Source organism: Pantoea dispersa (genome assembly GCF_035783935.1).
GTDB lineage: Bacteria > Pseudomonadota > Gammaproteobacteria > Enterobacterales > Enterobacteriaceae > Pantoea > Pantoea dispersa_C.
This window is the reverse complement of sequence record NZ_JALKOV010000003.1, coordinates 344,110-459,452: the sequence shown is the minus strand read 5'-3', so window position 1 is coordinate 459,452 and position 115,343 is coordinate 344,110. Positions and strand designations below refer to the sequence as shown.

At 57.8% G+C, this 115,343-nt stretch carries 99 protein-coding genes, 1 tRNA gene and 1 pseudogene (2 of these 101 only partly in view); 62 read left to right on the top strand and 39 right to left on the bottom strand.

Annotated elements, in window-relative coordinates; translation table 11 throughout:
- A protein-coding gene (dusA, locus tag MXF20_RS09220) for a tRNA dihydrouridine(20/20a) synthase DusA (RefSeq protein WP_325968948.1) crosses the window boundary here: on the top strand, nucleotides 1-765 show its 3' portion. It extends 231 nt beyond the left edge of the window; 765 of the gene's 996 nt are visible here — the last part of the coding sequence; its start codon lies off the left edge, out of view; the stop codon is at nucleotides 763-765.
- A gap of 218 nt (nucleotides 766-983) precedes the next feature.
- Entirely contained in the window at nucleotides 984-1,250 is a 267-nt protein-coding gene (gene pspG / locus MXF20_RS09215) for an envelope stress response protein PspG (protein WP_058770016.1), read from the top strand.
- Between the two features lie 191 nt (nucleotides 1,251-1,441).
- Here the strand turns inward: pspG and MXF20_RS09210 are convergent, their stop codons facing one another.
- Nucleotides 1,442-2,425: a quinone oxidoreductase gene (locus tag MXF20_RS09210; protein ID WP_325968947.1), complete on the bottom strand. Its 984-nt coding sequence runs from the start codon at nucleotides 2,423-2,425 to the stop codon at nucleotides 1,442-1,444.
- A gap of 73 nt (nucleotides 2,426-2,498) precedes the next feature.
- On the opposite strand from MXF20_RS09210, the gene dnaB reads away from it, so the two are divergent.
- From dnaB to MXF20_RS09175, 7 genes are all read left to right on the top strand, one after another.
- Complete coding sequence (gene dnaB / locus MXF20_RS09205; RefSeq protein ID WP_325968946.1) at nucleotides 2,499-3,905, top strand: replicative DNA helicase; 1,407 nt, start codon at nucleotides 2,499-2,501, stop codon at nucleotides 3,903-3,905.
- 128 nt (nucleotides 3,906-4,033) lie between these two features.
- Nucleotides 4,034-4,525 (top strand): Lrp/AsnC family transcriptional regulator, encoded by a 492-nt coding sequence (locus tag MXF20_RS09200; RefSeq protein ID WP_058757562.1) that lies wholly within the window; start codon nucleotides 4,034-4,036, stop codon nucleotides 4,523-4,525.
- Between the two features lie 228 nt (nucleotides 4,526-4,753).
- Nucleotides 4,754-5,368 carry a YitT family protein gene (locus MXF20_RS09195; RefSeq protein WP_275026719.1) on the top strand — a complete coding sequence of 205 codons (615 nt, stop codon included), beginning with the start codon at nucleotides 4,754-4,756 and terminating at the stop codon, nucleotides 5,366-5,368.
- Nucleotides 5,369-5,413: 45 nt separating this feature from the next.
- Nucleotides 5,414-6,607, top strand: a complete 1,194-nt coding sequence (locus MXF20_RS09190; RefSeq protein ID WP_325968945.1) for an amino acid aminotransferase — start codon at nucleotides 5,414-5,416, stop codon at nucleotides 6,605-6,607.
- 317 nt (nucleotides 6,608-6,924) lie between these two features.
- Nucleotides 6,925-8,412, top strand: a complete 1,488-nt coding sequence (locus tag MXF20_RS09185; protein ID WP_418936847.1) for a catalase — start codon at nucleotides 6,925-6,927, stop codon at nucleotides 8,410-8,412.
- Nucleotides 8,413-8,518: 106 nt separating this feature from the next.
- The gene (locus MXF20_RS09180) at nucleotides 8,519-8,935 is read left to right on the top strand and encodes a secondary thiamine-phosphate synthase enzyme YjbQ (RefSeq protein ID WP_325968940.1); all 417 of its coding nucleotides are present in this window, start codon (nucleotides 8,519-8,521) and stop codon (nucleotides 8,933-8,935) included.
- 4 nt (nucleotides 8,936-8,939) lie between these two features.
- The gene (locus MXF20_RS09175; protein WP_262264520.1) at nucleotides 8,940-9,296 is read left to right on the top strand and encodes an MmcQ/YjbR family DNA-binding protein; all 357 of its coding nucleotides are present in this window, start codon (nucleotides 8,940-8,942) and stop codon (nucleotides 9,294-9,296) included.
- Here the strand turns inward: MXF20_RS09175 and MXF20_RS09170 are convergent, their stop codons facing one another.
- Together MXF20_RS09170 and uvrA are read right to left on the bottom strand one after the other, a co-directional pair.
- Nucleotides 9,297-10,361 carry an NAD(P)-dependent alcohol dehydrogenase gene (locus MXF20_RS09170; RefSeq protein WP_325968938.1) on the bottom strand — a complete coding sequence of 355 codons (1,065 nt, stop codon included), beginning with the start codon at nucleotides 10,359-10,361 and terminating at the stop codon, nucleotides 9,297-9,299.
- A gap of 274 nt (nucleotides 10,362-10,635) precedes the next feature.
- Nucleotides 10,636-13,464, bottom strand: a complete 2,829-nt coding sequence (gene uvrA / locus MXF20_RS09165) for an excinuclease ABC subunit UvrA (protein WP_325968937.1) — start codon at nucleotides 13,462-13,464, stop codon at nucleotides 10,636-10,638.
- A gap of 221 nt (nucleotides 13,465-13,685) precedes the next feature.
- Here uvrA and ssb1 point away from each other — a divergent pair, with 221 nt between their 5' ends.
- Entirely contained in the window at nucleotides 13,686-14,231 is a 546-nt protein-coding gene (ssb1, locus tag MXF20_RS09160) for a single-stranded DNA-binding protein SSB1 (RefSeq protein ID WP_325968936.1), read from the top strand.
- 50 nt (nucleotides 14,232-14,281) lie between these two features.
- On the opposite strand, the gene MXF20_RS09155 is transcribed toward ssb1, so the two are convergent.
- The 4 genes from MXF20_RS09155 to MXF20_RS09140 all read right to left on the bottom strand — a co-directional run bounded on the left by MXF20_RS09155 (nucleotide 14,282) and on the right by MXF20_RS09140 (nucleotide 16,872).
- Nucleotides 14,282-15,340: a hypothetical protein gene (locus MXF20_RS09155; RefSeq protein ID WP_325968934.1), complete on the bottom strand. Its 1,059-nt coding sequence runs from the start codon at nucleotides 15,338-15,340 to the stop codon at nucleotides 14,282-14,284.
- Between the two features lie 32 nt (nucleotides 15,341-15,372).
- Nucleotides 15,373-15,831: an RES family NAD+ phosphorylase gene (locus tag MXF20_RS09150; protein ID WP_325968932.1), complete on the bottom strand. Its 459-nt coding sequence runs from the start codon at nucleotides 15,829-15,831 to the stop codon at nucleotides 15,373-15,375.
- Nucleotides 15,828-16,271, bottom strand: a complete 444-nt coding sequence (locus tag MXF20_RS09145) for an antitoxin Xre/MbcA/ParS toxin-binding domain-containing protein (RefSeq protein WP_325968931.1) — start codon at nucleotides 16,269-16,271, stop codon at nucleotides 15,828-15,830. Before MXF20_RS09145 ends, MXF20_RS09150 begins: the two co-directional genes overlap by 4 nt.
- A gap of 73 nt (nucleotides 16,272-16,344) precedes the next feature.
- On the bottom strand, nucleotides 16,345-16,872 hold the full coding sequence (locus MXF20_RS09140) for an isochorismatase family protein (RefSeq protein WP_325968930.1): 528 nt from the start codon (nucleotides 16,870-16,872) through the stop codon (nucleotides 16,345-16,347).
- 126 nt (nucleotides 16,873-16,998) lie between these two features.
- Between MXF20_RS09140 and MXF20_RS09135 the strand changes: the two genes are divergently transcribed.
- A complete protein-coding gene (locus tag MXF20_RS09135; protein ID WP_325968929.1) occupies nucleotides 16,999-17,829 on the top strand; it encodes an AraC family transcriptional regulator in 831 nt (276 codons plus the stop codon).
- A 72-nt stretch (nucleotides 17,830-17,901) separates the two neighbouring features.
- A complete protein-coding gene (locus tag MXF20_RS09130) occupies nucleotides 17,902-18,855 on the top strand; it encodes a DMT family transporter (RefSeq protein ID WP_325968927.1) in 954 nt (317 codons plus the stop codon).
- 910 nt (nucleotides 18,856-19,765) lie between these two features.
- Here the strand turns inward: MXF20_RS09130 and MXF20_RS09125 are convergent.
- A complete protein-coding gene (locus MXF20_RS09125) occupies nucleotides 19,766-20,161 on the bottom strand; it encodes a transposase (RefSeq protein WP_128599283.1) in 396 nt (131 codons plus the stop codon).
- Between the two features lie 527 nt (nucleotides 20,162-20,688).
- Between MXF20_RS09125 and MXF20_RS09120 the strand changes: the two genes are divergently transcribed.
- Entirely contained in the window at nucleotides 20,689-21,945 is a 1,257-nt protein-coding gene (locus tag MXF20_RS09120; protein ID WP_325968924.1) for a polysaccharide biosynthesis C-terminal domain-containing protein, read from the top strand.
- Nucleotides 21,946-21,953: 8 nt separating this feature from the next.
- Nucleotides 21,954-22,904 carry an ATP-grasp fold amidoligase family protein gene (locus MXF20_RS09115; protein WP_325968922.1) on the top strand — a complete coding sequence of 317 codons (951 nt, stop codon included), beginning with the start codon at nucleotides 21,954-21,956 and terminating at the stop codon, nucleotides 22,902-22,904.
- Nucleotides 22,905-22,958: 54 nt separating this feature from the next.
- Here MXF20_RS09115 and MXF20_RS09110 read toward each other — a convergent pair whose 3' ends face one another.
- Complete coding sequence (locus tag MXF20_RS09110) at nucleotides 22,959-23,240, bottom strand: YjcB family protein (protein WP_325968921.1); 282 nt, start codon at nucleotides 23,238-23,240, stop codon at nucleotides 22,959-22,961.
- A 239-nt stretch (nucleotides 23,241-23,479) separates the two neighbouring features.
- The gene (gene soxS, locus MXF20_RS09105; protein WP_325968920.1) at nucleotides 23,480-23,908 is read right to left on the bottom strand and encodes a superoxide response transcriptional regulator SoxS; all 429 of its coding nucleotides are present in this window, start codon (nucleotides 23,906-23,908) and stop codon (nucleotides 23,480-23,482) included.
- Nucleotides 23,909-24,008: 100 nt separating this feature from the next.
- Between soxS and soxR the strand changes: the two genes are divergently transcribed.
- From soxR to MXF20_RS09085, 4 genes are all read left to right on the top strand, one after another.
- Nucleotides 24,009-24,485, top strand: a complete 477-nt coding sequence (gene soxR, locus MXF20_RS09100; protein WP_325968919.1) for a redox-sensitive transcriptional activator SoxR — start codon at nucleotides 24,009-24,011, stop codon at nucleotides 24,483-24,485.
- Nucleotides 24,486-24,529: 44 nt separating this feature from the next.
- Nucleotides 24,530-25,198 carry a glutathione S-transferase gene (locus tag MXF20_RS09095; protein WP_325968918.1) on the top strand — a complete coding sequence of 223 codons (669 nt, stop codon included), beginning with the start codon at nucleotides 24,530-24,532 and terminating at the stop codon, nucleotides 25,196-25,198.
- 355 nt (nucleotides 25,199-25,553) lie between these two features.
- The gene (locus MXF20_RS09090; RefSeq protein ID WP_325968916.1) at nucleotides 25,554-26,903 is read left to right on the top strand and encodes an NCS2 family permease; all 1,350 of its coding nucleotides are present in this window, start codon (nucleotides 25,554-25,556) and stop codon (nucleotides 26,901-26,903) included.
- Between the two features lie 136 nt (nucleotides 26,904-27,039).
- The gene (locus MXF20_RS09085) at nucleotides 27,040-28,689 is read left to right on the top strand and encodes a Na+/H+ antiporter (RefSeq protein ID WP_325968915.1); all 1,650 of its coding nucleotides are present in this window, start codon (nucleotides 27,040-27,042) and stop codon (nucleotides 28,687-28,689) included.
- A gap of 60 nt (nucleotides 28,690-28,749) precedes the next feature.
- Here the strand turns inward: MXF20_RS09085 and MXF20_RS09080 are convergent, their stop codons facing one another.
- Entirely contained in the window at nucleotides 28,750-29,652 is a 903-nt protein-coding gene (locus tag MXF20_RS09080) for a LysR family transcriptional regulator (RefSeq protein ID WP_325968913.1), read from the bottom strand.
- A gap of 102 nt (nucleotides 29,653-29,754) precedes the next feature.
- On the opposite strand from MXF20_RS09080, the gene MXF20_RS09075 reads away from it, so the two are divergent.
- The 4 genes from MXF20_RS09075 (at nucleotide 29,755) to MXF20_RS09060 (ending at nucleotide 32,182) form a co-directional block, all read left to right on the top strand.
- Entirely contained in the window at nucleotides 29,755-30,165 is a 411-nt protein-coding gene (locus tag MXF20_RS09075) for a CidA/LrgA family protein (protein WP_325968911.1), read from the top strand.
- A gap of 7 nt (nucleotides 30,166-30,172) precedes the next feature.
- The gene (locus MXF20_RS09070; protein WP_021507825.1) at nucleotides 30,173-30,868 is read left to right on the top strand and encodes an LrgB family protein; all 696 of its coding nucleotides are present in this window, start codon (nucleotides 30,173-30,175) and stop codon (nucleotides 30,866-30,868) included.
- A gap of 83 nt (nucleotides 30,869-30,951) precedes the next feature.
- Entirely contained in the window at nucleotides 30,952-31,497 is a 546-nt protein-coding gene (locus MXF20_RS09065) for a YfaZ family outer membrane protein (protein WP_325968908.1), read from the top strand.
- Nucleotides 31,498-31,636: 139 nt separating this feature from the next.
- Nucleotides 31,637-32,182, top strand: a complete 546-nt coding sequence (locus tag MXF20_RS09060; RefSeq protein ID WP_127833571.1) for a YfaZ family outer membrane protein — start codon at nucleotides 31,637-31,639, stop codon at nucleotides 32,180-32,182.
- Between the two features lie 93 nt (nucleotides 32,183-32,275).
- Here the strand turns inward: MXF20_RS09060 and MXF20_RS09055 are convergent, their stop codons facing one another.
- The 3 genes from MXF20_RS09055 to acs all read right to left on the bottom strand — a co-directional run bounded on the left by MXF20_RS09055 (nucleotide 32,276) and on the right by acs (nucleotide 36,383).
- Nucleotides 32,276-33,928 carry a cation acetate symporter gene (locus MXF20_RS09055; protein ID WP_325968907.1) on the bottom strand — a complete coding sequence of 551 codons (1,653 nt, stop codon included), beginning with the start codon at nucleotides 33,926-33,928 and terminating at the stop codon, nucleotides 32,276-32,278.
- Nucleotides 33,925-34,254 (bottom strand): DUF485 domain-containing protein, encoded by a 330-nt coding sequence (locus MXF20_RS09050; RefSeq protein WP_325968905.1) that lies wholly within the window; start codon nucleotides 34,252-34,254, stop codon nucleotides 33,925-33,927. The genes MXF20_RS09055 and MXF20_RS09050 overlap by 4 nt, the downstream gene beginning before the upstream one ends.
- 173 nt (nucleotides 34,255-34,427) lie before the next feature.
- Nucleotides 34,428-36,383, bottom strand: coding sequence for an acetate--CoA ligase (gene acs, locus MXF20_RS09045; RefSeq protein WP_325968904.1), 1,956 nt, complete (start codon nucleotides 36,381-36,383; stop codon nucleotides 34,428-34,430).
- Nucleotides 36,384-36,963: 580 nt separating this feature from the next.
- Here acs and gltP point away from each other — a divergent pair.
- The 7 genes from gltP to MXF20_RS09010 all read left to right on the top strand — a co-directional run bounded on the left by gltP (nucleotide 36,964) and on the right by MXF20_RS09010 (nucleotide 50,172).
- Nucleotides 36,964-38,265, top strand: a complete 1,302-nt coding sequence (gene gltP, locus MXF20_RS09040) for a glutamate/aspartate:proton symporter GltP (RefSeq protein ID WP_325968902.1) — start codon at nucleotides 36,964-36,966, stop codon at nucleotides 38,263-38,265.
- 172 nt (nucleotides 38,266-38,437) lie between these two features.
- Entirely contained in the window at nucleotides 38,438-38,617 is a 180-nt protein-coding gene (locus MXF20_RS09035) for a type II toxin-antitoxin system HicA family toxin (RefSeq protein ID WP_306460749.1), read from the top strand.
- 118 nt (nucleotides 38,618-38,735) lie between these two features.
- Nucleotides 38,736-39,140 carry a type II toxin-antitoxin system HicB family antitoxin gene (locus tag MXF20_RS09030; RefSeq protein ID WP_325968901.1) on the top strand — a complete coding sequence of 135 codons (405 nt, stop codon included), beginning with the start codon at nucleotides 38,736-38,738 and terminating at the stop codon, nucleotides 39,138-39,140.
- Between the two features lie 146 nt (nucleotides 39,141-39,286).
- Nucleotides 39,287-40,198: an N-acetylmuramic acid 6-phosphate etherase gene (gene murQ / locus MXF20_RS09025; RefSeq protein ID WP_325968900.1), complete on the top strand. Its 912-nt coding sequence runs from the start codon at nucleotides 39,287-39,289 to the stop codon at nucleotides 40,196-40,198.
- Nucleotides 40,198-41,637, top strand: a complete 1,440-nt coding sequence (gene murP, locus MXF20_RS09020; RefSeq protein ID WP_325968898.1) for a PTS N-acetylmuramic acid transporter subunit IIBC — start codon at nucleotides 40,198-40,200, stop codon at nucleotides 41,635-41,637. Before murQ ends, murP begins: the two co-directional genes overlap by 1 nt.
- 475 nt (nucleotides 41,638-42,112) lie before the next feature.
- Entirely contained in the window at nucleotides 42,113-48,172 is a 6,060-nt protein-coding gene (locus tag MXF20_RS09015) for an autotransporter outer membrane beta-barrel domain-containing protein (RefSeq protein ID WP_325968897.1), read from the top strand.
- Nucleotides 48,173-48,627: 455 nt separating this feature from the next.
- Nucleotides 48,628-50,172 (top strand): methyl-accepting chemotaxis protein, encoded by a 1,545-nt coding sequence (locus MXF20_RS09010; protein ID WP_325968894.1) that lies wholly within the window; start codon nucleotides 48,628-48,630, stop codon nucleotides 50,170-50,172.
- Nucleotides 50,173-50,175: 3 nt separating this feature from the next.
- On the opposite strand, the gene MXF20_RS09005 is transcribed toward MXF20_RS09010, so the two are convergent.
- Entirely contained in the window at nucleotides 50,176-51,132 is a 957-nt protein-coding gene (locus tag MXF20_RS09005) for an AraC family transcriptional regulator (RefSeq protein WP_325968893.1), read from the bottom strand.
- 102 nt (nucleotides 51,133-51,234) lie between these two features.
- Here MXF20_RS09005 and MXF20_RS09000 point away from each other — a divergent pair, with 102 nt between their 5' ends.
- The 4 genes from MXF20_RS09000 (at nucleotide 51,235) to MXF20_RS08985 (ending at nucleotide 55,952) form a co-directional block, all read left to right on the top strand.
- On the top strand, nucleotides 51,235-52,422 hold the full coding sequence (locus MXF20_RS09000) for an MFS transporter (RefSeq protein WP_325968892.1): 1,188 nt from the start codon (nucleotides 51,235-51,237) through the stop codon (nucleotides 52,420-52,422).
- A 291-nt stretch (nucleotides 52,423-52,713) separates the two neighbouring features.
- Complete coding sequence (locus MXF20_RS08995; RefSeq protein ID WP_325968890.1) at nucleotides 52,714-52,923, top strand: DUF1471 domain-containing protein; 210 nt, start codon at nucleotides 52,714-52,716, stop codon at nucleotides 52,921-52,923.
- 211 nt (nucleotides 52,924-53,134) lie between these two features.
- A complete protein-coding gene (locus tag MXF20_RS08990) occupies nucleotides 53,135-54,190 on the top strand; it encodes a YncE family protein (protein ID WP_325968888.1) in 1,056 nt (351 codons plus the stop codon).
- Nucleotides 54,191-54,311: 121 nt separating this feature from the next.
- The gene (locus MXF20_RS08985; protein ID WP_325968886.1) at nucleotides 54,312-55,952 is read left to right on the top strand and encodes a dihydroxyacetone kinase subunit DhaK; all 1,641 of its coding nucleotides are present in this window, start codon (nucleotides 54,312-54,314) and stop codon (nucleotides 55,950-55,952) included.
- A 273-nt stretch (nucleotides 55,953-56,225) separates the two neighbouring features.
- Here the strand turns inward: MXF20_RS08985 and sbmA are convergent, their stop codons facing one another.
- Nucleotides 56,226-57,461 carry a peptide antibiotic transporter SbmA gene (gene sbmA / locus MXF20_RS08980; protein ID WP_325968885.1) on the bottom strand — a complete coding sequence of 412 codons (1,236 nt, stop codon included), beginning with the start codon at nucleotides 57,459-57,461 and terminating at the stop codon, nucleotides 56,226-56,228.
- 295 nt (nucleotides 57,462-57,756) lie between these two features.
- Between sbmA and MXF20_RS08975 the strand changes: the two genes are divergently transcribed.
- The 4 genes from MXF20_RS08975 (at nucleotide 57,757) to MXF20_RS08960 (ending at nucleotide 65,271) form a co-directional block, all read left to right on the top strand.
- Nucleotides 57,757-58,491 carry a gluconate 2-dehydrogenase subunit 3 family protein gene (locus tag MXF20_RS08975; RefSeq protein WP_325968884.1) on the top strand — a complete coding sequence of 245 codons (735 nt, stop codon included), beginning with the start codon at nucleotides 57,757-57,759 and terminating at the stop codon, nucleotides 58,489-58,491.
- Between the two features lie 2 nt (nucleotides 58,492-58,493).
- Entirely contained in the window at nucleotides 58,494-60,278 is a 1,785-nt protein-coding gene (locus tag MXF20_RS08970; protein ID WP_325968882.1) for a GMC family oxidoreductase, read from the top strand.
- Nucleotides 60,279-60,289: 11 nt separating this feature from the next.
- Entirely contained in the window at nucleotides 60,290-61,609 is a 1,320-nt protein-coding gene (locus MXF20_RS08965; RefSeq protein WP_325968880.1) for a cytochrome c, read from the top strand.
- 197 nt (nucleotides 61,610-61,806) lie between these two features.
- Nucleotides 61,807-65,271, top strand: coding sequence for an Ig-like domain-containing protein (locus tag MXF20_RS08960; RefSeq protein ID WP_325968879.1), 3,465 nt, complete (start codon nucleotides 61,807-61,809; stop codon nucleotides 65,269-65,271).
- A gap of 74 nt (nucleotides 65,272-65,345) precedes the next feature.
- On the opposite strand, the gene MXF20_RS08955 is transcribed toward MXF20_RS08960, so the two are convergent.
- From MXF20_RS08955 to MXF20_RS08940, 4 genes are all read right to left on the bottom strand, one after another.
- Nucleotides 65,346-66,755: an MFS transporter gene (locus MXF20_RS08955; RefSeq protein ID WP_325968878.1), complete on the bottom strand. Its 1,410-nt coding sequence runs from the start codon at nucleotides 66,753-66,755 to the stop codon at nucleotides 65,346-65,348.
- A gap of 187 nt (nucleotides 66,756-66,942) precedes the next feature.
- Nucleotides 66,943-68,463: a p-aminobenzoyl-glutamate transporter gene (abgT, locus tag MXF20_RS08950; protein WP_325968876.1), complete on the bottom strand. Its 1,521-nt coding sequence runs from the start codon at nucleotides 68,461-68,463 to the stop codon at nucleotides 66,943-66,945.
- Nucleotides 68,464-68,705: 242 nt separating this feature from the next.
- Nucleotides 68,706-70,151: a M20 family metallopeptidase gene (locus MXF20_RS08945; protein WP_325968875.1), complete on the bottom strand. Its 1,446-nt coding sequence runs from the start codon at nucleotides 70,149-70,151 to the stop codon at nucleotides 68,706-68,708.
- Nucleotides 70,148-71,461, bottom strand: a complete 1,314-nt coding sequence (locus MXF20_RS08940) for an amidohydrolase (RefSeq protein WP_325968873.1) — start codon at nucleotides 71,459-71,461, stop codon at nucleotides 70,148-70,150. Before MXF20_RS08940 ends, MXF20_RS08945 begins: the two co-directional genes overlap by 4 nt.
- 113 nt (nucleotides 71,462-71,574) lie before the next feature.
- On the opposite strand from MXF20_RS08940, the gene MXF20_RS08935 reads away from it, so the two are divergent.
- Nucleotides 71,575-72,474 carry a LysR family transcriptional regulator gene (locus MXF20_RS08935; RefSeq protein ID WP_325968872.1) on the top strand — a complete coding sequence of 300 codons (900 nt, stop codon included), beginning with the start codon at nucleotides 71,575-71,577 and terminating at the stop codon, nucleotides 72,472-72,474.
- A gap of 72 nt (nucleotides 72,475-72,546) precedes the next feature.
- Entirely contained in the window at nucleotides 72,547-72,984 is a 438-nt protein-coding gene (yjdN, locus tag MXF20_RS08930) for a VOC family metalloprotein YjdN (RefSeq protein ID WP_136545657.1), read from the top strand.
- 45 nt (nucleotides 72,985-73,029) lie between these two features.
- On the opposite strand, the gene MXF20_RS08925 is transcribed toward yjdN, so the two are convergent.
- From MXF20_RS08925 to MXF20_RS08915, 3 genes are all read right to left on the bottom strand, one after another.
- Nucleotides 73,030-73,896, bottom strand: a complete 867-nt coding sequence (locus MXF20_RS08925; RefSeq protein WP_021507798.1) for a nucleoside-specific channel-forming protein Tsx — start codon at nucleotides 73,894-73,896, stop codon at nucleotides 73,030-73,032.
- 330 nt (nucleotides 73,897-74,226) lie between these two features.
- On the bottom strand, nucleotides 74,227-75,585 hold the full coding sequence (locus tag MXF20_RS08920; protein WP_325968871.1) for a sensor histidine kinase: 1,359 nt from the start codon (nucleotides 75,583-75,585) through the stop codon (nucleotides 74,227-74,229).
- Entirely contained in the window at nucleotides 75,582-76,241 is a 660-nt protein-coding gene (locus MXF20_RS08915) for a response regulator (protein WP_222985878.1), read from the bottom strand. The genes MXF20_RS08920 and MXF20_RS08915 overlap by 4 nt, the downstream gene beginning before the upstream one ends.
- 189 nt (nucleotides 76,242-76,430) lie before the next feature.
- On the opposite strand from MXF20_RS08915, the gene MXF20_RS08910 reads away from it, so the two are divergent.
- The 3 genes from MXF20_RS08910 (at nucleotide 76,431) to MXF20_RS08900 (ending at nucleotide 79,122) form a co-directional block, all read left to right on the top strand.
- On the top strand, nucleotides 76,431-76,799 hold the full coding sequence (locus tag MXF20_RS08910; protein WP_325968870.1) for a helix-turn-helix domain-containing protein: 369 nt from the start codon (nucleotides 76,431-76,433) through the stop codon (nucleotides 76,797-76,799).
- Between the two features lie 108 nt (nucleotides 76,800-76,907).
- Complete coding sequence (locus MXF20_RS08905; RefSeq protein ID WP_325968868.1) at nucleotides 76,908-77,798, top strand: LysR family transcriptional regulator; 891 nt, start codon at nucleotides 76,908-76,910, stop codon at nucleotides 77,796-77,798.
- 112 nt (nucleotides 77,799-77,910) lie between these two features.
- The gene (locus MXF20_RS08900) at nucleotides 77,911-79,122 is read left to right on the top strand and encodes an MFS transporter (RefSeq protein WP_325968866.1); all 1,212 of its coding nucleotides are present in this window, start codon (nucleotides 77,911-77,913) and stop codon (nucleotides 79,120-79,122) included.
- 76 nt (nucleotides 79,123-79,198) lie between these two features.
- Here the strand turns inward: MXF20_RS08900 and MXF20_RS08895 are convergent, their stop codons facing one another.
- Complete coding sequence (locus MXF20_RS08895; RefSeq protein ID WP_325968865.1) at nucleotides 79,199-81,586, bottom strand: glucose/quinate/shikimate family membrane-bound PQQ-dependent dehydrogenase; 2,388 nt, start codon at nucleotides 81,584-81,586, stop codon at nucleotides 79,199-79,201.
- A gap of 283 nt (nucleotides 81,587-81,869) precedes the next feature.
- Nucleotides 81,870-82,469, bottom strand: coding sequence for a hypothetical protein (locus MXF20_RS08890; protein ID WP_325968864.1), 600 nt, complete (start codon nucleotides 82,467-82,469; stop codon nucleotides 81,870-81,872).
- Nucleotides 82,470-82,889: 420 nt separating this feature from the next.
- On the opposite strand from MXF20_RS08890, the gene MXF20_RS08885 reads away from it, so the two are divergent.
- The 6 genes from MXF20_RS08885 to MXF20_RS08860 all read left to right on the top strand — a co-directional run bounded on the left by MXF20_RS08885 (nucleotide 82,890) and on the right by MXF20_RS08860 (nucleotide 90,149).
- Nucleotides 82,890-84,128, top strand: coding sequence for an MFS transporter (locus MXF20_RS08885; protein WP_325968863.1), 1,239 nt, complete (start codon nucleotides 82,890-82,892; stop codon nucleotides 84,126-84,128).
- Between the two features lie 306 nt (nucleotides 84,129-84,434).
- A complete protein-coding gene (locus tag MXF20_RS08880; protein WP_325968862.1) occupies nucleotides 84,435-85,856 on the top strand; it encodes a sodium:solute symporter family protein in 1,422 nt (473 codons plus the stop codon).
- A gap of 1 nt (nucleotide 85,857) precedes the next feature.
- Entirely contained in the window at nucleotides 85,858-87,048 is a 1,191-nt protein-coding gene (locus MXF20_RS08875; RefSeq protein WP_325968861.1) for a sialidase family protein, read from the top strand.
- Nucleotides 87,045-87,722, top strand: a complete 678-nt coding sequence (locus tag MXF20_RS08870; protein WP_325968860.1) for an SDR family oxidoreductase — start codon at nucleotides 87,045-87,047, stop codon at nucleotides 87,720-87,722. Before MXF20_RS08875 ends, MXF20_RS08870 begins: the two co-directional genes overlap by 4 nt.
- 210 nt (nucleotides 87,723-87,932) lie before the next feature.
- The gene (locus MXF20_RS08865) at nucleotides 87,933-88,901 is read left to right on the top strand and encodes a glycosyltransferase family 8 protein (protein WP_325968859.1); all 969 of its coding nucleotides are present in this window, start codon (nucleotides 87,933-87,935) and stop codon (nucleotides 88,899-88,901) included.
- Nucleotides 88,902-90,149, top strand: a complete 1,248-nt coding sequence (locus MXF20_RS08860) for an O-antigen ligase family protein (protein ID WP_325968858.1) — start codon at nucleotides 88,902-88,904, stop codon at nucleotides 90,147-90,149.
- A gap of 29 nt (nucleotides 90,150-90,178) precedes the next feature.
- Here the strand turns inward: MXF20_RS08860 and MXF20_RS08855 are convergent, their stop codons facing one another.
- Nucleotides 90,179-91,105, bottom strand: a complete 927-nt coding sequence (locus tag MXF20_RS08855; RefSeq protein ID WP_325968856.1) for a glycosyltransferase family 2 protein — start codon at nucleotides 91,103-91,105, stop codon at nucleotides 90,179-90,181.
- Between the two features lie 209 nt (nucleotides 91,106-91,314).
- Here MXF20_RS08855 and MXF20_RS08850 point away from each other — a divergent pair, with 209 nt between their 5' ends.
- Entirely contained in the window at nucleotides 91,315-92,409 is a 1,095-nt protein-coding gene (locus MXF20_RS08850) for a YncE family protein (RefSeq protein ID WP_325968855.1), read from the top strand.
- Between the two features lie 75 nt (nucleotides 92,410-92,484).
- On the opposite strand, the gene MXF20_RS08845 is transcribed toward MXF20_RS08850, so the two are convergent.
- From MXF20_RS08845 to MXF20_RS08835, 3 genes are all read right to left on the bottom strand, one after another.
- The gene (locus MXF20_RS08845; RefSeq protein ID WP_021507781.1) at nucleotides 92,485-92,775 is read right to left on the bottom strand and encodes a DUF1330 domain-containing protein; all 291 of its coding nucleotides are present in this window, start codon (nucleotides 92,773-92,775) and stop codon (nucleotides 92,485-92,487) included.
- On the bottom strand, nucleotides 92,775-93,656 hold the full coding sequence (yghU, locus tag MXF20_RS08840) for a glutathione-dependent disulfide-bond oxidoreductase (protein ID WP_325968854.1): 882 nt from the start codon (nucleotides 93,654-93,656) through the stop codon (nucleotides 92,775-92,777). The genes MXF20_RS08845 and yghU overlap by 1 nt, the downstream gene beginning before the upstream one ends.
- A gap of 102 nt (nucleotides 93,657-93,758) precedes the next feature.
- Nucleotides 93,759-94,778 carry a LacI family DNA-binding transcriptional regulator gene (locus MXF20_RS08835; RefSeq protein ID WP_325968853.1) on the bottom strand — a complete coding sequence of 340 codons (1,020 nt, stop codon included), beginning with the start codon at nucleotides 94,776-94,778 and terminating at the stop codon, nucleotides 93,759-93,761.
- Nucleotides 94,779-94,878: 100 nt separating this feature from the next.
- On the opposite strand from MXF20_RS08835, the gene MXF20_RS08830 reads away from it, so the two are divergent.
- The gene (locus MXF20_RS08830) at nucleotides 94,879-95,889 is read left to right on the top strand and encodes a Gfo/Idh/MocA family oxidoreductase (protein ID WP_325968851.1); all 1,011 of its coding nucleotides are present in this window, start codon (nucleotides 94,879-94,881) and stop codon (nucleotides 95,887-95,889) included.
- A gap of 129 nt (nucleotides 95,890-96,018) precedes the next feature.
- Here the strand turns inward: MXF20_RS08830 and MXF20_RS08825 are convergent, their stop codons facing one another.
- Complete coding sequence (locus MXF20_RS08825) at nucleotides 96,019-96,903, bottom strand: sugar phosphate isomerase/epimerase (RefSeq protein ID WP_325968849.1); 885 nt, start codon at nucleotides 96,901-96,903, stop codon at nucleotides 96,019-96,021.
- Between the two features lie 333 nt (nucleotides 96,904-97,236).
- Here MXF20_RS08825 and MXF20_RS08820 point away from each other — a divergent pair, with 333 nt between their 5' ends.
- A complete protein-coding gene (locus tag MXF20_RS08820; RefSeq protein ID WP_325968848.1) occupies nucleotides 97,237-98,256 on the top strand; it encodes a LacI family DNA-binding transcriptional regulator in 1,020 nt (339 codons plus the stop codon).
- On the opposite strand, the gene MXF20_RS08815 is transcribed toward MXF20_RS08820, so the two are convergent.
- Entirely contained in the window at nucleotides 98,237-98,449 is a 213-nt protein-coding gene (locus tag MXF20_RS08815) for a hypothetical protein (protein ID WP_325968847.1), read from the bottom strand. The genes MXF20_RS08820 and MXF20_RS08815 overlap by 20 nt on opposite strands.
- Here MXF20_RS08815 and MXF20_RS08810 point away from each other — a divergent pair.
- Together MXF20_RS08810 and MXF20_RS08805 are read left to right on the top strand one after the other, a co-directional pair.
- Nucleotides 98,448-99,371, top strand: coding sequence for a TIM barrel protein (locus MXF20_RS08810; RefSeq protein WP_325968845.1), 924 nt, complete (start codon nucleotides 98,448-98,450; stop codon nucleotides 99,369-99,371). The genes MXF20_RS08815 and MXF20_RS08810 overlap by 2 nt on opposite strands.
- 10 nt (nucleotides 99,372-99,381) lie before the next feature.
- Complete coding sequence (locus tag MXF20_RS08805) at nucleotides 99,382-100,551, top strand: Gfo/Idh/MocA family oxidoreductase (protein WP_325968844.1); 1,170 nt, start codon at nucleotides 99,382-99,384, stop codon at nucleotides 100,549-100,551.
- 94 nt (nucleotides 100,552-100,645) lie between these two features.
- Here MXF20_RS08805 and MXF20_RS08800 read toward each other — a convergent pair.
- Nucleotides 100,646-100,900, bottom strand: a pseudogene (locus MXF20_RS08800) (LysR family transcriptional regulator); the annotation flags it as partial.
- Between the two features lie 405 nt (nucleotides 100,901-101,305).
- On the opposite strand from MXF20_RS08800, the gene MXF20_RS08795 reads away from it, so the two are divergent.
- Together MXF20_RS08795 and MXF20_RS08790 are read left to right on the top strand one after the other, a co-directional pair.
- Entirely contained in the window at nucleotides 101,306-101,671 is a 366-nt protein-coding gene (locus MXF20_RS08795) for a type II toxin-antitoxin system RelE/ParE family toxin (RefSeq protein ID WP_325968843.1), read from the top strand.
- Complete coding sequence (locus tag MXF20_RS08790; RefSeq protein WP_325968841.1) at nucleotides 101,658-101,957, top strand: helix-turn-helix transcriptional regulator; 300 nt, start codon at nucleotides 101,658-101,660, stop codon at nucleotides 101,955-101,957. The genes MXF20_RS08795 and MXF20_RS08790 overlap by 14 nt, the downstream gene beginning before the upstream one ends.
- An 84-nt stretch (nucleotides 101,958-102,041) precedes the next feature.
- On the opposite strand, the gene MXF20_RS08785 is transcribed toward MXF20_RS08790, so the two are convergent.
- The 5 genes from MXF20_RS08785 to aspA form a co-directional block, all read right to left on the bottom strand.
- Nucleotides 102,042-102,117 (bottom strand) — tRNA-Phe (locus tag MXF20_RS08785).
- Between the two features lie 108 nt (nucleotides 102,118-102,225).
- Nucleotides 102,226-102,804, bottom strand: coding sequence for a division control transcriptional repressor DicD (gene dicD, locus MXF20_RS08780; protein ID WP_325968840.1), 579 nt, complete (start codon nucleotides 102,802-102,804; stop codon nucleotides 102,226-102,228).
- 66 nt (nucleotides 102,805-102,870) lie between these two features.
- Nucleotides 102,871-104,565 carry a protein-disulfide reductase DsbD gene (locus MXF20_RS08775; protein ID WP_325968839.1) on the bottom strand — a complete coding sequence of 565 codons (1,695 nt, stop codon included), beginning with the start codon at nucleotides 104,563-104,565 and terminating at the stop codon, nucleotides 102,871-102,873.
- Between the two features lie 86 nt (nucleotides 104,566-104,651).
- On the bottom strand, nucleotides 104,652-105,953 hold the full coding sequence (locus MXF20_RS08770) for an anaerobic C4-dicarboxylate transporter (RefSeq protein WP_325968837.1): 1,302 nt from the start codon (nucleotides 105,951-105,953) through the stop codon (nucleotides 104,652-104,654).
- Between the two features lie 114 nt (nucleotides 105,954-106,067).
- Nucleotides 106,068-107,504 carry an aspartate ammonia-lyase gene (aspA, locus tag MXF20_RS08765; RefSeq protein WP_325968836.1) on the bottom strand — a complete coding sequence of 479 codons (1,437 nt, stop codon included), beginning with the start codon at nucleotides 107,502-107,504 and terminating at the stop codon, nucleotides 106,068-106,070.
- 375 nt (nucleotides 107,505-107,879) lie between these two features.
- On the opposite strand from aspA, the gene MXF20_RS08760 reads away from it, so the two are divergent.
- From MXF20_RS08760 to MXF20_RS08745, 4 genes are all read left to right on the top strand, one after another.
- The gene (locus MXF20_RS08760) at nucleotides 107,880-108,332 is read left to right on the top strand and encodes an FxsA family protein (RefSeq protein WP_325968835.1); all 453 of its coding nucleotides are present in this window, start codon (nucleotides 107,880-107,882) and stop codon (nucleotides 108,330-108,332) included.
- A gap of 194 nt (nucleotides 108,333-108,526) precedes the next feature.
- A complete protein-coding gene (locus MXF20_RS08755; RefSeq protein ID WP_021507766.1) occupies nucleotides 108,527-108,820 on the top strand; it encodes a co-chaperone GroES in 294 nt (97 codons plus the stop codon).
- A gap of 46 nt (nucleotides 108,821-108,866) precedes the next feature.
- A complete protein-coding gene (gene groL, locus MXF20_RS08750) occupies nucleotides 108,867-110,522 on the top strand; it encodes a chaperonin GroEL (RefSeq protein ID WP_325968833.1) in 1,656 nt (551 codons plus the stop codon).
- A 195-nt stretch (nucleotides 110,523-110,717) separates the two neighbouring features.
- Nucleotides 110,718-111,065 carry a DUF4156 domain-containing protein gene (locus MXF20_RS08745; RefSeq protein WP_021507764.1) on the top strand — a complete coding sequence of 116 codons (348 nt, stop codon included), beginning with the start codon at nucleotides 110,718-110,720 and terminating at the stop codon, nucleotides 111,063-111,065.
- Nucleotides 111,066-111,221: 156 nt separating this feature from the next.
- Here MXF20_RS08745 and epmB read toward each other — a convergent pair whose 3' ends face one another.
- Complete coding sequence (gene epmB / locus MXF20_RS08740; protein WP_325968832.1) at nucleotides 111,222-112,250, bottom strand: EF-P beta-lysylation protein EpmB; 1,029 nt, start codon at nucleotides 112,248-112,250, stop codon at nucleotides 111,222-111,224.
- Nucleotides 112,251-112,290: 40 nt separating this feature from the next.
- On the opposite strand from epmB, the gene efp reads away from it, so the two are divergent.
- The 3 genes from efp (at nucleotide 112,291) to epmA (ending at nucleotide 114,286) form a co-directional block, all read left to right on the top strand.
- Nucleotides 112,291-112,857 carry an elongation factor P gene (gene efp / locus MXF20_RS08735; RefSeq protein WP_021507762.1) on the top strand — a complete coding sequence of 189 codons (567 nt, stop codon included), beginning with the start codon at nucleotides 112,291-112,293 and terminating at the stop codon, nucleotides 112,855-112,857.
- A 152-nt stretch (nucleotides 112,858-113,009) separates the two neighbouring features.
- Nucleotides 113,010-113,144 carry an entericidin A/B family lipoprotein gene (locus MXF20_RS08730; RefSeq protein ID WP_031279745.1) on the top strand — a complete coding sequence of 45 codons (135 nt, stop codon included), beginning with the start codon at nucleotides 113,010-113,012 and terminating at the stop codon, nucleotides 113,142-113,144.
- Between the two features lie 164 nt (nucleotides 113,145-113,308).
- Nucleotides 113,309-114,286, top strand: a complete 978-nt coding sequence (epmA, locus tag MXF20_RS08725) for an elongation factor P--(R)-beta-lysine ligase (protein WP_325968830.1) — start codon at nucleotides 113,309-113,311, stop codon at nucleotides 114,284-114,286.
- Between the two features lie 64 nt (nucleotides 114,287-114,350).
- On the opposite strand, the gene degS is transcribed toward epmA, so the two are convergent.
- Nucleotides 114,351-115,343 carry the 3' portion of an outer membrane-stress sensor serine endopeptidase DegS gene (gene degS / locus MXF20_RS08720; RefSeq protein ID WP_325968829.1) on the bottom strand. Its footprint extends 81 nt past the window's final position, so the window shows 993 of its 1,074 coding nt (coding positions 82-1,074); its start codon lies off the right edge, out of view; its stop codon occupies nucleotides 114,351-114,353.

Below are 115,343 nucleotides of genomic sequence, written 5' to 3'. Positions count from 1 at the left end.
TGTGCAAAACTGGCGGAAGCGCGCGGATACGATGAGATCAACCTGAACGTCGGCTGTCCGTCCGATCGGGTTCAGAACGGCCGTTTTGGCGCCTGCCTGATGGGCGAAGCGGCGCTGGTTGCGGACTGCATCAAAGCGATGCGCGACGTGGTCAGCATTCCGGTCACGGTGAAAACCCGCATCGGTATTGACGACCAAGACAGCTACGCCTTCCTGTGCGATTTTGTCGGCACCGTGGCGCAGCAGGGCGGGTGCGATACGTTCATTATTCATGCGCGTAAAGCGTGGCTGTCGGGCCTCAGCCCGAAAGAGAACCGTGAAATTCCACCGCTCGACTATCCGCGCGTGTATCAGCTCAAGCAGGATTTCCCGGCGCTGACCATCGCGATCAACGGTGGCGTTAAGACGCTTGAAGAGGCCAAAGCGCATCTGCAGCACCTGGACGGCGTGATGATGGGGCGCGAGGCCTATCAAAATCCAGGCATTCTGGCGCAGGTTGATCGCGAGCTGTTTGGCCGCGATACGCCAGCGGTCGATCCGGTTGCGGTGGTGCGTTCCATGTACCCTTACATTGAAGCTGAACTGGCGCAGGGCACCTATCTGGGCCACATTACGCGCCACATGCTGGGCCTGTTTCAGGGCATCCCTGGTGCACGCCAGTGGCGTCGTCATCTGAGCGAAAATGCCCACAAGCCTGGCGCCGATGTGCGCGTGCTGGAAGCGGCGCTGCTGCTGGTGGCCGATCGTATCGTGCAGGAAGCCTGAGCCCCATAGCCGGCGCGCAGCGTGCGACCGGCGTTCTGCGCTGAATAAACTGCACGACTTTTACCGTGCAGTTATTAATTCACCACCAGTTAGTCAATTTCATCAACTCTGTTTTTCCCTTTCGATGTGCAGCCCTGAAAATTCAATAGCTTAACAAAGAGTCTGACCTGGCACGTATCTTGTAAGACCTCCTGCATAACTGACACAGGAGAGCGCTCGTGGAAATATTATTTGTTATCGGCTTTTTTATGATGCTGCTGCTGACCGGCGTATCGCTGCTGGGCGTGATCGCTGCGCTGCTGGTCGCCACCGTGGTGATGTTTCTGGGCGGCCTGTTTGCGCTTGTTATAAAATTGTTGCCGTGGCTGGTGCTGGCAGTGGTCGCCGTGTGGCTTTATCGGGCGTTTACCACGCCGCAGGGTGAGGTAAAACTCAACCGGCTGAAAAGAAAAATCAGTGACTTAGAGAAGCGAAGCTGGCGCTAAATGCGGTTGCGATCACAGAGTTGCCGATTGCTTAGTACTTATCTGCAATTAAACATATTTTTTACTTATGTTTTCTGTCAGGATAGGTAAAGAAATTCAGACGAATTCATCGCCGCTGTCCCTACACCAGCGCGAACTATAAAAAAGAAAGAAAAGGGCTTCCTTCGGGAAGCCCTTCATCATTTCTGGCCTCAGGGAATCAACAGACTGGAACCCTGAGTAGCACGGCTCTCCAGCACCTGATGCGCGCGCACCGCATCACTCAGGGCAAATTTCTGCTGCTCCGGCACGTTAAGCTGAATGGCGCGGCTGGCAATCAGCGAGAACAGCTCGCTGCTGGCGCGCTCCAGCTCGTCACGGTTAGTGATATAGCCAAACAGCGAAGGACGGGTGACAAACAGCGAGCCTTTCTTGTTGAGAATGCCGAGGTCAACGCCGGTCACCGGGCCGGAGGCATTGCCAAAGCTCACCATCAGGCCGTGACGGCGCAGGCTGTCGAGCGACGGTTCCCAGGTATCTTTACCTACCGAATCATACACTACCGCGACTTTTTCACCGTTGGTCAGCTCGCTAACGCGCTGGGCGATATTTTCTTCGCGATAGTTGATGGTGGCCCAGGCACCGGCATCTTTGGCAATCTGCGCTTTCTCCGCAGACCCGACGGTACCGATTAAATGCGCGCCGAGCGCTTTTGCCCACTGGCAGGCAATCAGGCCCACGCCGCCCGCGGCGGCATGAAACAGGAAAATCTCATCGGCCTTAACTTTATACGTCTGACGCAGCAGATACTGCACCGTCAGGCCCTTGAGAAAAGAGGCGGCTCCCTGCTCAAAGCTGATGCTGTCCGGCAGAATCACCAGCCGATCTTCTGCCACATTGTGCAGCTCGCTGTAGGCACCCAGCGCGGCCTGGCAATACACCACGCGATCGCCCGGCTTGAAGCGCGAAACCGCGCTGCCCACTTTTTTCACGATACCTGCCGCTTCAGTGCCCAGCCCGGACGGCAGCGCAGAGACCGGATACAAGCCGCTGCGCACGTAGGTATCGATATAGTTAATACCAATCGCCTTGTTCTCCACCTGAACGTCATGTTCAGCAGGATCGGCTATCTCGTCATCGACCCATTGCAACACTTCCGGGCCGCCGTGCTGGTTGAACTGAATACGCTTTGCCATTCTGACTCCTGTGATTGTTCATCCTGGGACGGTATACTTGCGCGTCCCTTTCACGATCGGTAATGCATTCACTATGGCAGGAAATAAACCCACCAACAAATCCAGCGAACCCCGCGATCGGCAGCTCGAAGGCGTGAAAATGCCGCCGCACTCCCTTGAAGCGGAGCAGTCGGTGCTCGGTGGGTTGATGCTGGATAACGAGCGCTGGGATAACGTCTCCGAGCGCGTGGTGGCGGAAGATTTCTTCAACCGCTCGCACCGCATGATTTTCTCCGAAATGCAGCGCTTACTCGAAGCCGGTCAGCCTATCGACCTGATCACGCTGTCAGAGTCGCTGGAAACGCGCGGCGAGCTGGAGATGGCCGGCGGCTTCGCCTATCTGGCCGAGCTGGCAAAAAATACGCCGAGTGCGGCGAACCTCGGAGCTTATGCCGACATCGTACGTGAACGTGCGGTGGTGCGTGAGATGATTTCGGTGGCTAACCAGATCGCTGATGCCGGTTACGATCCGCAGGGCCGCAGCAGCGAAGAGCTGCTGGATTTCGCCGAATCGAACGTCTTTAAAATCGCTGAACAGCGCGCGAATAAAGATGAAGGCCCGCAAAATATTGAGCAGATCCTCGAAGCCACGGTGTCGCGCATTGAAGCGCTGGTGTCAACGCCGCATGATGGCGTCACCGGCGTCGATACCGGCTATCAGGATCTCAACAAGAAAACTGCCGGTCTGCAGGGCTCAGATCTGATTATTGTCGCGGCGCGTCCGTCGATGGGTAAAACCACTTTCGCCATGAACCTGTGCGAAAACGCCGCCATGCTGACAGACAAACCGGTGCTGATTTTCAGTCTGGAGATGCCCAGCGAACAGCTGATGATGCGTATGCTGGCCTCGCTGTCGCGCGTTGATCAGACGCGTATCCGTACCGGCCAGCTGGAAGATGAAGACTGGGCGCGCATCTCGGCGACCATGGGCATTCTGTTAGAAAAGAAGAACATGTTCATCGATGACTCGTCCGGCCTGACGCCGACCGAAGTGCGTTCACGTGCGCGCCGCGTGTTCCGTGAAAACGGCGGTTTGAGCATGATCATGATCGACTACCTGCAGCTGATGCGCGTGCCGGCGCTCTCTGACAACCGTACGCTGGAGATCGCCGAGATCTCGCGCTCGCTGAAGGCGCTGGCGAAAGAGCTAAACGTTCCGGTGGTGGCACTGTCGCAGCTCAACCGCTCGCTGGAGCAGCGCGCCGATAAGCGCCCGGTTAACTCGGATCTGCGTGAATCGGGCTCGATCGAGCAGGATGCTGACCTGATCATGTTCATCTATCGTGATGAGGTGTATCACGAAAACAGCGATCTGAAAGGCATTGCCGAGATCATCATCGGTAAACAGCGTAACGGGCCGATTGGCACGGTACGGCTGACGTTCAACGGCCAGTGGTCACGTTTTGATAACTACGCCGGGCCGCAATACGACGACGAATAACCGCGCTTGCCTGTCTGCATGCACGATTTGTGCATGCATTTCACGTCATCAGAAAATAGTGTTGGACAACCTCGTCAATTATCAGGTTATCTGTAGCAAAGCGAATCCTATAACGCTGTGGATACAGAATGACTCAGGTAGACGATTACGACCTTAAGATACTGACACTACTACAATCTAACGGCCGCCTTACCAACCAGGAACTCAGTGATTTAGTCGGACTTTCGGCGTCGCAATGTTCACGCCGGCGTATTAATCTTGAACAGGCGAATCTCATTCTCGGCTATCACGCACGGCTCTCGCCGGACGCGGTTGGTCTGGGCATGGTGGGACTGATCGAGGTACGGCTGAAAAATCACACGCCCGATTACGAAGAGAGTTTTCACCGCATGGTGGAGCAGGAAGCGGCAATCGTTGACGCCTTCAAAACCACCGGCGACGCCGACTATTTGCTCAAAGTCGCGGTGGCGGATTTAGCCGCGCTAAGTGCCCTGATCAGCCAGCTGGTGGCCGGCCATCAAAGCGTGGCGCATGTGAAAACCTCGGTAGTGCTGAACCGTTTAAAAGAGAACGGCCTGATGATGATTCCCGAGCACAAAGTGCGCCAAAAGAGTGCGTGATGTGCCAGTATGGTGCAATTACTTCGCATCATTTGCGTAAAGTGCGCACCATGAACCTGATTTGTGCATGAATTGATTATTTACTGAAAGATTGATGCACATAAACCTGCAATAAAGCGCCTTAGTTATCAATTGGATAATCGCTGGCACCCATCGGCAGCCCCAGGAAGCCGTCGATGTGGTGCATTTTTTGCATTTGAACGCCATCATTTGCAAAGAGATCGCGCCATGGATAACGTCGTACAACCCTCCCGCATTCCGCACTCCCGTATAGAAGATGCGCTGGCCATTGTGCTGGGCACGCTGATGGTGTCGTTTGGCGTAGTGATGCTGAAACAGGCGGGCGCGCTGACCGGCGGCACGGCGGGCGTGGCTTTTCTCATCAGTTACCTGTCACCGCTCTCGTTTGGCAGCGCCTTCTTTCTGATTAACCTGCCGTTTTACTGGCTGGCAATCCGTCGCATGGGCTGGGAATTTACCCTGAAAACCTTCTGCGCGGTTGGGCTGGTATCGCTGTTCACCCATCTGCATCCGCTGTTTATCCATTTTTCTGCGCTAAATCCGTTTTATGCGACATTGTTCGGTAACGTGGTGATGGGGATTGGGTTTATAGTGTTGTTTCGTCACAAAGCCAGCCTTGGTGGTTTCAACATTCTGGCGCTCTGGCTGCAGGATCGCACTGGCCTGCGCGCCGGTAAACTGCAAATGGCGCTGGATACCTGCGTGGTACTGGCCTCGCTTTTTGTGGTGCCGCTGCCGATGCTGCTGGCCTCAATTGCTGGCGCGGTGATGCTCAATCTCATCATCGCCATGAATCACCGTCCCGGCCGCTATTTTGTTTGATGACGTCGACCCACACACTAATCAATAATCATGGAGATCTGCACCGTGTTTCAAAACGTTGATGCCTATGCCGGCGATCCGATTCTGTCGCTGATGGAAACCTTCAAGCAGGACCCGCGTGACCACAAGGTGAATCTGAGCATTGGCCTCTATTACAACGAAGCCGGCATCATTCCTCAGCTGCAGGCGGTGGCCGCCGCGGAAGAGCGTTTGCAGGCGCAGCCACATCAGGCTTCGCTCTATCTGCCAATGGAAGGACTGGGTCCGTATCGTAACGCCATCGCGCCACTGCTGTTTGGTAAAGATCACCCGATGCTGCAGGCGGGACGTATTACCTCAATCCAGACGCTGGGCGGTTCCGGCGCACTGAAAGTCGGCGCAGATTTCCTGAAGCGTTACTTCCCGGATGCCAGCGTGTGGGTGAGCGATCCGACATGGGAAAACCATGTGGCGATCTTTAACGGTGCCGGTTTTAACGTTAATACCTATCCGTGGTATGACGACGCCACCAATGGCGTGAAGTTTGATGCTTTCATCGCCAAACTGAAAACGCTGCCGAAGCAATCCATCGTGCTGCTGCATCCCTGCTGCCACAACCCGACCGGTGCGGATCTGACCAACGCGCAGTGGGATCAAACCGTTGAGGTCCTGAAAGCGCAGGAGCTGATTCCGTTCCTCGATATCGCCTATCAGGGCTTTGGTGCCGGCATGGAAGAAGATGCGTACGCGATTCGCGTTATCGCTGCGGCGGGCCTGCCAGCGCTGGTGAGCAACTCCTTCTCGAAAATCTTCTCGCTGTACGGTGAGCGCGTTGGCGGTTTGTCGATTGTCTGCGACAGCGCAGAAGAGTCGGCACGCGTGCTGGGTCAGCTGAAAGCCACCGTGCGTCGCAACTATTCCAGCCCGCCAAACTTTGGTGCACAGGTGGTTTCCTGCGTGCTGAACGATGAAGCGCTGCTGAATAACTGGCTGGCGGAAGTGGAAGCGATGCGCCTGCGCATCATCGAAATGCGCCAGTCGCTGGTCAATGTGCTGAACAGTAAACTGCCCGGCAAAAACTTTGACTATCTGCTGAAGCAGCGCGGCATGTTCAGCTACACCGGCCTGAGCGCGCAGCAGGTGGATCGCCTGCGCGATGAGTTCGGCGTGTACCTGATCGCCAGCGGCCGTATGTGCGTTGCCGGCCTCAACAGCCGTAACGTCAATCAGGTGGCCGAAGCCTTTGCTGCCGTAATGTAAAATGCGCCGTGCCTGTCAGCCACGCTAAGCCGTCCTGACAGGCCGCCGACACCCGCATGCGATGCTTCTGCGCATCGCATCTTCCCGCTGCTCACTCTTACACGGTTTTCTTTGCCGGCCATGCTGGCAGGCCACCGCATTCCTCATCGGCATCACACCGTTACCCGGCTAATCGGGACGGGTCTTGTGTGTTCCTGTTAGTCAGGGCGCTATTTTTTGCCGGCGCGCGCTGGCGCACTGTCAGCGCGCTCGCCAATCACAATAAGGAACCGCCCATGAGCTATTTCCCTTCCGCACTGAAACCCCTCTGCATTGCCATGACGCTGGCGCTCGCACTGCCTGCTGCGGCCGTTGAGCTGACGCGTGATAACGGCGCGCCGGTCGGCGATAACCAGAATTCACAAACTGCCGGTGCCAATGGTCCGGTGCTGTTACAGGATGTACAGCTGATTCAGAAGCTGCAGCGCTTTGACCGTGAACGTATTCCGGAGCGTGTGGTGCACGCGCGCGGCACCGGTGCGCACGGTGAATTTCGCGCCAGCAAAGATATCAGCGATCTGACCATCGCTGAGGTGTTCAAACCGGGGACGGTGACGCCGGTGTTCGTCCGCTTCTCCAGCGTGGTGCACAGCAAGCACTCGCCGGAAACGCTGCGCGATCCGCGTGGTTTCGCCACCAAGTTCTATACCAGCCAGGGCAACTGGGATCTGGTCGGCAATAATCTGCCGGTATTCTTTATCCGCGATGCGATCAAGTTCCCGGATATGGTGCACGCGTTTAAACCGGATCCGCGCACTAACCTGGATAACGATGCGCGCACCTTCGACTTCTTCTCCCACGTACCGGAAGCTACGCACGCGCTGACCATGCTGTTCTCCAACATGGGCACGCCGGCGACCTATCGGGAAATGGACGGCAACAGCGTGCACGCCTACAAGTTTGTGAACAGTAAAGGCGAAGTGCACTACGTGAAGTTTCACTGGAAAACGCTGCAGGGCGAGCGCAACCTCGATCCGGCTGAATCGGCGGCGATCCAGGGACGCAGCTACAGCCATATGACGGAAGATCTGGTGGCGGCGATCAACCGTAAAGCGTTCCCGAAATGGGATCTCTACATTCAGACCCTCAAAGCCAGCGAACTGGATAAGTTCGATTTCAATCCGCTCGATTCCACCAAAATCTGGCCGAACGTGCCTGAGGTGAAAGTCGGGCAGATGGTGCTGAATCGCAACGTCGACAACTTCTTCCAGCAAACCGAGCAGGTGGCGATGGCGCCGTCCAACCTGGTGCCGGGCATTGAGCCGTCTGAAGATCGCCTGCTGCAGGGCCGTCTGTTCTCGTATGCCGATACCCAGCTGTACCGCGTGGGCACGAACGGCCTCAGCCTGCCGGTGAACGCGCCGCGCGTGCCGGTCAGCAACGGCAATCAGGATGGCCTGATGGACAGCGGCAACGCTGATGACAAGGGCGTCAATTATCAGCCCAGCCGCATCTATCCGCGTGAAGAGCTGCAAAGCGCACGCTACAGCCACGCACCGCTCAGCGGCAGCACGCAGCAGGCGATGATCGCCAAACCGCAGAACTTCCGCCAGGCGGGTGAGCTGTATCGTTCCTTTAACGCAAAAGAGCGGGGCGATCTGATCACTTCGCTCGGCGGCGCGCTGAAGAGTGCCGATGCGCAAAGCCGGCTGGCGATGCTCTCCTTCTTCTATAAAGCCGATAGCGAGTACGGCACGCGTCTGGCGGCGGTGACGCAGGACGATATCAGCACGGTAAGCGCGCTGGCTGACAAGCTGAGCGACTGATCCGGCGGCGGCAGAGCAAGCACTCTGCCGCTTTTTCCCGCTCAAGGGTTTACCTTTCGCCGACATGCTGCACACTTAAGTAAACTGTTTAACCCAGGAATGTGGCATGTGGCAGCAACAAACTCTCACGCTGAGCGCGAAGGCGCGCGGCTTTCATCTGATCACCGACGAGATTGTCGGCCAGCTTAACGGTTTAACGGACCTGCGCATCGGCCAGCTGCATCTGCTGTTGCAGCACACCTCCGCATCGCTGACGCTCAATGAAAATTGCGATCCGACGGTGCGCAGCGACATGGAACAGCATTTTTTGCGGCACGTACCGGAGGATGCGCCTTACCAGCACGACTATGAAGGCGCTGACGACATGCCCGCGCACATCAAATCGTCACTGCTTGGCGTATCGCTGCTGATTCCGGTCAGCCGCGGCAAACTGCTGCTCGGTACCTGGCAGGGCATCTGGCTGGGCGAGCATCGGGTACACGGCGGCGCGCGGCGCATCATCGCCACCTTACAAGGGGAATAAAAACATGAACACGTCGGATTTACTGACTTACTGCATGAGCAAGCCGGGCGCTTCACAAAGTTATAAAGATGAGTGGGACGCAACCCAGGTGAAAAGCGAGGGCGTGCTGTTTGCCATGGTGCACGACGTTGAAGGGCGACCGGCGCTGTCGCTGAAAACCTCGCCTGCGCTGGCGGAGTTATTACGCGATGAGCACCACGATGTGTTTCCCAGTGAACATCTCAATAAGTCGCACTGGAGCACGCTGTGGCTGGATGGATCGCTGAAGGATTCGCAAATCTACTATCTGGTCGATGCATCGTGGCAACAGGCTGACGCCACGCGCGCGGCGGGCGTCAGCCATGATGATGAGACGCGCTGATTAAGCCGCAGGCTCTTCACGCAGGGTGTTGATATCAATCACGAAGCGGTATTTCACGTCGCTTTTCAGCATGCGCTCGTAGGCGTCGTTGATTTGGTTCATAGCGATCAGCTCGATATCCGAAGTGATACCGTGCTTGCCGCAGAAATCCAGCATCTCCTGGGTTTCGGCGATACCACCAATCAGAGAACCGGCAATGCTGCGACGTTTGAGGATCAGGTTAAACACCTGCGGTGCCGGGTGATCGTGCTCCGGTGCGCCGACCAGCGTCATATTACCATCGCGCTTCAGCAGGGCGATAAACGGGTTGAGATCGTGCTGCGCGGCAACGGTGTTAAGGATGAAGTCGAAGCTGTTGGCGTGCTGCGCCATCTGGTCAGCATCTTTCGAGATCACCACTTCGTCAGCGCCGAGGCGTTTGCCATCTTCAATTTTTGACGGTGAGGTGGTGAACAGCACCACGTGCGCGCCCATGGCATGCGCGATCTTCACGCCCATATGACCGAGGCCGCCCAGACCAACGATACCGACTTTTTTGCCGGGACCGACATTCCAGTGGCGCAGCGGGGAATAGGTGGTGATACCGGCGCACAGCAGCGGCGCAACGCCCGCCAGATCGAGGTTTTCCGGTACGCGCAGCACAAAGCTTTCATCCACCACCATGCTGGTGGAGTAACCGCCGTAGGTGATGGCGCCGGTTTCACGATCCTGGCCGTTGTAGGTGCCAACAAAGCCGTTTTCGCAGTACTGCTCCAGTCCTTCCTGACAGCTTGGGCAGCTGCGGCAGGAGTCGACCATACAGCCAACGCCGACTAAATCACCGACCTGATATTTGTGGGTGTGCGCGCCCACGGCGGTGACGCGACCGACGATTTCATGGCCTGGCACCACCGGGTATACGGTGTTACGCCATTCGTTGCGCGCCTGGTGCAGGTCAGAGTGGCAGACGCCACAGTACAACACTTCAATCTGCACATCATGAGCGCGCAGTTCGCGCGGCTTATAATCGAACGGGGCGAGTTTGGCTTTCGCGTCCTGTGCGGCATAGGCATGCGTAATATTCATGGTGTCTCCAGTCGGATGTGTCGTGAGTGTTTTTTGCGAGGGGTCCGTGCAGTGATGACACTGAAGGACAAAAGCGCGTTAGCGGCGCCAAAAGGAACGCAGTAAGAATAGTCAGCGGGACGCGATGCGTATATGCCTGAAGTTGTCTGTTTCTTGCCTGTTTCTGCATTTACTAAGGCATTCAGACTATTGCACCGGCTGGTGAACAGCCGGAACGGTGAGCGGTAGTGAGTGCAAAAAAACGCGCCGCAACAGTCAGTGCGGCGCGGTAAACCTACTTTTTCAGCATCGGCTTGAGGAAGCGAGCAGTATGCGATTTTTCGCACTGCGCCACGGTTTCCGGCGTGCCGGCCACCAGGATTTCACCGCCGCCGCTGCCGCCTTCCGGACCGAGATCGACAATCCAGTCAGCGGTTTTGATCACGTCGAGGTTGTGCTCAATCACCACGATGGTATTGCCCTGATCGCGCAGCTGATGCAGCACTTCCAGCAGCTGCTGGATGTCGGCAAAATGCAGGCCGGTGGTTGGCTCATCCAGAATGTACAGCGTCTGACCGGTGCCGCGCTTCGACAGCTCGCGTGCCAGCTTGACGCGCTGCGCTTCACCACCGGATAGTGTGGTCGCCGACTGGCCAAGACGAATATACGACAGGCCAACATCAATCAGCGTCTGCAGCTTACGTGCCAGCGCAGGCACCGCATCAAAGAACTCACGCGCTTCTTCGATGGTCATCTCCAGCACTTCATGGATGCTCTTGCCTTTGTATTTAATCTCCAGCGTTTCGCGGTTATAGCGTTTGCCTTTGCACTGATCGCACGGCACATAAATGTCCGGCAGGAAGTGCATCTCGACCTTAATCACGCCGTCGCCCTGACAGGCTTCACAGCGGCCGCCGCGCACGTTAAAGCTAAAGCGACCCGGGTTGTAGCCGCGCGAACGCGATTCCGGCACGCCGGCAAACAGCTCACGCACCGGCGTAAAAATACCGGTGTAAGTGGCCGGGTTTGAACGTGGCGTACGGCCGATCGGGCTCTGATCGATGTCGATCACTTTGTCGAAATGTTCCAGCCCGGCGATCTCACGATACGGTGCGGCTTCACCGCTGGTGGCACCGTTCAGCTGGCGCTGCGCAATCGGGAACAGCGTATCGTTAATCAGCGTCGATTTACCCGATCCGGACACGCCGGTGATACAGGTAAACAGGCCAACCGGAATCGTCAGCGTGACGTCTTTAAGGTTGTTACCGCGCGCGCCGCTCAGCTTCAGCACTTTGGACGGATCGCCTTTCACCCGTTCTGCGGGCACGGCGATTTCACGCTTGCCGCTGAGGAACTGGCCGGTGAGAGAATCTTCGTGCGCCATGATGGCATGCACGTCACCTTCCGCGACTACCTGGCCGCCGTGCACGCCAGCCCCCGGACCGATATCGATAATATGGTCAGCGGCGCGAATCGCGTCTTCATCATGCTCAACCACGATCACGGTGTTACCAAGATCGCGCAGGTGAATCAGCGTCGACAGCAGACGCTCGTTGTCGCGCTGATGCAGACCGATAGACGGTTCATCCAGCACGTACATGACGCCAACCAGGCCGGCACCGATCTGGCTCGCCAGACGAATACGCTGCGCCTCACCGCCGGACAGCGTTTCCGCTGAACGCGACATTGACAGATAATTCAGGCCGACGTTGACCAGGAAGCTCAGGCGATCGCCAATTTCCTTCAGCACTTTTTCGGCGATTTTAGCGCGCTGGCCGCTCAGCTTCAGGTTGCGGAAGAAATCCATGGCGTGACCGATGCTCATATCCGAGATGGTCGGCAGGTTGGTATCTTCCACAAACACATGGCGCGCTTCACGACGCAGGCGCGTACCTTCGCAGCTGGCGCAGGCGCGGTTGCTGATGAACTTCGCCAGCTCTTCGCGCACCGCGTTGGATTCCGTCTCTTTGTAACGGCGCTCCATGTTGTGCAGCACGCCTTCGAACGGATGACGACGCACCGAGGTATCGCCGCGATCGTTAATGTATTTGAACTCAATATTCTCTTTGCCGGAGCCGTACAGAATTACCTCGCGCGCTTTGTCGCTCAGGCTATTGAACGGCGCTTCGACATCGAAATTCAGATGTTCCGCCAGCGAGCGCAGCATCTGGAAATAGTAGAAGTTACGGCGATCCCAGCCGCGAATGGCGCCACCGGCCAGCGACAGCTCCGGGTTTTGCACGACGCGATCGGGATCGAAATATTGCTGAACGCCAAGGCCGTCACAGGTCGGGCAGGCACCGGCCGGGTTGTTGAACGAGAACAGGCGCGGCTCCAGCTCGCGCATGCTGTAACCGCATACCGGACAGGCAAAGTTGGCCGAGAACAGCATCTCTTCGCTGTCAGGATCGTCCATATCCGCGACGATCGCCGTGCCGCCGCTCAGTTCCAGCGTGGTTTCAAAGGATTCGGCCAGACGCGTCGCCAGATCGTCGCGCACGCGGAAACGATCGATCACCACTTCAATGGTGTGTTTCTTTTGCAGCTCCAGCTTCGGCGGATCCGACAGATCGCACACTTCGCCATCGATACGCGCGCGGATGTAACCTTGTGCCGCCAGATTCTCCAGCGTTTTGGTGTGTTCACCTTTGCGATCTTTTACCACCGGCGCCAGCAGCATCAGGCGACGGCCTTCATCCTGTGCCAGAACCTGATCGACCATCTGACTGACGGTTTGTGCCGCCAGCGTGACGTTATGATCCGGGCAGCGCGGCTCGCCCACGCGGGCAAACAGCAGGCGCAGGTAGTCATGAATTTCCGTAATGGTGCCGACGGTCGAGCGCGGGTTATGCGACGTCGATTTCTGCTCAATGGAAATGGCGGGCGACAGACCCTCGATGTGGTCAACGTCCGGTTTCTCCATTAAGGAAAGAAACTGGCGCGCATAGGCAGAGAGTGATTCAACATAGCGGCGCTGGCCTTCGGCATACAGCGTATCAAACGCCAGCGAAGACTTACCGGAACCCGACAGACCGGTCACTACAATAAGCTTGTCGCGTGGGATGATCAGGTTGATATTCTTCAAATTATGGGTGCGAGCACCGCGGACTTCAATCTTATCCATTCACCTTTCCCGGATTAAGCAACGCTCGCCATGCCTTGCCAGCATGACCAGCAGAAACGCATCATTATGGCACAAAAAATAAACTGAATAAATATCCAGTGTTTTTGCTATCCTGTTACGGCCGAAAAACTGGAACCCCGCTCGAAAGTGGGAAGCGTCATTGTGACGTGATACAATTTTTCGCTTAGACTTTTAGCATCAACTCATCGGGAGACAGCAACATGGCCAGTCGTGGCGTAAACAAAGTGATTCTTGTCGGGAATCTGGGTCAGGATCCGGAAGTGCGCTACATGCCGAATGGTGGCGCGGTAGCCAACATTACGCTGGCCACGTCAGAGAGCTGGCGCGACAAGCAAACCGGTGAAAACAAAGAGATCACCGAATGGCACCGCGTCGTGCTGTTCGGCAAGCTGGCCGAAGTGGCGGGCGAGTACCTGCGTAAAGGTTCGCAGGTCTACATTGAAGGCCAGCTGCGCACCCGTAAATGGCAGGATCAGAGCGGCCAGGACAAATACACCACCGAAGTGGTGGTGAACGTGGGCGGCACCATGCAGATGCTGGGCGGCCGTCAGCAGGGCGGCAACGGCGGTGGCGCACCTATGGGCGGCCAGGGCGGCGGCAACAACAATAACGGCTGGGGCCAGCCGCAGCAGCCGCAGGGTGGCGGTAACCAGTTCAGCGGCGGCGCGCAACAGCGTCCCCAGCAGCAGAGCGCACCGGCGAACAACGAGCCACCAATGGATTTCGACGACGACATCCCGTTCTGATTTTCATTGATTTTTTAGCCCTCGCTTCTGCGAGGGTTTTTTATTATTTTCTATTTAATTATTGCGTTGAAATTATCCAGTGCATTTTTCTTAAGGTTTTCAAAGTTACTTGTAATGATGTCTTTCTTGTTTTTTATTTCAGATATTTCGAAATAAGGTTTTTCTTTAAGGCATGTTAGTCTTGAACTATACCAATTTTTATTTTTATGTGTAAAAACACGATATTCACCTTCATTTAGTAGAAGGTAATATTTCTCTCCTTCTCCTGCAAGCATCATTGATGCACCATTACATTTAAATGTTTCTGTAGCATCCACGGGAATACTGATGTTTAGAGCAGTGTTAAATACTGGTTTTAAGTTAGATATTATTATTAATAGAGTGACAAAGGCTGTCATGGTTAGTGGAATAAAAAGAGGGGATGAGTCTCTAATAATAATGATGTCTTTTTTATTGACGTTGGTGCTGGTTTCTTCAAAGAAAAATAAAGCTACCCCTGCAGAGGCAACTGCCAGTGAAACATATGTTATGAGAATCAAGCCTGCATAGAGAATGACACAAAAGCGTGATGCAGTCTGGTCATAAGTTAAATCGGCAATATTCATAAAATCATGTCTGGCTTGCGCATAGGCGTAGAAGGAGCCTGCAATCCAGCCGATTTTAACTATCCATGAGGTGGCACTTTTGTAGTGCTGGTTGTAGATGTTGCTTTCAGAAAGGAAGACGCTGGAAGAAAGGAAAAGTAATACTGTCGAGCTTAGTAACAATAAAAGTGAAACTGTTTTTTCGGTCTGAAAAAGATAAGATAAGATAGCACAGAAAAAAATAATTGAAGAATAAAGTGCTAATACAATGCTGGAGTTGTATTGCGTTATTATCTTTCTGTGCTTAGGGTTCTTAATAATGCCTTTGTGGGGTGGGGTTCTGAAAAATCCTTTGGCCATAAATGTAAAAAAAATGATCAGCGAAAATAAAAACAATACTAACGCTGTTATGCTTCTTTTAGCTGTTTCTGTTTTGGCTAAAAAAGTTATTGATATACAAAAGTAATAAATGGCTGCGTAGTAAAAGTAAATTATTCTTTTAGCAGCTAATTTTGCTGTTTTCATTCAATGTCCTTTTCTGCGAGGAAAAATCATCCTTATATAAGGCGTCGATCAAAGACAAAAGGTAACTCTTTCACTCTGGTAAGAGCGCTTTTAAAAGAATGATGAAGCGGATTTAATATTGCGTTGTTTTCCATCGGGATAATCGTGGAAGGTAACATCAGCGCGGCACCTTCAGCGGATTGCAGCCAACCGGTGCCGAGATCCATTGTCGACAGTGGCGCTGGATCATGACGCCAGTCCGGCGGTAAAAATGCTTCAGCAAGATAGGCAACTTCAGCATCCGGAATGTCGATACTGAATAAGGTGTATTCATCCAGCACCGACTCTCTTCCGATATGGACCAGCACTTCCAGTGCTGCGAGTGACACCGACGTGGCAACATAAACGGTGGGATAGCCTTTATGATTCCAGCGTCCACCATACTGTTTTGCGCCATAACCGGACCAGGCTTCAGCCGCATATTGGCTCTTCGTCAGCCGATAAAAAATCATGAGAAAACACCGTGCTCCAGTCGGCCAATCAGATCGAGCACATCCAGCGCACCGCTTTCCGTCGTCAGTAAGGTGATGGGCGCAACATTGCCTAGTCCTTTCACCGGTCGGCTCAGCCACTGGGTGGCCTCTTCTTTATTACCAGCAAAAAGCTGAACGGCGGCATCCATCACGCGGACGAAGCGGGCGACACGTTCACTTTCGTCGGGTGAAAGACTTTTACCCGTGCTTTTACGTCGGGCAATGTTGCGTTCATTAATCCCTGTGACCTTCATGATTTCGGCGCGCGTCATGGCCGACCAGTGACGGATATCATCAATGACGGCCACCGGCAAACCGGCTTCCAGCATACGCGTTAACTCAATACCACGTGGAGGTAGGCCAGCAACCCGCCACAGCGCGTTGTCATTGGCTTGGGGCTGAGGAATATAAGCTCGCATCTGAGAAACTCCATACAGACAAGTGTCATGTTCTATTATTGACACTTGTCAGATAATTTCAATGGCGCAACCCTTAATGCGCGCGCCACTCCCGCAGTAATTCTTCCGTGGTTTTAACCCGCACCGGATTGCCCGGCATGATCAAATCCGCCCACACTTCGTTGTGCTGATGAATCAGCTGCTGCGCTGACACATAAGTGCGATCGGCGGTGGTATGTGCGTCGGCGGCCACGGTGATGTGATAGCCAAGGCTGGCCCCGACTTTGATGGTGGTGTCGACGCAGTAATCGGTGGCGCAGCCGCAAATGACGAAGCTGTCGACCTGATGCTGTTCAAGCAGCGCCGCAAGCCCGGTCTGCCAGAAGCTGTCGCAGGCGGTTTTGTTAACATAAAGCGCGTCGGCCGGCTGTTCCAGTTCGGCGACAATCTGCCAGTCTGCAGAGTCGACGGCTAAATCCGGCCCGCTATGCTGAATAAAAATCACCTGATCGGCGGCGGCCATCAGCTGATTAATGCGGCCGCAGCGCCCGTCGCGGTCGTAACGCGGCGTTGCCAGCACGCCATTTTGCATATCCACTACCATTACCACCCGTTGTGCCATTGTCGCCTCCTTTATAAGTCAGGCACCAGTGTCGCGCTGAAGTGGCACGCGCGTAAAGCGATTGGGCTTTGCTTTTTTCGTGCGCGCCGCGCATGCTTACTGCCTGATTGCGTGTGGAGGTGAGTGGTGACGGTGGTTCCTGAAGTCTTTCCCTGTGAGCAGGATCGTGCGCAGTTTCAACACTTTGCTGAGCTGCCGGGCATTGAGCTTTATCAGGCGCACATCTCCCGCTACGCTTTTGAGCCGCATACCCACGAAGCCTTCGGGATTGGCACCATCGAATCCGGTGCGCAGCGCTTTCGCTACCGCGGCACCAATTATGTCGCGCCGATGCATTCGCTGGTGATGATGAATCCTGACGAACTGCACACCGGGGAATCGGCCTGCGCCGAAGGCTGGCGTTATCGCATGATCTATATCGATCCGGCGGAGATGGATCGGCTAACCGGCGATCGCAACTGGTGGTTCAGCGATGCGCTGCGCACCGATGCGCGTCTGGCACAACCTTTCTCCCAGGCGCTGGCACAGATGTGGCAGGCGCAAAGCGCGCTGGAGCGGCAGGGCGCGCTGCTGGATCTGCTGGAATGGCTGCGTCCGCTGGCGCAGCAGGGCGTTGCGCGGCCACGCGAAGGCGCCCACCGTTTTGATGTGGTGAAAGCCTGGCTGCGAGACAATCTGGCAGAACCGGTGCGGCTGGAGGAGCTGGCGGCGCTGGTGTCGCTGTCGCCGTGGCATTTTCTGCGTAGTTTCAAACAACACTTTCACGTCACGCCCCATCAAATGCTGATGGCATTCCGCCTGTTCGAAGCCAAACAGCGGCTGGCGCAGGGCGAGGGAGCGGCCAGCGTGGCGGCGGCGGTTGGCCTCACCGATCAGGCGCACCTGACGCGCGCGTTTGCCCATCGCTACGGCATCACGCCTGGGCGCTATCAAAAACAGGTATTTAGCGGCCGTTAACCGCAATCTGCTACAAGCCTTTCGCCATTTCCTGCGCCACACTGTGGCGGATTGAAGATAAAGGAAAGGTGTATGTTTGCAGGAATAGTGTTTGCCCTCGCGGCGGGGCTGATGTGGGGCATGATTTTCGTCGGGCCGCTGTTGATCCCCGGCTATCCGGGCGCGTTACAATCGGCGGGCCGCTATGTTGCCTTTGGTCTGGTGGTGCTGCCACTGGCGTGGCTCAGCCGGCGGCGGCTTAAACAGCTGACGCGGCCGGACTGGATGGAAGCCGTAAAACTGTCGCTGGTGGGCAATCTGCTGTATTACGCCTGCCTGGCCAGCGCGATTCAGCGCACCGGGGCACCGGTCTCCACCATGATCATCGGCACGCTGCCGGTGGTGATCACCGTTACCGCTAACCTCTGTTATGGCCACCTCGAAGGGCGACTGCCGTGGCGCCGCCTGATGCCCGCGCTGGTGATCATTGCTGTCGGGCTGGGCTGCGTCAACGCGGCGGAGTTGCACGGGCAGGGACCGGCATTCGATCTCTGGAACTACCTCGCTGGTCTGCTGCTGGCGGTGCTGGCGATGGCGTGCTGGACCTGGTATCCGCTGCGCAATGCGCGCTGGCTGCGCGAACATCCGCAGCATCGGCCGTCAAGCTGGGCCACTGCGCAGGGGCTGGTAACGCTGCCGCTGGCGCTGGTGTTTTATGGGTTAGTAAGCCTGCAGATTCACTGGCAGCAGCCTGACTTTGCGCTGCCGTTTGGTCCGCAGCCGGCACGCTTCATCTGGCTGATGCTGGCAATCGGTTTATTCTGCTCATGGCTGGCTGCGCTGTGCTGGAATGCGGCCAGTCAGCGCTTACCCACGGTGGTGATGGGACCGCTCATCGTCTTCGAAACGCTGTCTGGCCTGCTGTGGACCTTTATTTACCGCCAGAGCTGGCCACCGTTGCTCACCGGTATAGGTATCGGCTGCCTGATTGTTGGGGTGATTTACGCCATGCGCATTAAGCCGCAGCGGCTGACGTCGCTTTCCTGACCCGCCTTTCGCTGCTGAGTTAACCGCTCAGCAGCGCTTTCTCCTGATATTTTAGGAATTTGACCAGGCGTAAAATCCGTTCACACGGCACATTCCCGGCCAGAACGCGCAGGCGATATAACCGACCGGCGGTGCTGCAGCCCGGTTTTCATTCCCTTCCGCTATAAAATCTCCGGTATTCATCGCGGTTTTACCACGCTCAACGTCAGCGTTTAGCGATCCGGATGGATAAAAACCGCCGGTAGCGGGCAAGCTAACGTTGATTTACGACGAAAAAACGCGCCGGATCAGCGGGTTTTTACCCGGCTGTGGCACTGAAAATGCAGTCTGATAAACCACTTTAGCCTTAAGCGGTACCCGCTGGGTTAAGAATGATTCCCGACTGGCGCGCAAAAAAAAGATTAAAGCTGGCGATGAATTTAAACGCAGTATTTAGCGCAGGTAACCGTTTTTAGGCCATATAGTTTAAACCTCATAACGTATTTTAACCGGAGTATTCCTGGTGTGGTTTAAGAGTTACCCGACTAGCGCGAATGACCAAAGCGATCATAACCGCAGCGGCCAGATCCAGTTAAAAACAGAGCGAATGTGTGAACGGTTACACGCTGTTGTTCATTAACGCTTAACAGAATTGTCTGTGATCAGGTCTGATTATTAGTAATAGTGAAGTAATAGACGAAGCGCCAATCTCACACAAATGAGATTGGGCTTGGTCTAAATGGCTTGAAAAGCGGAGCTTTTGCTGGTGTGAATCAATTTTACCGCAAAAAAGGAAGTGATTCCGTGATGGCATTCATCAGGAAAAAGTGGTTCGAATTGTTATGTAGCGAATGCCGAATTTAATGATCTTCATCTCTTCTGGTAAGAACAAATCTCAGCATTAAGTCATATAACATCGGCCTCAATGGTATTAGCGATTATCGGAGCCAGACGGATAATGATAAACGCTACGGCTAATATCCAGTAAACGACAGCTACGACGGGTGCCAATGTCGAAAGTGGTTTGCAGGAAGTTGACCGCCTGACGCTTTTCATTCGTGGTGAAGAAGTTTTTCAGCACGCTTTGCAGCATCTCCTTATCAGAGCTCAGAGCCTGCAGTTCGCGCGTAAGGTTCTGCAGTTTATCCTCCAACTCTTTGATTTTTCTTCCTTCCTCAGAGGAAAGCCCGGAGAACTTCTTCTTCCAGCTGTAGAAGGTGGCCTCGGAAATGCCCAGCTCCTCACAAATCTCCCTGACTTTCACTCCCGTTTCAGAAGCTTTAATGGCATTTGTGATTTGCTCTTCGCTATATCGTGACTTTCTCATAAATGCTCTTACCTTTCTTATCAATTAGTGGATGAGAATTACTGTATTAATATCTGGTACTGCAAAAACGGTATTAATGCAGTATTAAAGTGCGCGATTAGAATTGCGAGGGTTAAATTAAGTTATTTAGAATAAATATCATCATGGGATAAATCTTATTTTATTCTGAATGCCATTGAACGCCTTCCTGGTGCTGGGTTTTTGATATAGATTCATTCCATCCCAAATGCAGAAAAATACGACAATCATTGGAAATTCGGCATAGCCTGCTTGCAAAAAAATCAGGATGTGCCTGTGAACTTTTGTCCTGAATTCGGGTTGAAATCGTTTACATCCATCGGGCTTCGCGCCAGGTTTAATCGGAATTTTCCTGAATTTAATCGCTAAACTCTGATGCGAGTCTCATTTTTCGGACCAGCCTGGTTTGAAGTTATTAAATTGTGTCAGGCCCACTGAGCGCTTGTTAATTCATTTCAAGGACGTTGTACCGAAAAGCAGTTGCTGTAAGTAATACTAAGGACCAGTCAATGAAATTGAGCGTAATGTCTAATGCCGCCTGGATGATGTCTGAGAAGATCGTCTCGGTATTCGGCGTCATATTTGTGACCTCCTACGTGGCAAAATCCTTTGGCCCCACGGTGTTTGGCCAAATGGCGTTTTCGACCTCGCTGTTCTCCATGGTGCAAACCGTGGCGATTTTTGGCACCGAAACCATCCTGTTTAAGCGCATAAGCAAAAGTGCGCCGAAAGGCCTGCGACTGATGACCGTGGCGCGGACGATGCGCCTGGTGCTGCTGTTGCTGACATCCATCCCGGTGTTGATTTGGGTCTGGTACAACATGCAGGAAAACTTCCTTGCGTTTGCACTGGCCTCGTTTATCTCGTCGGTGTTTGTCACTCAGGATACGTTCAGCGTCTACAACAATGCGCGGCTGGCGTCGCGGCTCAATACCGTTGCCAATTCGGCTGGTCTGCTGCTGGGCTTTGCCCTGAGCTTCACCATCGCCTGGCTGCACCTGAACCCGTTGTGGCTCACCGCCTCGATTGTCATCGTTACGCTGGTGCCGTATGCCATCAAGCGCATCAATTTCTACCGCGAGAATCAGGATCTGGCGCCGCCACAGGACAAACGCAGCACTTACCTGCGCTACCTGATGTATGCCGGCCTGCCGCTGGCCATCTCCAGCATCTTTATCTCGGTGCAGGTGAAAGCGGCGCAGATGTTCCTCGCGGGCATCGCTTCGGCGCGCGATCTTGGCCTGTTCGCCGCCGCGAATACCATTTCGGCTTCCTGGATTTTTATCCCGGTTGCCATCATCACTTCCTGCTTCTCGGAGATTTTCCGCGAGCGTGGAGCAGCCGCGATCAAGCTCACCGCGCGGCTGAACGGCTATGTCATGGGAGTTTCATTGCTGTTATTAGCGGTGATCGCCTTGTACGGCGAAAAAATCATCATCGCTTTATATGGTCACGAGTACACACAGTCCGGAAGTCTCATTACGTTACTGTCGTTAGCAACCTGCTTTTCGGCAATGGGGACCGTCGCTTATCGCTACATGGTGAAAGAAGGCGGGTTTAACTATCTGTTGAAGAAGATTCTCTGCCTGATGGTTATCAGCCTGCCGCTGTCGTGGTGGCTGATCCAGGGCTACGGCATCATGGGTGCCGCCTGGAGCGTCTTCATCACTGAATTACTGTCCCTGACCGTAATGAATTACTTCTTCAAAAACGGCGTCATCCAAAAAATTCAGGTTTCCTCACTCAACTACAAAACCTACAAATGAGGTCAGATATGATCAGGTTGAAAGACGAACTCAGAAGAAGCGTACAGTATTTCATCAAAAAGATGCCCTGGGCGTATCAGGATCGCATCTACTACTTTCACAAATTCCGTAAGCTGCCGAACCTGCGCCAGCCGAAGGTGTTCAATGAGAAAGTGCTGTACCGCAAATTCGTTTACGGCGACTACCAGTGCTATGGCCGCCTGTCTGACAAGTATTCGGTGCGTGAATATATCGCCGAGAAGGTGGGCAGCGAGTATCTGATTCCGCTGGTTTATGAGACCAGCGATCCGCACTCGCTGCATACGTTGTCGAGCTGGAAGAACACGGTGATTAAGCCAAATCACGGCTCAAACATGGTGGAAATCCTGCTGGAAGAGCCGGATGCGCTGAAGAAACAGCAGATCATCAGCGACTGTCAGCGCTGGCTGAAGACCGACTTCGCCAATGAGGCGCGCGAGATTCACTATCGCTACATCAAGCCGCGCATCCTGGTGGAAAAGTACATCGGTGACGGTAAAACCGCGCCGATCGATTACAAATTTCACATGTTCAACAAGCGCGACGGCAATTTTGAATATGTGCTGCAGGTGATCTACAACCGCTGTAATCCGCTGCTGTCGATGAACTTTTACGTCAACAATCTTAATGAGGCGTATCACAAGATTCGCGATACCGGGCTGGATGTGACGCCATTGCTGCCGCAGCTGCAGCACGCGCTGGCGCTGAGCAAAACGCTGGCCAGCGACTTCGACTATGTGCGCGTTGACTGGTACATCGACGGCGAGCAGATCTACTTCGGGGAGCTGACGTTTACGCCGGGCGCCGGGCTGGTCACCGGGCTGGATCGCGGGCTCAATCAGATGATGGGTGATATGTGGATTCAGGATCGTCGCGATACGCAGAGATCGGACGTCACGGTGCCGGAAGTGCCACTTCCTGCCGTATTGAAGAAAATTTGAAATCACACAGCAAAATAAAAAACCCCGCTTAGCGGGGTTTTTTATGCGCCGCGTTTACGGCATTGGCCAGTCGGCTGGCGTCTGGCTCATCACCTGAATAAACGTTTCTTTGGTGATGGACATGAAGTTATGCACGTTTTCCATGCTCAGCGTGATGCCGAGCAGGCCGGTCACGAACCAGCAGGACATGGCCACGCCCAGGCCGCCGCACATCAGCGCCATCACATGATGACTGTTCTGACGCAGTTTAATTTTCATGGTGCTGGCGAGAAACATCATTACCGCGCTGAGCAATTCCCAACGCATGACGATCAGACTGGTAGTTAACGTGGCCATCGGCGAAAAACCTCTTCAAATCAGTAATATCCCTGACATTCATCGGACATCACTGGCGGCAGACAAGGGAGGTCAGGGAAGCCCTTCTGTCGTCTTCATACAGCTTGAATCTGTGACTTGGGTCACATTATATCACTGGATTTGAAAATTTGAACAAAATTTAGGCCGGACAGGGCAGGCGATGATATGAAGGGAGAAGAGGGAGAAAGAAAGGCGCGCCCACGCGGGGCGCACTGACTTCAGCGTACCGGGCAGCACTCGCCGGTGGTGCGCTGGGCAAAGCTGTTCATGCCTTCGCTGCAGTCAAAGTTGACCAGACGCGGACGCTGCACCATCGCCTGGCGACGCATGCTGTGGCGGTAAGCGGTCGGGGTTTGCGAGAACTGACGGCGGAACACGCGCGAAAAGGTCTGCTGCGAGTCGTAACCGTACTGCATGGCAATATCGAATACCGGACGCTGCGTCTGCCGCAGCGCTTCGGCGGCCAGCGTGAGACGGCGTTCACGAATGTAACCACCCAGCGTCTGTTTCGTGACGGTACGGAACATACGCTGCAGGTGCCACTTTGAGTAACCCGATTTAGCCGCCACTTCATCAATCGACAGAGCTTTATCCAGATTCTGATCGATCCAGTGAGTCAGTGAATGAATGATTTCCTGTTGCATCATAGCCTGATCCTTCTGCAAGGTTATCGCCTGGTGTTGAAATTCGCTGTTTTGCTGGGTTGCGAGTATAATTCCTCAAGTTAACTTGAGGTAAAGGCCCTGAATGAAAAAAGATCGCAATTACCCAAAACCGGTGCTGACGCCGGGCGAAGTGGCGAAGCGCAGCGGCGTGGCGGTGTCGGCGCTGCACTTTTATGAAAGCAAAGGCTTGATCAGCAGTACGCGCAATGGTGGCAATCAGCGCCGCTACAGCCGTGACGTGCTGCGCCGCGTGGCCATCATCAAAATCGCGCAGCGCATCGGGATTCCGCTGGCGACGGTCAGCGACAGCCTGATGCACGTGCCGGCGAATAAGCGCATGTCGACGCAGGAGTGGGACGCGCTGACGCAGCACTGGCGCGAAGAGCTGGATAAGCGCATCGAAACCCTGACGCGTCTGCGCAACGATCTGGACGGCTGTATCGGCTGCGGCTGCCTGTCGATGCGTGACTGCCCGCTGCGCAATCCGGGTGACCGGCTCGGACAGCAGGGCTCCGGCGCAGTGCTGCTCGATCCGCAACAGGACGAGCCGCAGCGTTAATCCGCTATACTAGTTGCCAACCCTTTAGCTGCAAGGAATCGCGCATGATTACCGTTCACCATCTGGAAAACTCCCGCTCGCATCGGGTGCTGTGGCTGCTGGAAGAACTGGCGGTGCCGTATCAAATCAAACGCTATCAGCGGGAAAACACCCTGCTGGCACCGGACGAATTAAAGAAAGTGCATCCGCTGGGTAAGTCGCCGGTGATTACCGATGGCAATCGGGTGATCGCCGAATCGGGTGCCATCCTCGAATATCTGCAGCTGAAGTATGACAGCGAGCACCTGCTGGCGCTGCATGATGAAGAGGAGCAAATTCAGGCGCGCTACTGGCTGCACTATGCTGAGGGCTCACTGATGCCGCTGCTGGTGATGAAGCTGGTGTTTGCTCAGTTCGGTAAAAAGCCGGTGCCGTGGCTGCTGCGCCCGGCTGGTGTGGCGCTGAGCAAAGGCATTCAGAAAGCGTGGCTGAACAAGCAGCTGGCGTTACACGGGCGAGTGATTGAGCAGCACCTGAGCCAGCAGCGCTTTTTTGCCGGTTCACGCTTTAGTATTGCCGATGTGCAGATGAGTTTTCCGCTGCTGGCGCTGCAAATGCGCGGTGCGCTGGGCGAGATGCCCGCCACGGCGCGCTGGCTGGAGAGTATGCAGCAACGGGCCGCGTGGCAGCGTGCGCTGGAGCAGGGCGGCCCAATCCAGTTCAATAACGGTTAAGACGCACCGTTAACGCTGCAGATCAGCATGCCGCGACGCGCTGTCGCGGCACTGTAGCAAACCGCCTGAAATGTCAGCCTTTTTCATCCGTTATTTCCTGCCTGCACCAGCGAAACGCCAGCTGCAACCGCGCCAGAGCTGGGTATTATCCTGCCCGCCAGGTGATTAGCAGTTGAAAACGCCACCCTAAACGCCAGATAATCGTTTGCCTTTTTTCCGCGTCACCCCTTTTTGACCTGGAATACGCGGCCACGTAATCGTTTGCCTGCTTTTCTCTCTGAGACATCTTCACCAGGATGATGCGCAAACGCGAGCCGCGCGGTGACCTATATCTTAAAAATACAGAGGAATAACTATGTCTGGCGAATCACGCCCGGCCAGGGGAAAACTGGACGCCTGGTTTCACATTTCAGCACGCGGCAGCAGCGTGCGACAGGAAGTGCTGGCCGGTCTCACCACCTTTTTAGCGATGGTCTATTCGGTCATCGTGGTGCCTGGCATGCTCGGCAAAGCGGGCTTTTCACCAACGGCGGTGTTTGTCGCCACCTGTCTGGTGGCCAGCTTCGGCTCCATCATCATGGGGCTGTGGGCCAACCTGCCAATGGCGATTGGTTGCGCCATTTCGCTGACCGCCTTCACCGCGTTTAGCCTGGTGCTGGGGCAGCACATTAGTGTGCCGGTGGCGCTGGGCGCGGTCTTCCTGATGGGCCTGCTGTTTACGCTGATCTCGGTCACCGGCATTCGCGCGTGGATTCTGCGTAACCTGCCGATGGGCGTGGCGCACGGTACCGGCGTCGGTATCGGCCTGTTTCTGCTGCTGATTGCCGCCGATGGCATCGGTCTGGTGATAAAAAACCCGGCGCCGGGCCTGCCGGTGGCGCTTGGTCACTTTACCTCCTTCCCGGTGATCATGGCGCTGATCGGGCTGGCGGCGATTTTTGGCCTGGAAAAACGGCGCGTGCCGGGCGGCATCCTGCTGACCATCATCGCCATTTCCCTGCTTGGGCTGATTTTCGACCCGGCGGTAAAGTGGCAGGGGCTGTTTGCCATGCCGAGCCTGCGTGATGCCAGCGGCCAGTCGGCGATGTTCAGTCTGGATATCATGGGCGCGCTGCAGCCGGTGGTGTTGCCGAGCGTGCTGGCGCTGGTGATGACCGCGGTGTTTGACGCCACCGGCACCATTCGTGCGGTGGCCGGGCAGGCGAACCTGCTGGATAAAGATGGCCAGATTATCAATGGCGGGCGCGCACTGACCACTGACTCCATCAGCAGCCTGTTTGCCGGGCTGGTCGGCGCCTCGCCCGCGGCAGTGTATATCGAATCCGCGGCCGGCACTGCCGCCGGCGGTAAAACCGGCCTGACGGCGATTGTCGTCGGACTGCTATTCCTGCTGATTCTGTTCATGTCGCCGCTGGCTTATCTGGTACCGGCCTATGCTACCGCGCCAGCGCTGATGTATGTCGGCCTGCTGATGCTGAGCAACGTGGCCAAAATCGACTTCAATGATTTCGTCGATGCCATGTCTGGCCTGCTGACGGCGGTGTTCATTGTGCTGACCTGCAACATCGTCACCGGCATCATGCTCGGCTTTGCCGCACTGGTGATTGGCCGCCTGTTTGCCGGCGAGTGGCGCAAGCTCAACGCTGGCACGGTGGTGATTGCTGTGGCGCTGGTGGCGTTCTACGCGGGCGGCTGGGCTATCTGACCGCAATCCGGGCGTCAGTCCGGATTATTCTCTTTATCGCACACGCCGCACATCGCGTAGCCCCGCCGGGCGGCGTTTTGTTTTACACTTTCCGACGCAACATCGCTTCGATTAATATGATTCGCCTAAGGAAAGCATGGAAATCTTCTTTACTATTCTCATCATGACGCTGGTGGTTTCGCTGTCCGGCGTTGCGGCACGTATCCTGCCGTTTCAGATCCCGCTCCCGCTGGTACAGATCGCGGCCGGCGCGCTATTGGCCTGGCCAACCTTTGGTCTGCACGTCGATTTTGACCCCGAACTGTTCCTCGTGCTGTTTATTCCGCCGCTGCTGTTTGCCGACGGCTGGAAAACGCCGATCAACGAATTCCTGCATCACGGCCGTGAAATTATCGGCCTGGCGCTGGTGCTGGTGCTGATTACCGTGGTCGGTATCGGCTACCTGATTTACTGGCTGGTGCCGGGCATTCCGCTGATTCCGGCCTTTGCGCTGGCGGCGGTGCTGTCACCGACCGATGCGGTGGCGCTCTCCGGCATCGTCGGTGAAGGGCGCATCCCGAAAAAGATCATGTCGATTGTGCAGGGCGAGGCGCTGATGAATGACGCGTCCGGCCTGGTATCGCTTAAGTTTGCTGTCGCGGTAGCGATGGGCACCATGGTGTTCACCTGGGGCGGTGCCAGCGTCGAATTCCTCAAAGTAGCGATTGGCGGCCTGGTGGCCGGTGTCGCGGTTTGCTGGCTGTACGGTCGTTCGCTGCGCCTGCTCAGCCGCTGGAGTGGTGACGATCCGGCCACGCAAACCGTACTGCTGCTGCTGCTGCCGTTCGCCTCTTACCTGATTGCTGAACACCTCGGCGTCTCCGGCATTCTGGCGGCAGTGGCGGCCGGTATGACCATCACCCGTTCCGGCATCATCCGGCAGGCACCGCTGGCGATGCGCCTGCGCGCCAACAGCGTATGGCAGATGCTGGAGTTTGTGTTCAACGGCATGGTGTTCCTGATGCTGGGCCTGCAACTGCCGGACATTCTCTCCACCTCGATTGCTCAGGCGAACGCCGATCCTAACGTCGAGCTGTGGATGCTGTTCGCCGACGTCGCGCTGGTATATGGCGCGCTGATGATCGTGCGCTTCGGCTGGCTGTGGATCATGAAGCGCACCAGCCTGCGCCTGCTGAAGAAGAAGCCGCTGGAGTTTTCCAGCTACTCGCTGCGTGAACTGCTGATCGCCTCTTTTGCCGGCGTGCGCGGCGCTATCACGCTGGCCGGTGTGTTGTCGATTCCGCTGTTCCTCAGCAACGGCGAACCTTTCCCGGCGCGCTACGAGCTGGTGTTTATCGCCACCGGCGTGATTCTGTTCTCGCTGTTCGTCGGCGTGATTTTGCTGCCGATTCTGCTGCGCGGTATTGAGAGCCACGACAAAGTGGGGCATCGCCGCGAAATCCAGAGCGCGCGGGCCGCAATGGCCGGTGTCGCTATCGAGAGTCTGCACAAAATGGAGCAGCGGCTGGAGAACGATGCCGAAGAGAACATCGATCCTGAACTGCTGAAAGAGGTCAGCCTGCGGGTGATTGGCAATCTGCGCCGTCGCGTCGATGGCAAAGATGATATGGAACAGGCGCTGTTTGCGGAAAACCTGGAGCGCCGTTTCCGTCTGACCGCGCTGCGCGCCGAACGCGCCGAGGTCTATCATCTGCGCGCCACCCAGCAGATCACCAACGAGACCATGCAGCGCCTGCTGCGCGACCTCGATCTGCTGGAAGCGCTGCTGATTGAGAAAGAGGAATAACCGCCGCGTTTTGCTGCTCTCCGATCCCGCGGCCGCCTGAACTACAGGGCGGCCGCTTTGTTACAGCGATAGCCGTGGCGCGTTATCCGGCCAGTGTTCGCGGCAGCAGGCAATCCACGCCTGCGCGCTGCGCGACAGATAACTGCCTTCGCGCCAGATTAGCCCCAGACGCCACTGCAGCTCCGACTCCAGCGGCAGCCACAGCAAGGCCTGTTTATCCAGACGCTGGCAAATCGGCTCTGGCAGGATCGCCAGCCCCATATCCGCCTGCACCATCGCGGCAAGAAAATCCCACTGCGCACTACGCAGCGCGATATCCGGCATCACTCCCTGGCGCTGAAACGCTTTCATCAGCTGGCGGTTAAGCGAAAACTCTTCGTTGAGGATCAGCAGGGGATGCTGAGCCAGCTCGGCCAGCGTCATGCTGGTGCGGTTGAGCCAGCGCGCGCTGCGCGGCAGCAGCACGCACAGCGGATGGCGCATCAGCTCCAGCGTGTTCAGCGGCAGCTCCGCATCAATCGGCAGGGCGGTCAGCGCGATATCCAGCCCGCCGCTCAGCACCGCCTGCTGGACCGTCAGGCCACCGAACTCGGAAATTTTAAGCTGGACGCCGGGATAGCGGCGGCGAAACGCGGAGATCGACCCGGCAATCTGCATGCCGACCATCGGCGGAATGCCCAGCCGCAGCTCACCGGTTTTCAGCTGATTGATGTCGCTGATTTGCGCCTCCAGCTGATGAAACTCCTGCAAAATCGCCAGGCCACGCTGATACACCGCCTGGCCACTGTCGGTGAGATGCAGCTTGCGCCCCTCGCGCAGCAGCAGCGTGCAGCCCAGCTCTTCTTCCAGCTGGCGCAGCATTTTGCTGATGGTGGGCTGCGTCACGTACAGCTTCTCCGCCGCGCGGGTAAAGCTCTGCTGACGCACCACTTCGGTGAAGTAACGCAGGGCACGCACGTCCATAAACATTCCTTTTTGGCATAGTTTGAATAATTTTAATTCATTTCTTTCACACTCTGGCGCGGATTTATACTGAAACCCTGAATTTTTGAGGGGAAGAGAGAAATGGCGTCCGCGCTTCGTCCGCGCACCACGGATATTCTGCAACGCGTCACGGTACCGCTGCAGCTGGTGCTGTATATCGCCCTGTTTGTTGCCAGCGGCCAGCTGGTGAGCTGGCTGCATCTGCCGTTACCGGCCAATGTGGTGGGCATGGTGCTGCTGTTGCTGTTGATCGTCAGCGGTATCGTGCCGCTGCGCTGGGTAAAAGCCGGGGCCAACTGGCTGCTGGCCGAAATGCTGCTGTTTTTCATTCCGGCGGTGGTCGCGGTGGTGAATTACAGCGACCTGCTGCGCAGCGAAGGCTGGCGCATCTGCGTGGTGATCGCCGTCAGTACGCTGATGGTGCTGGCCGCGACCTCGCTGGTGGTTGATCGTTTATACCGCTTCGAACTGGCGCGCGCGGCGCGTAAGTAGGGCGATCGTGACTGACTTCATCATTAGCCTGCTGTGTCTGGCGCTGACGCTGCTGGTTTACTACCTCAATAAACGCCTGTACCGGCGCAGGCCCACGCTGTTGCTGATGCCGCTGGTGTTAACGCCGCTGGTGCTGGTGGCGCTGCTGCTGCTGACGCACGTCAGCTGGCAGGATTACATCGCCGAAAGCCACTGGCTGCTGTGGCTGCTGGGGCCGGCGACGCTGGCTTTTGCGGTGCCGGTTTACGAAAACCTGCATATTATCCGCCGCCACTGGCTGTCTCTTAGCGTGGGTGTGATCACCGCCACGCTGGTGGCGGTATGCAGTTCGGTGTGGCTGGCGCGGCTGCTGACGCTACCTGAGAGCATCCAGCGCAGCCTGGCGGTGCGCTCCATCACCACGCCGTTTGCGCTGGCGGCGGCCCAGCCGATTGGCGGCCAGCCCGATTTGGTGGCGCTGTTCGTGGTGATCACCGGCGTGTTTGGCATGGCCGTGGGCGACGTGCTGTTTTTACGCATCGCGATTAAGCAGGGCGTGGCGAAGGGCGCCGGCTTTGGCGCGGCCTCGCACGGTGCCGGCACGGCACGCGCCTATCAGCTTGGCCAGCAGGAGGGCGTAGTTTCCAGCCTGGTGATGATGCTCTCCGGCGTGCTCACGGTGCTGCTGGCGCCGCTGCTGGGCCAGCTGCTGTGGCATGCTTAACCGGACAAATTTGAGCCTGGGCTCATATCAGCGTTTCCTCGCTTTGCTTACCGTTTGCGCGCGTAAACAACAAGGAAGCGAGAATGAAAAATACCACATTAGCATTAGGCCTGCTGCTGGCCGCCACCGGGACCAGTGCCGCTGAGATCGGCGGGCAGGGCGGCAGCCATTTCTGGACAGCCCGGATTAACAGCGACCGCACTGCGCCGGGCGTGCAGGCAGCACTGGAGTATGTACATGGTCATCAGCAAACCCATCTGCTCGACGCCAGCCTCGGCTACGGCTTTTCCCTCGGCGCGCTGCAGGTAGCACCGCGTATCGGTGCATTCTGGGCTGATGTGAAAACCACCTCAACATCGAGTCGCGGCATGAATGGCGGGATTCGTCTGATGGCACCGCTGCCGCAGGCAGGGTCCACCTGGCTCTATCTGGATTACAGCCTGTCGCCTGATTTTGCCAACCACAACCTGCATGCACTGCATCAGCTGGAAGCGGGCGTTTATTACCAGCCGGCGAAGTGGTTATCACTCAGCAGCGGCTATCGCTACCTCTCCGCCAACGGTGATTATGGTCATGCCGATCAAAGCCTGATGGATGGCCTGTTTATCGGCGCTGCCGTGCGTTTCTGATCCCTCCACGGCCGTTCGCGGCCGTTTTCTGCCCGCTGAAACCCATTTTTACGTAAAGCTTTCCAAATAAAGTTGTGTCATGCCGCAACGCTGTTTACCCTTTGCGCCGAATTATGTGTCCTTCATGGAGTGGATTGTTATGTTTAAGCAACTTGTTACGGGAAGCGTTTTAGGTCTGGCACTGCTGAGCAGCGGCGCGCAGGCGATTGAGGGCAGTGTTGACGTGGGTGAGCACAGCACCAACCTGAACCTTGGCCTCGGCACCGCTTCACCGGGTCTGTTTCTGAAAGGTAACTGGCTGCGCAGCGATCACGACGGCAGCACTTATGGCCTCGGTATGGGCTACAACCTGGATGTGGGCGATTTCCGCGTGGCACCGACGGCGAAAGCGCTGTTCACCCATCCGGAAGATGGCCGTGATGGCTTCACCGTGGCGCTGGGCGCCGGTGCGCAGTATAACTTCAATAGCATGTGGGGCCTGTACGGCGAATATTACTATGCGCCGGAAGCGTTCTCCGATCGTCTGGACAGCTATAAAGAAGCGTCAGGCGGCCTGAGCTTTACGCCGATTTCGCTGCTGAACCTGCGCGTTGGCTATCAGTACATTGAGCTGAACAACAAAGGCGACCGTAAAGATAACGTGCTGGTCGATGGCCCGTACGTTGGTGCATCGCTGCGTTTCTGATGACTGGACCAGGTGCGCATGAATGCGCACCCTACGAAATTCTGTTGGGTCGCCATTTATGGCGACCTGGTCAATCATCGCACCCTCTCAATCTTAATGCGCTTTCCCCTGCGAAATCCCCACGCCCGTTTGTGAACGGATAAACTGTCCGCGGAATTTTGCCCGCTCCAGCGCACCCTGCTCGGAATGATCGGTAACAGAAAACAGCCAGGTACCGACAAACGCCACCAGCATCGAGAACAGTGCCGGATACTCATACGGATAGACTGGCGTTGCATGTCCGAGCACCTGCACCCAAATGGTCGGGCCGAGAATCATCAGCACCACCGCCGTCAGCAGGCCCAGCCAGCCTCCCACCATCGCGCCGCGCGTGGTCAGCTTTGACCAGTACATCGACAGCAAAATAATCGGGAAGTTACAGCTGGCGGCAATCGAGAACGCCAGACCGACCATGAAGGCAATGTTCTGCTTCTCAAACAGAATCCCCAGCGCAATCGCCACCACGCCGAGCACCAGCACGGTAATTTTTGACACCCGCAGCTCTTCACGCTCGGTGGCCTGGCCTTTGCGGATCACACTGGCGTACAGGTCATGCGACACCGCCGAAGCACCGGCCAGCGTCAGTCCGGCCACCACCGCCAGGATGGTGGCGAAGGCAACCGCCGAGATAAAGCCGAGGAACAGGTTGCCGCCGACCGCGTTGGACAGATGCACTGCCGCCATATTGGTGCCGCCAATCAGCGCGCCGCTGGCATCCTTGAAGGCTGGATTAGCGCCGACCAGCAGAATCGCGCCGAAGCCGATAATAAAGGTCAGGAAATAGAAGTAGCCCATGAAGCCGGTGGCCCAGAACACACTTTTGCGTGCTTCCCGCGCATCGGCGACGGTGAAGAAGCGCATCAGAATATGCGGCAGGCCGGCGGTGCCAAACATCAGCCCCAGACCGAGCGACAGCGCAGAGATCGGGTCTTTCACCAGACCGCCCGGCTGCATGATGGCCGCGCCTTTCGGGTGCACCGCCATCGCTTCGGTAAACAGCCTGTTAAAGCTGAAACCGGTGGCTTTCATCACCATGATGGCCATAAAGCTGGCGCCAAACAGCAGCAGCACCGCTTTGATAATTTGCACCCAGGTGGTAGCCAGCATGCCGCCAAACAACACATACAGCACCATCAGAATGCCGACCAGCACCACGGCGATGTGATAATCGAGACCGAACAGCAGCTGAATCAGCTTACCGGCCCCCACCATTTGCGCAATCAGATACAGCGCCACCACCACCAGCGAACCGCAGGCGGAAAGGGTGCGAATAGGCTTTTGCTGCAGGCGATAAGAGGCCACATCGGCAAAGGTGTAGCGGCCCAGGTTGCGCAGGCGTTCGGCAATCAGGAACAGGATCATGGGCCAGCCGACGAGGAAGCCAAGCGAGTAAATCAGCCCGTCGTAGCCGGAGGTATACACCAGCGCGGAGATACCGAGAAACGAGGCGGCCGACATAAAGTCACCGGCCATCGCCAGGCCGTTCTGGAAACCGGTAATATTGCCGCCGGCGGTGTAGTAATCGCTGCGCGAGCGGGTGCGTTTGGACGCCCAGTAAGTGATGACCAGCGTGGCCGCCACGAAGACCACGAACATGATGATGGCTTCGTAGTTGGTGGCCTGTTTTTGCACCGCGCCGGTAATGGCATCGGCGGCAAATACGCTGGCTGGTACGATAGCCAGCGAGGCGGAGAGCAAACGCTTCATGATTTCACCTCGCTGATAATCTGTTTGGTCAGGCGATCAAACTCGCCGTTGGCGCGCCACACATAGATGCCGGTCAGCAGAAACGACACCACAATCAGCCCGACGCCGATGGGAATGCCGCGCGTTACATTGGTGCCGGCGTGCAATGGCGTGCCGAGCCAGCCGGGTGCGAAGGCGATCAGCAGGATAAAGCCGACATACAGCACCAGCATGATGAGGCTGAGCAGCAGCGCAAACGACTGACGTTTGTGCACCAGCTCCTGAAAACGCGGATTGCTTTCGATTTGTTGCCAGACGGCTTCCTGTTGGTTCAGGGCTTCGTTCATCACAGTTTCTCCAGAGGCAAGGCAGACAGAAAACTCACGGCGAAGTGATTTAACTGGCTGAATATTCTAGTTATATAGGTTGTGCGATGGTGAAAAGCATACGGCGTAAGGATGGAAGAGCGGAGAGCTGCCTGCCGGGGACAGGCTGATACTCTCCGCCGGGTCAATGCCGGTTACGGCATGGTGATCGACTGTTTCTCCTCGAGCAATTTCTCCACCACGCCCGGGTCGGCCAGCGTTGAAGTATCGCCAAAGTTGCTGGTATCGCCGGCGGCGATCTTGCGCAAAATGCGGCGCATGATTTTGCCGGAGCGGGTTTTCGGCAGCGAATCGGTCCAGTGCAGCACGTCTGGCGTGGCAATCGGGCCGATCTCTTTACGCACCCAGTTGCGCACTTCGCTGTACAGCTCCGGCGACGGCTCTTCACCGTGATTCAGCGTGATATAAGCATAGATCGCCTGGCCTTTGATGCTGTGCGGAATGCCCACCACCGCGGCTTCGGCAATTTTTGGATGCGAGACCAGCGCGGACTCGATCTCCGCCGTGCCAAGCCGGTGACCGGAGACGTTCAGCACGTCATCCACGCGGCCGGTGATCCAGTAATAGCCATCTTCGTCACGGCGCGCGCCGTCGCCGCTGAAGTAGCGATTTTTGAACGTCGAGAAGTAGGTTTGCTCGAAGCGATCGTGATCGCCAAACAGCGTGCGTGCCTGGCCAGGCCACGAGTCAACGATCACCAGGTTGCCCTCGGTGGCGCCTTCCAGCGCGTTGCCTTCGTTATCCACCAGCGCCGGCTGGACGCCAAAGAACGGTTTCGTCGCCGAACCGGCTTTCAGCTCGGTGGCACCCGGCAGCGGCGTAATCATGAAGCCACCGGTTTCGGTCTGCCACCAGGTATCGACGATAGGACAGCGGCTGTCGCCGATCTTTTTGTAATACCATTCCCAGGCTTCCGGGTTGATGGGCTCGCCGACCGATCCCATGATGCGCAGGCTGCTGCGCTGGGTGCCGGCAATCGCTTTATCGCCCTCGGCCATCAGCGCGCGGATAGCGGTTGGCGCGGTGTACAGCAGCGTGACCTTGTGCTTATCCACCACTTCCGCCATGCGGCTGGGCTGCGGCCAGTTCGGCACGCCTTCAAACATCAGCGTGGTGGCACCGCAGGCCAGCGGGCCGTAGATCAGATAGCTGTGTCCGGTGATCCAGCCCACGTCGGCGGTGCACCAGTACACATCATCTTCATGATAATCAAATACATATTTAAAGGTGGTGGCAGCATACACCAGATAACCGCCGGTGGTGTGCAGCACGCCTTTCGGCTTGCCGGTGGAGCCAGAGGTATAAAGGATAAACAGCGGATGTTCAGCCTCAACTGCCACCGGCTGATGCTGATCGCTGGCTTGCGCCATCAGTTCATGCCACCACATATCGCGACCTTCGCGCCAGCCGGTCTCTTTGCCGGTGCGCTGGAACACCACCACGTTTTTCACGCTGGTGACGTTCGGGTTATTCAGGGCGTCATCGACGTTTTTCTTCAGCGGAATGCTGCGTCCGGCACGAATACCTTCATCAGCGGTAATCACCAGCTTCGCACTGGAATCCACCACGCGTCCGGCCACCGCTTCCGGGGAGAAGCCACCAAAAATGACCGAGTGCACCGCGCCGATGCGCGCACAGGCCAGCATCGCCACTGCGGCTTCCGGCACCATTGGCATGTAGATCGCCACCACATCGCCTTTCTTCACGCCAAGGCCAGTCAGCACATTGGCGAAGCGGCAGACGTCGGCGTGCAATTCGCGGAAGGTCAGGGTTTTGCTTTCGCTGGCGTCATCACCTTCCCAGATAATCGCCGGGTGATCGCCGCGCGTGGCCAGATGGCGATCGAGACAGTTAGCGGCAAGGTTCAGCGCGCCATCTTCATACCAGCGAATGGAAATATTGCCGGGCGCGAACGAGGTATTTTTCACTTTGCTGTAGGGCGTCATCCAGTCGAGGATTTTGCCTTGTTCGCCCCAAAATGTCTCGGGATCGTCAACCGACTGTTGATACAGCGCCGCATACTGATCGGCATTAATCAGGGCATTCGCTGCGATGGCAGCGGGTACGGGATGCTTGTGTATTTGGCTCATGGCTGACCTCCTTGAAGATGTTAATCATATGTCAATCAAAGGTTAATTAAAGAGTGGGGCCGGGCTTTGTTTCTGTTTTGCAGTCTGGATCACGACCTTTTGTAAGGCTGAAAAGCCCCCCAATTCAATCTGTTTACCGGCTCAGGAAATGAGACAAAACCACTGGCTGGATCAATAAAATTATGAACCAGGCGGTTAAATATCCAGCAATCAGACCGGTGCGCTTTTTCATCAGTCCTGAATAGCTATGCGGAAAATTATCGAATTAACACTTTTCATAACAGCGAGTTATGACGGGTCGATGTCAGCAGCATTTTATGCTGCCTGGCTGTGCAGGATTTAAGCTAACGCCCCAGGGGTTGCATTTACCGTAGTGAAAATGGTACTTATCTCGGCCCTGTTCAGCAGGTATCAACTCAGGCTGCATCATCGCGCGGGCGCAAAATGCCGGCGCAGCGGTAATCGATGCAGTCCATTATAACCCTCTATTTTATCGGGCTTTTGCTCACTTCCCTGTGTGTAATGTCTTCTGCACCTTCGCAGCAGAGCAAAGGGGTTTTAACTGAGGAAATAACGCGTTATGAAAGGTTTTAAACTCACCCTCGCGTGGCAGATTCTGATTGCCCTGATTCTCGGCGTTATCGTCGGAACCGTGCTGCATAATCAGCCAGACGATCGTGAATGGTTAATCACTAACATTCTTACTCCTGCCGGCGACATCTTTATTCATCTGATCAAGATGATTGTGGTGCCGATTGTTATTTCCTCACTGATTGTCGGCATCGCCGGCGTGGGTGATGCGAAAAAGCTCGGGCGGATTGGTGTGAAAACCATCATCTATTTTGAAGTGATTACCACCATTGCCATTGTGGTCGGCATCACGCTGGCCAACGTATTCCAACCCGGCAGCGGCATTGATATGTCAACGCTGGCAACGGTGGACATCTCTAAATACGAAGCCACCACGGAAGCAGTGCAGGGCGCGCCGCACGGCCTGGTGACCACGATTCTGTCGCTGATCCCGCAGAATATTTTTGCCTCGCTGGTGAAAGGCGACATGCTGCCGATCATCTTCTTCTCGGTGCTGTTTGGCATGGGGCTGTCGGCGCTGCCGTCGGAGCATCGCGATCCGCTGGTGACCTTATTCCGTTCCATTTCCGAAACCATGTTTAAAGTGACGCACATGATCATGCGCTATGCGCCGGTCGGGGTATTTGCGCTGATTGCCGTCACCATCGCCAACTTCGGTTTTGCCTCACTTTATCCGCTGGCCAAGCTGGTGCTGCTGGTGTACGTGGCGATTCTGTTCTTTGCATTCGTGGTGCTGGGGGCGGTGGCGCGCTTCTGCAAGCTGCGTATTACCACCCTGATGCGCATTCTGAAAGATGAGCTGATTCTGGCGTATTCCACCTCCAGCTCAGAGACTGTGCTGCCGCGCATCATGCAGAAGATGGAAGCCTACGGCGCGCCGAAGGCGATCACCAGCTTCGTGGTGCCGACCGGCTACTCGTTTAACCTCGATGGCTCTACTTTGTACCAGAGCATCGCGGCGATCTTTATCGCTCAGCTGTACGGCATTGATCTGTCGCTGACCGATGAGATCATTCTGGTGCTGACGCTGATGGTGACGTCGAAAGGCATCGCAGGTGTGCCGGGCGTGTCGTTTGTGGTGCTGCTGGCCACGCTGGGCAGCGTCGGTATTCCGCTGGAAGGTCTGGCGTTTATCGCCGGCGTCGACCGTATCATGGACATGGCGCGCACCGCGCTCAACGTCATTGGTAACGCGCTGGCGGTGCTGGTTATCGCCCGCTGGGAAAACCAGTTTGATGCCAAACAGGCCGCCGCGTACGAGCTGCAGCTGCGAACGCAAAACGCCAGCTAAGCGACACGCTCTCTGACTGAACCCGCCTTCTGGCGGGTTTTTTTATATTTTGCAGACCAGTCTGGTCGTGGTGAGCTGCTGAAAAAAGTTTAAATTTATACCCACCATAACCACTAAAATTGAGTTGGTGGTTATGGTGGGTATATAATATTCACGATGACATCAGGAGGTTGTGTTGAGCAGCAGGGAGCTGATTAGGATGTTGCTTGAACGAGGGTGGATTCTTGATCGTGTTAAAGGAAGCCATCATGTGTTTGTCCGTGCAGATAAGCCATATCACATCTCGCTTCCTCATCCTGAAAAAGACCTGGCAACCGGAACATTACGTAAGCTATTGAAAATGATGGACTGATATACGGGGGCTTTGCCCCCGATTTGGAACAATTAGCAATGTCAGGTGCAGCAGGCATTGCAATGCTTTTCATGTCCGCAGTAGATAATCAAGAAGGCAATTTACATAAGGACTCACCATGAGATTCCCCGTTTATTTGCACAAAACAGAAAACGGCAGCTGGTCAGGTTTCGTACCTGATGTGCAGGGATGTTTTTTTGCGGGCAACACCGTTGACGAGGCGTTGAGCGATGCATTCGGTGCAATCGATGCGCATGTGGAATCGTTAGCGGACGCAGGCAAGGCCATTCCAAAAGCAGCCAGCGTTGAAACCCATATTGATGATGAAGAGTGTCAGGGAGGTTACTGGGCTTTCGTTGAGATTGATCTCAGTCGTTACGAGGGTAAAGCAGTGAAACTCAACATCACCCTGCCGCAAAACTTACTGATCAAAATCGATAGCCACGTGGAAGCACACCGCGAATACGGCTCCCGTAGCGGCTTTCTCGCCGCGCTGGCACGCAGAGAACTGGCAAACATCTAGCGCTTCTCGTTAATCCAGCCCGCCTTCTGGCGGGTTTTTTTATGCCCGCTACCGCAAAAGGCAAAAAAATTGATTTCGGCACGAGGAATTAACAATTCTATGTGATATATAGTTTCGAGAATAAATTATTCCTCACAGGAGTGAACATGAACATTGATCTGAGCCAGATGATCACCGAGGGCCGCAATCCAGCGAGCCAGAACATTGACGAGCTGAACACGGAAGCGATGCTGCGCGTCATTAACGATGAAGACAAAAAGGTGGCGCTGGCGGTGGAAGCCATCGTGCCGCAGATTGTCCAGGTCGTTGATGCCATCACGGCGGCGTTCAGCCAGGGCGGACGTCTGATTTATTGCGGCGCCGGAACCTCCGGCCGGCTCGGCATTCTCGATGCCAGCGAATGCCCGCCCACCTTTGGCACGCCGCGCAGTCAGGTGGTCGGACTGATCGCCGGCGGCCACACCGCCATTCTGCAGGCAGTAGAAAACGCCGAGGACAACCGCGAGCAGGGCGCGCAGGACTTAAAAGATATCGACTTCTCGGCGCACGATGTGCTGGTCGGCATTGCCGCCAGCGGCCGCACGCCCTACGTGCTCGGCGCGCTGGCCTGGGCGAAGCAGCAGGGCGCCTTCACCGCCGCACTGACCTGTAATCCCAACAGCGCCATGTCGCAGGCGGCTGACGTCGCCCTGACGCCGGTGGTGGGCCCGGAAGTGGTCACCGGCTCGTCACGCATGAAAGCCGGCACCGCGCAGAAGCTGGTGCTCAACATGCTGACCACCGGTGCCATGATTCGCAGCGGCAAAGTGTATGGCAACCTTATGGTCGATGTGGAAGCCACCAATCAGAAGCTGGTGCAGCGGCAGATCAACATCGTTAAGCAGGCCACCGGATGTGATGATGCCCGCGCGCAGCAGGCGCTGGCAGCGTGCGGCGGCCACTGTAAAACCGCGATTGTGATGGTACTGGCGGACCTGAGTGCTGACGAGGCGCAGGCGCTGCTGGCGCAGAACCGGGGCTTTATCCGCCAGGCGTTACACCACGCAGGAGCGCAATAATGGCGGCGATTACTGAAAGCTTATTGCGCGATATACTGCAGGCGGTGGGCGGTGCAGGCAACGTGGTGCACTGCGGTAACTGCATGACGCGTCTGCGTCTGACGCTGGCCGATGCCGCGCGGGTCGACAGCGCCCGGCTGAAAACGCTGCCCGGCGTGCTGGGCGTGATCGACAGTGATGCCCAGCTGCAGATTGTGCTCGGCCCTGGCAAAGCGCAAACCGCAGCGGAAAAAATGCAGGTGATGCTGAACAGCGCCACACCGGAGGCGCCGGCCGATCTGCACAGCATTGCCAGCGCGCAAAAGCAGCAGATGAAAGCGAAGCAAACCAGTGCGCTACACCGCTTTCTCGCCTGCTTTGCCACCATCTTTACCCCGCTGATCCCGGGCTTTATCGGCGCCGGATTGCTGATGGGATTTGCCACGCTGATTGAGCAGGTGTTCCATCTCAACCAGCCTGGTGAACACGCCCGCTGGCTGCTGGATACCGTGGCCTACATGAAAGTGTTCGGCAAAGGGCTGTTCACCTTCCTCAGCATTTTGATTGGCTATAACGCGCAGAAAGCGTTTGGCGGCACCGGCGTGAACGGTGCGATCATCGCGTCGCTGTTCGTGCTGGGTTATGTTCCGAACGCGACCGTCGGCTATTACAGCGGCATGCAGGATTTCTTCGGCCTGACCATCGATCCGCGCGGCAATATTATTGGCGTGCTGCTGGCGGCGATATTTGGTGCCTGGCTGGAGAAACAGCTGCGCAAAATTATCCCGGATAATCTCGATATGATCCTCACCTCGCTGCTGACGCTGTTGATTACCGGCGCGGTGACGTTCCTGGTGATCATGCCGATTGGCGGCGAGCTGTTTAAAGGCATGTCGTGGCTGTTTATCCACCTGAACAATAACCCGTTCGGCTGCGCCATTCTGGCTGGTTTATTCCTGATTGCGGTGATGTTCGGCATTCATCAGGGCTTTATTCCGGTCTATTTTGCGCTGATGGAAACCCAGGGTTTCAATTCGCTGTTCCCGATTCTGGCGATGGCCGGTGCCGGTCAGGTGGGCGCTTCGCTGGCGCTGTGGTGCAAAGCCGATAAGCATTCACTGCTGCGCAGCCAGATTAAAGGCGCCATCGTGCCAGGCCTGCTGGGCGTGGGCGAGCCGCTGATTTATGGCGTGACGCTGCCGCGTCTAAAACCGTTTATCACCGCCTGTTTTGGCGGCGCGCTGGGCGGGTTCTTTATCGGCCTGGTGGCATGGCTCGGCCTGCCGGTAGGTATGAACACGGTGTTTGGCCCGTCAGGATTAGTGACGCTGCCGCTGATGACCTCTTCACAGGGCATTTTTGCCGGTATGGCGGTCTATCTGGTGGGGCTGATCGTGGCGTGGATCGGCGGCTTCGTCTTCACCTGGTGGGGCGGCACCAAAAACGTCGATTTAAGTTAACGCGCTCTCCGCAAGCGCGTGCTATCAGACCGTCAACAGGTCTGATGGTATTAAATGGATGATTTTGCTGCAATTGTGGGGTGGCTCACAATTGCAGTATTTCGTTAGCAATGCTTATTATTGAGAGTGAAAATTATCACCAGGCCAACTCTGGCTGGAGTGAACAAAGATAACGCATTACAAATTAAGTGGTTATTAAATAATTCCTTATAAAAACCAGGGTTTATTCATTCCGGTTTCGACGAAATTCTTATTTCATCCGGATAAATATCTCCGGGCTCGCTTTTGATCTGTACAGCCATAAAGTCTATATAACCCTCAGCTTTCTCCTGTTTTTCACGCATCAGCGGCATCCTCTGTGCCCGTTATTACCCACTTGCTTCGTTTTGTGAAAATAGAGTTTGCCCATTTCCACCTTTTACCTTTTTTCGCTGTGCTTTCACGGCGACGCTGATTGCTTGTTACTGGAGGTTGTATGAGATTCACCCTGAATCCCATTGCATTGGGGATTGTGGCTGCGCAGGCGGTTTTTTATTTTCCCGCCGTGGGGGAAGCGGCAACGCTGGGCGCGTACAATCCGCGCGACAATGACCAGCAGAGCGGCGCGCTGATCGTCAACGGCGGCAGCGAATCCTTAACCGGCAATCAGGCGTTTGAGCCCGGCATTGATGGCGCGGTGAATACCACGCTCGGCCAGGTGACCATCGCGGCCGGCGCGCAATACCTCAATCAGGCGCGCCTCGATCCGGGTCCGCAAAATTTTGCCATCACCGTGCCGGACCCGACCACCGGCGGTAACACCACTTTTCAGGTGTTTGACTCCGCCAGCCTGGTGGCGCAGGCACCGGTTACCGGCAGCACCGTGGTGCCGGATCTGCAAAACGTCAATGATAATCAATATATTGACGCGCGCATTGCCGACGTCAGCGGCAGCGGCAGTTCGCTGGATGTCAGCATTGGTCAGAGCAACGCCAACAGCAGCGCCAGTACCAACGCCTGGACCATGGCGGCCAAAAATACCACGCTGTTTCAGGTCAGCAACGGCGGCACTCTCAACTGGAACAACAATAACCGCATCACCTTTAACGGTTCCGCAGCCAACGTCTCCGGCGGGCAGGTCACCGACAGCCTGGCGGTACAAAACCTTGCCACCTATAACGGCAGCTTTAGCGTGCAGACGCTGGACGGCAAAACCACCGCCTTCAACGTCACCAATGCCAGCCAGCTGCAAAGCTACAATAACTGGCTGGTGAGCCAGCTGCAGGCCGGCAATCTCGCGCCGGCCAGCTACCTCAGCGCGTTCAATCAGGCGGTCACTATCACCAACGGCGATATTGTCTATAACGTCAGCGCCACTGCGCCGGATGAAGTGACGCAGCCGATAGGTAGCCGCGTGGTGATCAATGCCGAAGGAGCGGGTTCGCAGGTCACTATCGCTGCCGGAAAAACGCTGGAGGTGGTGGGCGCCAGCGATGGTGCAGTGCGCGTGGCCAATGGGGCCAATGCCACTGTCGACGGTAAACTGGCGAGCCGCGGCACCGCACTGGCGCTGGATGGCGCGACGGCCACCAACAGCAGCAGTGGCGTCATCAACGGCGGCTTCCTCAACCGTATTGATGGCACCGGCGTCGGCGCGGCCAGCAACAACGCCACGGCGGTAACGGTGCAAAACGGCGGCGATTTTACTAACAACGGCGTACTTAACCTCGGCACCACCGGCAGCAATCTGACCAACGGCGTAGCGGGCATCCGCCTTGATGCCAATGCGCAGGCCAGCAACAGCGGCAATATTAACGTGGGCGTCAACGGTTCCAGCGCGCGCGGCACCACCTCCGGCGTGTTGCTCACCACTGACAGCAGCCGCTTCACTAACAACAGCGGCGGCACGATTTATATCGGGCGCGGCGCGCAGAACAGCCTCAACGACAACGTGGCGGAAACCGCCATGAATCAGAGCGGGCTGACCAGCGGCATTGCGCTGCTGGCCAACGGCAGCGCCACCAACGACGGGGCGATTGTGATGGGTTCGCGCGTGCAAAACGCTGCCGGGATGTCGGTCAGCGGTGCCAGCAACGCCACGCTGATCAACACCGGCACCATTGACGTCAACGGCAGCGCTGCGCGCGTGCCGCGCGAGAACGTCGGCATGCTGGTCACTAACAGCGGCGGTACGCTGGAGAACCGTGGCACCATTAACCTCAACGGTGTTAACGGCACCGGCCTGAAAGTGCTGGCTACCAGTGGCAACAGCGCCGCCGCCAGCTCCACCGGGACCATCAACGTGGCGGGCGGAGCCGATCCGGCCAGCGGCACGCGCAACTTTGGCGTGTGGGTGGAAGGCCAGGGCAGCGGCACTGCCGCAGCGAACGTGGACGGGCCGATTAACCTCACCGGCAACGGGGCGATTGGCGTGCACGCGCGCGGTAACGCCACGGTTAACGTCACGCAGAATGCCATTCCCCGTTTCAGCACCGGCAGCAATCAGATTGGCTTTTTTGCCTATGGCCCGAATGCGCTGATAAACGTGGCCGACAACAACGCGTTTGACGTCACCACCACTAACTCGACGCTCTTTCGCATCGAGCAGGGCGCGACGTTTGACGGCACCAACACCACGCTGACCGCCTCTGGTGCGGGTTCGGTGGCGGTCAACGGTACCGGCGGCGGCGGAACGTCGGTGAATACCAGCAATGCCACGATTAATGTCAGCGGCAGCGGCGCCACCGGCGTCAATATCGAGGGCGGTGCGCAGGGCAACATTGATGCGGCAACCACCATTAACCTCAGTGGCAGCAACGCCACTGGCGCGATCGCCGACGGGCAGAAACATACGCTGACCGGGGCCAACAGCCGGGCGCCGGTCGCCAGCACGCGGCTGACGTCCGCCGCAGAACTCAATTCGGCGCAGAACGGCATCACCGGCTATCTGGCGCGCAACCGCGCGCAGCTCAGTAACAGCGGCAACATCAACTTCAGCGGGGCCAATACTACCGGCCTGCGCGTGGAGAGCGGCGCGACCGGCAGCAACAGCGGCAATATCAGCATTGGTGAGGGCGGCACCGGGATCGCGGTGAACAGCGCAGGCAGCACCTTCGCCACTGCCGCCAGCAACAGCGGCAACATCGACGTCAATGGCGGCAGCAGCACCCGCCGCACGCGCGGCGTCAGCGCCAGCGGCAGCCTGGCGGTGGCGAACCTCAATGGCGGTACGCTTACGCTTAACGGCAGCGGCGCCATCGGGGCTGAAGCGCTGAAAGGCGCACTGGTGAATATCGCCGCCGGATCGACACCGATCTTTAACAATAGCGACCAGATCGCCTATCACGCTGCGGGTAACGGTTCGCGCATCCGCGCCGCCACCAGCGCGCTGGATGTCAGCACGCGTGCGTCGACCGGCTATCGCATTGACGACGGTGCGGCGCTGAGCTTCAGCACGCCAAACAGCCTGAGCGCCAGCGCCGCTGACAGCACCGGCGTGATTGTCTCCGGCAGCAGCAGCAGCCTGAACAGCGCCAACCTCAATCTGATCGCCAGCGGCGAGGACAGCACCGCCGTGCGCGTCGAGGGCGGCGCGGCGGCGACGCTGGACGGCAGCAGCAACATCACGCTCAGCGGCAACAACGCGGTGGGCGTGCTGGTGAATACGCTGCGCACCGATCTCAGCAATGCGCTGGACGGCAGTGCTGCCGCCACCCGCGTCACCAGCAACGCCCGCATCAGCGGTGCAGGCAACGGTGCGGTTGGCTTTGACCTGACCAACGGCGCGGAACTTGAGAACAATGGCGCACTGACGCTGACCGGCAGCAACAGCATCGGCATGCGCTCGCGCGCCGGCAGCACGCTGACCAACAATGGCGTGGTTAACGTCACCAGCGGCACCGGATTAGACGTCGGCGGCAACGGCAGCACGCTGGCGCAGGGCGGCATCATTAATGTTGATAACGGCGTGGCCGGCGTGCGCATCAGTGACGGCGCGCAGCTGGCGCTGACCGGCAGCAATACGCTGATCACCACGCGCGGCACGGCGCATGGCATTTTGCTCGACAGCGGCGCGGCGGCGCTCAGCGCGCGCGACGCCACCATCAACGTGCTGGGCAGCGGCAACGGCATCGAAAACCGTGCAGAGCTGGACAACGTTAGCCTGAGCAACCTGACGCTTAACGTCGGCGATGGCAACGGTATTCGCACCGCCGTCGCGTTCGATCCCGCATCAACCGTGACCACCAATGTTTCCGGCAGCGGTAACGGCCTGAATATCGCCAGCGCCGCCGGCGCGACCACCGGCGGCGATCTGACGCTGGGTTCGGGTTACGTTTTCAATGTCACCGGTGCCGGCGGCACCGGGATTCGCGCCAACACCACGGGAAACATTGTGACGGCTGCCAGCGTCAATATCACCAATACGGCAGGCGGTTCGGCGCTGGTCTCCAGCACCGCCGGCACCATCGTCAACAGCGGCACGCTGCGCTCCAGTAGCCTGACGGCGCCGGTGGTCGATCTGCGCGGCGGCAAAACGGTATTTGAGAACCTTGGCACCATCGTTACCGCCACGGCGCAAAGCGTGGCGGTGGCGGGCAGTAACGCCGACGATGTGATTTTGCTGACGCAGGGAGAAGTGCTGGGCGACATCAATCCTGGCGGCGGCAGCGACACGTTCCGCTGGACCGGCGGCACGCTCAACGGCAGCCTGACCATGGGCGCAGACAACAACAATGTTGCCGACGTCAGCGGCGTCGATCTCAGCACCACTTACCATCTCACCAGCGGCAACGGCACCGGTAACAGCCTGACCTTTGATCAGATTACGGCGCGCGGCGGCAGCTTCAGCGCCGATGACCTGAGTAAAGGCGTTAACCTCGGCAGCGGCTGGAGCATCATCAACTTCGCCGATAGCCGCTGGACGCTGACCGACAATCTGCAGCTGGCGCACAGCACCATCAATATTGATGGGCGCTCGACGCTGTACGCCGGTGACAACGTGCATCCCACGCTGGCGGGTGGGACGGCGGATTCGCTGCAGGTGAATAACAGCGGCACGCTGGATCTCACCAACGGCAGCGGTTCGCCGGGCAATACGCTGGACATCAACGGCTCGCTGGCGTCGCTGGGCGGTCAGGCGAATCTGGTGACGCGCCTGAACGACGGCGGCGCACTGAGCAACCAGTTTACCGACCACATCAACGTCAGCGGCAACGCCAGCGGCACTACGCTGCTCAACGTCAGGCTGGACGCGGCAAGCAGCGCGGCGCTCACCGATCGCAATCGCAACGGCGGCATCGAGGGCAACGAGGGCATTTCGCTGGCGCAGGTGGGCGGCAACGCCGGGCAGAGCAGCTTTGCGCTCCGGGATGGCTATCTCGGTGCCGGACCGTGGCAGTACCGGCTGTATAGCTTCGCGCCGGGCAGCAGCGATCCGGCGCAGCGCCTGCTGAGCGGCAGCGGCAACGATTACTGGGACTACCGGCTGGCAAACTATTACGTGTGCGAGGACAGCGACAGCTGCCAGCCAGCGCTGGTGACCAGCGGATTTGGTACGCCGCAGCGTTACGATGCGCGTCCGGCGGTGGTGCCGCAGGTGCCCTCGTACATTTCGGCACCGGTTGGCCTTGCCTATTACACAGCGGCAATCATTGATGACCTGCACAAGCGCCTCGGCGAACTGCGTCACGAGCAGACGCGTCCGGCGGGTAACGGCGGTGAGATGTTCCTGCGCTACATCGGCTCGAACCTGAAATACAAAAGCGACCGCAGCTTTAGCGATTACGGCTACGGATTTGACCTCGACTACAGCGCGGTGCAGCTTGGCGGCAACCTGCTGCGTCTTGACGGTGAACAGGACAGCCTGCGCGGCGGCGTGGCCTACACGCGCGGCAATACGCGCATTCGTCCGCAGGCGGCCGACGGTTACAGCAGCACCAGCTTCGATAGCGACAGCCTGGCGCTGTACGGCACCTGGCAGCGCCAGAGCGGTTTCTATCTCGACGGCGTGCTGTCGTTTGACTGGCATCGCGGTGAAACCGACATTGCGCGCCAGCAGCGCGAGGCAAAGCTGAAGGGCCACGGCTGGACCGCCTCGCTGGAGAGCGGTTATCCGTTTGAACTCGGTGAGGGCTTTAAGCTGGAGCCGCAGGCGCAGCTGATGTATCTGAAACTGAACATGAACGACTTCATGGATGAGGACAATAACCGGGTGCGCTATGGCGATTATCACCAGACGATTGGCCGTCTCGGCGCGCGTCTCGACCGCAGCTGGAGCGATGACAGCAACCGCCAGTACACACCTTATCTGCGCGCGAACTATTACCGAGGCTGGGGCGGCACGGCACAGACGTCGGTGTCGGCAGCCGATAACCCGGCGCTCGGCGCCAGTTTCAGCAGCGGCAATTTTGGCCAGATGTGGGAAGTGGGCGCCGGCGGCACGGTGACGCTGCAGCAGGATGTGTCGCTGTATGCCGAAGCGGATTACCGCAAGGAGATCGACGGCAACGGCGCCAAAGGCTGGCGTTACAATCTCGGCGTGCGCTGGCAGTTCTGACAGTCCGTGCACGTGATGCGGTCGCCGTGAACGGCGACCCTACGAGAATGGGGCATATTGCGAGATGTGCAGGGATGCGGTAGCCGTGAACAGCGACCCTACGAGAATGGGGCATGCTGCGGAATGCGCAGGGATGCGGTCGCCGTGAACGGCGACCCTGTGAGAATAGGGCATGTTGCGTGATGTGCAGCGATGCGGTGATGGTACGTTTTTCTGTAGGGTGCGCATTCATGCGCACCGCTGCCGACACGCCGTTCAGCCAAAGCTCGATCTCATTTACCCTAAATGGTTTTTTATCGATCCCGCCCGCGGCCGGAACTGTGAAGCGCCGCGCACTCCCGCTTTATTCAGAACAAAAATTAAATAGCCACGCTAAAGCCAGGCCATTGTGCTGCCGAAAAGGTAAAAAAGTATTATCGATTTCTCTTCAGCCTGCGTTTTGCAAGGACTCACACATGCGTAATAACCAGCCCATCACCCAGCGTGAATTCGTCTTTGACGATCGCGCCACGCTGATGTCGACCACCGATCTCAACAGCCATATCACTTACGCCAACGACGCCTTTATTGAGGTCAGTGGATTCAGTCCGGAAGAGGTCAACGGCCAGCCGCACAACATGGTGCGCCATCCGGATATGCCGCCGGAAGCGTTCGCCGATATGTGGCGCACGCTGAAGCAGGGCGAACCCTGGACCGCGCTGGTTAAGAATCGGCGCAAGAATGGCGACCACTACTGGGTACGCGCCAATGCTATTCCGGTGGTGCGCGAGGGTAAAGTGCAGGGGTTCATGTCGGTGCGTACCAAACCGTCGGCGGAGGAGATCCGTCAGTGCGAGGCGCTGTACCGCGATTTTCGAGAAGGGCGTGCCAAAGGGCGTCGCTTTCACAAAGGGCTGATTGTTGGCAGCAGCTGGCGGCGACTGACCTCAGTGCTGAAAACGCTGCCGCTGCGCTGGCGCATCCGCAGTACGCTGATCGCGCTGCTGCCGTTATCGGTATTGGGCGTCTGGCTGCTGGGCATGGCACCGCTGGCGATCGGCTGCTTCAGCGGCGGCATGGCCGCGCTGCTGCTGCTGGCCAGCCTGTGGCTGGAGCATCAAATCTCGCGCCCGATGGAGCGCATGTGCCGCCAGGCGCTGAGCGTGGCCACCGGTGCCAGCCACAAAGTCGAGCACATTGATCGGGTGGATGAGATCGGCATGACGCAGCGCGCCATCGGCCAGCTCGGCCTGATGTTCCGCTGGCTGGTGGATGACGTCAGCGGCCAGGCGATCAACGTCCTGAGCGCCAGCGACGCCATCGCGCGCAGCAATGATGAACTGAGCCGTCGCACCGAGCAGGCGGCCGCCAACGTGCAGCAAACGGCGGCGACCATGAACGAAATGACCGCCACGGTCAAAAGCAACACCGAAACCGCCAGCGAAGTGAACACGCTGTCGGCCAGCACCAGCGCAGCGGCGATCAAAGGTGGCGAAGTGATGCAGGAGATGGTCGGCATGATGGCGGAAATTGCCGACAGCTCGAAGCGTATTGCCAACATCACCAGCGTGATCGACGGCATCGCCTTCCAGACCAATATTCTGGCGCTGAACGCGGCGGTGGAAGCGGCGCGTGCCGGTGAACAGGGCAAAGGCTTTGCGGTGGTGGCCGGCGAGGTGCGCAGCCTGGCGCAGCGCAGCGCCAAAGCCGCCAGCGAGATCAAAAACCTGGTGGAAACCAGCGCGGGACGCGTGCAGTCGGGCAGCGATCACGCCGATGCGGCCGGTCATACGATGCAGGCGATTGTCGATCAGGTGCACAATGTCACCGCGCTGATTGCGCAGATCAGCGCGGCCACGGCTGAGCAATCCATCGCGCTGAGCGAGGTCAGCAGCGCGGTGGAAGATCTCGATGATATTACCCATCAGAATGCGGCGCGCGTGGCGGAAGGTGCAGAAGCCTCCGGCCGAATGGCGCATCAGGCCAACCGGCTGGTTGAAGCAATTAGCGTGTTTCGCTAAGTTTCAGGAGGCTTCACGTCCGGCGCGCAGCGCGCCGGGCGGCGTGCCGACAATACGTTTAAAGGCGCGGCTGAAGGCGGCCAGCGAACCGTAACCTAGATGGAACGCCACGCTCTCCACCGCTTCGCCATCATTTACAATGCGCTCGACCGCCAGACGCATGCGCAGTTCGGTGAGGTAGCGCAGCGGCGTCATGCCGGTGGCGTTTTGAAAGCGCGCGGCAAACACCGAGCGCGAGCTGCCGGATTCGCGCGCCAGCCGCTCCACCGTCCAGTTTTCACCGGGTGCGCGGTGCATGGCCGCCATCGCCAGGCTGAGGCGCGGATCGCGCAGCGCCTGCACCAGCCCGCTGCCCTGGCCGCAGCCGTTTTCCACCCAGCCGCGCACAATTTGCGCCGCCACCACATCGGCCAGCCGTGACAGAATGCCGGCAAAGCCCGCTTTGCGCTGGCGTGTTTCCCGCTCCATGGCATCCAGAATCGGCTGGATTTCCGGGTATTGCGCCAGCAGCGTGCTGACCAGCATCACGTCCGGCATGGTGTGCACCAGCGGTTGCATGCCGCCCAGCTCAAACGCCATGCAGGCGCTGAAGAGAATCACATCGCTGTCATCCGGGCACACATCCGCGTCCGGCGCATCGTTGATGGCGCATACGCTGTCGCAAATCGGTTTGCTGTTAAACGTGGCGATCGGCACGCACACCGCATCTTCGCCGGAGATCAGCGCGTGCGGCTTACCGTGCGGAATCAGCAGCGCATCGCCCGCCTGCAGCGGATAGACGGTGCCGGAAGCGGAGCGAATCAGCAGCGAGCCGCGGCCAACAAAGTGCAGCTGCGCCTTGCCCGGCGCGTCATCATATTGCAGGCCAAACGGCGCGTGCAGCGCGATGCGCTGATATTTGACGCCGTACAGGCGCATGCCCATCAGTAGTTCGCTGGTCAAATCATCATAGCGGCTCATACAATCCAGACGAATTATCAAAAAACAAAGTTTCTGTATCATAGATCGTCTTGCATCGTCTCTCTATGCTTACAGCCTGATATTTTGTGATGGGGATCGCAGATGAGTCTGGATACTGAAGTAGTGGAAACAAGCATGGCGGTGGAGAAACCCGCGTGGGGCGCGGTGTTCGCCATGGCATTTGGCGTCTTCGGCCTGATCACCGCGGAATTTCTGCCGGTGAGCTTGCTGACACCGATTGCCGACTCGCTGCGCGTCAGCGAAGGGCAGGCGGGCCAGACGGTCACGGTGACCGCGCTGGTGGCGCTGCTGACCAGCCTGGTGATTGGTAACGTCACACGCCGCCTCGATCGCCGCCTGGTGATGCTGGCGTTCACGTTGCTGCTTATTGCCTCGGCGCTGCTGGTGGCGTTTGCCGAAAATCTGCCGATGATCTTACTGGCGCGCGTGCTGCTCGGCATGGCGATTGGCGGCTTCTGGACGCTGTCCACCGCCATTACCATGCGGCTGGTGCCCGCCGATCAGGTGCCGCGCGCGCTGTCGATTGTGTTCAGCGGTATTTCGCTGGCTACCATCATTGCCGCGCCGCTGGGCAGCTATCTTGGCGGGCTGATTGGCTGGCGTAACATCTTCCTGCTGACCGGCGTTTTAGGCGTGCTGGCGCTGTTCTGGCAGTTCTTCACCCTGCCATCGATGCCGCCGGAGAACAAAGCGCGCAGCGGCGGCGTGCTGGACCTGCTGCGCCAGAGCGTAATGCGCTGGGGCATGCTGGCGGTGATCATGATGTTCACTGGCCATTTCGCCTTCTTTACCTACCTGCGCCCGTTCCTGGAAACCAGCGCGCAGCTGAATGTGAACCAGCTGTCGTTGGTGCTGCTGGCGTTCGGCGTGGCCAACTTCTTCGGCACCTCGCTGGCCGCGTGGCTGGTGACGCGCAGCGTGTCGCTGACGCTGACCGGCATGGCGCTGGTGATGAGCGTGACGGCGCTGCTGCTGGTGAGCTTTGGCCATGTCTCATGGCTGGTGGCGAGCGGTGTGGCGCTGTGGGGGCTGGCGTTTGGCTCAATGCCTACCGGCTGGTCAACCTGGCTGTCGCGCGCGGTGCCGGACGATGCCGAATCGGGCGGCGGACTGCTGGTGGCGACCATCCAGCTGGCGATCACCGCCGGTGCGGCTGCCGGTGGCTGGATGTTCGATCTGCAGGGCGCGGGCGGCGTATTCCTCGCCAGCGGCGTGCTGATGCTGCTGGCCGCCATTACCATTTTTACCCGCGTGCGGCACCACGGTTAAATCCGTTTACCGCCATCAGGCGCGCCGCGACACGCTTCAGGGTGTGTCGCGGCGCCGCTTTTGCCGCGCATGCCTGGTCTCACCAATCACAGCAATAAATCCTGCCTTTTATTCAAATCGTGGTTTTTTAACCCTTTGCGCACAGGTTGCGCTAAATGTGCTTTTTATAGTCAAAATATTCGAATGACTTAGGCAAATCTCTGCGCTTTTTTTTGATCGGCTGCCGGCCTACTATATCTCTCATCAAGGCGATGTCGCCTTATTCAATCAAACATTATTAAGGAAATGACCATGAAAACCATCAAAACTTTTGCTGCTGTTGTTGCTCTCTCTGTTCTGCCATTCGCCAGCTTCGCGCAAAGCGTGACCGCTACCGCCACGACGCTGGACGGTGCTGAAGCGCAAATCGCTGCCAAAGCGCAGGAACTTGGTGCTTCCTATAAAGTGACTGAAGCCAACTTCAACAACGGCGTTCACATGACGGCAGAACTGACCAAATAAGTTTGCCTTACCCTCTGTGCTGACAGGGTGCCTTCGGGTGCCCTGGCGGCGTTGCTAACGCGATAAATCCCTGTCCCTTTTCCGCATAAATGATTATTATTCGCAAAAACTAACATCCTTATCGGCTCGCCTCGGGCTGAATTTCCTATTGGTTGCAATGTCGGGCTTTCATTTCACTGCCGCACGGCGGTGGTTTTGCTATGGAGAAGTTATGAAAGCGAATAAAACAATGCAGTGGGCGCTGCGTCCGCTACTGGTGGCCACGGCGCTGCTGTCCTGCAGCGCGCTGCAGGCGGCGGAAACGCAGCCGCTCAATCAGCCGATCGCCAAAGGCGCCTATGAACTGGCGTTCAGCAACAGCGACAACGCGCTGTTCCTCGCCACGGCGCAAAACGCCGGCAACCCGCAGGGCGGTACCGTTTACCGTCTCGATCCGCAGAATCTGGCGGTGAAACAAACCATCAATACCGACCTGAAAACGTTTGGTGCCGCCATCAATCAACACACCAACGTGCTGTACTTCGGCAACACGGTCAACGGTGCGCTGACCGCAGTGGATGCCAGCAGCGGTAAGGTGATCAACACGCTGGTACTGGATGGCCGCAAGCGCGGTGACTCGGTTCGACCGCTGCAGCCGCGCGAAGTGGTGGCGGATGCGGCGACCAATCGCGTCTACATTACCGGTCTCGGCGCGCAAAGCGTGGTGTGGGTGGTGGACGGCAAAACGCTGCAGCTCATCAGCACTATCCCGAATACCGGCAAAATGGGCACCGGGCTGGCGCTGGATGCCGCCGCGCAGAAGCTGTATGTCACCAATGCCGATGGCGAGCTGGTAACCATCAACACCCGCCTGAACGCGATTGAAAAGCGCCAGAAAATTGACGGTGATAAAGAGCACTTTTTCCTGAACATTGCGCTGGATAACAAAGGCCACCGCGCTTTCCTCAGCGATGCGAAGCAGCCGCAGGTGCTGGTGCTGGATACCCGCACGCAGCAGGTGATTCAGCGTATTGACGTACCGGAATCGCTGGCGGTGCTGTTCAATGCCGACCGTGACGAGCTGTATGTCACGCACCGTAAAGCCGGTGAGATCAGCATCATTGATGCCAGCAGCTATAAAGTGAAACGCACGGTGAAAGCGCCGGGCCTGCCGAACAGCCTGGCGCTCTCCGCCGATGGCAAGACGCTGTTCGTCAGCATCAAGCAGCCGGGCTCACGCAAGGAACCGCCGAAAAACCCGGACAGCGTGTTGCGCATCGCACTGTAAGGCGTAATTATCCGAAACTCAGGGGCGACGTGTGTCGCCCTTTGCATTTCCAGCCTTGATCCCCCCTTTCCCGCCCGGCTTACGCTACCTTTAGGACGACAACACCTAAGGGGAGAGTGCAATGAGCCAGTTTTTTATGCATGAAAAAAACGATCTGGTGAACGAAGCGATCGAAGGCGTGTTACTCAGCACACCGTGGCACAACCTGACCCGCCTCGATCTGGGCGATGAGATTCGCGTGGTGGTGCGTTCGGACTGGGATAAAAGCAAAGTCGCGCTGATTTCCGGCGGTGGCTCCGGTCACGAACCGGCGCACGCGGGCTTTGTCGGCAAAGGCATGCTGACCGCTGCGGTGTGCGGCGATATCTTTGCCTCGCCGAGCGTGGATGCGGTGCTGAACGCCATCGTTAATGTCACCGGTGAGGCGGGCTGTCTGCTGATTGTGAAGAACTACACCGGTGACCGGCTCAACTTTGGCCTCGCCGCCGAGAAAGCAAAAAATCTCGGCTACAAGGTGGAGCTGGTGATGGTGCAGGACGATATCGCGCTGCCGGAAAACCCGCAGCCGCGTGGCATTGCCGGCACCGTGCTGGTGCACAAAATCGCCGGCTTTGCCGCGGAGCAGGGGCACTCGCTCGACGAGGTCAAAACCCTGGCGCAGCAGGCGATTGACGCCACGTTCTCCATCGGCCTTGCGTTTGCCACTTGCCACATTCCCGGTGAGAAGCGTGACGATCGCGTGGCAGCGGGTCACAGTGAGCTGGGCATGGGCATCCACGGTGAGCCGGGCGTGATCACGCTGGATACGCAAAACAGCCGTAAAATTACCAGCATCATGACCGATCGGCTGGCGCAGGCGCTGCCCGACGGCAAACAGGCGCTGTTGATGATCAACAATCTCGGCGGCTTTTCCCAGCTGGAGCTGGCGCTGCTCACGCGTGAAGCGCTGCAGTCGCCGCTGGCGGCGCGCATCACCCATTTAATCGGCCCGGCAACGCTGGTCAGCGCGCTGGATATGAAAGGCTTTTCGCTGACGCTGCTGGCGCTGGAAGAGGCGTTTTTCGAGGCGCTGCATGCGCCGGTGCAGGTGCTGGGCTGGACGCCGATGTACGACTTTGCGCCGATCAGCCTGCAACGTGCAGAACGCATCGGCAGAGTGCTGGATTTCGATCCTTCCGATAACGCTGAGGTGGCACAGGTGGTTGAGCGCGTGACGCAGACGCTGATCGATCTGGAGAGCGAGCTGAATGCGCTGGATGCCAAAGTCGGTGACGGCGATACCGGCTCGACCTTCGCCGCCGGCGCGAAGAAAATCCAGCGCGGCCTGCGCGAGCAGCAGCTGCCGCTGGGTGAGCTGCCGACGCTGCTGGCGCTGGTGGGCGAACAGCTGGCCACGGTGATGGGCGGATCGAGCGGCGTGCTGATGTCGATTCTGTTTACCTCGGCCGGACAGCAGCTGGAAGAGGGCAGCACGCTGCCGCAGGCGCTGATGCATGGACTGGAGCGCATGAAGCACTACGGCGGCGCGCAGCCGGGACATCGCACGCTGGTGGATGCGCTGCAGCCGGCACTGGAAGCGTTAGCGGCGGGTGCATCGCTGGCGGATGCGGCGGCCGCTGCGCAACGGGGCGCCGACGCGACGGCGCAGATGCAGAGCGCGAAGGCGGGCCGTTCAGCTTATCTGAATCAGCAGAGTCTGGATGGCGTGAAGGATCCGGGCGCGTACGCGATTGAGAAGGTGTTTGCGGTGCTGGCGGGCTGAAGATGGGGCGGATGGGTGCGGGGTTCGCCCTCACCCTAACCCTCTCCCGCGGGCGGGAGAGGGGACTGTCCGGAGTGATGCGGAGTACAGTGCGGTTCTGCACCGGCCCTCACCCTGACCCTCTCCCGCGGGCGGGAGGGACTGTCCGGAGTGATGTCGGCGTACAGTGCGGTTCTGCACCCGGCCCTCACCCTGACTCTCTCCCGCGGGCGGGAGAGGAGACTGTCCAGAGTGATGCGGAGTACAGCGCGGTCCTGCTCCGATCCTTTTCGCTTACTCCGAGGCTTCGCGCAGCATCTCTTCGTGCGGAATATCCTGCAGAATCTGCTCAAAGCTGCGCAGACGTTTGTAGATCGACATCAGCGTAATCAGCGTGGACCACGACGTAATCAGATACTGGAACGACGAGCGCACCTGATCGAACACGTTGGTGATCTGGTTAAGCAGCCCCAGCGTAATGGTGCCCGCAACAATCGAGGGGAACAGCACGAACAGCCCGAACACATTGTCCACCTGCAGATAGAGAATGCGCGTGATGTTGAAATAGAGGTAGTGGAAATAGAGGCGGAAATAGTTGTGACGCACGCGGCTGAACAGCTCCTGCACCGTGGGCGGTGCGGCGCGCTGCGGATCGTCCTCGCCGTAGACCAGCTCTTTACGGTAAGCGGCTTCCACCCGCTGATTGCGGAATTCCAGCCCCGGCAGTTTTATCCCCACCAGCGCCAGCAGCGCGGTACCAAACAGCGACCACAGCAGCGCGGCGATCACCAGCGCATAAGGGATATTGCCGAGGATCGGCACTTCCTTCACATGGTGCGACAGCGTCACCAGCACCGGCAGAAACGCCACCAGCGTCATGATGGCCTGAATAAAGCTGATGCCCCAGTCCTGCAGCGTGCTGGCGAAGCGCATGGTGTCTTCCTGCACACGCTGTGCGGCCCCTTCTACCAGACGCAGGCGCTGCCAGTTATGCATGTAGTAGTTGTTCATCGCGGTACGCCAGCGGAATACCCAGTGGCTGACGAAAAACGAGTTCATCACACCGATCACTACCGCAATCAGCGCAATGCCGAGAAATGCCAGCACCTGCACATAGAACTGATGAATGGCCACCGAGCCGGCTTTGGTCAGCGCCTGCTGAATCATGTCGTAGAACGGACCATACCAGGCGTTAACGCCGACGCCGACCTGCACGCCAAACCAGGTGACAAAGATAATCAGTAACGATCCCCATACTGACCAGCGCTGCCACGGATGGTTGTCGATGATGCGCCACACCAGTGCGAAAGCGCCGCCCACGATCCAGTAATAGGCATAGAACCACAGCTGGCTGGCGTGGATAAAGCGGCTGGCATTGGTCGGCAGCGGCTGCTGCATCGCCGCCTGCAAAGCGGGAAAGCGCGCCGGAAAATCATTGAAAAAGCCAAACCAGGCAAAAATGGCAATCAGGCTCCAAATCGCTGCCGAGCTGAAAAACAGCGCCGGCCGCGGAAAATAGGACTTAAACATAGGCACTCCGCTGTTGTGTGTACTCTTTATACCGCTTCCGGCATTTATCTGTCTGTTGTCGGTTGTATCCGACGATGACAGCATCGCCGCTTTTATGTAAAGCGGCAGAGGTAGTTGTTAAGTTTTTTGTGCTCATTTGTTTCGGGAAACTAAATTATTAACGGCGATGGTGTTACACTACGCCCGCTGTTACCGGTAACAGTCTTGCTGTATCCCTTAAAACGCCAATAAAAATCATTACAACGCAACTACTTAACCTTTCATGCCGCATTATATGCGGTAATGAGGCAATGTCATGTCAGAACAAAAAAAGGGTCACACTCGCCGGGACTTCCTGCTGAGAACCATCACCCTGGCGCCGGCAATGGCGGTAGGCACGACGGCGATGGGCGCACTGGTCGCGCCAATGGCCGCCGGCGCGGCAGCGTCGTCCGCTGAGCCACAGCAGGCGCGTGAGTATCAGCCGGTGTGGTTTACCGCGGAAGAGTTTGCCTTCATCAAAGCCGCCGTAGCGCGCCTGATTCCCAACGATGAGCGCGGACCCGGTGCGCTGGAAGCCGGCGTACCGGAGTTTATCGATCGCCAGATGAATACGCCGTATGCCACCGGCAGCAACTGGTATATGCAGGGACCGTTCAATCCGGATCTGCCAAAAGAACTCGGCTATCAGCTGCCGCTGGTGCCGCAGCAGATCTACCGTCTCGGCCTGGCCGATGCCGATGGCTGGAGCAAACAGCAGCACGGCAAGGTATTTGCTGAGCTGACGCCCACGCAGCAGGACGCGCTGCTGAGCGCCTTTGAAAACGGCAGCGCGCAATTCCCGCAGGTGCCGGCCAAAACCTTCTTCGCCTTTCTGTTGCAAAACACCCGCGAGGGCTACTTCAGCGATCCGATCCACGGCGGTAATCAGGGCATGGTGGGCTGGAAGCTGATCGGCTTCCCTGGCGCACGCGCCGACTTTATGGATTGGGTAGAGCGCGGCGAACGTTATCCGTTCCCGTCAGTTGATATTCGCGGCGAGAGGGCGTAACCGTGGCAAATGCGTTAAAAAAAGTGGATGTGGCGATCGTCGGTTTCGGCTGGGCCGGGGCAATCATGGCGAAAGAGCTGACCGAGGCCGGTTTGAATGTAGTGGCGCTGGAGCGCGGGCCGCATCGCGATACCTACCCGGATGGATCCTATCCGCAGTCGATTGATGAACTGACTTATAACATCCGCAAAAAGCTGTTCCAGGATCTGTCAAAAAGCACCGTCACCATCCGTCACGATGCCTCACAAACCGCGGTACCGTATCGTCAGCTGGCGGCATTCCTGCCGGGCACCGGCACCGGCGGCGCCGGCCTGCACTGGTCGGGCGTACACTTCCGCGTTGACCCGGTCGAGCTGAACCTGCGCAGTCACTACGAGCAGCGTTACGGCAAAAACTTTATCCCGGAAGGCATGACCATTCAGGATTTCGGCGTCAGCTATGATGAGCTGGAGCCGTTCTTCGATCAGGCGGAAAAAGTGTTCGGCACCTCCGGCAGCGCCTGGTCAATCAAAGGCAAAGTGGTGGGCAAAGAGAAGGGCGGCAACCCGTATGCGCCGGATCGCTCCAGCGACTTCCCGCTGCCGGCGCAGAAGCGCACCTGGTCAGCACAGCTGTTTGCCCAGGCGGCGGAATCGGTGGGTTATCACCCTTACGATATGCCGTCGGCCAACACCTCCGGTCCTTACACCAATACCTACGGCGCGCAGATGGGCCCGTGCAACTTCTGCGGCTTCTGCAGCGGCTACGCCTGCTACATGTACTCCAAAGCGTCGCCGAACGTTAACATTCTGCCCGCGCTGCGCCAGGAGCCGAAGTTTGAGCTGCGCAACAACGCGTATGTGCTGCGCGTCAATCTGACCGACGATAAAAAACGCGCGACCGGCGTCACCTATCTGGACGGTCAGGGACGTGAAGTGGAGCAGCCGGCGGATCTGGTGATTCTCTCCGCCTTCCAGTTCCACAACGTGCACCTGATGCTGCTGTCCGGCATCGGCAAGCCGTACAACCCTATCAGCAACGAGGGTGTGGTGGGCCGTAACTTTGCCTATCAGAACATCTCCACGCTGAAGGCGCTGTTCGATAAAAACACCACCACCAATCCGTTTATCGGTGCCGGTGGCGCGGGCGTGGCGGTGGACGATTACAACGCCGATAACTTCGATCACGGCCCGTACGGCTTTGTCGGCGGTTCACCGTTCTGGGTTAACCAGGCCGGCACCAAGCCAATCTCCGGCCTGCCGACGCCAAAAGGCACGCCGAACTGGGGCAGCCAGTGGAAAGCGGCGGTGGCGGATACTTATAACCATCACGTGTCGATGGATGCGCACGGCGCGCATCAGTCATATCGCGCCAACTACCTCGATCTCGATCCGAACTACAAAGATGCTTACGGCCAGCCGCTGCTGCGTATGACCTTTGACTGGCAGGACAACGACATCAAAATGGCGCAGTTCATGATCGGCAAGATGCGCAAAATCACCGAAGCGATGAATCCGAAGATGATCATTGGCGGCGCGAAAGGACCGGGTGCCCATTTCGATACCACCGTGTACCAGACCACGCACATGAGCGGCGGCGCCATCATGGGCGAAGATCCCAAAACCAGCGCGGTGAACCGCTATCTGCAGAGCTGGGATGTGCCGAACGTGTTTGTCGCCGGCGCTTCTGCCTTCCCGCAGGGACTGGGCTACAACCCGACCGGCATGGTGGCGGCGCTGAGCTACTGGTCCGCCAAAGCGATTCGTGAACAGTATCTGAAAAACCCCGGCCCGCTGGTACAGGCATAAGGAACATGGCGATGATTAAACGTTTAACAGCCCTGTTGCTGGGCACCCTGTCGTTCGCCGCGCTGGCGGATGACACCGCTGCCGATGCGCTGGTGCAGCGCGGTGAGTATCTGGCGCGCGCCGGTGACTGCGTCGCCTGCCACAGCACCGCAGGCGGCAAACCGTTTGCCGGCGGACTGGCGATGGCGACGCCGATTGGCACCATCTACTCCACCAATATTACGCCGGATAAGGCAACCGGCATTGGTGACTACAGCTATGACGATTTCCAGAAAGCGGTGCGTCACGGCGTGGCGAAAAACGGCGACACGCTCTATCCGGCGATGCCGTATCCGTCTTATGCGGTGGTCAGCGATGACGACATGAAGGCGCTGTATGCCTACTTCATGCACGGCGTGGCACCGGTGGCGCAGGCTAACAAAGAGAGCGACATTCCGTGGCCGCTGTCGATGCGCTGGCCGCTGGCAATCTGGCGCGGCCTGTTTGCGCCAGATGTGAAGGCGTTCCAGCCGGCGGCGCAGGAAGATCCGGCGCTGGCGCGCGGTCGCTATCTGGTGGAAGGGCTGGGCCACTGCGGCGCCTGCCACACGCCGCGCAGCTTCACCATGCAGGAGAAAGCGCTCAACAATTCACAAGGCAGCGATTACCTTGCCGGCAGCAGCGCGCCGATTGACGGCTGGACCGCCAGCAACCTGCGCGGCGACAACCGCGATGGTCTGGGACGCTGGAGCGAAGCGGATCTGCAGCAGTTCCTGCGCTATGGCCGTAACGATCACACCGCGGCGTTTGGCGGCATGACCGAGGTGGTGCAGCACAGCCTGCAGTATCTCAGCGATGCGGATATCAGCGCGATTGCCCGCTACCTGAAATCGCTCGGCGCGAAAGATCCGTCTCAGGCGGTGTTCCGTGAGGATGACGCGGTGGCGCAGGCGCTGTGGAAAGGGGACGACAGCCAGCCGGGTGCCGGCGTGTATGTCGACAGCTGTGCCGCGTGTCATAAAACCGACGGCAGCGGCTATCAGCGCTTCTATCCGGCACTGCGCGGGAATCCGGTGGTGATGGCAGAGGATCCGACGTCGCTGATTCACATCGTGCTGGTTGGCGGCACGCTGCCGGGCGTGCAAGGCGCACCGACGGCAATCACTATGCCGGCGTTTGGCTGGCGTCTGAACGACAGCCAGGTGGCGGATGTGGTGAACTTTATCCGCAGCAGCTGGGGCAACGGCGTGCAGACCAAAGTCACGGCGAAACAGGTGGCGAAACTGCGCCAGGACGACAGCGTGCAGCCAAATCAGGGCAGCGCGGATATCCGGGTGCTGGAAAAGCAGTAAGTATGTCTTAAGCATTCCCTTCAGGCCATAGCGTGGTTTATGGCCTGAAGGGTGCGAAAAATCACATCTAAATTCATCATCTTATATTTTCCTTTCAGACGTTTCTTGTAAGAGATCCCTTTCCCCGCGATTAAAAATCCCTGCCGCTTATTAAGCGTTACTTTAACGATATTAACTCTGGCGAAAAGGATGACCATATGTCTGTAGGCTATTACGACCCGACCAAACCGGGGCAGGAGAACTACGTCAATTCCCCTTATCAGTACTGGAAAGGGGTGGTTGAGGATAAGAGCGTCAGCTATATCGAATTTGCCATTAACGGCCAGCTGTTTACCACCCAGGTGCAGGCCGACGGCAGCTGGGAGTATCAGCTGCCGCTGCGGCTGGAAGAGGGTAGCCACAATCTTACCATCCGCTTTTTCGACCGGGCCGGCAACGCCGGGATTCCGTTCCAGACGCGGCTGGAAGTCGACCTCAGCCCGCCGGACCGGCCAGCCATTGTGGCAGTGCTGGACGATGTGGGACCGGTACAGGGGCCAGTCGGCAACAAAGGCTTCACCGATGATAAAACGCCAGCCATTTCCGGTTATGCCGAGCCGGACAGCATCGTGCGGCTGTACAGCAACGGCGTGCTGATTGGCAGCGTGCAGGCGGCGAAGAACGGTCAGTGGACCATCACACCGGCACTGAGCGACGGTGAGCAACGCCTGTACGTCACTGCCACCGACAAATTTGGCCAGGTGAGCGTCGATTCCCCGGTCTATACGCTGTTCGTCAACACGCCGCGCATCGACAAACCGCAGCTGCTGGAAGTGTTTGATAATGAAGGGGTAAACACCGGCGTGATTAAAGCCGGTAGCGAAAGCGACGATCGCAGCCCGCGCCTGAGCGGCAATGCGCCGCTGGATGCGGAAAACGTCATCATCTACATCAATGGGGTGCGCGTCGGCGTGGCGCCGGTGATTGAGGGACAATGGCGCTGGGAGAGCAACGTTGATCTGCTGGGCTATGGTGAGAACACCATTACCACCCGCGCGCAAAATAACCGGGGTGAGTTGAGCCATGCGAGCGAGCCGTTTACCTATACGGTGGTGCCCACCGCGCCGGTGAAAATTGAGTATGCGCTGGATAACGTTGGCCCGGCACAGGGCAAACTGGAGCACGGCGCGCTGACCGATGACTTCACCCCCACGCTCAAAGGCACAGCGGAAGCCAACAGTATCGTTTATGTCTATGCCACACGCGAAAACGGCAGCTGGTGGCTGAAAGGCAGCACCAAAGCGGATGCTTTTGGCCACTGGCAGGTGGAAATTGCCCGGCTGGATGGCGGCGCTGGCCCGTATCATTTCCAGGCCAGTAACAGCCCGACGCGCGATCCCGCTGCGCCGCTGTTCGACCTGTATGTGTCAGATAACGGCACCCGCCTGAAGCCCACCATTGACGCGGCGCACGATAATGTCGGGCCGGAGCAGGGCAAATTAATCAACGGTGCCACCACCGACGATATGGCACCGACGCTGCAGGGCAAAGCCGAAGCCAACAGCATGGTCTACATCCATGCGCGGCACATTGATGGTCACTGGGTGGTGTTAGGCAGTGTTAAAGCCGATGCCTGGGGCAACTGGATAACGGAAGTGCGCGCGCTGCGCGGCGGCTACGGCACCTATGAGTTTCAGGCTGCCAAAACCCCCGACCGCGACACCAGCGCTGAGGTGTTCAGTCTCAATATCGCACCGGAAAGCCCCAGCATCGTTTCTGCCTGGGATAATTTTGGCGCACAGACCGGCGTGCTGCAGCCGGGCGATGTCACTGATGACCTGACGCCAACGCTGCGAGGTCAGGCTGCGGCGAACAGCGTGGTTTATATTTATGCCCGCCACGTGAATGGGATCTGGGTGACGCTCGGCAGCGCCGTTGCGGATGCTCATGGTCACTGGCAAAGCGAAGTGCGCGCGTTACGCGGCGGCTTTGGCAAGTATGAGTTCCAGGTCTCAGATAGCCCGGTGCGTGATGCTGCCGCCGACGTTTTCGACCTGACGATTATCTCCGGCAAGACGGAGATTGTTTCTGCCTGGGATGATAACGGACCAAAGCAGGGCCAGCTGAAAAGCGGTGATATCACCGATGACATGACGCCGACCCTGCACGGCACGTCTGCCCCCAATAAGGTGGTGTACATCTTCGGCTGCCATATTGAGGGCCACTGGGTGTTGATGGACTCGGTTACGGCTGACGCCCAGGGCAACTGGAGCTATCAGTCTTACGATCGCTCGCCGTGGAAAGGACTGACGCAATTTCAGGTCAGCGACAGCGCCATTCGTGATGCGAATGCGCCAACCTTCCTGCTGGAGATCAACGTCGATCCGCCGAAGGTCGATCACGGCCTGGTGTGGAATTTTGATGATGGCACCCTGCAGGGCTGGCTTGCGGCCGGGGTGTACAAGAAATATAACCAGCTGAGCACCACCTACTGGAAAGGTGCCGACGGTTCCAATGTCCTTGGCACCATGACCGACTTCGTCGAGGGGCGCGATTACAGTGGCGACGTGGTTTACCGCTACATTGAAGTCGAAGCGGGTAAAACCTATGAATTTGGGTTTGATGGCTACAGCCTGAATCAGGGCTGGGCAGTGCCGGTGATTGGCATCGAGATCGACGGCAAAACGGTAATTGAACCCAGCGCGCTGACCTCGTCATGGCAGCATAAAAGCGGCACCTATGTCGCCACCGAGACCAAAGTGGTCAAAGTGGCAGTTACCAATGCCACCGCCAATGGTTACGGCAACGACTTCCTGCTGGATAACCTCGGTATAAAGCCGGTCAACGTAACACCGGTGGATAAACAGCGCCTCGACTGGACCTTCAACGACGGCACGCTGCAGGGCTGGATGGCCGCCGGACTGTATGAAAAGTATAACCAGCTGCGCACCACCTACTGGAAAGGCAAGGATGGCTCCAACGCACTGGGCACGATGACCGACTACGTTCAGGGACGTGATTACAGCGGCGAGGTGGTTTACCAGTATATCCAGGTTGAAGCGGGCAAGAGTTATACGCTGGGCTTCGATGGCCAGCGCCTCAATCAGGGCTGGGTAGCCCCGGTCATCGGGATGGAAGTGGATGGCAAGACGGTGATTGCGCCTTCAGCGTTATCCACCACCTGGCAGCATAAAACCGGTACCTATGTCGCGACTGAAACCAAAGTGGTGAAAGTGGCCGTGGTGAATGATACGGCTGACGGTTACGGTAATGACTTCCTGCTGGACAATCTTTTTATCCAGCCGCGCACGCACAGCGCTGCGATCACCGTGACGGACGCCGACAGTGTGCTGGCCGAGAGCCTGGCCAGCGGTGAAGAAGCCGCCGTGATCGACATGCTCGGCAACGGTAAAAATACGCTTAGCGTCAGCGTGGCGGATATTCTCAGTGCCGGCAGTAAAGACCTGTTTATCGGCGACGGCAAAACCCAGATGCTGATCAAAGGTGATGCGCAGGACGTGGTAAAACTGGATGACATCCTCGGCGACGGCAGTGATGCTGGCGACTGGGTGAAACAGCAGGGCAGCACCACGGTGGGTGGCGTGAAGTACCAGGTTTACAGCCACAGCGGCGTCGACGCCGAAGTGCTGATCCAGGACGGTGTAAAAACCGAGCTGGTGTAAAACCGATGGGGGCGGATACGCCCCCAAATTGTGCGCACTGCCGGGCTGAACCGGCCGCTGCCTACCTATCCGGTTTAAATGTTTTCCAGATCCAGTCCCCGCGTCTTCGGCCCGTAAATCCCGACCGACAGCATCACCATCAGCATACTCAGCACGATAAACACGATCACCCCCTGACTGCCGGCATACTGCAGAATCAGGCCAATCAGAATACTGCTGAAGGCGGTCGACAGCCGGCTGAACGAATAGCAGAACCCCACGGCGCGCGCACGAATGTGCGTCGGGAAGATCTCGGTCTGATACGCGTGATAGCTGAAGGTCAGCCAGGCGTTGCTGTAGGTTATCAGGAAGCCGCACACCACCATCAGCAGCGGATTGCTGGTCAGCGCGAACAGCGTGCCGAATACCACCGTCATCAGCGATGAAAAAACGATCTGCCATTTATTTTCCAGCCGGTCGGCGTAGCGGCTGCAGATCAGCGAGCCCAGCGGATAGGCCAGCGTGATGAAAAAAGCGTACAGCAGGCTGTGGGTGACGGTTGCGCCTTTGCCGGACAGCAGCGCCGGCAGCCAGTTGCCGAAGCCAAAGAAGCCAATCGCCTGGAAGAAGTTCATCATCACCAGCATCAGCGTACGCTGGCGATAAGCCGGTGCCCAGATCTCGCTGAAGCGCCCTTTTGTCGGCAGCTGTGCCGCCGCATCGCGCTGAGAGAAATCGTCTCCCGGTGCGATGCCACAGCGCTTTTCCATCTCGCTCAGCACCCGGTGCGCGTCCTGATGCCGCCCCTGCTGCGCCAGCCAGCGCGCCGACTCCGGCAGGTTTTTCCGGATAAACCAGATCACCAGCGAGCACAGCGCACCGGCGATCACGACCCAGCGCCAGCCTTCGAGGCCGAGCAGGGTTTGTGGCACCAGCCACCAGGACATCAGCGCCACCGTCGGTACCGACAGGAACTGAATGAAAAAAGAGAAAGCAAACGCGCGGCTGCGCAAATGGGCCGGCACCCATTCGGACAGATAGGTATCGATGGTCACCAGCTCGACGCCAAGGCCGATGCCGACCAGGAAGCGGCACAGAATAATCATCTCCGCGCTGTGCTGGAACGCCATCAGCAGCGAGAACGCGCCGTACCACGCCAGCGCACACATGAAGGTCAGGCGGCGGCCGAAACGGTCGGCATAGGGCGTCAGCAGGCTGGCACCGACAAACAGGCCGAGAAAGGTCGCCGAGGCGAACGCCGCCTGGTCGGCGATACCAAACACGCCAGCGGCGCCGGTGTGGAACACGCCTGCGGCTACCAGCCCGGCGCTGATGTAGCCGGTTTCAAACAGATCGTACAGCTCAAAGAAGCCGCCCAGCGCCAGCAGCGTAATAAAGCGCCACAGCCCGGCGGATGAGGGCAGGGCGTCGATGCGCCCGGCCAGCGTTTGGCGATCGGTAGCGATGCGATCGGTCGCCACCCCTGTCGAATAGGTGGTTGTCATTATGATTGTTACCTCGGTGTTTGCAGGATCCGCCCGGTGGTGGTTTGTCAAAAATCAGTAACCGTTAGCAAGCGAAGAAATAGCAGAATAATCAATTCGTCCGGGGTTGCCGAGAGGTGCGGCGGTGACATTTTGGCAACGTGCGTTGCAGTTCACAGAAAGGAGGGATGCCATCCATGGCACCGGATCAGGGCAGGTGCGGCCAGACGCCCGGACCAATCGGCAGGCCCAGCAGATACCACGCCAGCAGCAGCGCGATCCACGTCACAAAGAACACCAGCGGATAAGGGAAGATCAGCACGTAATAGGTGCCGAGCTGCGCGTCTTTTTGGTAGCGCTGCAGGAAACCAAGGAACAGCGGCAGAAACGGTGACATCGGCGCCAGCGGCAGCACGGCGGAATCGGCGATACGGAAAATCATCTGAGCAAATGCCGGGTGAAAGCCGAGCAGCATAAACATCGGCACAAATACCGGCGCCAGAATGGACCAGATCGCCGAGCCGCTGGCGATAAACATACACAGAAACGCTGAGAGGAACATCAGGCCGAGAAACGCCGGGGCACCGCTGATGCCGGCGCTCTCCAGCACATCGGTCAGGCCGATGGCCATGAACTTGCCCATGTTGCTCCAGTTGAAGAATGCCACGAACTGCGACAGCGGAAACACCATGACGATAAAGCCGGCCATGTTTTTCATCGGATCCACCAGCAGTTTGGGGATATCGTCAGCGCGGCGAATCTGCTGTGTGACCGCGCCATAGGCAATCGCCACCACAAAGAAGAACAGGATGATGATCGGCACGATGCCCTGAATAAACGGTGAAGGGATGATGCCGCCGGTTTTCGGGTTACGCAGCGGCGCATGCTCCGGCACCACCAGCAGCGCCATCAGCCCGATGAACACCAGCGCGGCGAGACCGGCCGCCTTCAGGCCGCGATTCTCCTGCGCCGTCAGCGGCGGCAGCCGATCGTGGTGGCCGCCGTTCCAGACGGGCAGGCGCGGTTCGACAAATTTGTCGGTCAGCAGCGCGCCAGCCACGGTCAGCACGATGACCGAGCTGGCCATAAAGAACCAGTTATCGATCACGCTGACGTGGACCGTGTCGCTGACCGCTTTGGCGGCCTCGGTACTGATGCCGGAGAGCAGGACGTCGGTGGTGACGATCAGCAGATTCGCGGTAAAACCGGATGCGACGCCAGCAATCGCCGCCAGCAGGCCCGCGACCGGATGTCGCCCGACGGCGAGGAAGATCAGCGCGCCGAGCGGCGGCATCACCACCAGTGCGGCATCGGAGGAGATATGGCTGAAGAACGCGATAAACAGCACCATATAGCTGGCGTAGCGACGGCTGACGCGCGACGCCATCTTCACCATCAGCGACTGCAGCAGCCCGACTTTTTCCGCCAGCCCGGCACCGATCACCAGCGCCAGAATGGAGCCCAGCGGGGTGAAACCGCTGAAGTTTTTGATGATGTTGGGCAGGATCCACTGAATGCCGGCGACGCTGAGCAGATTATTGACCCGCACCAGTTCGCCATTGGCGGGATTTTTAACGGCCACATCGAGGCTGCTGAGGAGCGCGGTGGCCATCATCAACACCACGATCAAATAGACAAACAGTAAGAACGGATTCGGCACCTTGTTGCCGACCCGCTCAATCCAGCTGAACAGCTTGCCGGGGCTGCGATTTTCGGTCATCACTTCCATCGGTAGATCCTCATGAGTCGTCTTGTCAGTTATGTTTGCGTACTGCTTATATTTTTTTAATGGTGATGCGTTGGCACCAGGTCGCCATAAATGGCGACCCTACACGGTAAGGAGCGGTGACCGCCGGTCATGCCCCCGTAGGGTGCGCATTTATGCGCACCAGGTTACTGCGTTGCAGATCGATCACAATCCGTCCCGTAGGGTGCGCATTTATGCGCACCTGGCGTAATGCGTTGCTGAACTCAGGATGCTAATGTCGATGGCTGCACGCCGGCCGGAATCGGGCACACGTACGGCTGCTCGCGGCGCACGCGGTCAAACTCTTCACGACAGCGCGCCAGCGCGGCATCATCCTGCAGCAGCGTCAGCGCGGTGGCGGCCAGCACTTTGGCGGCAAGGCACATCCCTTTGTGGGCAATCGATGTGCGTCCCTGCGCCACCAGCTGCCAGGTGTGCAGCGGCGTGCCAAAGGCAAAGCAGGGCGCAAAACACTGCGCTGTCGGCGTCACCCAGCTGACATCGCCGACGTCGGTCGAGCCGTACAGCAACTCGCGCGTGACCGCATAGGGCGCTACCTCGTCCATCAGCACTTTATCGCCCAGCGCCTCAGTCCAGGCGATGCCCGCTTCGCCACCGGTGCGCGCCGCATTCAGTCGCGCGTTACGCAGATCGTCTTTACTCAGCGTGGCGCGGATCTGTGCCGCAAACGCCTGTTCCTGCGTGCTGTAGTCCGGCAGGCCAAAATGCTGCAAATTGCGTTCCATTACCGCCTCAAGCGCGCGGTTCGGCACATAGTTGGAGCAGGCCTTATCAAAACGCACCGTCATTTGCGTGTCGGTCATCAGCGCCGCGCCTTTGGCGATGTTAATGACGCGCTGATAGATATCCTGCGCCTGGTCGAGTTGCGGCGCGCGAATCAGGTACAGCACTTCGGCATCGGCCTGCACCACGTTGGGCGATACGCCGCCGGTCTGGGTGACCGCATAGTGCAGGCGCGCCTCCTGCACGATGTGCTCGCGCAGGAAGTTAGCGCCGGTGTTCATCAGCGTCACCGCGTCCAGCGCGCTGCGCCCGAGATGCGGCGAGTTGGCGGCGTGTGCCGCCACGCCTTTGAAGTGAAATGCCGCCTGAATATTGGCGAGGGTGCTGAGGTTGAACATGCCGCTGAAGCCTTCCGGGTGCCAGGTGACGGCAGCATCGACATCATCAAACAGCCCGGCGCGCACCATGAAGGTTTTACCCGAGCCGCCCTCCTCGCCGGGGCAGCCGTAAAAGCGCAGCGTGCCGCGTTCGCCCTGTTCTGCCCACCAGGCTTTGATGGCGAAAGCGGCGGCCAGGCCGGCGGTACCCAGCAGGTTATGGCCGCAGCCGTGGCCGTTGCCGTTCTCCACCAGCGGCGTGGGCGTGGCGCAGCCCGCCTGCTGGCTCAGTCCGGCCAACGCATCAAACTCGCCGAGGATGGCGATCACCGGTTGGCCGTGGCCGATTGAAGCGATAAACGCGGTGTCGATGCCGCCGACGCCGCGCTCGACCTCAAAACCCTCCTGCGCCAGCGCATCGGCGAGCAGCGCAGACGATTGCGTCTCTTCGAAACGGGTTTCCGGCACGTCCCAGATCGCATCGCTGATGGCACTGAAGCGCGGCTGATGCTGGTCGATGTAGCGATCGATGAAATCGTGCGGGCTCATCGGGCACCGCCAAACTGCGTCTGGTTTAGCGCCAGCGTGGCCAGCATTTGCACCGCCGTGGCCATTACCGCTTCATCAAAGTCGAACCGCGCATTGTGGTGGCCCGCCGCCAGATCGCAGCCGAAGATGACGTAAGACGCCTGGCCGCCGCGCTGCTGCACGCGCTCCATCATATAAGTGGCATCTTCGGAACCGGCCGCCTGCTGTTTGCTGTCTATCACCGAGCTGAACAGGCCGGTCGCCTCGGCCTGCTGATGGATAAAACCGACCCACGCCGGGCTTGGCGTGCAGCTGCGTGCGCCGCCCATCAGCGTGACCTCGTGCTCAACGCCGTACATCGCCGCGGCACCGGCAATCACGCGCAGCGCCTGCTGGTAGATATCGTCGTTGACCTGATTACTCGCGCCGCGCGTTTCCACTTTCATCAGCGCAACATCCGGCACCACGTTGCGTCCGCTGCCCGCCTGTAACACGCCGACGTTGACGCGCGCTACGCCGCCGCTGTGCTGCGGCAGAGTGTGCAGCGCCAGCGTGGCCTGCGCCGCCGCCAGCAGTGCGTTGCGTCCCTCTTCCGGCTTGCCTCCGGCGTGTGCGCCGACGCCGGTAAAGTGCACGTCCAGCTTGGTCGTGGCGAGAAAGCTGTCGCTGCCGCAGACGATCTCGCCCGGCGGCACGCCGGTGCCGAGGTGAATGGCGGTGAACAGATCGACATCATCAAGCACGCCTGCAGCCACCATGGCTTTGGCACCGCGTACGCCCTCTTCGGCCGGCTGAAAAATGAGTTTTATACGACCGCTCAGCTGGTGCTTCATTTCCATCAGCACGCCCGCCAGCGCCAGACCAATGGTGGTGTGACCATCGTGGCCGCAGGCGTGCATCATGCCGGGATTGCACGAGGCGAAGCCTTCGCGCACAGGCAGGTGATCGGCGGCAGCGCTTTCCGTCTGGTCGAGCGCATCCATATCCACGCGGAAGCCCATCACCGGACCGGGACGCCCGGTGTCCAGCGTCGCCACCACGCCGCAGAAGCCGCCGGAAAAGTGGGGCAGCCACTGTGGCAGCGCGCCCTGCTGCAGCGCGCGCGCTTCCTGCTGTGCCAGCACTTCAGCGGACGGCAGGCCCATGCGCGCATCGGCAGCAATCACCTCACGGCCCAGCTGCAGCTGATAACCAAGACGATGCAGCTCTTCCGCCACCAGCGTAGCGGTGCGGAACTCCAGCCAGCCGGATTCGGCATACTGATGCAGGTCGCGGCGCCAGGTCTGCATCTGCGGTATCCGCGCGTGGACGAGGTCGGAAAGGGTGTTCATCGGCTGTTCCTTAGTGTTGGTTTTTTATGCATCCAACCGAATCTACACAATGGTATTAGGGTGCATAAGATGCGAATATCTTGTGACCGATAGACAACGGTTATCACCTCATCATGCCGGCCAATCTTAAACTTCATCAGCTGCGCGCCTTTGTTGACGTGGCGCGCCAGGGCAGTATTCGCGCCGCCAGTCGGCTGTCGGGCCTGTCGCAGCCGGCGTTAACCAAAGCGATTCAGGAACTGGAGCTGGCGCTGGGCGCGCGCCTGTTCGAGCGGCGTCAGCAGGGCGTGGCACTGACCGATATCGGAGAAACCTTTTTCCGCCATGCCAGCCTGGTGCTGGAGGAGCTGCGCGTGGCGCAGGAGGATATCCAGCAGCGGCTTGGGCTGGCCGGTGGCAGAGTGAATATTGGCGTGGGCGGCAGCATTGCGCGCACCGTGATGCCGCAGGTGATAACCCAGTTTCACCGTGAATATCCGCTGGTAAAAGTGCGTATCGTGGAGGGCCAGCTGGTGTCGATGGTGCATGAGCTGCGCCAGGGCGCGCTGGATTTCACCATCAATACCTACGACCGGCATCATCTCGATCAGGAGCTGATTTTTGAGCGGCTGATGCAGCGCGAGTACCAGGTGGTGATGCGCAAAGGGCATCCGATGGCGCATGCGCGCTCGCTGGCCGAGCTGCAGCACTGCGACTGGACCATGCCGACGCCGCAGGGCAGCTATTACCGACTGCTGCACGACCTGTTTGGCGAGCGTGGCATGGCACCGAAAATCGTCGTGACCTGCGAGACCTTTATGGCCTGCACCAGCCTGGTAGCGAAGAGTGATTTTGTCAGCATCATTTCGCGCGACGTGATTGAAGACCCTACGCACGGCGGCCAGCTGATCGCGCTGGATCTCGACGATCCGCTGCCGAAAGCCACCTTCTATCTGATTCAGCGTAAAGACACCGCGCTGACCCCCATGAGCGCCTATATGGCGCAGCTGTTCCGCCGCTACTGCCAGCCGTGACGGGCGAAAAACGGCATCGTCTACACTGTAGGTGTACGACACGCGTTAACCAAACTCTCAACGGAGGTTACGATGCAGGTGAGTCCATATTTATTTCTCTACGGTCGCTGTGAAGAAGCGATTGCGTTCTATCTGGAAGCCACCGGCGGCGAAATTCTGCAAAAAATGACGTTTGGCGATATGCCGGAGCAGGGCGAACAGGTGGGCGATCGATCGGCGTCACCGCAGCCGCCGGAAAAGATCATGCATGCGCATCTGCGTATCGGTCAGGGCGAATTGATGCTGAGTGACGGCAATACTGCCCAGCCTCCGGCGTCCGAACATGCCGGTTATGCAGTGAGCCTGGCCACGCCAGATGAAGCGGAAGGAAAAGCCTGGTTTGATAAGCTCTCGGCGGGCGGCAAAGTGACCACTGAATGGCAGAAAACCTTCTGGTCGAACGGGTTCGGGATGTTTATCGATAAGTTCGGCATCCCATGGCGCATCAACGTGGTGAAGCCACAGGCGTAACAGACTGGCGTGGCCGCGATGGTGAGCGGCCACGCCGGAAGCGGTTTAGAAGTTGTAACCCACCACCAGGTAGTAACCCCAGCCGGTTGATTTCACTTCAAACGGACCGTTGCCGAAGTTCAGCTCCTGGCCATCAGCCCACTGGCCGCCATTGTGGAAGTAACGCGCCACGGTAGAGACATGCCAGTGATCGTAGTTCAGCGACAGGATGTGGCTGGAAGCAATCGAGTTGCTGGTGCGCGAGCGGTCAGACTTGTCACGCAGATCGGAACCCCAGTCAAAGTTGGTGAAGCCGATGTAGCTCAGCTTGCCGCCCCACAGGTCGGTAATCGGTACAAAGTATTTCACCTTGAAGCGATAACCATCCCAGCTGTTTTCGTTCGCCGCGCCGTAGTTTTCCCACTGGTATTTCGCGTACACGTTCAGTGACAGGCCGATATCGCTATGGGTATCGATGTCAGTACCCAGACCCATGTACCAGGTGTTCTGACGGCTGTCGCTGTTGCGACCCATGTCGTAGATGTAGTTGTTAGCGAAGTACCACTCTTTGAACGGTCCGAACGCCAGGCTGGTGCCGGTCAGCTTATCGATGGAGAAGCGTGGCTCAATTTCCATGAACATCGGCGAACCGTGGTCAAAAATACCGTTGGCGTTGCTGTTGCCCACACCAAAGAAGTTGGTCAGGTCAAGGTAGCCGTAAAAATCAAACCAGTCCTTTTTAGTAAAGGCTTCGTATTCGAGGTAGACGTCGTTATTGAACTGCGGTCCGAAGCGGGTGTGGTAACTGCCGACCACGTTCACGCTCTGATGCCACCAGTCAGAAAGGTACTGCGGATCGCTTTCCGCCGCCTGTGCGGCGCCGGTCCAGCTGCTGGCCAGTAAGGCCCCTGCTATCAACGTTTTAAATTTCATTATAGTTAACCACTTGCTCGTGATCGCCGCGCGAATGCTGCGATCGGGTGAAATCGATCCCAGGGGATGGGCAGTGTGCTGCTGTTGCCGGTCTGACGCGCCGGATTTTCAGGCTCGCGTAATGTGCCTGTAACAGAGCGATAGAAAATAGATTTTGATCACGTTTGTCAAAAAGTGTTGCATTTGGATTCAATAAATATGTGAACTGTATCACATAAAGGCCGTGTAACGAACGGAACCCCGCAACCGTTTACGTTGTCGGGATACGCATAGAACTGGCAGGAGAAGAAAATCGCCGGCGCGGATTATCGCGCCGGAGGAAGCGAGACGTCAGGGAAGGGTAACGCGCACCTGTAATCCGCAGATCTCACCCTGCGGGTTAAGGCAATTCGACAGCGCCACCTGCATCTGATGCTTTTGTGCGACGCTGCGCACAATCGACAAGCCTAAGCCGCTGCCCTGCGCCTGGACGTCCGGCGAGCGGGTAAAGCGATCGAAGGCGCGATCGATAAAGGATTCCGGCATGCCGGGGCCGTTGTCGACAATATCCACCACGGTATGATGACCGACGCGATGCAGCAGCACATCCACCAGGCTGCCTTCCGGCGTGTGCAGCATGGCATTGCCGATCAGGTTATCGAACAGGCTGCGCAGATCGGAGCGGCTGGCGTGCAGACGATAGTGCGCCGTGCCGTTGAAGCCGATATCAATGCCGCGCTTGTCCGCCACCACCATCAGTTGCTCGATGCTCTCCTTTAGCAGGTCATCAAGCTCAATCGCCTCAATGCTGGCGACCACGGACTGATCCTCCTGGCGTGAGATGTTCAGCAATTGCGTCACCAGATGGCGCGTGCGCGTGACGCCCGCTTCCAGCTGATCAAACTGACGGCTGGCTTCGCCCGGCACAATGTGCTGACGCAGATTTTCCAGCTGCAGCGTGACGGCGGTCACCGGCGTGCGCAGCTCATGCGCCGCATCCTCAAGGAACTGGCGCTGCGACGACCAGGCCGCGCGCAGCTTATCCAGCAATGAATTGTAGGCCTCGACCAGCGGCAGCACTTCGTCCGGCAGACCGTCCGGCGATACGCTGTGCGGATGCAGGGTTTCCTGCGCGGCAATCTGGCGCGACGCCACGCGCAAATCGCGCGTAATAGCACGCACCACCAGCCAGATCACCAGCAGCGACAGCGGCATCATCAGGATCAGCGGAATGATGGCCGACAGCACGCGTTTCACCATCAGGCTCTTCATGTAGCCGACATTGTGCAACACCTGAATGTTGCCGATCTCACTGCCCAGCTCGCCGGGTCGGGTATAGACGCGCCACTCGCAATCATCGCCGCAGTCGCCGACTTTTAAATCCGACCAGCCTTTCTTGCTCTGAAGTGGCGCATGCAGCGCCGGCCAGGAACTGGCGCGCAGATGATTACGGGTGTCCCACAGCTGAACGATATAGGTGCTTTTCAGCTTCTCCTGCTGCATTACCATCGGCATCAGCGCTGGCATACGCTGGCTGCTGGACCACGCATCGGCAATTTTGGCGAGCTGATCGTCCTTCATGGTGCCCATCATGTCGCCATAGCAGTGGTAGAAATACCAGGTGACGCCGCCAATCATCGCCAGATGCAGCAGCACCAGCGTGGCCAGCAGCTTGTTACGCAGCGAACGCATAAACGTAAAGGATCTCATATTGCCGGCACCCGCCAGCCCAGACCGCGCACGTTGCGAATCACTTCGTTATCGAGCTTGCGCCGCATGCCGTGAATCAGCACGTCGACGGCGTTACTGGTGACTTCTTCGCCCCAGCCGTAGATGCGGTTTTCTAACTGTTCGCGCGACAGAATCGCGCCCGGGCGCTCCAGCAGCGCATACAGCAGGGCGTATTCACGCGCGGTCAGTTGCTCGCGCTGGCCTTTGTACAGCACTTCACGCGTCATCATATCGAGCTGCACGTCGCCGTTGCCCAGCAGGGAATCAGCCGCACCGTGGCGGCGTCGGGTGATGGCTCGCATACGTGCCAGAACCTCTTGCAGATCAAAGGGTTTGAGTAAATAGTCATCGGCACCGCTGTCGAGCCCCTGAATGCGCTGCTGCACGGTATCGCGCGCGGTCAGCACCAGCACCGGCGTCATGTCGCCACGCGCGCGGGCGCGCCGCAGCACATTGATGCCGTCTTCACGTGGTAAACCGAGATCGAGCAGGACGCAGGTGTAACCCCCTTCCTGCCAGGCGTTGCTGGCAAACACGCCGTCACGCACCCAGTCCACCGACCAGCCTGCCGCCTCCAGCGCCTGCTGCAGGTTGGCGCCGATCATTTCATCATCTTCTACCAGCAGCACACGCATGATGGCCTCCTGAATCACTCAGCGCAGTGTAGCGCCCGATAATTAGCGCAGAATTAACCCGGCGGGCGTTTCCCCGTGAGAGCCGTTTTTTTCGCTTGCTAATTCTGCGCTAATTTTCTGCTAATTAAGGGATAAATTTAACGCGCTACAGTGACTTCACTGGACATATTACCGACGCCGGAGGAAGTCATGAATCAGCGAGAATTTATCCGTAGTTTGCTGGAGTGGATTGAAAACAATTTAGGGCACGATCTGCATCTGGATGAAGTCGCACGCCGTTCGGGATATTCCCGCTGGCATCTGCAACGTCTGTTCCGTCAGCACACCGGTTTTTCCCTGGCAGAATACATTCGCCAGCGCCGGTTAACTGAGTCGGCGCTCACGCTGATCAACAGTGATGAGGCGATTCTGCAGGTGGCGATGAGTTACGGCTTTGATACCCAGCAGGCTTATACCCGCACCTTCAAAAACTATTTTCGCGTCACACCGGGCCAGCTGCGCCGCCAGCGCCGCGTCGAACCGGATCGCCTGCTGTTCCCGCTAGCGGTGGCGATGTGACACGTTTCGCCCGATTTCCCGTGGTCGCTGCGTAACGGGAAATCGGGTGCGCATTCACGTAATTGCTTTTAAGCTGCTGTTCTCACTCTTTCACATCATCCAGAGAACATGGACAACAGCGACAACCTCACCGCCATGATGCTGTTTGCGCGCGTCGTTGAGCGGCAAAGCTTCAGTGAAGCGGCCCGCACGCTGGGCGTGTCAAAATCACACGTCAGCCGCGAAATCGCCCGGCTGGAGGTGCGGCTGGGCATCAAACTGCTGCAGCGCACCACGCGCAAGGTCGCGCTGACCGAGCTGGGCCAGGCGTACTATCCGTTCTGCACCCGCATGCTGGAAGAGATGCATCGCGCCGATGCGTTTGTGCAGCAGGTGCATCAGCAGCCTGCCGGCAACGTGCGGCTGCAGGCACCGATCACCTTTGGCTGCCAGTGCGTGGTGCCGACGCTCAACGCGTTTATCTGCCGGCATATTCACATCAACGTCGATCTCGAACTGACCACCAGTGACGATCCGCAGCCCAATGCTGACGTGGCGATTGTGATCCGTGCGCGTGCGCCGGAAGTCGCAAACTACCGCGAACTGAGCAGTATTGACTGGGGACTGTATGCCTCACCGGCGTATCTGGCCGCGCACCCGGCTATCGATCATCCTGAACGCCTGATGCGCCACGATCTGCTGCTGTTTCACGGCCCGGCGCACACCGCGGCGCTGCCGTTCCGCCGCGACAAGCAGCGGCTGGCACTCGATGTGCACAGCCGCTTTCGTGCCAACAACAGCATGGCGCTGCTCAATGCGGCGCTGGCCGGCACTGGCGTGGCGTATCTGCCGGCCTATATGACGCAGGACGCGCTGGCGCGCGGCGAGATTCAGCAGGTGCTGCCGGAATGGCAGATGGACCGACTGCACAGTTACTTGTTGCTGAAAGAGCAGCCGCAGCCCTCGTCACCGATCACGCTGCTGTGCGACGCGCTGATCACCGCGCTGAGTGCATCGTGATTGTTGTTATCTGGCGACAATAGCGCGCTGGCTGGCAAATATGCGTATCTCCCTGTTTTCTGTGTGCTGCCGCTGATAGCCTGCTAAAAAAGCCAAAAACAGGGATATCACTATGTCGCACTCTTCTATCGCGTTAGCGCTTGAGCAGCAACACTGGCGGCGCAATCTGTGGGTTTGCGTGCTGGGCTCATTCAGCACTATCGTCGCCATGACCTTGCTGCTGCCGTTTCTGCCCCTCTACGTGCAGCAGCTGGGCGTGCAGGAGCCGGCCGCGATTGCGCGCTGGTCGGGCGCTGCCTATGGTGCCACCTTTCTCAGCGCGGCCCTGACGGCACCGCTGTGGGGCAAACTGGCGGACCGCTATGGTCGCAAGCTGATGCTGATTCGCGCCAGCCTCGGGATGGCCGTCGCCATGTCGCTGATTGGCATGGCTACCGCGCCGTGGCAGCTGGTGGCGCTGCGTCTGCTGGCCGGTTTGCTCGGCGGCTATGCGTCGGGCTCCACCATTCTGGTGGCGGCGCAAACGCCGAAAGCGCAGACCGGCTGGGCGCTGGGCGTGCTGTCCTCCGGTATCATGGCCGGGAACGTAGTTGGCCCGCTGCTGGGCGGCGTGCTGCCACCGCTGATCGGCATTCGCCACACTTTCTGGCTCACCGGCGCGGTGATTTTTCTCGCCTTTCTCGCCACCACTTTTCTGCTGAAAGAAGCGCCGCGCCCGGCGCAGAAAGCCGCAGCCGGGGAGGGTGATGAGCCGGCGTCGTCGATCAACCGGCCAGTGGTGCGGCTGATGTGGCTGTCGGGCATGCTGCTGATTTTTGCCAATATGTCGATTGAACCGATTATCACGCTGTATATCGCGCAGTTCGTGCACGGCGATCACGCGGTGACGGTGACCGCCGGGCTGGTGATGGCCGCCGCCGCACTGGGCAGCATTCTTTCTGCACCGCGCCTCGGCCGGCTGGCAGATCGCATCGGGCATGGGCGCGTGCTGATTTATGGCCTGCTGGTCTGCGCGCTGCTGCTGATTCCGCAGGCGTTCATTCGCGAAGCATGGCAACTGGTGTTGCTGCGTTTTCTGATGGGGATGGCGCTGGGCGGCCTGATGCCGTGCGTGACGGCGTTGATTCGTCACAATGTGCCGCAGCGGCAGGTCGGGAAAATGCTCGGCTATGCGACCTCAGCCCAGTATGTCGGCCAGGTGAGCGGCCCGCTGTTCGGCGGCTTTATCGGCGGCGCGTTTGGCATGCGCCCGGTGTTTCTCGCCACCTGCGTGATTATGGCGCTGTGCGCGCTGCTGAATGCGCGCGTGCTGCGTAAACCCTGACCGCCAGTTCGACCGTAATGCCGACTGGCATAAAAAAAAGCGGGCATTGCCCGCTTTTTTACCTCAATGCGAAAAATTACTTCGCATCTGGCAGCGCATAGGCAATCACGTAATCGCCCAGCTTGGTACCAAACGAACCGTGACCACCGGCCGCGATGACAACGTACTGTTTGCCATTCACTTCATAGGTCATCGGTGTCGCCTGGCCACCCGCTGGCAGACGCGCCTGCCACAGCATCTCACCGGTGTTGGTATCGAACGCGCGCAGGTAGTTATCTGCGGTCGCGCCAATGAAGAACACGTTACCGGCGGTGGTGATTGGGCCTCCCAGCATTGGCATACCCATTTTGAACGGCAGCGGAACCGGTGCGCTATCGCGAACGGTACCGATACGTTTCTTCCACACGGTTTCGTTGGTCTTCAGGTCAATCGCCGAAACGTAACCCCAGGCCGGCTGTTTACACGGCAGACCAAACGGTGACAGGAACGGATTCAGCTCGACGCCATACGGCACGCCGTACTGCGGCTGAATGCCGGTTTCGGTACCGGAACCGCCTTCTGCGCCCTGCGGTGGCTCAATCGGGTTGCCCGGACCGCGTGGGATCAGCTTAGAAACAAACGGCAGCGCCATTGGGTTAGCAATCGCGATCTGACGATGTGGGTCAACTGCAATGCCGCCCCATTCGAACATACCGAGGTTGCCCGGGAACACCAGCGTACCCTGCTCAGACGGCGGCGTGAACGGACCTTCATAGCGCAGACGCTTGAAGATCACGCGGCACACCAGCTGGTCATACATGGTCGCGCCCCACATGTCCTTGTCCGTCAGATTTTGCTTCGGACGGAAGGTCAGTTCGGAGTACGGCTGGGTTGGCGCCACGTGGTCGCCTTTCGCCGCGCCCTGCGGTACCGGGGTCTCCGGTGCAGGTACCACCGGCTTACCGGTACGACGATCCAGCACAAAGATGTTACCGGTTTTCGCCGGAGCATAAATCACCGGTACGGTGTTGCCATCTTTGTCGGTGATATCGGCCAGCGTCGGCTGCGACGGCAGGTCCATATCCCACAGATCGTGGTGCACGGTCTGATACGACCACACCAGCTTACCGGTGGTGGCGTTCAGTGCCAGAACGCTGCTCGCGTAACGCTCCTGCTCTGGTGTGCGGTTACCGCCCCAGATATCCGGTGTAGAAACGCCCATTGGCAGGTAAACGGTATCCAGTTTCGGATCGTATACCGCCGGCGCCCACGAGTTCGGCGAGTTCATGGTGAAGGTGTGTTCATCCGCCGGAATCGCGTTAGGATCTTTTGCGCCCGGATCGAATACCCACAGCAGTTTACCGGTGTTCACGTCGAAGCCACGAATAGCACCAGACGGCTCACGCGTTGAGTAGTTATCGGTGACCGCACCCGCCATCACAATGGTGGTGTCGGTGATAACTGGCGGTGAAGTCGGCTCATACTGGCCCGGCGTCTGTACCGGCTGCTTGTGCTGCAGATCCAGTTCACCGTTGTTGCCAAAGGATGGGCAACGGGCACCGGTATCGGCATCCAGCGCGAACAGACGACCGTCGTTCACGGGCAGGTAGATGCGGCGTGAGCACAGCGCAGGCTGGCTGTTAGCGGCATCGGCAGCAGCGGGCACTTCATGGTAGGAAACACCGCGGCAGGTCACGTGCTGGAAAGTAGGATTCGGCTTCAGGCCCGGATCAAATTTCCACTTCTGCTTACCGGTGGTCGCATCCAGCGCAAACAGAATCTGGTGTGGCGAGCACAGGTACAGCGTGTCGCGGATTTTAATCGGCGTCACTTCATCCGTGATTTCACCCGGATCGTTGGCGGTTTTCAGATCGCCGGTCTGGAACTGCCAGGCAACCTGCAACTCTTTCACGTTGCTGGTGTTGATCTGCTTCAGCGGCGAGAAGCGCGTGCCCTGCTGGTCACGTGCGTAAGCTGGCCAGTCGGCGTCATTGATGTTGCTCAGCGGCTGGGCCTGCGGCGCATTAGCCGCTTCCGGCAGGTTGCCATTCAGCTCCTGCGGATCGTGGAAGACCGCCCACGCCAGCACCAGGACGCTGGCGACCAGTGCAACGGCCATCGCGCCCAGCGCACCTTTACCTGCATGGTTCAGGCCGCGATAAACAAACGGCAGAATCAGCCAGATGCCGAAGATCACCAGCACGTCGGTACGCGGTGCCAGCGCCCAGAAGTCGAAGCCGACTTCCCATACGCCCCACACCAGCGTTGCCAGCAGCAACAGTGCATACAGCAGTAATGCGGAGCCGCTACGGCGCCACAGCAGAACAGCGGTGATCAGCATAATCACACCGCCAATAACGTAGTACCAGGAACCTTCAATGGCGGCTAACCAAACGCCGCCAATCAGCATAAACGCGCCTGTTAACAGTGCGAACAGCACCGTCAGGAAGCGAATTACGCCAAAAGATGAGGAAGCTTTCCCCATAATATTGACCTCTTTCTTTGCCATAAAATCAAAGGAAACAACCCATTAGGCTGTATCCCGACATAGAGTACGAAGTGACTATAAGGTGTTCTGTCAGTGCTTTTCCGTTAAGCAGGTTGATCCCTTTGCGTTAAATTTTATCTTAAAAACGTTAACAGGTTTGATTTTTTTAGCGCTTTGCTCTTTTTATCCGCCGGTGACACGACATTTTATGGGGATATTGCGCCGTCATCTCCGGCGTAATCGGGTGATAACGCCGACGCGCAGAATTTTGTGTAAACGTTTACCCTGCAAAAAGTGGGTTACCGTCGCGCTGTGATTGCCAGCCGCTTAGCGCTAAATGCCGATACGTTTCGGCCGGTAATTGCAGCTGTGGCGTGCGTAATATTACTTCTGCTTGTGTTTCACGTAGCGAAGCGAGCAGAAAAGGAAAGCTGAACTTGAGATAATTTTCGCTGAAGAATTCATCGCTCAGCACAATACCGCTAAAGGGAAAGTCGGTAATATTTTTCCACTCGGTTCCCGGCGGTGCGACATCGTACAGCCAGAAGGAAAAGCGCGACGCCAGCGCGCATAAAGCGTTGCCCGCCTGACGTAAAGTGGCATAGTTGATCGCCAGTCTTACATTCTCATGTTGCAGGCAGGAATAATTATCCACGTTGCGCAAAAAGGACTGCACACTATTTCCCGTCAGCGGAATAATTATTAATTCTGCCGTATCGGCTAACTGATAATGCTGGGTAATTATGTTGCTTCCGTGAAGTAATGCATTGCGCTCCTGCTCGCTATGTATAAAGGACGCTGAATAACACGCGCCGATCGGTGCACCGTCGAAGCGACGGATTCGCTCAGTAACATAAGGATGGTATGAATTGTTTTCCATTTATCTCTATGAATAAATTAATGAACGGTAACGTCTTAATTATTATAAGGACGGGAAGACTGCAGTGATTATCACAGGAGGCAATATAGATCGATTCGCCGGCAAAGATCACCTTTTTTAGCTGTTTCTGATAAAGAGATAAAAAGCGTTGTGCTGGCGGTAATTAACGTTTTATTGAATTATCTGGAATGTTTTGACTATTTTCACAGTAAAACAATCAGCCTGCTAATATTCTGCGCGCCAGCGTTAACCCTGAATCCGGATAAGCGTCTGTTTTTACAGCGCACATCCAGCCATTGCCTGAGCGCACAAGTTATCGCACTCTGTGGCGTGAAAAACATAAGGAAAGCCGATGGTGGCTTTTCACCAGGCAGGTGCCATGACGCCAGCCGGTACTCTGCTTCAGGATGGGATAAAACTATGGGTTCACAGGTCTCCGCAGCGGAAGATTCACTGCTGCGGCACAGGTCGTTTGTCGCCTTCTGGCTGGCGCGTACCTGTTCATCGTTTGGTTTTCAGATGTTCTCCGTGGCCGTCAGCTGGCAAATCTATGCGCTAACCCACAGCGCGATGGCGCTGGGCATGATCGGTCTGATGCAATTTTTACCTTCGGTGTTGCTGGCGCTGCCGGCTGGCCATCTTGCAGATCAGTATGATCGCCGCCGCATCGTGCTGGTGGGCCAGCTGATTGAGTGGCTGGCGCTGCTTGGGCTGGTGGCGCTGACGCTGCTGCACTGGGCGGACCGGATTGAAATCTGGGGGCTGGTGTTTTTGATTTCGCTGGCCAAAGCGCTGGAGTGGCCGGCGATTACCTCAATGCTGCCTGCGCTGGTGCCGCCGCCTATTCTTGCGCGCGCCATGGCGGCCAGCTCAGTGGGCGGTCAGGCGGCGGTGATTGTTGGCCCGACGCTGGGCGGCTTGCTGTATGTGGCCGGACCGGAGGTGGTGTATGGCGTGTCGGCACTGTTCTATCTGCTGTCGATTGTGCTGGTCAGCCGTCTGCGCTACGAACGACCGCCGCAGGCGCGCATACCGGCCAGCCTCAGCACTATGTTTGCCGGTGTGCGTTTTATCCGCGAGCGCAAAGATGTGCTGGGGGTGATTTCACTCGACCTGTTCGCGGTGCTGCTGGGCGGCGCTACGGCACTGCTGCCAATCTTCGCCCAGGATATTCTGCATACCGGTCCGTGGGGGCTGGGCATGCTGCGCGGTGCCCCGTCGGTCGGGGCGCTGCTGGTCGGCGTCTGGCTCAGCCGGCACAAGCTGGAAAAGCACGTTGGCATGATCATGTTCGGTTCAGTGGCCGGTTTTGGTCTCGCCACGCTGGTGTTTGCGCTGTCAACGCAGCTGTGGCTGTCGCTGCTGGCGCTGGCGGCACTCGGCGGCTTCGATATGGTCAGCATGGTGATTCGCGGCGCGCTGGTGCAGCTGGATACGCCGGATGAGATGCGCGGACGCGTCAATGCGGTCAACGCCATCTTCATTAATACCTCTAACCAGCTGGGGGAGTTTGAGTCCGGCCTGTTAGCCGCATGGTTCGGCGCGGTGCCGGCAGCGGCGATTGGCGGTGTCGGCACTCTGGTGGTCGTGGCGCTGTGGATGGCGCTGTTCCCCCATCTACGCAAACGCCAGAAGCTGGAAAACGACAGCGTCGCATAAACGCAGCGGCCGCCGTCGCGGTGGCCGTTTGCGGGAACTCATCACTCACGCACTTCTGCTGTGACAATTGATTATTATTAATCATATTTGACTGTTTGTGAGCATGATCAAACAAATCGAGGCTTAATTAACCTATAAATTGCCCTGCCTGTGCGTGAATTCATTCCTGTTTGAGTGAAATAAATCATTTTGCACGGTGCGGGGTAGCCAGCGCAGCGACGCAATAACAATAATCATGGCCGCCTCATTAACGGTGCGTGTGAAGCCCGGCACGCACCACGACCCTACGTTATCAATGAGGCGAACATGAAACAGTTCTCTGCAGAAGGGATGGTGATTATTGTCGGGATTGTCATTGCTTACATCCTGTTCACCACCTGGCTGACCTGGCGGTTGCGCAGTAAAAACAGCGGCGACTTTATGGCGGGTTCAAACGTGATGCCGGCGTTTGTGGTTGGCGTGATGCTGATGTCCGAATATATCGGCGCCAAATCGACCATCGGCACGGCGCAGGCCGCTTTTGAGGATGGTTTTGCCGCATCCTGGTCGGTAATCGGTGCCGCCATCGGCTTTCCGCTGTTTGGTATTCTGCTGGTCAAACGCATCTACAACACCGGCAAAATCACCATTTCCGGCGCGATTGCCGAGCGTTACGGCAACTCCACCAAAAATATTATCTCGATCATTATGATCTACGCGCTGCTGCTGGTGAACGTGGGTAACTATGTCAGCGGCGCGGCGGCGATCTCCACGGTACTGAACCTCAATCTCACCACGGCGGCGGTGATCACCGCGCTGGTCAGCACCTTCTATTTTATGTTTGGCGGCATGAAAGGCATCGCCTGGGTGACGCTGCTGCACAGCGGCCTCAAGTACATCGGTATTCTGGTCATCCTCGGCGTGGCGTTGCACATGACCGGCGGCGTTAGCCCGATGATCAAAGAGATGCCGCACTTTTACTGGACCTGGGACGGTAACGTCGGGCCCAGCACCATTTTTGCCTGGATGATTGGCACCATCGGATCGATCTTCTGCACGCAGTTTGTGATTCAGGCTATCGCTTCGACCAAAAGCGCGGCATCAGCGAAACGCGCCACCTGGGTGGCCTTCTTCTTCTGTATGCCAATCGCCATCGCCATCGCGCTGATCGGCGTGGCGGCTAAGTACCTGCATCCGGAGATCAATAGCCTGTACGCGCTGCCGGTGTTCCTGCAGGATATGAGCCCGTGGCTGGCCGGGATTGTTACCACCTCGCTGGTGGCGTCGATTTTCGTCAGCGTCAGCACCGTGGCACTGGCCATCGCTTCGCTGGTGGTGAAGGACTTTTATGTGCCGTACCGCAACCCGACGCCGGAGCGTGAGTTCCGCATGACGCGCTGGCTGTCGCTGCTGATCGGATTCCTGCCGCTGATTTTCGTGCTGTTCGTACCGGAAGTGCTTAAGCTGTCGTTCTTTACCCGTGCGATACGCCTGTCGATTTCGGTGGTGGCGATCATCGCCTTTTACCTGCCGTTTTACAAAAGCACGCGCGGCGCGAATGCCGGCCTGATTGGCGCCTGCGTCATGACCTCACTGTGGTATCTGCTGGGCGATCCGTTCGGCATCAACAACATGTACGTCGCGCTGGTAACGCCGGCGGTGATCATGCTGATTGACCGCCTGATCCCGTCGCGCCAGCTGCAGCGCAAAAATGCACCTGACTCGTCTATGCAAAAAAGTGGAGCCTGACATGACCGACTCAACTATTACCGTCGAACGTAACGGTACGCTTCATCCGCACGCGCAGGACGCGCAGCAGCTCACGGCGATGCTGCCTTCGGTCTGTCCGCAGAACCACGCCGCCAACCTGTTGCCATTACCCAACGGTGATCTGCTGTGCGTATGGTTCGGCGGCACGCAGGAAGGCATCGCGGATATTTCAGTGTGGTGCTCACGGCTGGCGCAGGGCAGCGCGCAGTGGAGCGATCCTCAACAGTTATCCGACGATCCAACGCGATCGGAGCAGAATCCAGTGCTGTTTCTCGATCCGGATAACGTGCTGTGGCTGTTGTGGACCGCGCAGAAGTCCGGCAATCAGGACACGGCCATCGTACGTTATCGCCAGTCACATGATTTGGGGCGCAGCTGGAGCGCCATTGATACGCTGCTCGACCAGCCGGGCACGTTTATCCGCCAGCCGATAGTCGTGCTGCCAAACGGTAACTGGCTGCTGCCGGTGTTCTATTGTCGCACCCAGCCGGGAGTGAAATGGGTGGGCAACGATGACATCAGCGCGGTAAAAATCTCCAGTGACAAAGGACAGAGCTGGCGCGATGTGGCGGTGCCGGACAGTCTCGGCTGCGTGCACATGAACATTACGCTGCTGCAGGATGGCAGCCTGCTGGCGCTGTATCGCAGCCGCTGGGCCGATTTCATCTACCAAAGCCGTTCTGACGACGGCGGTGAAAGCTGGAGCGCGCCGCAGGCAACCGACTTGCCAAATAATAACTCGTCGATTCAGGTGACCACGCTGCACAACGGCCATCTGGCGCTGGTGTTTAACGCCATGAGCGCGCGTGATGCCAGCGAGCGTCGCCTGTCACTGTATGACGAAATTGAAGACGAGGATGACGATGCGGTGGCTGTGGCGGCGCAGCCGGTGGTTCACGGCGCACGTACGGCGTTCTGGGGCGCACCACGCGCGCCGATGACGCTGGCCATCTCTGCCGATGGCGGTGCGAGCTGGCCGTGGCAGCGCAATCTGGATGAGGGCGACGGCTACTGCATGACCAACAATTCACAGCAGAAACTGAACCGTGAATTCTCTTATCCCAGCATTAAACAGAGCGCGGACGGCGCGCTGCACATTGCTTACACCTATTTCCGCCAGGCCATCAAATACGTGCGCGTCGACGAACGCTGGGTGAGGGGTGAAGCATGAGCCGCCACGCGCTGGTGACCGGTGTCAGCTCCGGCATTGGAGCGGCGATTGCCGATCTGCTGCTGGCACAGGGCTGGCAGGTGACCGGCTTTAGCCGCACGCTGGTAAATAAAGATCATCCGGCGTTTACCTCCGTCAGCGTCGACCTGTTTGACGCTGCTCAGCTGAAGCAGGCACTGGCGGCGCTGACGAAAGTCGATGCGCTGGTGCACGCAGCAGGCATGATGCTGGCTGCGCCGCTCGGTGCGCTGGAGGAAGAGCAGGGCGCGCGGCTGTGGTACCTGCACGTGCAGGTGGCGCAGATTATGGCTAATGCACTCCTGCCGCTGATGGGCCCGGGCGATCGCATTCTGCTGCTCGGCAGCCGGACGTCGCGCGGCGCGGCCAATCGCAGCCAGTATGTCAGCACCAAAGCGGCGATGGTGGGCATGGCGCGCAGCTGGGCCGCCGAACTGGCGCCGCAGGGCATTACGGTCAACGTGATCGCCCCCGGCGCTACCGCCACGCCGATGCTGCTGCAGCCGGACCGCGCCAGCTCGCCGCCGAAACTGCCGCCCATTGGACGCTATATCGATCCCGAAGAGGTGGCGGCGCTGGCGGGCTTTGTGCTGTCGCCGGCTGCCGCTGCGATTACCGGACAGGAGCTGGTAATTTGTGGCGGCGCGTCGCTGTAGTTTTCCTGTTCATCGCGCTTCTCTCATCCTGACAGGCAGAATGCGGGAAGCCCTCTTCGTCCTGTCTGCGAAAACGCCTGGCTTGCCGTGCTACGCTTTCTTTGGGGTTACCAAAGTGGTAACCTTTTACCGTTTTATGCCAAATCAAATTTTATTGTCTACATATTAAGTGGTTACGGAGTGTAGCGCTCCGCAGCAGAGAAGCGCGCAATGAATCATGATGTTCTTCAGGAAATAAACGCCGAGCCACTTTTTCCGGTACAGAGCGATCAGCACATTGTTTTTGGCGTTGACGGAAAATTTAAAGCGCATGCGCTGATTACGATTCTGTCCATCATGAAACACGCCGCAGACCGCGTGTACCATTTCCATCTAATCTCGTCAGAACTGTCATCGACGGATAACGATCGGTTAGCCACGGTGTTTCAGGGATCGCGCCACGGCGTGACGCTGCATCACCTGCCGGATCAACTGTTTGCCACGCTGCCGGTCACAGAACTTTTTACCCGCGCAACTTACTATCGCTTCCTGGCGCCGCTGATATTGCCGCAGGCGGAGAAACTGCTCTACCTTGATGCCGATATGGTGTGCATCAATCCGCTTAACGAGCTGTGGCAGATTCCTACCGGCCCCGAAGCGATCGCGCTGGTGGTCGGTGAAATTGCTTCGCTGCAGCCGGCGCTGGCGAATAATGCTGGCTTGCGCGGCGAGCGCTATTTTAACGCCGGAATGATGCTGATTGATGTGGCGCAGTGGCGGGCCGGTAACATCAGCGAACGCGCGTTTGAGTTACTCTCAGAACCAGGCCGGCACTTCCAGTATCTTGATCAGGATGCGTTAAATATTTTACTGGAAGACAAGGTGACGTTTATTTCCCCTCGTTTTAATACCCTGACCATGCTGGCCCATGACGATCGTGGCTATACGCTCGACGTGCCGGCGGAAACCTGCCTGATTCATTATGCCGGAGCGGATAAACCCTGGCAGATCTGGAATCAACAGTTTGTGGTTCACCATTATCGCGATATTTATCAGCAATCACCGCTGTCCATGATGGCGTTCGACCAGCCAGCCAATGCGCAGCAGGCAAAAAGAATGTACAAGCTGCTTTTTCGTCAAAAGAAATGGTGGCGGGCCATTCAATGGCGTCTGAAACAGATAAAGATGAGGTATTGTTAAGTGCAGGCTCACGCGTTTCGCCAGCTGATGACGGGAAAAAATATATATCAGCTCTGTTTTGTGCTGCTGAGTGTCGCACTGGCGTCGTCTCTGGTGGTTGAAGCCTTACCGCGCAAAATATTCTATTTTTCCAGTTATCTGGTGGCTCTGTATTTACTGTTTATGGCGGTGAAAAAACAGTGGCTAAAAGATAAAACGGCCATAACGGTAGCGCTTCCGCTGCTGTTAATTGGGCTGGTCAGGCTCATCTGGGCAAAGATGTTTTCCCACGCTGAATTCAGTGACGTGGTGAACAACTACTTCCAGGGCGGTAAGCTGTTTATTATCGCGGCTTTTCTCAGCTATTTTATCGTTGCCTGGCGCCACTATCTTAGTCGTCCACTCCTGATAACCTGCAGCGCCATCTTATTTGTCGGGCTGCTGGTGACGTTAGGTTTCGGTATCAGTGAACACGCAAAAACGCTGACCCGCATCCGCTTGCTGACCGACTCCGCCGGTACAGTCTCTTATCTGATTACCGCGCTGGCGCTCTGTACTTTGTATACCGGCCACCGGGTAATCACCCATCGCGGCGGACAAATGATCTTATTCTGCGTGGTTTTTGTCGTGAATATGATCCTGATGATTCTGACCGAGTCACGCGCAGGCGTATTAACGCTGCCACTGCTGTATCTGGCTTATTTTTATTTTACCCACCGCTGGGCGGGTAAAATTGCGCTGGCGGTGTTAGCGTTGTTTATTATTGTCGGTGCCTTATTTATGCCGGGCAGCGTCTGGCAGCGCTTAGACAGTATTCACAACGAAGTTGATACCTATCAGACCAACAATAACACCTCGATTGGTGCCCGTTTCTCCATCTGGAAAGGCGGCTGGCACAGCGTTGCCTGGACGCCACTGGGACAGAGCCCGGACCAGCGTACGGCAAAAGCGCGTGAATATATCACGGAGCACGAGCGCCATAATCCCGAAGCCTATAAGAACGTGATGTACCACCTGCACGATGATTTTCTGGAAACGCTCTCGCTGCAGGGGATCGCTGGCGCACTTTCCCTGCTGATTTTCTACCTAGTGCTGCTGAGGGTCGCGGCGCGTCACGGCGTAGCCGGATTAACGCTACTTCCGCTGTCTATTATCATCTTTGGTCTTACCGACACGGTGTTAATTCAGAGTGGTTCGGTGCTGATTCTGGTCATGGCGATTATTATCAGTTACGCCACCATTGATCCGCCTGAGGACCTTCCGTCCTGATAATGTGGCGCCTGCGCGGCGCCCTCTTATCACAGTGCTTTCTTCAACTTCAGCACCAGGTATTTCTTCTTAAAGCTGGTTCTGATTTTACCGTCGAACAGAAATGACAGCGGCCTGATTTTATTGATCGCGTCGATAACACGTTTTTTGTCATCCGGATTATCAAGGGCTTCCTGATGCTTGTGCGCGATATTAATCCAGTGACAAGACAACAGGTTGCGATAGCGCTCCTGCAAAACCTCATCCATATGCTGTGTCGCGGCAATTAATAGCGCGATTTTATGCTTATCCAGCTGGCTGGATAAACTGTTGCCGCGTTTAAAATAGAGATAGGGGCTCTGGCGGCTATAAAAAATATTCTCGCTGCTGACGAGTATTTCCGGGAAAAGCCACGCATCTTCGTAGCAGACAAAATCCGGGAAAGGATGCGCCAGCAGCAGCGTGCGCTTAATAAACTGGCCGATGAAATGTGCCTGCAAATCGCGATGGATAAGGAATTTTTCAATCGTCTGGTGGCGTGAGAGTTTTTCCGCCTGCAGGCCCTGCCAGGCGATCTGCTGAGGCCGGTTTTCATACACTTCATGAAGCGCAGTGAACAGCGCATCCGGTCGATGTGTTTTCAGGTGACTGACAATATCGGCGAAGGCGTTGGCCAGCAGCCGATCGTCGCCATCCAGCATGGTAATATATTCACCGCTGCATTGCTGAACGCCAAAGTTACGTACCTGCCCGATATTCCGGTAATTAACATCAAACACTTTAGTGTGCGCATGCTGACGGGAAAAATTATCGAGTAACGCGCTGGTGTTGTCGGTGGAGGCATCATTGATAAAAATAAACTCAACGTGCTGCTCAACGCCGCTGCAGGCTTTTTCTAAACTTGCCAGCGTATCAGGCAGGAATTTTTCACTGTTATGGGCCGTCAGTAACACACTTATTAAATAGTCAGGAACCATAATTTCTTTCGTCAGTATCGGGGGCAGGAAAGCGATGAAGCATACTACAACTGGCATATTGGGCGTGAGGGAATTCACGCCGCGCAGCCTGTAGCGCTGGCCTGCAGATCAGGCTCATTTACGGCGAATACAATAATGCGTATGATTCTCATTCCTTTTCATGCTTCCTGCCCCTGCAGGCAAGCCATCGATCCTCACCGGAGACAGGAATGACTTCATCGTTACGCCCGCGCGCCACCGCGCTCGCTATGGCGCTGCTCGCAGCCGTAAGCCTGAGTGCCTGCCAGGCGCCAGCTAAAAAATCTGCCCCGCCGGCCGCTGCAGCTCAGCCAGCGGCGCCGGCGAAGGTACAGCAGCGTGAACTGGGCGACGGCCTGTATGAAATGGCCTATGTGCCGGGCAATCCGGCTGCGCTGTATGTCGCCAGCGCGCAGGCGTTTAAAACCGTCAACGGCGGGGTGCTGTATCGCCTGGATGCCAGCACGCTGGCAACGCTGGGCGAAACCCATACCGATCTGAAAAACTTTGGTATGACGGCGTCACCGGACGGCAGCCTGCTGTATATCACCAATACGCTGGACGGCGGTGTCACCAAAGTGGACGCCAGCAGCGGCAAAGTGCTGCAGCGCCTGCTGTTTGGTCTGAAGAACGACAAGGGCTATCCGGTTGGCGCGCGCGAAATCCTGCTGCATGACGGCCTGCTGTACATCGGCGCGATTGAGAATCCGGCGATGATTTGGGTGGTCGATGCCAATACGCTGCGGCTGAAAACCACCATCAAAAACGCCGGCAAGTGGGTAACCGGGCTGCTCTATTCGGCGTCAACCGACCGTATCTATGCGGCGAACGGTGGCGGTGAAGTGCTGGTGATTAATCCGCGCAGTCACAAAATTGAACAGCGCTGGACGCCTGGCGATGGCAAAGAATATTTGCTGTTAAACCTGGCGGAGGATGCCGCCAACGGCCGCCTGTACGTCACTGACAACTCAAAGGGCAAAACCACGCTGGTGTTTGATGAGCGCAGCGGTAAGGTAATCAAACGCCTGGACGTCGGCGATTCGCTCGGTATCAAATTCAACGCGAAGCGCAATGAAATTTACATCAGCCAGCGACTCGGCGGCAAAGTGCTGCAGCTGGATGCGACAACCTATGCGGTGAAGAACAGCTGGACCCTGCCGACGCACCCCAACAGCCTGCTGGTGTCGCCAGATGGGCAGACGCTGTACGTGACGGTGAAGCAGGGACTTAACAAAGATCGCTCGCCGCAAGGGCCGGATAGCGTGGTGCGGATTAAGCTGGATTAACCGCTCATCGTTGACGCGCGGCGCGAGGGATCGCGCCGCGCATAACCCGGGCTCAGCACCGGGTTAAACCATCGATTACGCCACGCCGTTAACTAACAGTACGCGGTAATTCGCGCCTTTCAGGCGATGCGCTTTGGCTTCCTGATATGCCGGGCTGAAGTACCAGGCTTTCGCGGCCTCGGCATCTTCAAACTGCAGCACGACCACGCCTTCGGCATCGCGCCCTTCCAGCACCTCCAGATCGCCATAGAAAGCCAGTGGCGTGATGTGGTGATCGCCACGCGCCGCGCCGGCTTTCTGCGAATAGGTGGCCAGCTCATCTTTGTCCAGCGTTTCGTCTTTAATCATTACTACGTATGCGGCCATTATTGTTCGCCTCGCGCCTGACGCTTGTCTTCGGTGTTGGTATCAAAATCGCTCGCATCGTGGCGCTCCAGCAGCTGATCCTGCGGCTCGGCACCAAATGCCCGGTTCACTTTACGCCCGCGGATCACCGCCGGACGGTCGGCAACCTCTTTCGCCCAGCGCACCACATTTTTGTAGGACTGCACGTCAAGGAATTCACCGCCGCCGTACTGGTTATTCAGCACCAGATTGCCGTACCACGGCCAGGTCGCGATATCGGCGATGGTGTATTCGTCGCCGGCGAGGAAACGGTGGTCCGCCAGCTGGCGATCCAGCACATCAAGCTGACGTTTGGCTTCCAGCGTAAAGCGGTTAATGGCGTATTCGATTTTCTCGGGTGCGTAGTGATAAAAGTGGCCGAAACCGCCGCCAAGGTACGGTGCAGACCCCTGCAGCCAGAACAGCCAGTTCAGGGTTTCGGTGCGGCCCGCCACGTCGGACGGAATAAAGTGGCCGAATTTATCCGCCAGATAGAGCAGGATATTACCGGATTCAAACACGCGCAGCGGCGGATTCACCGAGTGGTCACGCAGTGCCGGAATCTTAGAGTTAGGGTTAACCTCAACAAAGCCGCTGGAGAACTGATCGCCGTCGCCAATACGAATCAGCCAGGCGTCATACTCCGCTTCCTGCACGCCAAGCGCCAGCAGCTCTTCCAGCAGAATAGTCACTTTCTGGCCGTTTGGCGTACCGAGTGAATAGAGCTGCAGCGGATGCTTGCCCACCGGCAGCGTTTGCTCATGCGTCGGCCCGGCGTTAGGACGGTTAGTCTTCGCCCCGTTACCTTTGGCTTCCGGGTCCCAGGTCCAGACTTTCGCGGGCTGATACTGATTTTCCGACATAGTACGTTCACCTTGTTGTGAGAGTATTTTTTGCTGTTACTGAGTGTAGCAGCACGCTATCGCACCGATTTAACCGCGCTGGCGATAAAAGACAACGTCGCGTCAGGTGAAGTTCTCCTGTGTAAACAACATGAAGTCGACTTTGCCGGGCTGATAGGTATCCGGCTGTTCGCCTTCTTCCAGATGACGCAGCAGCAGCGTCAGCGCCAGCTGCGCGTGGCGCAGGGTGTTTTGATCGAGCGTTAGCGTCAGCACGCGTTTCGCCAGCAGATCACGGGTGGTTTCGTAGAGTTCATGCGTGACATACACCACTTTGCCGCCAAGCCGGTGGCGCGCCAGCGCCTGGTGAATCTGCGTGTTGCCCATGCCGGTATTGTACAAGCCAGCAATGTGCTGCGATGCGGCCAGCGTTTTCTCCAGCAGCCGGCTGATGCGCTCGCGCTCATCCTGACCGGCGATGATCTCCCGCAGCCGCAGATGCGGGAAGCGCTCCGCCAGCACCGCCTGAAACCCTTCGATGCGCAGACGGTGCGCGGCGTAATCGGCGCGACCGCTGACCAGCACCACATCACCGGCTACCGGCAGCATGCTGCCGAGCATCAGTCCGGCGGTGCGCCCGGCCTTAAGCTGGTCGATGCCGACATGGCACAAACGTGGCGCATCAGGCAGATCGGCCACCAGCGTGATCACCGGCACGCCGCGCGCTTTACAGGCCTCAAGCGCCGCGTAAATCAGCGGATTTTCATGGGCGAACACAATCAGCCCATCCATCTTTTTGCTGCTGGCTTCAATGTGCGCCGCCAGCTTCTCCGGCGCATGCTCCGGAATCAGCGTGCGGTGCAGCCGCAGGCGGCGATAGCCGAGCTCATCCGCCAGCCGGGCAAAATCCTGCGCCAGCTGTTGAAAGAAGAAGGAACCGTTGCCGCTCAGCAGCACTTCAATCTGCCAGGCGTGGCGGTGCTCTTCCGGCAGGATGCGTTTTAAACCCGCTTCGCGTGCGGCCTGTAACACCTTTTTGCTCATGGCGGGCGATACGCCGCCCCGGTCGTTCAGCACCCGATCCACCGTGGCGACGCCCACGCCCACCCGCTTAGCCAGTTCGGCCAGCGTCATTGTTTTCATCTGAGTGAATTCCATCAAAAACCGCGTTCAGACAGCCTGCCAGAAAGCGATATTTTGACAACACCGACGATGCCGAAGTGTGAGCAACAGGAGCGTTATCATGCGCAGTGCGCAACGTTTTGCCTTGATTGGCTGTGGATTTATTGGCCAGGTGCATGCCGCAAACCTGGCGCGCCATCCCGGCGTTGAGCTGGCGCTGGTGTGCGATATTGACGCAGCGCGCGCCGCTGCGCTGGCGGAGCAGTTTGGGGGGCGGGCCGCCAGCGTGCCGGAGGCGCTGAGCAGTGAGGCCATTGATGCGGTGCTGATTGCCAGTGCCACGCCGACCCACGCTACGCTACTGGAGCAGGCGGTGCTGGCGGGCAAAGCGGTGTACTGTGAAAAACCGATCGATTTGTCGCTGTCGCGCGCCCGGGAAGTGGTAGCCAGCATCTCCCCGCTGCAGGTGCCGGTGACGGTAGGATTCAATCGGCGTTTTGATCGCAGCCATATGCAGCTGAAAGCCCAGCTGCAGCAGGGCGTGACTGGACGCAGCGAGCTCATCCAGATGGTGTGCCGCGCCTCGGAACTGCCGCCGCTGAGCTACCTGCAGGCGTCCGGCGGACAGATGCGCGACCAGGCCATCCACTTTTTCGATCTGCTGCGCTGGTTAACTGAGGATGAAGTTGTCACCGTGGGTGCGCTCGGTGCCGCGCTGGCGATGCCGGCGATCCGCGATATTGACGTCGATACGTCGGTGCTGATTATGCGCCTGCAGCAGGGCGCGCTGGCGCAGCTCGATAATGCCCGTCGTACCGCTTACGGCTATGACGAGCGCATCAGCGTGATGGGCAGTCAGGGCATGCTGGCGTCGGAAAGCCAGGCGGTGCGCGGTGCGACCTTGTACCAGGGGCAGCATATCCGCCAGCCGGGACTGTATGCGGACTGGTTTAGTCGGGTACAGGAGACCTATTACCGCCATCTCGATGCGTTTGTGCGCCATCTTAGTGGCGAGAAAGTGGCCGGTCTGCCGGGGCTGATTGACGGGCTGCGCGCGCAGGCCATCGCGGAAGCGGCGCAGCTATCGCTGACGCGCGGCGAGTTTGTTGAGGTGGAGTGGGTGACGGTTTGATGGGGAGTGGCGTTTGCCCTCACCCCAACCCTCTCCCGCAGGCGGGAGAGGGAGCTGATAGTGCGTCCCTTTATTGCAGGCGGGAGAGGGGGCTGATTATGCGTCCCTTTCTGGCGGGAGAGAGCGCCGTTACAGATTCAGCAGTTCGCGCTCAATCAGCTCGCGGGTTTCCACCGCCTGGTATTTCATCTTCTCCGGATAGCCAAACAGCGCGGCGGAAATTATCGATTCGCCGCCCACTTTGTAGTGACGGTTGGCAAAATCCATCTCACGCAGCGCGTCGAACAGCGCGTCGAAATTTACCTCTCCTTCGCCAACGGCCACGTGCTGGTGGATGGTGGCATCGACGCCCGGCGGGTTAACGATGTAGCGACAATGTTTAGTGTGGTTCATGGTATCGGCAATCAGCATGTGCGACAGATCGTCGCCAGCGTAATGCAGCATAGTTTTCACGTCGCCTTTGCCCTTGTCATAGTAGAACGTGTGCGGCGCGCTATAGATGTATTTGACGTTGTCGCTGCGGAACGATTTAACGATATCGGCTGTTTCGTTGCTCTCTTCACAGAAATCCCACGGATGTGCCTGAATTTCCACGCGAATTCCTTCACGCTCAAAAATCGGCAGCAGTTCATCCATTGAGCGATAGAACATCTCTTCACAAATTTCGGGCTCGTTCGGGTTACCGGACAGCTCGGTGTTGATCACCTGCACGCCCATCTCCACGGCAATCTCAATCATGCGCTTCCAGTTTTTCACCGCTGCCTGCCGGCGCAGTTCATCCGGGCCCGACCAGCGATAGACGGTGATGAACGAAGAGATCTCCAGCCCGGTGGCATTCAGCGCCTGCTTGTACTCGCGCATGATCTCCCGGCTGGCTTTCGGGTGTTTATAGAACGGGTTAATTTGCGGATGGGGCGACTGCTCAATGTATTTATAGCCCCATTCAGCGACCTGATGCACCATGCGCGTGATGCCGAGATCGCGGATCACATCCACATCAAAAGCGATTTTCATTGTTGTTCTCCTGCGCGGTACGCGGCGCGCTCCGGGTTATTCATCACCGCGATCGGCGGCTTAGGTCGCGTCAACTATAAAAACAGCGCGGTGCCGGCTCTAATACTTTGCTGATGCATTTCCATCAGTGCTGGCGACCCGCTGTCTCGATAATTTTCTAAATAATTATTCTGTTTGGTCGGAAAATGAAACGATTGATGATGTTTGTGCGACAGCGATCAAAAGAATGAGAGAATTATTGCGCGCGATGAGAGGTTGTTACGCGCCGGAATGGCGCAAATGGATAAAATCAGGCATTATTTTTGATAGTTTATTATCATCAAGGGCAATGAGATGAGCAAAATTACCCTGAGCGCCATCGCCGCCGCCGCCGGCGTCGGCATCGCCACCGTGGATCGCGTGCTCAATCGCCGTGCACCGGTACGGGCACAGACGGAACAGAAAGTGCTGGCGGCGGCGCAGCGGCTGGGTTATCGCAGCAGTCAGGCTCCGCTCAGTGCGCAGAGCGCCGGCGTGACGCTGCGTATGGGGTTTATTCTGTTGTCGGCCTCGTACTCTTTTTATCAAACGCTGACCGATGCGCTGCGCCAGCAGACGCAGCCATTCCATCCGGCGGGCAGCGCGCCGCTGTTTGCCTGGCACGAGATTGATGATGTGGCGGCGGTGGTGGATTCGCTCTACCGGCTGGCTGAACAGGTGGACGCGATTGGCGTGGTGGCGCTGGATCATCCGCTGATCCGCCACGCGATAGCGCATATCTCACGTCAGGGCGTGCGGGTCTACGCGCTGTTTTCTGACTTTTCACCCTGCGGTCACGCCGGCTACTTCGGGCTGGATAACCAGAAAGCCGGGCGCAGCGCCGGCTGGATCGCCAGCCACCTGCTGCATCAGCCGGGCAGTGCGGGCGTGCTGCTGGGCGACCACCGCTTTATCTGTCAGGAGAACTGCGAGAGTGGTTTTCGCTCCTATCTGCGCGAGCAGGACAGTGCACGGCGCGTGCTGGAACCGCTTAAAACCCATGAATCCATTGAAGGTGGCTATCAGGCGACTTGTCAGCTGCTGCAACAGCATGCCGATCTGGCGCTGATCTACGCGCCGTGCGGCGGCATAGAAGGGGTCGTTCAGGCGCTGCGTGAGCAGCCGCAGCGTAAGGTGGCGCTGATTTGTCACGGCCCGGTCAATGATGGCGACCTGGCGCTGATAGACGGCACCATCACGGTGATGCTGCGCCATCAGATCGATGACATGGCACGACAGCTGGCGCAAACCGTGCAGCAACGTCATGCTGAGCGCAGCGACCATTTTTCTCAGGTCACCCTGCCGTTTGAGATTGTCATGCGGGAAAATATCTGACCCTCAAATACCGTTCTTCTTCAGAGGCTGGCAGCAGCAGGTTGACCCGCGCTGACACTGTATTTGATAAAAAACCATCAAATATTTGATGGGTTAATTTATGATCATCATCAAAAAATGAAAGTTTCATGATTGAGTCTGGCGAAATATTTGTTTGATACTGACGCCAGCCCTCATCATAAGGAACGATCATGACCCTACACATTGCCAACGCGCCCTGCAGCTGGGGCGTGGACGATCCAGACAATCCTTTCCTGCCGCCGTGGCAAACGGTGTTGCGCGAGGCCGCTCAGGCCGGTTACCGCAGCATCGAACTCGGTCCGTGGCGTTATTTGCCTACCGATGACGCTGAACTGCGTCAGCAGCTGGAAGCGCATCAGCTGTCGCTGGTGGCCGGCACTATATTCGATGATTTGGTCAGCGAGGCGAATTTCCCGGTGCTGGTTGAACTGACGCACAACATCTGCCGCAACCTGTCGCAGGTGCCGTGCGCGGCGCGTACGCACGGTGATAACCGGCCCGCACCCTATCTGGTGATTATCGATTTCGGCAACCCGCAGCGGGCGCAATTTGCCGGCCAGCCGGAGAAAGCCCCGCGCCTGGCTCCGGCGGACTGGCAGCGCATGATGCAGCACATCATGCAGCTCAGCCACATCGCCTGGCACGACTACGGCGTGCGACCGGTGATTCATCCTCATGCCGGCGGCTGCATTGAGTTTGCCGATGAACTGGAACAGTTGGTGCAGGACATTCCGCACGAGGTCGCCGGACTGTGTCTCGATACCGGCCATCTTTTCTATTCCGGCATGGATCCGCAAACCTGGCTGCAACGCTACTGGTCGCGCATCGACTATCTGCATTTCAAAGACATTGATGCGGCCGTGTGGCGCGATGTGATTGCGCGCGGCGTCGACTTTTTCAGCGCCTGCGCTGAAGGCGTGATGTGCCCGCTTGGTCAGGGCGCAATTGATTACCCGGCGCTGCGGGCGTTTCTCGCTGAACGTCATTATCAGGGCTGGATCACCATCGAGCAGGAGCGCGATCCGCGCAACGCCGGCACCAGTCTGCAGGATGTCACGGCCAGCCTGCACTACCTGCATTCCATCGGATTCTGAGGAGAACAGCATGATTAACGGGACGAAAGCACTGAATCGCACGCTGCGCTGGGGCATGGTGGGCGGCGGCGGCACCAGCCAGATCGGCTATATCCATCGCTCCGCCGCATTACGCGACGGTAACTTTACGCTAGTGGCGGGCGCGTTTGATATTGATGCGGCGCGCGGACAGGCATTTGGCAGCGCGCTGGGCGTGGCGGCCGGGCGCTGCTACAGCGATTACGAAACCATGTTTAAGGCGGAAGCCGCACGCGACGATGGCATCGAAGCTGTCTCCATTGCCACGCCGAACAATACGCACTTTGCCATCTGCCGCGCCGCGCTCAACGCCGGGCTGCACGTGGTGTGTGAAAAACCGCTGTGCTTTACCTCGGCTGAAGCCGACGAACTGCAGCAGCTGTGTAAGGCGCAGCAAAAGATCATCGGCGTGACTTACGGTTATGCCGGCCATCAGCTGATTCAGCAGGCGCGCAGCATGATCGCTGACGGGCTGCTGGGTGAGATCCGCATTGTGAATATGCAGTTTGCCCATGGCTTCCACCATGAAGCGGTTGAATTACAGAATGCCAGCACCAAATGGCGCGTCGATCCGCGTTTTGTCGGCCCGAGTTATGTGCTGGGCGATTTGGCCACGCATCCGTTGTTTATCGCTGAAACCCTGTTGCCGCAGCTGCAGATAAAACGCCTGCTGTGCAGCCGCCAGAGCTTTGTGGCCTCACGCGCGCCGCTGGAAGATAACGCCTTTGTGATGATGGAGTATGACAACGGCGCGGTCGGCACGCTGTGGGCATCAGCGGTAAACTGCGGTTCGATGCACGGCCAGAAGATTCGCGTGGTGGGGGCCCGAGCCAGCCTGGAGTGGTGGGACGAACAGCCAAACCAGCTGCGCTATGAAGTGCAGGGCGAGCCGGTGCAGATTCTGGAGCGCGGCATGGGCTATCTGCACGCCAGCGCACTGGCCGATGACCGCATTGGCGGTGGTCATACCGAAGGATTATTTGAAGCCTGGTCGAACCTTTATCGCCGCTTTGCGCTGGCGATGGACGCCACCGACCGCGGCGATCACGCCTTCCTGCAGGACTTCTGGTATCCGGACGTGCACGCCGGGCTGATGGGCGTGCGCTGGGTGGAACAGTGTGTCAAATCGGCGGATGCCGGTGCGGTGTGGGTAGAGTGCTGAAGAGCTGACGAAATTTAACCTGAGCGAGAGGCAGCGGGGCGGCATCCGTGCTTTATTGCGAGCCGCTGCGCATGCCCTCCGCAGTTGCTGCGGCGATCTGATCGATGGCGCGCTGTGCCTGTTCGCACTGGTGCAAAATCGTAAAAGCATGATGGTAGAGCATTTTCCCCGCTTCGGTAGGCGTTACGCCGCGTTTGGTGCGGATCAGTAATTGCTGATTCACTTCCCCTTCCAGCGTGGCAAGCTGCTGGCTCAGCGCCGGCTGCGCAATATGCAAACTTTCAGCGGCCTGCGTCAGGCTGCCCGCGTCGACGATTTTGATGAAATATTTAAGGCGACGAAGGTTCACGATTTTTTCCCTTTCACGGCACGGTCAGGTGTATCAAACGCATCTGGCGCGATGATATGCAGCAGACGCTGAGTTAAGAATAAAAGCCACGACGGCAGGCAGTTGCGGTTAGTAACCATTTTTTAACATTGGCAGACGCGGCAGGGCGTGACCGGTGGCGCAATTTGCTGGAAAGAGTCAGACGCAGTAGCAAAAGTGTGCGATGTGTCGCGCAAAATGGGGGCTGAGTAAACCGGCCTGAGCGTTTGTAATTGATTAACATCAGGTTGCAGTTTTTTCAGCCGCATCGCACAACCTCAGAATCTACTGGCCAGTGCTGGCATACGGCATGATACAGGTCATCTTTTCAATATAACTTCCGGTTTATATCAGAGCATTATAAACTACAGGTTATATGAGGTGATTTTGAACAGCTGGAAAGTAGAAACCACCGCGCGCTTCGCCACATGGCTGCAGGCGCAGGATGACGCGATGATTGAGGACGTACTGGCCAGTCTGGCGGTTCTCAGGGAGTTTGGGCCCACATTAGGGCGGCCTGATGTTGACACCCTCGTCGGGTCGCGATTTTCCAATATGAAAGAATTACGCGTTCAGAGTAATGGCCGGGCGATTCGTGCATTTTTTGCCTTCGATCCGATCAGACGCGCCATTGTGCTCTGCGCGGGAAACAAAACCGGAGCGCATCAGCGACGCTTTTATCAGACGATGATAAAACTGGCTGACCGCGAGTATCAACAGCATCTGGAGGAGATGAATCATGCCAAAACTTGAAGACCTGATTGCTCAGCGTTCGCCTGAATCACAGGCGCGCATCAGAGATAAGGCGGCGGAAAAAATCATCGAGATTCGTCTGCGCCAGCTGCGGGAAGAACTGGATCTTTCACAGGTACAGCTGGCTGAAAAAATGGGTGTTTCGCAACCTGCTATTGCTGCCATCGAGGCGCGCGGTGACGAACTGAAACTTTCCAGCCTGAAAAAGTACGTTGAGGCGTTAGGCGGAAAATTGAGCGTAACAGTCGAGCTGCCAGCCGGTGACGGGCGGATTTTTCAGCTTTGAGGGTTTCTGTAAGCGCGCAGGGTGAGCGATTCTGCCGGCGCAGAAAAGCAAAAACCCAGCCATAAGGCTGGGTTTTCTGAATAGTGGTGCCCGGACGCGGAATCGAACCACGGACACGGGGATTTTCAATCCCCTGCTCTACCGACTGAGCTATCCGGGCAACGGGGCGCATTAAACCCTAATGGCTCACAGCCGTCAACGGGTTTCGTAAAAAAAGCGTAGCAATCGTGACTGATTGCCTGCTTTTCAGGCAGGCTGGACAAAAAGCCTACGCCAGCGCGCCATTTTGCCGGCACAGCGCGATGCTCAGCACATCTTCAGCCAGACGCCGCGCGGTAGCGACATCCTGCACGTTGCGCTTCACCAGCAGCTTACTTAAACAGCCTTCGAGGATCAGCTCCATCTGATCGGCCACCATGCTGGGGTTATCCAGCGCCAGATCGACCAGAATTTCATGGGTAAACTGCCACGAGCTGCGCTTTTGCTGTTCAGCAAGCTGGTGCACCGGCTGATCCGGCTGGGGATAGAAACTGCAGGCGGCGATAAACAGGCAGCCGGGAAAGCGGCCTTTACTGACGTGCTCTGCCAGCACGTCGTAACGCGCCAGCAGCTTTTGTGCCGCACTGAGGCGCTCATCCAGCTGCACCTGACGGCGCCAGCTGTCGATCTGCTGGCCGTGAAAGCGCAGTGCGTCATACAGCAGGGCATCGCGGTCGGGCCAGTAACGCTCCAGCTGATCGCGGCTGAGGCCGCTTTCGCCCGCCAGCTGCTGCAGCGAGGTGGTCGCGGCCAGGCCGCTCTGTTCGAGCACATTCAGCGCATGCTCAAGGATCTGTTCGCGTTGCAAAAGACTCTCCTCCGGAATGCGGGCCCGGGCGCGTGCGTTCGGGCCGTGTCGTGCAACCAGTGTCGTTTAACGCGGCAGATTGTGCAAATGGGTGCGGAAATCCGCGGCGTTAAGGAACCCGGTGACGCGTGAATCAGCAATCTCTTTGCCCTGCGCATCGAAGAACAGGATGGTTGGCAAGCCAAGCACCTGCAGATGCTGCAGCAGCGCGTTATCCTGCGCGTTGTTGGCCGTCACATTAGCCTGCAGCAGCTGCACGTTGCTCAGGGCGCTGCGCACGCCGTCATCGCTGAAGGTGTATTTTTCAAACTCTTTGCAGGCCACGCACCAGTCGGCGTAGAGATCAACCATGGTGATGCGGCCCTGCGCCTGCTGTAATGCGCTATCCAGCTGCTGACTGCTGCTGATGCGCTGAAACGGCAGGTGGGCGACGCTTTGCGTGCTGCTGCCAAACGCCCAGTCCTGCAGCGGGCGCGCCACCACCAGCGCAGCCGCCAGCATCAGAATCGGCAGCACGCGCGCTGCGCCGCGCGCGCTGAGACTCAGGCTGAACGCCCAGGCAAAAAACGCCACGCCGAGCAGGCTCCACAGACGCAGGCCCCAGACATCGCCCAGCACGCGCTCCAGCAGAAACACCGGCAGCGCCAGAATCACAAAGCCAAAACCCTCTTTCACGCTCTGCATCCACGGACCGCTCTTTGGCAGCAGCCGGTTGCCGAACATCGTCACGGCAATCAGCGGCATTCCCATGCCGAAGGCGTACAGCCACAGCGTGCCGGCACCGGCCCACAGATTACCGCTCTGCGCGATATACAGCAGGATGGCGCTGAGCGGTGCGGTGGTGCACGGTGAGCAGATCAGGCCTGCCAGCGCGCCCATCATAAACACGCCCGCCAGCGAGCCGCCCTGTTGGCGGTTGCTCCACAGCGTCAGGCGCGTCTGGAGGCTGGCAGGCAGCTGCAGCGTGAACAGGCCAAACATCGACAGCGCCAGCAGCACAAACAGCACGGAGAGGCCGATTAACACGTAAGGATGCTGCAGCGCAGCCTGGAAACGCAGTCCCGCCGCTGCCACCACCATACCGAGCAGGGTGTAAGTCAGCGCCATGCCCTGCACGTAGACCAGCGCGAGGGCGAACAGCCGGCCCAGCGAGTAGCGGCGCGGGCCGCCAAGAATGATGCCGGAGATCAGCGGATACATGGGCAGCACGCACGGCGTAAAGGCCACGCCGATGCCAATCAGCAGCGCCCACAGCGGCGAAAACGGCAGCGACGTGCGGTGAGCGGCCGCTGGTGCCGCCATGGTCGGCGCGGCGCTGTCGGCAGCGATCGCCGTCAGCGGCACCGAGCGGGTCTCCGGCGGATAGCAGAAACCGGCTGCGGCGCAGCCCTGATAAGTCACGCTGAGCGTTGCTCCGGCATCGGCCTGGCGCAGGGTGATCGGCAGCTGCACGTCCTGCGGATAAATTTCGCTTTTGCCGTAAAACTCATCTTCGTGCGGCTGGCCCGGCGGCAGCGTGACCGGCGCCAGCTGCGCGTGTTGCGCGCTGATGTGGAATTGCTGGCGATAAAGGTAATAGCCGTCCTTCACTTTCCAGCTCAGCGTCAGCTGATGGCCCTGCTGGCTGAAATCAAAGCCAAAGGCCTGATCGACCGGCACAAAGCGGTTGTTGGTGGTGGGCGAGAACAGGCTGGCCTGCGCCGACAGGCAAAACAGCAGCGCCAGGCACAGACTTAGCAGGCGGGAAAATCGAGCAGCCATGACGAATTAATCAGCTCCGGTGGCGAAGGAGCCGCGATGATAACACGGCCGCTGCGCCACGAGGTTTTCAGGATGTAACGACGACGCTACAGGATCAGGCTGCCGAACAGGAAGCCAAACGCCACCGAAAAGGTAATTGCCAGTACGCCGGGAATGATAAACGAGTGATTGAACACGTACTTACCAATGCGGGTCGAGCCAGTGTCATCCATCTCCACGGCGGCCAGCAGCGTCGGGTAAGTGGGCAGCACGAACAGCGCAGAAACCGCAGCGAAGGAGGCGACAGCTGCCAGCGGCGATACGCCGAGCATCAGTGCCGCCGGCATCAGCGCTTTGGTGGTGGCCGCCTGCGAGTAGAGCAGCGTGGCAGCAAAGAACAGCACCAGCGCCAGCATCCACGGATAGCTCTGCAGCATATCCCCGGCCAGCGTCTGGATGTCGCTGAGGTGCGCTTTGACAAAGGTATCGCCCAGCCACGCGACGCCCATCACGCAAATACAGGCGCTCATGCCGGATTTGAAGGTGCTGGCACTGAGGATTTCACCGGTTTCTACTTTGCAGGTCAGGCAAATCAGCGTGGCGACCGTCAGCATAAACACCACGATGGCTTCGTTACGCGGCAGCACCGGGTTGCTGATCAAGCCCACGCTGTCGCTGATCGCCGTCGCGTACAGCACCACCGCCGCAATACCGATCAGGAACAGCAGCACTGCGCGTTTAGCGCCCGGCTTGATGTGATAAACCTGCTCACCGCGCAGCGTCACTTCACCTTTCGCCAGGCGCGCCTGGTAGACGTCATCTTCTTTGAGCTCTTTGCCGAGGAAGTTGGTAATCACGGCCGCACAGAAGATGGCCAGCATGGTGGCGGGCAGCGCAACGCCGAGCAGCGCCAGATAACTGACGCCGCGTGGTTCAAGGATCGAGGCAAAAAACACCACCGCAGCCGAAAGTGGCGAAGCGGTGATGGCGATTTGCGACGCGACTACGGCTATCGACAGCGGGCGCGAAGGGCGCACACCTTGCTCTTTCGCCACTTCCGCAATCACCGGCAGGGTGGAGAAGGCGGTATGACCGGTGCCCGCCAGCAGCGTCATTACGTAGGTCACCAGCGGCGCGAGGAAAGTGACATAGCGCGGATGGCGACGCAGCAGGCGCTCCGCCAGCCCGACCAGATAATCCATGCCGCCGGCTACCTGCATCGCGGCGATGGCCGCAATCACCGCCATGATGATCTCAATGACGTCAAACGGGATCGCGCCGGGTTTCATGCCGCAAACCAGCGTCAGCACCAGTACGCCCAACCCGCCAGCGAAGCCAATGCCGATGCCGCCGAGACGCGCACCCAGCCAGATCGCCAGCAGGACGATGAGTAATTCCACCACTACCATACTTTCACTCCCTGAAGTGCCGCCACACGCAGCCACTTTAGTTATAGACGTCAAAATAAAAAAGCACGCCGTATTGTATACAGGCGTGCTTCAGACGACTTGATCCGGAACGGATTACTGTTCGTTTTCGTCGGTGTAGCGTTTGGCTTTGTATTCCGGGTGCATCAGGTTCTGGATGGAGAAAATATCGTCCAGCTCGGCTTCGGTCAGCAGGCCGCGCTCCAGCACCACCTCGCGTACGCTCTTACCGGTTTCGGCACAAATCTTCCCGACGATATCGCCGTTGTGATGGCCGATGTACGGGTTGAGGTAAGTAACGATACCGATGGAGTTGAACACGTAGGCTTCACAGACCGCTTTGTTGGCGGTGATGCCGTTAACGCATTTCTCCAGCAGGTTGTAGCAGGCGTTGGTCAGTATGCTGATTGACTCAAACAGCGCCTGGCCAATCACCGGCTCCATCACGTTGAGCTGTAGCTGACCGGCTTCGGAAGCCATGGTCACCGTGATGTCGTTACCAATCACTTTGAAGCACACCTGATTGACTACTTCCGGGACCACCGGGTTAACTTTCGCTGGCATGATCGAAGAACCGGCCTGCAGTTCCGGCAGGTTGATTTCGTTCAGGCCGGCGCGCGGACCGGATGACAGCAGGCGCAGGTCGTTACAGATTTTCGACAGTTTCACCGCCAGACGCTTCAGCGCTGAGTGCACCATCACGTAAGCGCCGCAGTCTGAGGTGGCTTCGATCAGATCTTCGGCCGGCACCACCGGCAGGTTGCTGACTTCCGCCAGACGCTGGACCGCCAGCTGCTGGTAGCCATCCGGCGTGTTGAGGCGGGTGCCGATCGCCGTAGCGCCGAGGTTAACCTCCAGCAGCAGTTCGGCGGTGCGCAGAATGCTGCGCGTCTCTTCGTTCAGCAGCACGTTAAACGCGTGGAACTCCTGACCGAGCGACATCGGCACCGCGTCCTGCAGCTGGGTGCGGCCCATCTTCAGGATATTTTCAAACTCAACCGCTTTGCGCTGAAAACCTTCGCTCAGCTGGCCAATCGCGTCGAGCAGTTTGAGGATCGAGGCGTAGACCGCAATACGGAAACCGGTAGGATAAGCGTCGTTAGTGGACTGACACTTATTCACGTGATCGTTCGGGTTAAGGTACTGATATTCGCCTTTCTGGTGGCCCATCAGCTCCAGACCGATGTTAGCCAGCACCTCGTTGGTGTTCATGTTGACCGAGGTGCCCGCGCCGCCCTGATAGACATCGACCGGGAACTGGTCCATGCACTTGCCGTTATTCAGCACTTCATCACAGGCCTGAATGATGGTGTTGGCGATGTGGCGGGGAATGGTTTGCAGCTCTTTGTTGGCGAGTGCGGCGGCTTTTTTCACCATCACCATGCCACGGACAAACTCAGGGATGTCGCTGATTTTACTGTTACTGATATAGAAGTTCTCAATCGCACGCAGAGTATGAACACCGTAATAGGCATCTGCCGGAACTTCACGCATGCCTAACAGGTCTTCTTCGATACGAATGTTGTTCGCCATGATTACCTTCTTATTATTGCTGCTGTGTTACTGCCGGGCATCCGGAATGGATGGGCGGCGAATAACGTGCAGGTGAAGCAATTATATTGTCGTGGAATACCAGTGCCGACATTTTATCCATCTTCGGGCTGGCGAGCACGATCATATTCTGTCACTGCAGAAATGCTTGTGCACAGATCACTTTACGGACATTTGCTGGCCCAGCGGTAATAACGATATGTGATGTACTTCGCAATTTTAAGTCAGTGGCATAAATTTAACAGTGGCGGTTGAATTTCGCCGGCCGCGTGCCCATCTCATACGTTATGGTCATGCTGACCCTTCAATTTTGCTGCTCCGCACGCTGCGTGGCGGCGCGACTCACAGGAGATATCGGTGCGCTGGTTACCGTTAGTGATTTTTTTTGTTCTGGCCTGGATTGAGATCTCAATTTTCATCCAGGTGGCGCACGCGCTGGGCGTGCTGCTGACCATGCTGCTGGTGATTTTTACCTCCTGCATTGGTGTGTCGCTGGTGAAAAATCAGGGCATGAAGAACTTTATGCTGATGCAGGAGAAGCTGGCGCGTAATGAGAGCCCCGCGGCGGAGATGATCAAAAGCGTGTCGCTGATCATCGCCGGTTTTCTGCTGCTGCTGCCGGGCTTCTTTACCGATTTCCTCGGCCTGCTGCTGTTGCTGCCGCCGGTACAGAAGCACCTGACGCTGAAGCTGATGCCGCACCTGCGCGTATGGCGCGGCCCGGGGCAGGGCCCGGACAGCGGCGTCACCATGGACGGCGAGTTTGAGCGCAAAGATCAGGAGCGCATCGGTCACGATAAAGATCGCTGAAGTTAAGCGGGGCGGCGTAAGCCGCCCTTTTTGCTGTCTTTTTCGTCATCTGTTACGCAAACGAAAATTTTTTATTTTTTTGCCCTTGAAAGCCCCTTTTCTGCCCCTATCTCTCTCTCCACGAGGCCGGAACCCTCAAGCCCGGCGTTCAACCCAAAAATGAATGATTGGACTTCTCAAAGGAGAGCTATCAAATGAAAATTCGTCCGTTGCACGATCGCGTTATCGTCAAGCGTAAAGAAGTTGAAGCCAAATCTGCTGGCGGTATCGTTCTGACCGGCTCTGCAGCAGGCAAATCAACCCGCGGTGAAGTACTGGCTGTTGGCAATGGCCGCATCCTGGAAAACGGCGACGTGAAGCCGCTGGACGTGAAAGTGGGTGATCTGGTGATTTTCAGCGAAGGCTACGGTGCCAAGACTGAGAAAATCGACAACGAAGAAGTTCTGATCATCTCTGAAAGCGACATTCTGGCGATTGTTGAAGCGTAATTTACGCGTAATTCACTGAACGAAACGAATTTAAGGGATATTTGAAATGGCAGCTAAAGACGTAAAATTCGGTAATGACGCACGCGTAAAAATGCTGCGTGGCGTGAACGTACTGGCAGATGCAGTAAAAGTTACCCTGGGCCCGAAAGGCCGTAACGTGGTTCTGGATAAATCTTTTGGTGCACCGACCATCACTAAAGATGGTGTTTCTGTGGCACGTGAAATCGAGCTGGAAGACAAGTTCGAGAACATGGGTGCGCAGATGGTGAAAGAAGTCGCTTCTAAAGCCAACGACGCAGCAGGCGACGGCACCACCACCGCTACCGTTCTGGCACAGGCTATCGTCAACGAAGGCCTGAAAGCCGTCGCGGCGGGCATGAACCCAATGGATCTGAAGCGCGGTATCGATAAAGCCGTTGCGGCAGCCGTTGAAGAGCTGAAAACCCTGTCTGTACCATGCCAGGATTCCCGCGCTATCGCGCAGGTAGGTACCATTTCTGCCAACTCCGATGAAAGCGTCGGTACCCTGATCGCTCAGGCGATGGACAAAGTGGGTAAAGAAGGCGTGATCACCGTTGAAGAAGGCACCGGTCTGCAGGACGAGCTGGACGTGGTTGAAGGTATGCAGTTCGACCGTGGCTACCTGTCTCCGTACTTCATCAACAAGCCAGAAACCGGTGCAGTGGAGCTGGAAAGCCCATTCATCCTGCTGGCTGACAAGAAAATCTCTAACATCCGCGAAATGCTGCCAGTGCTGGAAGCTGTGGCGAAAGCTGGCAAACCACTGCTGATCATTGCAGAAGACGTGGAAGGCGAAGCGCTGGCTACGCTGGTGGTCAACACCATGCGCGGTATCGTGAAAGTGGCTGCAGTGAAAGCACCGGGCTTCGGCGACCGTCGTAAAGCGATGCTGCAGGATATTGCTATCCTGACCGGCGGTACCGTGATCTCTGAAGAGATCGGTATGGAGCTGGAAAAAGCGACGCTGGAAGACCTGGGTCAGGCAAAACGCGTGGTGATCAACAAAGACACCACCACCATCATTGATGGTGTGGGCGATCAGGGCGCAATCTCTGGCCGCGTGACGCAGATCCGTCAGCAGATCGAAGAAGCGACCTCTGACTACGACAAAGAGAAACTGCAGGAGCGCGTTGCAAAACTGGCAGGCGGTGTTGCCGTACTGAAAGTGGGCGCAGCAACTGAAGTTGAAATGAAAGAGAAGAAAGCCCGCGTTGAAGATGCCCTGCACGCTACCCGTGCTGCGGTTGAAGAAGGCGTGGTTGCCGGTGGTGGTGTTGCACTGGTGCGTGTTGCAGCGAAAATCGCAGCATCTGGCCTGCAGGGTCAGAACGAAGACCAGAACGTGGGTATCAAGGTTGCTCTGCGTGCGATGGAAGCGCCACTGCGTCAGATCGTTTCTAACGCCGGTGAAGAGCCATCAGTGGTGGCTAACAACGTGAAAGCGGGCGACGGCAACTACGGTTACAACGCGCAGACCGAAGAGTACGGCAACATGATCGACTTCGGTATCCTGGATCCAACCAAAGTGACCCGTTCTGCGCTGCAGTACGCGTCTTCTGTGGCCGGTCTGATGATCACCACCGAAGCGATGGTCACCGACCTGCCGAAAGGCGACGCACCTGACTTAGGTGCTGGCGCTGGCGGCATGGGTGGCATGGGCGGTATGGGCGGCATGATGTAATTGCCCTGAACGTTTGAGCTGTTGAGAAACCCCCGATCGGAAACGGTCGGGGGTTTTTCTTTTGCCGGCGAACAAGGTATAAGTAAGGGCGCAATACTTCGGCTTTGCGGGTTTAGGGCAATGAATGTTCAGAAAAAATGTGCGCTTTTCTGCTACGCTGCCGCCCGACACTGATGATAATAAATGGGGATTATAATGCGGATTAACCTCTCGCTCGGACTGGCAGTCGGTACCTTACTGCTGGCGGGCTGTAGCACCTCCAACCAACTGAGTGCCGCCGGCGAACGTGTCACCTTTGTTGATCAACAGCCAGGCAGCCAATGTCAGCTGCTGGGCAATGTTACCGGCTCGCAGAGCAACTGGCTGACCGGCTCAGGCGGTGAAGGCAGTTCACTGCGCGGCGCGGCTAACGACCTGCGTAACCGCGCAGCGGAGATGGGCGGCAACGTGATTTATGGTGCCACCAGCCCGACGCAGAACCTGCTGTCTGCCTTTGCCCCGCTCGACAGCAAAATGTCGGGTCAGGTGTATAAGTGCCCGTAATGGCAGAGCAGCAATAGAAAAGCCGCGAGAGCGGCTTTTTTGTGGGCGTGACATAAACAATAGCGCGATGAATCGCGCCGCTACGGCCCGCAGAAAGGGGGAGTGCGAATTCAGCCGTCTGCACGAACGCGCAGTGGCGCAATTTATTGCGCCTGGTCACTCCTGACGCAGCTGCAGATCCAGCGGCGTTTTGCTCGGCTCACCGCCAATTTCACGCGCCAGCTTCGGCACCATATAACCCGACACCATGGTCAGCAACTGCCGCACCAGTGCCCGCGCCTGCTCATCCGGCACAAAGAAGTGCGCCGCACCCTGCACCTTATCCAGCACGTGTAAATAGTAGGGCAGGATGCCGGCATCAAACAGCGCATTGCTAAGCTGCGCCAGGGTTTGTGCATCGTCATTCACGCCGCGCAGCAGCACGCTCTGGTTCAGCAGAGTGACGCCGGCGCGCTTCAGCCTCTGCATGCGTTCACGCAGCGCCTCGTCAATCTCCTGCGCGTGATTGATGTGGCTGACCAGCAGCACCTGCAGACGCGTATCCGCCAGCAGCTGGCATAGCCCTTCGGTAATGCGCGCCGGAATCACTACCGGCAGCCGGCTGTGAATGCGCAGACGTTTCAGGTGCGGAATGTTTTCCAGCGCGGCAATCAGCCACGCCAGCTCCTGATCTTTCGCCATCAGCGGATCGCCGCCGGAGAAGATAATTTCGTCCAGCTCCGGATGAGCAGCAATGTAATCAATCGCCGCCTGCCAGTTGCGCTTGTTGCCCTGATTATCCTGATAGGGAAAATGCCGGCGGAAACAGTAGCGGCAATTCACCGCGCAGCCGCCCTTGACCAGCAGCAGCGCGCGGTTTCTATACTTATGCAGCAAGCCCGGCACTACGCTACTCTGCTCGTCGAGCGGATCGGTGCTGTAGCCCGGCGCATCGGTAAACTCCTGACGGCTGGTCAGTACCTGCAGCAGCAGCGGGTCCTGCGCATTGCCGCGCTGCATGCGCTGAATGAAAGCGCGCGGGACGCGCAGGGCGAAAAGGCGACGTGCCTCGCTGCCGGCCGCTAAATCCGCGTGGTTTTCGAGGGCTAAAAGTTGCAGTAATTCAGCAGGATCGGTGACAACATCAGCAAGTTGCTGCAACCAATCTTCTCTGACGGGGGGATTTAGGGTTACAATGTGTGCCATTTTTTTGGCTATTACCAGTTAATATCTACAGAGGGCCTTTATGGCGACTTATCTTAGCAACGATTTTCGTGCCGGTCTTAAAATCATGTTCGAAGGCGAACCGTATGCCATCGAATCCAGTGAGTTCGTTAAGCCGGGTAAAGGCCAGGCGTTTGCACGTGTTAAAATGCGTCGTCTGCTGACCGGTTCACGCGTTGAGAAAACCTTCAAGTCTACTGACTCTGCCGAAGGCGCAGACGTACGTGACATGACGCTGCAGTACTCGTACAACGACGGTGACTTCTTCTACTTCATGCACCCGGAAACCTTCGAACAGTATCAGGTTGAAGCCAAGGTGCTGGACGACGTGACCAAATGGCTGCAGGACAACGCTGAGTGTATCGTAACCCTGTGGAACGATAAACCGATCGCCGTTCAGCCACCGAACTTCATCGAAGCAGAAATCACCGAAACCGACCCAGGTCTGAAAGGTGATACCGCAGGTACCGGCGGCAAGCCAGCGACCCTGTCTACCGGCGCAGTGATCAAAGTGCCACTGTTCGTGCAGATTGGCGAAGTGGTAAAAGTCGACACCCGCTCTGGCGAATACGTTTCCCGCGTAAAATAATCGTCAAATCAGGCGCATCATCGATGCGCCTTTTTTATCCCCGCGTTTCATCCCCGCACTGCGTCTTTTTTCAGCGGCTTACCTGCCATCATCGCGTATCCGGTCTATGCTTTAAAAGCTGTACTTTTACTGCAACCAACAAGGATATGGCTATGTTAAAGAAAAGTATTGTCGCGATTTTCTCGGTACTGGTGCTTTCCTCGCTGCTCTCGGCCTGTAACACCACGCGTGGCGTAGGCGAAGATGTTGAAGCGGGCGGCCAGGCAATTCAGCGCAGCGCGCAGTAACTAAAACCGGTGCGAAACCTGCTTTCGTACCGGCTTTCACTTCCTCTTTCGTTCCTGCCTGCGCCTGCCATTTCTGAAACTGCCTGCCGCCGCTGCGGTGCCGTTGTTTGCCGCCAGCAATACGGGTAGACTTCCTCCCCTTATCTGTATAAGGAGTCATCACCATGAGCGAAACGGCAAGCTGGCAGCCGAGCGCACCCATTGCCAATTTGTTGAAACGCGCCGCCATCCTGGCGGAAATCCGGCGTTTCTTTGCCGATCGCGGCGTGCTGGAAGTGGATACCCCAGCCATGAGCCAGGCGACGATTACCGACATTCATCTGGTGCCATTCCAGACGCGCTTTGTCGGACCTGGCGCGGCAGACGGGCGCGATCTGTGGCTGATGACCAGTCCGGAATATCACATGAAGCGCCTGCTGGCGGCGGGCAGCGGCCCGATTTATCAGATGGGGCGCTGCTTCCGCAATGAAGAGGCCGGACGCCACCATAATCCGGAATTCACCATGCTGGAGTGGTATCGTCCGCACTACGACATGTATCGGCTGATGAACGAAGTCGATGATCTGCTGCAGCAGGTGCTGGAGTGCGACAGCGCCGAATCGCTGTCGTATCAGCAGGCGTTTATCCGGCATCTGGAGATTGATCCGCTGTCGGCGGATAAAGCGCAGCTGCGTGAAGCGGCGGAAAAGCTGGGTGAAGGCGAGCTGGCGAATCGTGAAGACGATCGCGATACGCTGCTGCAGCTGCTGTTTATGCTGGGCGTAGAACCGAAAATTGGCAATGATAAGCCGTGCTTCGTCTATCACTTCCCGGCCAGTCAGGCGGCGCTGGCGGAGATCAGCACTGAAGATCACCGCGTGGCGGAACGTTTTGAGGTCTATTACAAAGGCGTGGAGCTGGCGAACGGCTTCCGCGAGCTGACTGACAGCCGCGAACAGCGTCAGCGTTTTGAGCAGGATAATCGCCGTCGCGCCGCACGCGGTCTGCCGCAGCATCCGATTGACACTTACCTGCTGGATGCACTGGCGCACGGCATGCCAGCCTGTTCCGGCGTGGCGCTGGGCGTGGATCGCCTGATTATGCTGGCGCTGAAAGCGGATGCGCTCAGCGAGGTGATCGCATTCCCGGTGGATCGCAGCTAGTTACGCTGCGGTTCTGCCCATCCGGCCGCGGTGCAGCGACAGCGCTGACCGCGGCCGGATGCGTTTATGGCGAGGTATTAGTGGCTGCTTCCGGAAACTCCTGAATAGTTACCGGCAGCGTCATCTTCTGTTCATTGCGCAGCACCTGCACATCAATCACCGATCCCGGGCGGATTTCCGCCACCTGGTCCATGGTCTCCTGCGCGGACAGCGCCGGCTTACCGTTCACCTGCAGCAGCACATCATTGGCCTGAATGCCGGCGCGATCCGCCGGACCGCCGGGCGTCACTTCGCTGACGATAATACCCTGTACGCGATCGAGGTTGCTGCCCTGGCCGTGCAGCGGCGGCAGCTCGCGTCCGGTAATACCAATGTAGCCGCGAATCACCCGGCCATCGCGGATCAGCTTATCCATGATTTTGGTCGCCAGCGCGGTGGGAATGGCAAAGCCAATGCCTTCCGGGGTTTCGCCGTCGTTGCTTTTGTCGAAGGTCAGGGTGTTGATGCCCATCAGCTCGCCCAGCGAGTTAATCAGCGCGCCGCCGGAATTCCCCTGGTTGATGGAGGCATCGGTCTGCAGGAAGTTTTGCCGTCCGGAGGAGCTCAGGCCGATGCGGCCGGTAGCGCTGATGATGCCCTGGGTGACCGTCTGGCCGAGGTTGTACGGGTTGCCAATCGCCATCACCACATCACCGATATGCGCGACACGTTTGGCGTTGATGGGGATCACCGGCAGGTTAGAGGCGCTGATTTTCAGCACTGCCAGATCGGTCATGGCGTCGGAGCCCACCAGCGTCGCTTCGAAAAAGCGTCCGTCCTGCAGCGCGACGATAATCTGGTCAGCGTTATTGATGACATGTTTGTTGGTGAGGATGTAGCCTTTCGCGTTCATGATGACGCCGGAACCGAGCGTAGTGATGCCGCGATTATTGTTGCCATGCGCGCTGCGGTTATAGACGTTGACCACCGCTGGCACAGCACGGCGCACGCCCTGATTAAAACTGAAGGGCGCTTCATCAGCGCTGCTGTCGTGATCAAAGGTGACGTTGCTGCCCAT

Coding starts and splice junctions, on each gene's coding strand:
- MXF20_RS08810 (WP_325968845.1), top strand. CDS start 98,448: ATGACCCTACACATTGCCAACGCGCCCTGCAGCTGGGGCGTGGACGAT.
- yjdN (WP_136545657.1), top strand. CDS start 72,547: ATGCAGGTGAGTCCATATTTATTTCTCTACGGTCGCTGTGAAGAAGCG.
- MXF20_RS08895 (WP_325968865.1), bottom strand. CDS start 81,586: ATGGGGAAAGCTTCCTCATCTTTTGGCGTAATTCGCTTCCTGACGGTG.
- MXF20_RS09115 (WP_325968922.1), top strand. CDS start 21,954: ATGATCAGGTTGAAAGACGAACTCAGAAGAAGCGTACAGTATTTCATC.
- MXF20_RS09200 (WP_058757562.1), top strand. CDS start 4,034: ATGACTCAGGTAGACGATTACGACCTTAAGATACTGACACTACTACAA.
- MXF20_RS08995 (WP_325968890.1), top strand. CDS start 52,714: ATGAAAACCATCAAAACTTTTGCTGCTGTTGTTGCTCTCTCTGTTCTG.
- MXF20_RS09050 (WP_325968905.1), bottom strand. CDS start 34,254: ATGAACGAAGCCCTGAACCAACAGGAAGCCGTCTGGCAACAAATCGAA.
- MXF20_RS09005 (WP_325968893.1), bottom strand. CDS start 51,132: ATGAGCCGCTATGATGATTTGACCAGCGAACTACTGATGGGCATGCGC.
- MXF20_RS09140 (WP_325968930.1), bottom strand. CDS start 16,872: ATGGCACAACGGGTGGTAATGGTAGTGGATATGCAAAATGGCGTGCTG.
- MXF20_RS09095 (WP_325968918.1), top strand. CDS start 24,530: ATGATTACCGTTCACCATCTGGAAAACTCCCGCTCGCATCGGGTGCTG.
- MXF20_RS08875 (WP_325968861.1), top strand. CDS start 85,858: ATGACCGACTCAACTATTACCGTCGAACGTAACGGTACGCTTCATCCG.
- MXF20_RS08870 (WP_325968860.1), top strand. CDS start 87,045: ATGAGCCGCCACGCGCTGGTGACCGGTGTCAGCTCCGGCATTGGAGCG.
- MXF20_RS08850 (WP_325968855.1), top strand. CDS start 91,315: ATGACTTCATCGTTACGCCCGCGCGCCACCGCGCTCGCTATGGCGCTG.
- MXF20_RS08830 (WP_325968851.1), top strand. CDS start 94,879: ATGCGCAGTGCGCAACGTTTTGCCTTGATTGGCTGTGGATTTATTGGC.
- MXF20_RS08955 (WP_325968878.1), bottom strand. CDS start 66,755: ATGACAACCACCTATTCGACAGGGGTGGCGACCGATCGCATCGCTACC.
- MXF20_RS08865 (WP_325968859.1), top strand. CDS start 87,933: ATGAATCATGATGTTCTTCAGGAAATAAACGCCGAGCCACTTTTTCCG.
- MXF20_RS09185 (WP_418936847.1), top strand. CDS start 6,925: ATGACGCTGGCGCTCGCACTGCCTGCTGCGGCCGTTGAGCTGACGCGT.
- MXF20_RS09080 (WP_325968913.1), bottom strand. CDS start 29,652: ATGGACGTGCGTGCCCTGCGTTACTTCACCGAAGTGGTGCGTCAGCAG.
- MXF20_RS09090 (WP_325968916.1), top strand. CDS start 25,554: ATGTCTGGCGAATCACGCCCGGCCAGGGGAAAACTGGACGCCTGGTTT.
- MXF20_RS08965 (WP_325968880.1), top strand. CDS start 60,290: ATGATTAAACGTTTAACAGCCCTGTTGCTGGGCACCCTGTCGTTCGCC.
- sbmA (WP_325968885.1), bottom strand. CDS start 57,461: ATGTTTAAGTCCTATTTTCCGCGGCCGGCGCTGTTTTTCAGCTCGGCA.
- MXF20_RS09110 (WP_325968921.1), bottom strand. CDS start 23,240: ATGGCCACGTTAACTACCAGTCTGATCGTCATGCGTTGGGAATTGCTC.
- acs (WP_325968904.1), bottom strand. CDS start 36,383: ATGAGCCAAATACACAAGCATCCCGTACCCGCTGCCATCGCAGCGAAT.
- MXF20_RS09180 (WP_325968940.1), top strand. CDS start 8,519: ATGTGGCAGCAACAAACTCTCACGCTGAGCGCGAAGGCGCGCGGCTTT.
- MXF20_RS09055 (WP_325968907.1), bottom strand. CDS start 33,928: ATGAAGCGTTTGCTCTCCGCCTCGCTGGCTATCGTACCAGCCAGCGTA.
- MXF20_RS08885 (WP_325968863.1), top strand. CDS start 82,890: ATGGGTTCACAGGTCTCCGCAGCGGAAGATTCACTGCTGCGGCACAGG.
- MXF20_RS08905 (WP_325968868.1), top strand. CDS start 76,908: ATGGACAACAGCGACAACCTCACCGCCATGATGCTGTTTGCGCGCGTC.
- MXF20_RS08990 (WP_325968888.1), top strand. CDS start 53,135: ATGAAAGCGAATAAAACAATGCAGTGGGCGCTGCGTCCGCTACTGGTG.
- MXF20_RS08855 (WP_325968856.1), bottom strand. CDS start 91,105: ATGGTTCCTGACTATTTAATAAGTGTGTTACTGACGGCCCATAACAGT.
- MXF20_RS08815 (WP_325968847.1), bottom strand. CDS start 98,449: ATGATCGTTCCTTATGATGAGGGCTGGCGTCAGTATCAAACAAATATT.
- MXF20_RS08730 (WP_031279745.1), top strand. CDS start 113,010: ATGTTAAAGAAAAGTATTGTCGCGATTTTCTCGGTACTGGTGCTTTCC.
- MXF20_RS08880 (WP_325968862.1), top strand. CDS start 84,435: ATGAAACAGTTCTCTGCAGAAGGGATGGTGATTATTGTCGGGATTGTC.
- MXF20_RS09010 (WP_325968894.1), top strand. CDS start 48,628: ATGCGTAATAACCAGCCCATCACCCAGCGTGAATTCGTCTTTGACGAT.
- MXF20_RS08775 (WP_325968839.1), bottom strand. CDS start 104,565: ATGGCTGCTCGATTTTCCCGCCTGCTAAGTCTGTGCCTGGCGCTGCTG.
- MXF20_RS08825 (WP_325968849.1), bottom strand. CDS start 96,903: ATGAAAATCGCTTTTGATGTGGATGTGATCCGCGATCTCGGCATCACG.
- MXF20_RS09145 (WP_325968931.1), bottom strand. CDS start 16,271: ATGCGAGCTTATATTCCTCAGCCCCAAGCCAATGACAACGCGCTGTGG.
- MXF20_RS09085 (WP_325968915.1), top strand. CDS start 27,040: ATGGAAATCTTCTTTACTATTCTCATCATGACGCTGGTGGTTTCGCTG.
- MXF20_RS09075 (WP_325968911.1), top strand. CDS start 29,755: ATGGCGTCCGCGCTTCGTCCGCGCACCACGGATATTCTGCAACGCGTC.
- MXF20_RS09000 (WP_325968892.1), top strand. CDS start 51,235: ATGAGTCTGGATACTGAAGTAGTGGAAACAAGCATGGCGGTGGAGAAA.
- MXF20_RS09030 (WP_325968901.1), top strand. CDS start 38,736: ATGAGATTCCCCGTTTATTTGCACAAAACAGAAAACGGCAGCTGGTCA.
- dnaB (WP_325968946.1), top strand. CDS start 2,499: ATGGCAGGAAATAAACCCACCAACAAATCCAGCGAACCCCGCGATCGG.
- MXF20_RS09125 (WP_128599283.1), bottom strand. CDS start 20,161: ATGAGAAAGTCACGATATAGCGAAGAGCAAATCACAAATGCCATTAAA.
- gltP (WP_325968902.1), top strand. CDS start 36,964: ATGAAAGGTTTTAAACTCACCCTCGCGTGGCAGATTCTGATTGCCCTG.
- uvrA (WP_325968937.1), bottom strand. CDS start 13,464: ATGGATAAGATTGAAGTCCGCGGTGCTCGCACCCATAATTTGAAGAAT.
- soxR (WP_325968919.1), top strand. CDS start 24,009: ATGAAAAAAGATCGCAATTACCCAAAACCGGTGCTGACGCCGGGCGAA.
- MXF20_RS09060 (WP_127833571.1), top strand. CDS start 31,637: ATGTTTAAGCAACTTGTTACGGGAAGCGTTTTAGGTCTGGCACTGCTG.
- murP (WP_325968898.1), top strand. CDS start 40,198: ATGGCGGCGATTACTGAAAGCTTATTGCGCGATATACTGCAGGCGGTG.
- MXF20_RS08960 (WP_325968879.1), top strand. CDS start 61,807: ATGTCTGTAGGCTATTACGACCCGACCAAACCGGGGCAGGAGAACTAC.
- epmA (WP_325968830.1), top strand. CDS start 113,309: ATGAGCGAAACGGCAAGCTGGCAGCCGAGCGCACCCATTGCCAATTTG.
- MXF20_RS08985 (WP_325968886.1), top strand. CDS start 54,312: ATGAGCCAGTTTTTTATGCATGAAAAAAACGATCTGGTGAACGAAGCG.
- MXF20_RS08835 (WP_325968853.1), bottom strand. CDS start 94,778: ATGAAAACAATGACGCTGGCCGAACTGGCTAAGCGGGTGGGCGTGGGC.
- MXF20_RS08890 (WP_325968864.1), bottom strand. CDS start 82,469: ATGGAAAACAATTCATACCATCCTTATGTTACTGAGCGAATCCGTCGC.
- MXF20_RS08915 (WP_222985878.1), bottom strand. CDS start 76,241: ATGCGTGTGCTGCTGGTAGAAGATGATGAAATGATCGGCGCCAACCTG.
- MXF20_RS08755 (WP_021507766.1), top strand. CDS start 108,527: ATGAAAATTCGTCCGTTGCACGATCGCGTTATCGTCAAGCGTAAAGAA.
- MXF20_RS09170 (WP_325968938.1), bottom strand. CDS start 10,361: ATGAATATTACGCATGCCTATGCCGCACAGGACGCGAAAGCCAAACTC.
- groL (WP_325968833.1), top strand. CDS start 108,867: ATGGCAGCTAAAGACGTAAAATTCGGTAATGACGCACGCGTAAAAATG.
- MXF20_RS09130 (WP_325968927.1), top strand. CDS start 17,902: ATGTTTGCAGGAATAGTGTTTGCCCTCGCGGCGGGGCTGATGTGGGGC.
- soxS (WP_325968920.1), bottom strand. CDS start 23,908: ATGATGCAACAGGAAATCATTCATTCACTGACTCACTGGATCGATCAG.
- MXF20_RS09210 (WP_325968947.1), bottom strand. CDS start 2,425: ATGGCAAAGCGTATTCAGTTCAACCAGCACGGCGGCCCGGAAGTGTTG.
- MXF20_RS09155 (WP_325968934.1), bottom strand. CDS start 15,340: ATGAAAACAGCAAAATTAGCTGCTAAAAGAATAATTTACTTTTACTAC.
- aspA (WP_325968836.1), bottom strand. CDS start 107,504: ATGGCGAACAACATTCGTATCGAAGAAGACCTGTTAGGCATGCGTGAA.
- MXF20_RS08935 (WP_325968872.1), top strand. CDS start 71,575: ATGCCGGCCAATCTTAAACTTCATCAGCTGCGCGCCTTTGTTGACGTG.
- MXF20_RS08920 (WP_325968871.1), bottom strand. CDS start 75,585: ATGAGATCCTTTACGTTTATGCGTTCGCTGCGTAACAAGCTGCTGGCC.
- MXF20_RS09150 (WP_325968932.1), bottom strand. CDS start 15,831: ATGATTTTTTATCGGCTGACGAAGAGCCAATATGCGGCTGAAGCCTGG.
- MXF20_RS08945 (WP_325968875.1), bottom strand. CDS start 70,151: ATGAGCCCGCACGATTTCATCGATCGCTACATCGACCAGCATCAGCCG.
- MXF20_RS09175 (WP_262264520.1), top strand. CDS start 8,940: ATGAACACGTCGGATTTACTGACTTACTGCATGAGCAAGCCGGGCGCT.
- MXF20_RS08910 (WP_325968870.1), top strand. CDS start 76,431: ATGAATCAGCGAGAATTTATCCGTAGTTTGCTGGAGTGGATTGAAAAC.
- MXF20_RS08975 (WP_325968884.1), top strand. CDS start 57,757: ATGTCAGAACAAAAAAAGGGTCACACTCGCCGGGACTTCCTGCTGAGA.
- murQ (WP_325968900.1), top strand. CDS start 39,287: ATGAACATTGATCTGAGCCAGATGATCACCGAGGGCCGCAATCCAGCG.
- MXF20_RS08845 (WP_021507781.1), bottom strand. CDS start 92,775: ATGGCCGCATACGTAGTAATGATTAAAGACGAAACGCTGGACAAAGAT.
- MXF20_RS09065 (WP_325968908.1), top strand. CDS start 30,952: ATGAAAAATACCACATTAGCATTAGGCCTGCTGCTGGCCGCCACCGGG.
- MXF20_RS08745 (WP_021507764.1), top strand. CDS start 110,718: ATGCGGATTAACCTCTCGCTCGGACTGGCAGTCGGTACCTTACTGCTG.
- MXF20_RS08940 (WP_325968873.1), bottom strand. CDS start 71,461: ATGAACACCCTTTCCGACCTCGTCCACGCGCGGATACCGCAGATGCAG.
- MXF20_RS08925 (WP_021507798.1), bottom strand. CDS start 73,896: ATGAAATTTAAAACGTTGATAGCAGGGGCCTTACTGGCCAGCAGCTGG.
- epmB (WP_325968832.1), bottom strand. CDS start 112,250: ATGGCACACATTGTAACCCTAAATCCCCCCGTCAGAGAAGATTGGTTG.
- abgT (WP_325968876.1), bottom strand. CDS start 68,463: ATGGAAGTGATGACCGAAAATCGCAGCCCCGGCAAGCTGTTCAGCTGG.
- MXF20_RS09195 (WP_275026719.1), top strand. CDS start 4,754: ATGGATAACGTCGTACAACCCTCCCGCATTCCGCACTCCCGTATAGAA.
- efp (WP_021507762.1), top strand. CDS start 112,291: ATGGCGACTTATCTTAGCAACGATTTTCGTGCCGGTCTTAAAATCATG.
- MXF20_RS08790 (WP_325968841.1), top strand. CDS start 101,658: ATGCCAAAACTTGAAGACCTGATTGCTCAGCGTTCGCCTGAATCACAG.
- MXF20_RS09120 (WP_325968924.1), top strand. CDS start 20,689: ATGAAATTGAGCGTAATGTCTAATGCCGCCTGGATGATGTCTGAGAAG.
- ssb1 (WP_325968936.1), top strand. CDS start 13,686: ATGGCCAGTCGTGGCGTAAACAAAGTGATTCTTGTCGGGAATCTGGGT.
- MXF20_RS08805 (WP_325968844.1), top strand. CDS start 99,382: ATGATTAACGGGACGAAAGCACTGAATCGCACGCTGCGCTGGGGCATG.
- MXF20_RS08820 (WP_325968848.1), top strand. CDS start 97,237: ATGAGCAAAATTACCCTGAGCGCCATCGCCGCCGCCGCCGGCGTCGGC.
- MXF20_RS08900 (WP_325968866.1), top strand. CDS start 77,911: ATGTCGCACTCTTCTATCGCGTTAGCGCTTGAGCAGCAACACTGGCGG.
- MXF20_RS08770 (WP_325968837.1), bottom strand. CDS start 105,953: ATGGTAGTGGTGGAATTACTCATCGTCCTGCTGGCGATCTGGCTGGGT.
- MXF20_RS09015 (WP_325968897.1), top strand. CDS start 42,113: ATGAGATTCACCCTGAATCCCATTGCATTGGGGATTGTGGCTGCGCAG.
- yghU (WP_325968854.1), bottom strand. CDS start 93,656: ATGTCGGAAAATCAGTATCAGCCCGCGAAAGTCTGGACCTGGGACCCG.